General features: G+C 66.5%; 110 protein-coding genes and 5 pseudogenes (2 of these 115 cut by a window edge). 51 read left to right on the top strand and 64 right to left on the bottom strand.

What is annotated here, in order from left to right:
- Positions 1 to 636: pseudogene (locus L2Z93_RS09340) on the bottom strand (DMT family transporter); its annotated part reaches 174 nt to the left of the window's first position; the annotation flags it as partial.
- Positions 633 to 1,199: a TetR/AcrR family transcriptional regulator gene (locus L2Z93_RS09335; RefSeq protein WP_202971885.1), complete on the bottom strand. Its 567-nt coding sequence runs from the start codon at positions 1,197 to 1,199 to the stop codon at positions 633 to 635. The pseudogene L2Z93_RS09340 and the gene L2Z93_RS09335, both read right to left, overlap by 4 nt.
- 153 nt (positions 1,200 to 1,352) lie before the next feature.
- Here L2Z93_RS09335 and L2Z93_RS09330 point away from each other — a divergent pair, with 153 nt between their 5' ends.
- The 3 genes from L2Z93_RS09330 to L2Z93_RS09320 all read left to right on the top strand — a co-directional run bounded on the left by L2Z93_RS09330 (position 1,353) and on the right by L2Z93_RS09320 (position 2,407).
- On the top strand, positions 1,353 to 1,592 hold the full coding sequence (locus L2Z93_RS09330; RefSeq protein ID WP_090591807.1) for a hypothetical protein: 240 nt from the start codon (positions 1,353 to 1,355) through the stop codon (positions 1,590 to 1,592).
- 164 nt (positions 1,593 to 1,756) lie between these two features.
- On the top strand, positions 1,757 to 2,083 hold the full coding sequence (locus L2Z93_RS09325; RefSeq protein ID WP_090591804.1) for a hemophore-related protein: 327 nt from the start codon (positions 1,757 to 1,759) through the stop codon (positions 2,081 to 2,083).
- A gap of 168 nt (positions 2,084 to 2,251) precedes the next feature.
- Entirely contained in the window at positions 2,252 to 2,407 is a 156-nt protein-coding gene (locus tag L2Z93_RS09320) for a hypothetical protein (protein WP_162562008.1), read from the top strand.
- A 26-nt stretch (positions 2,408 to 2,433) separates the two neighbouring features.
- Here L2Z93_RS09320 and L2Z93_RS09315 read toward each other — a convergent pair whose 3' ends face one another.
- Together L2Z93_RS09315 and L2Z93_RS09310 are read right to left on the bottom strand one after the other, a co-directional pair.
- Positions 2,434 to 3,477 (bottom strand): MBL fold metallo-hydrolase, encoded by a 1,044-nt coding sequence (locus tag L2Z93_RS09315; RefSeq protein WP_090591800.1) that lies wholly within the window; start codon positions 3,475 to 3,477, stop codon positions 2,434 to 2,436.
- Positions 3,478 to 3,516: 39 nt separating this feature from the next.
- Positions 3,517 to 4,509, bottom strand: a complete 993-nt coding sequence (locus tag L2Z93_RS09310) for a LacI family DNA-binding transcriptional regulator (RefSeq protein ID WP_090591796.1) — start codon at positions 4,507 to 4,509, stop codon at positions 3,517 to 3,519.
- A gap of 141 nt (positions 4,510 to 4,650) precedes the next feature.
- On the opposite strand from L2Z93_RS09310, the gene L2Z93_RS09305 reads away from it, so the two are divergent.
- From L2Z93_RS09305 to L2Z93_RS09290, 4 genes are read left to right on the top strand one after another with little or no spacing between them, the layout of a single operon-like run.
- Complete coding sequence (locus L2Z93_RS09305) at positions 4,651 to 5,694, top strand: Gfo/Idh/MocA family protein (protein WP_090591792.1); 1,044 nt, start codon at positions 4,651 to 4,653, stop codon at positions 5,692 to 5,694.
- A 4-nt stretch (positions 5,695 to 5,698) separates the two neighbouring features.
- Positions 5,699 to 6,580, top strand: a complete 882-nt coding sequence (locus L2Z93_RS09300) for a sugar phosphate isomerase/epimerase family protein (RefSeq protein WP_090591784.1) — start codon at positions 5,699 to 5,701, stop codon at positions 6,578 to 6,580.
- The gene (locus L2Z93_RS09295; protein ID WP_090591780.1) at positions 6,577 to 7,761 is read left to right on the top strand and encodes a Gfo/Idh/MocA family protein; all 1,185 of its coding nucleotides are present in this window, start codon (positions 6,577 to 6,579) and stop codon (positions 7,759 to 7,761) included. Before L2Z93_RS09300 ends, L2Z93_RS09295 begins: the two co-directional genes overlap by 4 nt.
- 31 nt (positions 7,762 to 7,792) lie before the next feature.
- Positions 7,793 to 8,794, top strand: a complete 1,002-nt coding sequence (locus tag L2Z93_RS09290) for a sugar phosphate isomerase/epimerase family protein (protein WP_090591776.1) — start codon at positions 7,793 to 7,795, stop codon at positions 8,792 to 8,794.
- A gap of 59 nt (positions 8,795 to 8,853) precedes the next feature.
- On the opposite strand, the gene L2Z93_RS09285 is transcribed toward L2Z93_RS09290, so the two are convergent.
- The 3 genes from L2Z93_RS09285 to L2Z93_RS09275 all read right to left on the bottom strand — a co-directional run bounded on the left by L2Z93_RS09285 (position 8,854) and on the right by L2Z93_RS09275 (position 11,884).
- Complete coding sequence (locus L2Z93_RS09285; RefSeq protein WP_090591772.1) at positions 8,854 to 9,747, bottom strand: universal stress protein; 894 nt, start codon at positions 9,745 to 9,747, stop codon at positions 8,854 to 8,856.
- Between the two features lie 40 nt (positions 9,748 to 9,787).
- Positions 9,788 to 11,260 (bottom strand): sugar porter family MFS transporter, encoded by a 1,473-nt coding sequence (locus L2Z93_RS09280; protein WP_090591769.1) that lies wholly within the window; start codon positions 11,258 to 11,260, stop codon positions 9,788 to 9,790.
- A 156-nt stretch (positions 11,261 to 11,416) separates the two neighbouring features.
- Complete coding sequence (locus L2Z93_RS09275) at positions 11,417 to 11,884, bottom strand: DUF4334 domain-containing protein (protein ID WP_090591951.1); 468 nt, start codon at positions 11,882 to 11,884, stop codon at positions 11,417 to 11,419.
- Positions 11,885 to 11,952: 68 nt separating this feature from the next.
- Here L2Z93_RS09275 and L2Z93_RS09270 point away from each other — a divergent pair, with 68 nt between their 5' ends.
- A complete protein-coding gene (locus L2Z93_RS09270; protein WP_090591765.1) occupies positions 11,953 to 13,443 on the top strand; it encodes a DUF2252 domain-containing protein in 1,491 nt (496 codons plus the stop codon).
- Positions 13,444 to 13,479: 36 nt separating this feature from the next.
- Positions 13,480 to 14,226, top strand: coding sequence for an ABC transporter permease (locus L2Z93_RS09265; protein WP_090591947.1), 747 nt, complete (start codon positions 13,480 to 13,482; stop codon positions 14,224 to 14,226).
- Between the two features lie 7 nt (positions 14,227 to 14,233).
- Here L2Z93_RS09265 and L2Z93_RS09260 read toward each other — a convergent pair whose 3' ends face one another.
- The 3 genes from L2Z93_RS09260 to L2Z93_RS09250 are packed head-to-tail and all read right to left on the bottom strand — an operon-like array spanning position 14,234 to position 19,854.
- A complete protein-coding gene (locus L2Z93_RS09260; RefSeq protein WP_090591761.1) occupies positions 14,234 to 15,601 on the bottom strand; it encodes an MFS transporter in 1,368 nt (455 codons plus the stop codon).
- The gene (locus L2Z93_RS09255; protein ID WP_090591757.1) at positions 15,591 to 16,943 is read right to left on the bottom strand and encodes a flavin monoamine oxidase family protein; all 1,353 of its coding nucleotides are present in this window, start codon (positions 16,941 to 16,943) and stop codon (positions 15,591 to 15,593) included. Before L2Z93_RS09255 ends, L2Z93_RS09260 begins: the two co-directional genes overlap by 11 nt.
- 16 nt (positions 16,944 to 16,959) lie before the next feature.
- Positions 16,960 to 19,854: an aminotransferase gene (locus tag L2Z93_RS09250; protein WP_090591755.1), complete on the bottom strand. Its 2,895-nt coding sequence runs from the start codon at positions 19,852 to 19,854 to the stop codon at positions 16,960 to 16,962.
- A gap of 205 nt (positions 19,855 to 20,059) precedes the next feature.
- On the opposite strand from L2Z93_RS09250, the gene L2Z93_RS09245 reads away from it, so the two are divergent.
- Positions 20,060 to 21,046 (top strand): pirin family protein, encoded by a 987-nt coding sequence (locus tag L2Z93_RS09245; protein WP_234786222.1) that lies wholly within the window; start codon positions 20,060 to 20,062, stop codon positions 21,044 to 21,046.
- On the opposite strand, the gene L2Z93_RS09240 is transcribed toward L2Z93_RS09245, so the two are convergent.
- From L2Z93_RS09240 to L2Z93_RS09225, 4 genes are all read right to left on the bottom strand, one after another.
- Entirely contained in the window at positions 21,043 to 21,714 is a 672-nt protein-coding gene (locus L2Z93_RS09240; RefSeq protein ID WP_234786221.1) for a cutinase family protein, read from the bottom strand. The two genes, L2Z93_RS09245 and L2Z93_RS09240, sit on opposite strands and share 4 nt — an antisense overlap.
- Before the next feature lie 80 nt (positions 21,715 to 21,794).
- On the bottom strand, positions 21,795 to 22,079 hold the full coding sequence (locus L2Z93_RS09235) for a hypothetical protein (protein ID WP_128111747.1): 285 nt from the start codon (positions 22,077 to 22,079) through the stop codon (positions 21,795 to 21,797).
- A gap of 101 nt (positions 22,080 to 22,180) precedes the next feature.
- Positions 22,181 to 22,732, bottom strand: a complete 552-nt coding sequence (locus L2Z93_RS09230) for a DinB family protein (RefSeq protein ID WP_090591741.1) — start codon at positions 22,730 to 22,732, stop codon at positions 22,181 to 22,183.
- On the bottom strand, positions 22,713 to 23,291 hold the full coding sequence (locus L2Z93_RS09225) for a M20/M25/M40 family metallo-hydrolase (protein ID WP_202971884.1): 579 nt from the start codon (positions 23,289 to 23,291) through the stop codon (positions 22,713 to 22,715). The genes L2Z93_RS09230 and L2Z93_RS09225 overlap by 20 nt, the downstream gene beginning before the upstream one ends.
- Positions 23,292 to 23,746: 455 nt before the next feature.
- Between L2Z93_RS09225 and L2Z93_RS09220 the strand changes: the two genes are divergently transcribed.
- Both L2Z93_RS09220 and L2Z93_RS09215 read left to right on the top strand, forming a co-directional pair.
- Positions 23,747 to 24,034: an ArsR/SmtB family transcription factor gene (locus L2Z93_RS09220; protein ID WP_090591735.1), complete on the top strand. Its 288-nt coding sequence runs from the start codon at positions 23,747 to 23,749 to the stop codon at positions 24,032 to 24,034.
- Positions 24,031 to 24,414 (top strand): VOC family protein, encoded by a 384-nt coding sequence (locus tag L2Z93_RS09215; protein WP_090591731.1) that lies wholly within the window; start codon positions 24,031 to 24,033, stop codon positions 24,412 to 24,414. The genes L2Z93_RS09220 and L2Z93_RS09215 overlap by 4 nt, the downstream gene beginning before the upstream one ends.
- Positions 24,415 to 24,436: 22 nt before the next feature.
- On the opposite strand, the gene L2Z93_RS09210 is transcribed toward L2Z93_RS09215, so the two are convergent.
- Complete coding sequence (locus L2Z93_RS09210; RefSeq protein ID WP_090591727.1) at positions 24,437 to 26,044, bottom strand: peptide chain release factor 3; 1,608 nt, start codon at positions 26,042 to 26,044, stop codon at positions 24,437 to 24,439.
- A 106-nt stretch (positions 26,045 to 26,150) separates the two neighbouring features.
- On the opposite strand from L2Z93_RS09210, the gene L2Z93_RS09205 reads away from it, so the two are divergent.
- The 5 genes from L2Z93_RS09205 (at position 26,151) to L2Z93_RS09185 (ending at position 30,452) form a co-directional block, all read left to right on the top strand.
- Entirely contained in the window at positions 26,151 to 26,660 is a 510-nt protein-coding gene (locus L2Z93_RS09205; protein WP_162562007.1) for a hypothetical protein, read from the top strand.
- 68 nt (positions 26,661 to 26,728) lie between these two features.
- The gene (locus tag L2Z93_RS09200) at positions 26,729 to 27,277 is read left to right on the top strand and encodes an RES family NAD+ phosphorylase (RefSeq protein ID WP_162562005.1); all 549 of its coding nucleotides are present in this window, start codon (positions 26,729 to 26,731) and stop codon (positions 27,275 to 27,277) included.
- A gap of 94 nt (positions 27,278 to 27,371) precedes the next feature.
- Entirely contained in the window at positions 27,372 to 28,409 is a 1,038-nt protein-coding gene (locus L2Z93_RS09195) for an acyl-CoA dehydrogenase family protein (RefSeq protein ID WP_202971883.1), read from the top strand.
- Entirely contained in the window at positions 28,384 to 29,757 is a 1,374-nt protein-coding gene (locus L2Z93_RS09190; RefSeq protein ID WP_090591713.1) for a PIG-L family deacetylase, read from the top strand. The genes L2Z93_RS09195 and L2Z93_RS09190 overlap by 26 nt, the downstream gene beginning before the upstream one ends.
- Positions 29,754 to 30,452 (top strand): glycosyltransferase family 2 protein, encoded by a 699-nt coding sequence (locus tag L2Z93_RS09185; protein WP_090591710.1) that lies wholly within the window; start codon positions 29,754 to 29,756, stop codon positions 30,450 to 30,452. The genes L2Z93_RS09190 and L2Z93_RS09185 overlap by 4 nt, the downstream gene beginning before the upstream one ends.
- Before the next feature lie 7 nt (positions 30,453 to 30,459).
- Here the strand turns inward: L2Z93_RS09185 and L2Z93_RS09180 are convergent, their stop codons facing one another.
- The 4 genes from L2Z93_RS09180 to L2Z93_RS09165 all read right to left on the bottom strand — a co-directional run bounded on the left by L2Z93_RS09180 (position 30,460) and on the right by L2Z93_RS09165 (position 33,509).
- A complete protein-coding gene (locus L2Z93_RS09180; RefSeq protein WP_234786220.1) occupies positions 30,460 to 30,855 on the bottom strand; it encodes a nitroreductase/quinone reductase family protein in 396 nt (131 codons plus the stop codon).
- Between the two features lie 121 nt (positions 30,856 to 30,976).
- Complete coding sequence (locus L2Z93_RS09175) at positions 30,977 to 31,669, bottom strand: MBL fold metallo-hydrolase (RefSeq protein WP_090591700.1); 693 nt, start codon at positions 31,667 to 31,669, stop codon at positions 30,977 to 30,979.
- Positions 31,666 to 32,157 carry a hypothetical protein gene (locus tag L2Z93_RS09170; RefSeq protein ID WP_090591696.1) on the bottom strand — a complete coding sequence of 164 codons (492 nt, stop codon included), beginning with the start codon at positions 32,155 to 32,157 and terminating at the stop codon, positions 31,666 to 31,668. Before L2Z93_RS09170 ends, L2Z93_RS09175 begins: the two co-directional genes overlap by 4 nt.
- Positions 32,154 to 33,509, bottom strand: coding sequence for an alpha/beta hydrolase family protein (locus L2Z93_RS09165; RefSeq protein ID WP_234786219.1), 1,356 nt, complete (start codon positions 33,507 to 33,509; stop codon positions 32,154 to 32,156). The genes L2Z93_RS09170 and L2Z93_RS09165 overlap by 4 nt, the downstream gene beginning before the upstream one ends.
- Before the next feature lie 86 nt (positions 33,510 to 33,595).
- Here L2Z93_RS09165 and L2Z93_RS09160 point away from each other — a divergent pair, with 86 nt between their 5' ends.
- The 3 genes and pseudogenes from L2Z93_RS09160 (at position 33,596) to L2Z93_RS09150 (ending at position 35,042) form a co-directional block, all read left to right on the top strand.
- Complete coding sequence (locus tag L2Z93_RS09160) at positions 33,596 to 34,204, top strand: TetR/AcrR family transcriptional regulator (RefSeq protein ID WP_234786218.1); 609 nt, start codon at positions 33,596 to 33,598, stop codon at positions 34,202 to 34,204.
- Positions 34,205 to 34,455: 251 nt separating this feature from the next.
- Positions 34,456 to 34,615: pseudogene (locus tag L2Z93_RS19445) on the top strand (ribbon-helix-helix domain-containing protein); the annotation flags it as partial.
- Positions 34,616 to 34,697: 82 nt separating this feature from the next.
- The gene (locus tag L2Z93_RS09150; protein WP_090591684.1) at positions 34,698 to 35,042 is read left to right on the top strand and encodes a type II toxin-antitoxin system PemK/MazF family toxin; all 345 of its coding nucleotides are present in this window, start codon (positions 34,698 to 34,700) and stop codon (positions 35,040 to 35,042) included.
- Between the two features lie 56 nt (positions 35,043 to 35,098).
- Here the strand turns inward: L2Z93_RS09150 and L2Z93_RS09145 are convergent, their stop codons facing one another.
- Entirely contained in the window at positions 35,099 to 35,947 is an 849-nt protein-coding gene (locus L2Z93_RS09145) for a TIGR03557 family F420-dependent LLM class oxidoreductase (protein ID WP_090591681.1), read from the bottom strand.
- Between L2Z93_RS09145 and L2Z93_RS09140 the strand changes: the two genes are divergently transcribed.
- Entirely contained in the window at positions 35,946 to 36,620 is a 675-nt protein-coding gene (locus tag L2Z93_RS09140) for an HAD family hydrolase (RefSeq protein ID WP_090591678.1), read from the top strand. The two genes, L2Z93_RS09145 and L2Z93_RS09140, sit on opposite strands and share 2 nt — an antisense overlap.
- A gap of 436 nt (positions 36,621 to 37,056) precedes the next feature.
- On the opposite strand, the gene L2Z93_RS09135 is transcribed toward L2Z93_RS09140, so the two are convergent.
- The 5 genes from L2Z93_RS09135 to L2Z93_RS09115 all read right to left on the bottom strand — a co-directional run bounded on the left by L2Z93_RS09135 (position 37,057) and on the right by L2Z93_RS09115 (position 44,021).
- Entirely contained in the window at positions 37,057 to 39,096 is a 2,040-nt protein-coding gene (locus L2Z93_RS09135; protein WP_234786217.1) for an alkyl/aryl-sulfatase, read from the bottom strand.
- A gap of 143 nt (positions 39,097 to 39,239) precedes the next feature.
- The gene (locus tag L2Z93_RS09130; protein ID WP_234786216.1) at positions 39,240 to 39,998 is read right to left on the bottom strand and encodes a hypothetical protein; all 759 of its coding nucleotides are present in this window, start codon (positions 39,996 to 39,998) and stop codon (positions 39,240 to 39,242) included.
- 184 nt (positions 39,999 to 40,182) lie between these two features.
- On the bottom strand, positions 40,183 to 41,211 hold the full coding sequence (locus L2Z93_RS09125; RefSeq protein ID WP_090591674.1) for a TniB family NTP-binding protein: 1,029 nt from the start codon (positions 41,209 to 41,211) through the stop codon (positions 40,183 to 40,185).
- Positions 41,199 to 43,157 carry a Mu transposase C-terminal domain-containing protein gene (locus L2Z93_RS09120; protein WP_090591936.1) on the bottom strand — a complete coding sequence of 653 codons (1,959 nt, stop codon included), beginning with the start codon at positions 43,155 to 43,157 and terminating at the stop codon, positions 41,199 to 41,201. Before L2Z93_RS09120 ends, L2Z93_RS09125 begins: the two co-directional genes overlap by 13 nt.
- A gap of 126 nt (positions 43,158 to 43,283) precedes the next feature.
- Positions 43,284 to 44,021, bottom strand: coding sequence for a TnsA-like heteromeric transposase endonuclease subunit (locus L2Z93_RS09115; RefSeq protein ID WP_234786215.1), 738 nt, complete (start codon positions 44,019 to 44,021; stop codon positions 43,284 to 43,286).
- A 705-nt stretch (positions 44,022 to 44,726) separates the two neighbouring features.
- Between L2Z93_RS09115 and L2Z93_RS09110 the strand changes: the two genes are divergently transcribed.
- The 3 genes from L2Z93_RS09110 to L2Z93_RS09100 all read left to right on the top strand — a co-directional run bounded on the left by L2Z93_RS09110 (position 44,727) and on the right by L2Z93_RS09100 (position 47,849).
- Positions 44,727 to 45,830 (top strand): tyrosine-type recombinase/integrase, encoded by a 1,104-nt coding sequence (locus L2Z93_RS09110; RefSeq protein WP_231963334.1) that lies wholly within the window; start codon positions 44,727 to 44,729, stop codon positions 45,828 to 45,830.
- On the top strand, positions 45,827 to 46,174 hold the full coding sequence (locus L2Z93_RS09105) for a helix-turn-helix domain-containing protein (protein ID WP_067997206.1): 348 nt from the start codon (positions 45,827 to 45,829) through the stop codon (positions 46,172 to 46,174). The genes L2Z93_RS09110 and L2Z93_RS09105 overlap by 4 nt, the downstream gene beginning before the upstream one ends.
- Before the next feature lie 76 nt (positions 46,175 to 46,250).
- A complete protein-coding gene (locus tag L2Z93_RS09100) occupies positions 46,251 to 47,849 on the top strand; it encodes a hypothetical protein (protein ID WP_234786214.1) in 1,599 nt (532 codons plus the stop codon).
- Between the two features lie 600 nt (positions 47,850 to 48,449).
- Here the strand turns inward: L2Z93_RS09100 and L2Z93_RS09095 are convergent.
- From L2Z93_RS09095 to L2Z93_RS09045, 11 genes are all read right to left on the bottom strand, one after another.
- Positions 48,450 to 48,695: an ATP-binding protein gene (locus tag L2Z93_RS09095; protein WP_234786213.1), complete on the bottom strand. Its 246-nt coding sequence runs from the start codon at positions 48,693 to 48,695 to the stop codon at positions 48,450 to 48,452.
- A gap of 117 nt (positions 48,696 to 48,812) precedes the next feature.
- Complete coding sequence (gene istB / locus L2Z93_RS09090) at positions 48,813 to 49,538, bottom strand: IS21-like element helper ATPase IstB (protein ID WP_090591671.1); 726 nt, start codon at positions 49,536 to 49,538, stop codon at positions 48,813 to 48,815.
- A 53-nt stretch (positions 49,539 to 49,591) separates the two neighbouring features.
- Positions 49,592 to 51,103, bottom strand: coding sequence for an IS21 family transposase (gene istA, locus L2Z93_RS09085; RefSeq protein ID WP_090591663.1), 1,512 nt, complete (start codon positions 51,101 to 51,103; stop codon positions 49,592 to 49,594).
- Between the two features lie 203 nt (positions 51,104 to 51,306).
- Positions 51,307 to 51,891 carry an ATP-binding protein gene (locus L2Z93_RS09080; RefSeq protein WP_090591666.1) on the bottom strand — a complete coding sequence of 195 codons (585 nt, stop codon included), beginning with the start codon at positions 51,889 to 51,891 and terminating at the stop codon, positions 51,307 to 51,309.
- Entirely contained in the window at positions 51,888 to 52,814 is a 927-nt protein-coding gene (locus L2Z93_RS09075; RefSeq protein ID WP_234812025.1) for a Mu transposase domain-containing protein, read from the bottom strand. Before L2Z93_RS09075 ends, L2Z93_RS09080 begins: the two co-directional genes overlap by 4 nt.
- Positions 52,815 to 52,968: 154 nt before the next feature.
- Positions 52,969 to 53,595 (bottom strand): hypothetical protein, encoded by a 627-nt coding sequence (locus L2Z93_RS09070; protein WP_090589007.1) that lies wholly within the window; start codon positions 53,593 to 53,595, stop codon positions 52,969 to 52,971.
- A 177-nt stretch (positions 53,596 to 53,772) separates the two neighbouring features.
- The gene (locus L2Z93_RS09065) at positions 53,773 to 56,136 is read right to left on the bottom strand and encodes an arylsulfatase (RefSeq protein WP_082902430.1); all 2,364 of its coding nucleotides are present in this window, start codon (positions 56,134 to 56,136) and stop codon (positions 53,773 to 53,775) included.
- 220 nt (positions 56,137 to 56,356) lie between these two features.
- Complete coding sequence (locus L2Z93_RS09060) at positions 56,357 to 56,740, bottom strand: DUF1330 domain-containing protein (protein WP_067997197.1); 384 nt, start codon at positions 56,738 to 56,740, stop codon at positions 56,357 to 56,359.
- Positions 56,737 to 57,609 carry an alpha/beta fold hydrolase gene (locus tag L2Z93_RS09055; protein ID WP_067997194.1) on the bottom strand — a complete coding sequence of 291 codons (873 nt, stop codon included), beginning with the start codon at positions 57,607 to 57,609 and terminating at the stop codon, positions 56,737 to 56,739. The genes L2Z93_RS09060 and L2Z93_RS09055 overlap by 4 nt, the downstream gene beginning before the upstream one ends.
- On the bottom strand, positions 57,606 to 58,436 hold the full coding sequence (locus L2Z93_RS09050; protein ID WP_067997191.1) for an SDR family NAD(P)-dependent oxidoreductase: 831 nt from the start codon (positions 58,434 to 58,436) through the stop codon (positions 57,606 to 57,608). Before L2Z93_RS09050 ends, L2Z93_RS09055 begins: the two co-directional genes overlap by 4 nt.
- A 13-nt stretch (positions 58,437 to 58,449) precedes the next feature.
- A complete protein-coding gene (locus L2Z93_RS09045) occupies positions 58,450 to 59,010 on the bottom strand; it encodes a 2,4'-dihydroxyacetophenone dioxygenase family protein (protein WP_067997189.1) in 561 nt (186 codons plus the stop codon).
- A gap of 165 nt (positions 59,011 to 59,175) precedes the next feature.
- Here L2Z93_RS09045 and L2Z93_RS09040 point away from each other — a divergent pair, with 165 nt between their 5' ends.
- The 3 genes from L2Z93_RS09040 (at position 59,176) to L2Z93_RS09030 (ending at position 63,301) form a co-directional block, all read left to right on the top strand.
- A complete protein-coding gene (locus L2Z93_RS09040) occupies positions 59,176 to 60,222 on the top strand; it encodes an AraC family transcriptional regulator (RefSeq protein ID WP_067997186.1) in 1,047 nt (348 codons plus the stop codon).
- 401 nt (positions 60,223 to 60,623) lie between these two features.
- A protein-coding gene (locus tag L2Z93_RS09035) for an IS3 family transposase (RefSeq protein ID WP_090589008.1) occupies positions 60,624 to 61,768 on the top strand; the annotation gives its coding sequence in 2 pieces (ribosomal slippage) (positions 60,624 to 60,891 and positions 60,891 to 61,768; 1,146 coding nt in all).
- Between the two features lie 304 nt (positions 61,769 to 62,072).
- A protein-coding gene (locus L2Z93_RS09030; RefSeq protein ID WP_087139964.1) for an IS3 family transposase occupies positions 62,073 to 63,301 on the top strand; the annotation gives its coding sequence in 2 pieces (ribosomal slippage) (positions 62,073 to 62,385 and positions 62,385 to 63,301; 1,230 coding nt in all).
- 627 nt (positions 63,302 to 63,928) lie between these two features.
- On the opposite strand, the gene L2Z93_RS09025 is transcribed toward L2Z93_RS09030, so the two are convergent.
- The gene (locus L2Z93_RS09025) at positions 63,929 to 67,024 is read right to left on the bottom strand and encodes a DEAD/DEAH box helicase (protein WP_073917084.1); all 3,096 of its coding nucleotides are present in this window, start codon (positions 67,022 to 67,024) and stop codon (positions 63,929 to 63,931) included.
- A gap of 194 nt (positions 67,025 to 67,218) precedes the next feature.
- Here L2Z93_RS09025 and L2Z93_RS09020 point away from each other — a divergent pair, with 194 nt between their 5' ends.
- Positions 67,219 to 68,427 carry a Shedu immune nuclease family protein gene (locus tag L2Z93_RS09020; RefSeq protein WP_073683706.1) on the top strand — a complete coding sequence of 403 codons (1,209 nt, stop codon included), beginning with the start codon at positions 67,219 to 67,221 and terminating at the stop codon, positions 68,425 to 68,427.
- Between the two features lie 11 nt (positions 68,428 to 68,438).
- Here the strand turns inward: L2Z93_RS09020 and L2Z93_RS09015 are convergent, their stop codons facing one another.
- Both L2Z93_RS09015 and L2Z93_RS09010 read right to left on the bottom strand, forming a co-directional pair.
- Complete coding sequence (locus L2Z93_RS09015; protein ID WP_029372493.1) at positions 68,439 to 71,141, bottom strand: ATP-dependent DNA helicase; 2,703 nt, start codon at positions 71,139 to 71,141, stop codon at positions 68,439 to 68,441.
- Positions 71,142 to 72,818: 1,677 nt separating this feature from the next.
- Positions 72,819 to 73,523, bottom strand: a pseudogene (locus tag L2Z93_RS09010) (cation diffusion facilitator family transporter); the annotation flags it as partial.
- 100 nt (positions 73,524 to 73,623) lie between these two features.
- Here L2Z93_RS09010 and L2Z93_RS09005 point away from each other — a divergent pair.
- Positions 73,624 to 74,265 (top strand): TetR/AcrR family transcriptional regulator, encoded by a 642-nt coding sequence (locus L2Z93_RS09005; protein WP_234786132.1) that lies wholly within the window; start codon positions 73,624 to 73,626, stop codon positions 74,263 to 74,265.
- Between the two features lie 153 nt (positions 74,266 to 74,418).
- Here the strand turns inward: L2Z93_RS09005 and L2Z93_RS09000 are convergent, their stop codons facing one another.
- Positions 74,419 to 75,198, bottom strand: coding sequence for a site-2 protease family protein (locus L2Z93_RS09000; protein ID WP_029372488.1), 780 nt, complete (start codon positions 75,196 to 75,198; stop codon positions 74,419 to 74,421).
- 20 nt (positions 75,199 to 75,218) lie between these two features.
- Positions 75,219 to 75,824 carry a hypothetical protein gene (locus L2Z93_RS08995; protein ID WP_029372486.1) on the bottom strand — a complete coding sequence of 202 codons (606 nt, stop codon included), beginning with the start codon at positions 75,822 to 75,824 and terminating at the stop codon, positions 75,219 to 75,221.
- An 88-nt stretch (positions 75,825 to 75,912) separates the two neighbouring features.
- Between L2Z93_RS08995 and L2Z93_RS08990 the strand changes: the two genes are divergently transcribed.
- The 3 genes from L2Z93_RS08990 to L2Z93_RS08980 all read left to right on the top strand — a co-directional run bounded on the left by L2Z93_RS08990 (position 75,913) and on the right by L2Z93_RS08980 (position 78,566).
- Complete coding sequence (locus L2Z93_RS08990) at positions 75,913 to 77,205, top strand: adenylosuccinate synthase (RefSeq protein ID WP_029372485.1); 1,293 nt, start codon at positions 75,913 to 75,915, stop codon at positions 77,203 to 77,205.
- A complete protein-coding gene (locus L2Z93_RS08985; protein ID WP_024447866.1) occupies positions 77,202 to 77,819 on the top strand; it encodes a PaaI family thioesterase in 618 nt (205 codons plus the stop codon). Before L2Z93_RS08990 ends, L2Z93_RS08985 begins: the two co-directional genes overlap by 4 nt.
- 84 nt (positions 77,820 to 77,903) lie before the next feature.
- Positions 77,904 to 78,566 (top strand): hypothetical protein, encoded by a 663-nt coding sequence (locus tag L2Z93_RS08980; RefSeq protein WP_234786133.1) that lies wholly within the window; start codon positions 77,904 to 77,906, stop codon positions 78,564 to 78,566.
- 80 nt (positions 78,567 to 78,646) lie between these two features.
- On the opposite strand, the gene L2Z93_RS08975 is transcribed toward L2Z93_RS08980, so the two are convergent.
- The 11 genes and pseudogenes from L2Z93_RS08975 to L2Z93_RS08925 form a co-directional block, all read right to left on the bottom strand.
- Positions 78,647 to 78,838 (bottom strand): ferredoxin, encoded by a 192-nt coding sequence (locus L2Z93_RS08975; RefSeq protein ID WP_024447868.1) that lies wholly within the window; start codon positions 78,836 to 78,838, stop codon positions 78,647 to 78,649.
- Positions 78,835 to 80,040, bottom strand: a complete 1,206-nt coding sequence (locus L2Z93_RS08970; RefSeq protein ID WP_029372483.1) for a cytochrome P450 — start codon at positions 80,038 to 80,040, stop codon at positions 78,835 to 78,837. Before L2Z93_RS08970 ends, L2Z93_RS08975 begins: the two co-directional genes overlap by 4 nt.
- Positions 80,041 to 80,083: 43 nt before the next feature.
- Positions 80,084 to 81,721 (bottom strand): annotated as a pseudogene (locus L2Z93_RS08965) (dihydroxy-acid dehydratase); the annotation flags it as partial.
- Positions 81,718 to 83,433, bottom strand: a complete 1,716-nt coding sequence (locus tag L2Z93_RS08960) for a phytoene desaturase family protein (protein WP_024447871.1) — start codon at positions 83,431 to 83,433, stop codon at positions 81,718 to 81,720. The pseudogene L2Z93_RS08965 and the gene L2Z93_RS08960, both read right to left, overlap by 4 nt.
- A complete protein-coding gene (locus L2Z93_RS08955; protein WP_024447872.1) occupies positions 83,423 to 83,755 on the bottom strand; it encodes a RedY/HapK family protein in 333 nt (110 codons plus the stop codon). The genes L2Z93_RS08960 and L2Z93_RS08955 overlap by 11 nt, the downstream gene beginning before the upstream one ends.
- Complete coding sequence (locus L2Z93_RS08950) at positions 83,742 to 85,178, bottom strand: aminobutyraldehyde dehydrogenase (protein ID WP_024447873.1); 1,437 nt, start codon at positions 85,176 to 85,178, stop codon at positions 83,742 to 83,744. Before L2Z93_RS08950 ends, L2Z93_RS08955 begins: the two co-directional genes overlap by 14 nt.
- Before the next feature lie 12 nt (positions 85,179 to 85,190).
- The gene (locus L2Z93_RS08945; protein ID WP_162561911.1) at positions 85,191 to 85,700 is read right to left on the bottom strand and encodes a TetR/AcrR family transcriptional regulator; all 510 of its coding nucleotides are present in this window, start codon (positions 85,698 to 85,700) and stop codon (positions 85,191 to 85,193) included.
- Between the two features lie 150 nt (positions 85,701 to 85,850).
- Complete coding sequence (locus L2Z93_RS08940; RefSeq protein WP_024447875.1) at positions 85,851 to 87,389, bottom strand: APC family permease; 1,539 nt, start codon at positions 87,387 to 87,389, stop codon at positions 85,851 to 85,853.
- Positions 87,390 to 87,499: 110 nt separating this feature from the next.
- Positions 87,500 to 88,504: a 4-hydroxy-2-oxovalerate aldolase gene (dmpG, locus tag L2Z93_RS08935; protein WP_036425511.1), complete on the bottom strand. Its 1,005-nt coding sequence runs from the start codon at positions 88,502 to 88,504 to the stop codon at positions 87,500 to 87,502.
- The gene (locus L2Z93_RS08930) at positions 88,501 to 89,451 is read right to left on the bottom strand and encodes an acetaldehyde dehydrogenase (acetylating) (protein ID WP_024447876.1); all 951 of its coding nucleotides are present in this window, start codon (positions 89,449 to 89,451) and stop codon (positions 88,501 to 88,503) included. The genes dmpG and L2Z93_RS08930 overlap by 4 nt, the downstream gene beginning before the upstream one ends.
- Before the next feature lie 8 nt (positions 89,452 to 89,459).
- Positions 89,460 to 89,921, bottom strand: a complete 462-nt coding sequence (locus L2Z93_RS08925) for a hypothetical protein (protein ID WP_024447877.1) — start codon at positions 89,919 to 89,921, stop codon at positions 89,460 to 89,462.
- Here L2Z93_RS08925 and L2Z93_RS08920 point away from each other — a divergent pair.
- The 3 genes from L2Z93_RS08920 to L2Z93_RS08910 all read left to right on the top strand — a co-directional run bounded on the left by L2Z93_RS08920 (position 89,899) and on the right by L2Z93_RS08910 (position 91,840).
- Positions 89,899 to 90,666 carry a DNA cytosine methyltransferase gene (locus L2Z93_RS08920; protein WP_024447878.1) on the top strand — a complete coding sequence of 256 codons (768 nt, stop codon included), beginning with the start codon at positions 89,899 to 89,901 and terminating at the stop codon, positions 90,664 to 90,666. The genes L2Z93_RS08925 and L2Z93_RS08920 overlap by 23 nt on opposite strands.
- An 86-nt stretch (positions 90,667 to 90,752) precedes the next feature.
- Positions 90,753 to 91,538, top strand: a complete 786-nt coding sequence (locus L2Z93_RS08915) for a deazapurine DNA modification protein DpdA family protein (RefSeq protein ID WP_024447879.1) — start codon at positions 90,753 to 90,755, stop codon at positions 91,536 to 91,538.
- A gap of 29 nt (positions 91,539 to 91,567) precedes the next feature.
- Positions 91,568 to 91,840 (top strand): hypothetical protein, encoded by a 273-nt coding sequence (locus L2Z93_RS08910; RefSeq protein WP_024447880.1) that lies wholly within the window; start codon positions 91,568 to 91,570, stop codon positions 91,838 to 91,840.
- 149 nt (positions 91,841 to 91,989) lie between these two features.
- Here the strand turns inward: L2Z93_RS08910 and L2Z93_RS19440 are convergent, their stop codons facing one another.
- Positions 91,990 to 92,277, bottom strand: a complete 288-nt coding sequence (locus L2Z93_RS19440; protein ID WP_370745783.1) for a hypothetical protein — start codon at positions 92,275 to 92,277, stop codon at positions 91,990 to 91,992.
- 272 nt (positions 92,278 to 92,549) lie between these two features.
- Positions 92,550 to 93,119: a hypothetical protein gene (locus tag L2Z93_RS08900; RefSeq protein WP_051226815.1), complete on the bottom strand. Its 570-nt coding sequence runs from the start codon at positions 93,117 to 93,119 to the stop codon at positions 92,550 to 92,552.
- Between the two features lie 242 nt (positions 93,120 to 93,361).
- Between L2Z93_RS08900 and L2Z93_RS08895 the strand changes: the two genes are divergently transcribed.
- From L2Z93_RS08895 to L2Z93_RS08870, 6 genes and pseudogenes are all read left to right on the top strand, one after another.
- Positions 93,362 to 94,270: a relaxase domain-containing protein gene (locus tag L2Z93_RS08895; RefSeq protein ID WP_234786267.1), complete on the top strand. Its 909-nt coding sequence runs from the start codon at positions 93,362 to 93,364 to the stop codon at positions 94,268 to 94,270.
- A pseudogene (locus L2Z93_RS08890) lies at positions 94,153 to 94,416 on the top strand (ArsR/SmtB family transcription factor); the annotation flags it as partial. The gene L2Z93_RS08895 and the pseudogene L2Z93_RS08890, both read left to right, overlap by 118 nt.
- The gene (gene arsB, locus L2Z93_RS08885) at positions 94,413 to 95,531 is read left to right on the top strand and encodes an ACR3 family arsenite efflux transporter (RefSeq protein ID WP_090593148.1); all 1,119 of its coding nucleotides are present in this window, start codon (positions 94,413 to 94,415) and stop codon (positions 95,529 to 95,531) included. The pseudogene L2Z93_RS08890 and the gene arsB, both read left to right, overlap by 4 nt.
- Entirely contained in the window at positions 95,528 to 96,196 is a 669-nt protein-coding gene (locus L2Z93_RS08880; RefSeq protein WP_090593145.1) for an arsenate reductase ArsC, read from the top strand. Before arsB ends, L2Z93_RS08880 begins: the two co-directional genes overlap by 4 nt.
- A 30-nt stretch (positions 96,197 to 96,226) precedes the next feature.
- Complete coding sequence (locus tag L2Z93_RS08875; RefSeq protein WP_090593142.1) at positions 96,227 to 96,553, top strand: arsenate-mycothiol transferase ArsC; 327 nt, start codon at positions 96,227 to 96,229, stop codon at positions 96,551 to 96,553.
- A 9-nt stretch (positions 96,554 to 96,562) separates the two neighbouring features.
- A complete protein-coding gene (locus tag L2Z93_RS08870; RefSeq protein ID WP_090593139.1) occupies positions 96,563 to 96,859 on the top strand; it encodes a DUF1905 domain-containing protein in 297 nt (98 codons plus the stop codon).
- On the opposite strand, the gene L2Z93_RS08865 is transcribed toward L2Z93_RS08870, so the two are convergent.
- From L2Z93_RS08865 to L2Z93_RS08850, 4 genes are read right to left on the bottom strand one after another with little or no spacing between them, the layout of a single operon-like run.
- Complete coding sequence (locus L2Z93_RS08865) at positions 96,833 to 97,249, bottom strand: class I SAM-dependent methyltransferase (protein ID WP_234786266.1); 417 nt, start codon at positions 97,247 to 97,249, stop codon at positions 96,833 to 96,835. The genes L2Z93_RS08870 and L2Z93_RS08865 overlap by 27 nt on opposite strands.
- Positions 97,246 to 97,476 carry a class I SAM-dependent methyltransferase gene (locus L2Z93_RS08860; RefSeq protein ID WP_234786265.1) on the bottom strand — a complete coding sequence of 77 codons (231 nt, stop codon included), beginning with the start codon at positions 97,474 to 97,476 and terminating at the stop codon, positions 97,246 to 97,248. Before L2Z93_RS08860 ends, L2Z93_RS08865 begins: the two co-directional genes overlap by 4 nt.
- A 42-nt stretch (positions 97,477 to 97,518) precedes the next feature.
- Positions 97,519 to 97,899, bottom strand: coding sequence for a type II toxin-antitoxin system VapC family toxin (locus tag L2Z93_RS08855; protein WP_090593180.1), 381 nt, complete (start codon positions 97,897 to 97,899; stop codon positions 97,519 to 97,521).
- Positions 97,896 to 98,153 (bottom strand): ribbon-helix-helix domain-containing protein, encoded by a 258-nt coding sequence (locus tag L2Z93_RS08850; RefSeq protein ID WP_090593136.1) that lies wholly within the window; start codon positions 98,151 to 98,153, stop codon positions 97,896 to 97,898. Before L2Z93_RS08850 ends, L2Z93_RS08855 begins: the two co-directional genes overlap by 4 nt.
- 139 nt (positions 98,154 to 98,292) lie before the next feature.
- Between L2Z93_RS08850 and L2Z93_RS08845 the strand changes: the two genes are divergently transcribed.
- Both L2Z93_RS08845 and L2Z93_RS08840 read left to right on the top strand, forming a co-directional pair.
- Entirely contained in the window at positions 98,293 to 98,952 is a 660-nt protein-coding gene (locus L2Z93_RS08845) for a maleylpyruvate isomerase N-terminal domain-containing protein (protein WP_090593177.1), read from the top strand.
- On the top strand, positions 98,952 to 100,637 hold the full coding sequence (locus L2Z93_RS08840; RefSeq protein WP_090593133.1) for a GMC family oxidoreductase: 1,686 nt from the start codon (positions 98,952 to 98,954) through the stop codon (positions 100,635 to 100,637). Before L2Z93_RS08845 ends, L2Z93_RS08840 begins: the two co-directional genes overlap by 1 nt.
- Before the next feature lie 28 nt (positions 100,638 to 100,665).
- Here the strand turns inward: L2Z93_RS08840 and L2Z93_RS08835 are convergent, their stop codons facing one another.
- Entirely contained in the window at positions 100,666 to 101,820 is a 1,155-nt protein-coding gene (locus L2Z93_RS08835) for an NAD(P)/FAD-dependent oxidoreductase (RefSeq protein ID WP_162562031.1), read from the bottom strand.
- A gap of 129 nt (positions 101,821 to 101,949) precedes the next feature.
- On the opposite strand from L2Z93_RS08835, the gene L2Z93_RS08830 reads away from it, so the two are divergent.
- The gene (locus L2Z93_RS08830; RefSeq protein WP_090593126.1) at positions 101,950 to 102,528 is read left to right on the top strand and encodes a dihydrofolate reductase family protein; all 579 of its coding nucleotides are present in this window, start codon (positions 101,950 to 101,952) and stop codon (positions 102,526 to 102,528) included.
- Here the strand turns inward: L2Z93_RS08830 and L2Z93_RS08825 are convergent.
- Positions 102,503 to 102,931: a cellulose-binding domain-containing protein gene (locus L2Z93_RS08825; protein WP_090593123.1), complete on the bottom strand. Its 429-nt coding sequence runs from the start codon at positions 102,929 to 102,931 to the stop codon at positions 102,503 to 102,505. The two genes, L2Z93_RS08830 and L2Z93_RS08825, sit on opposite strands and share 26 nt — an antisense overlap.
- A 214-nt stretch (positions 102,932 to 103,145) precedes the next feature.
- Between L2Z93_RS08825 and L2Z93_RS08820 the strand changes: the two genes are divergently transcribed.
- The 4 genes from L2Z93_RS08820 (at position 103,146) to L2Z93_RS08805 (ending at position 104,890) form a co-directional block, all read left to right on the top strand.
- Positions 103,146 to 103,658: a YkgB family protein gene (locus L2Z93_RS08820; protein ID WP_090593120.1), complete on the top strand. Its 513-nt coding sequence runs from the start codon at positions 103,146 to 103,148 to the stop codon at positions 103,656 to 103,658.
- Positions 103,659 to 103,660: 2 nt separating this feature from the next.
- On the top strand, positions 103,661 to 104,302 hold the full coding sequence (locus tag L2Z93_RS08815; protein WP_090593174.1) for an RNA polymerase sigma factor: 642 nt from the start codon (positions 103,661 to 103,663) through the stop codon (positions 104,300 to 104,302).
- Entirely contained in the window at positions 104,299 to 104,532 is a 234-nt protein-coding gene (locus tag L2Z93_RS08810) for an anti-sigma factor family protein (RefSeq protein ID WP_306439033.1), read from the top strand. The genes L2Z93_RS08815 and L2Z93_RS08810 overlap by 4 nt, the downstream gene beginning before the upstream one ends.
- Before the next feature lie 76 nt (positions 104,533 to 104,608).
- The gene (locus tag L2Z93_RS08805) at positions 104,609 to 104,890 is read left to right on the top strand and encodes a hypothetical protein (RefSeq protein WP_090593117.1); all 282 of its coding nucleotides are present in this window, start codon (positions 104,609 to 104,611) and stop codon (positions 104,888 to 104,890) included.
- 19 nt (positions 104,891 to 104,909) lie between these two features.
- Here the strand turns inward: L2Z93_RS08805 and L2Z93_RS08800 are convergent, their stop codons facing one another.
- Entirely contained in the window at positions 104,910 to 105,557 is a 648-nt protein-coding gene (locus tag L2Z93_RS08800; RefSeq protein WP_090593114.1) for an LGFP repeat-containing protein, read from the bottom strand.
- A 176-nt stretch (positions 105,558 to 105,733) separates the two neighbouring features.
- Positions 105,734 to 107,389, bottom strand: coding sequence for an ABC-F family ATP-binding cassette domain-containing protein (locus L2Z93_RS08795; protein ID WP_090593111.1), 1,656 nt, complete (start codon positions 107,387 to 107,389; stop codon positions 105,734 to 105,736).
- A 134-nt stretch (positions 107,390 to 107,523) separates the two neighbouring features.
- Here L2Z93_RS08795 and L2Z93_RS08790 point away from each other — a divergent pair, with 134 nt between their 5' ends.
- Positions 107,524 to 107,961, top strand: a complete 438-nt coding sequence (locus L2Z93_RS08790) for a VOC family protein (protein WP_090593108.1) — start codon at positions 107,524 to 107,526, stop codon at positions 107,959 to 107,961.
- 454 nt (positions 107,962 to 108,415) lie between these two features.
- Here the strand turns inward: L2Z93_RS08790 and L2Z93_RS08785 are convergent, their stop codons facing one another.
- Together L2Z93_RS08785 and L2Z93_RS08780 are read right to left on the bottom strand one after the other, a co-directional pair.
- The gene (locus L2Z93_RS08785) at positions 108,416 to 110,032 is read right to left on the bottom strand and encodes a cation:proton antiporter domain-containing protein (RefSeq protein ID WP_090593106.1); all 1,617 of its coding nucleotides are present in this window, start codon (positions 110,030 to 110,032) and stop codon (positions 108,416 to 108,418) included.
- 96 nt (positions 110,033 to 110,128) lie between these two features.
- Entirely contained in the window at positions 110,129 to 110,905 is a 777-nt protein-coding gene (locus L2Z93_RS08780) for a DUF6498-containing protein (RefSeq protein WP_234786264.1), read from the bottom strand.
- 77 nt (positions 110,906 to 110,982) lie between these two features.
- Between L2Z93_RS08780 and L2Z93_RS08775 the strand changes: the two genes are divergently transcribed.
- Positions 110,983 to 111,711, top strand: a complete 729-nt coding sequence (locus L2Z93_RS08775; RefSeq protein WP_090593103.1) for an ASCH domain-containing protein — start codon at positions 110,983 to 110,985, stop codon at positions 111,709 to 111,711.
- Positions 111,708 to 112,266, top strand: the 5' end (the start) of a protein-coding gene (locus L2Z93_RS08770; protein ID WP_090593100.1) for a MalY/PatB family protein. The gene runs 650 nt beyond the window's last position; the window shows 559 of its 1,209 coding nt (coding positions 1-559); its start codon is at positions 111,708 to 111,710; the stop codon falls past the right edge of the window. Before L2Z93_RS08775 ends, L2Z93_RS08770 begins: the two co-directional genes overlap by 4 nt.

The raw sequence follows: 112,266 nt of genomic DNA, 5'->3' as shown, positions 1-112,266 counted from the left end.
CGCCACCGCGGCGCCGCCGGCGATCACCAGGATCGGCATCAGCGCCGCGCCACCGACGCCGAACACCGCGCCGGTGGCGGCCTTGCGGTCGACGCGGTGGGCCAGCAGGCTCCGCAGCGCGCGGGAGTAGCCCGCGTAGGTGAGCCCGGCGATCAGGCCCAACGCGACACCCAGGGTCGGCGATCCGGTCCCGGGCGTCTGGCCGCCGTGCGGCAGGCACATCAGCGCGGCGCCGCCGATGCCGAGCAGGCAGGCCAGCATCCAGCGCCGGGTCAGCGCCCGCCCGTCGAGCACCCGCTCGATCAGCGCCGACGCCAGCGGCGCCGAGGCCAGCGACACCACATTGCCCAGCGCGACGCCGGCCACCCGCATGGAGCTGTAGAACGCCAGCGGGTAGATGACCACGCACAATCCGCCGACCAGCACGGTGACCCAATGCGAGCGCAGCTCGGATCGGTTGCGCCGGATCTCGGGGGCGTAGACGGCGGCCTGCAGCAGACCGCCGACGCCCATGGCGCCCGCGCCGATGGCCAGCGAACTCACCGCCGGCGCGTAGGCCGCCGCGGTTCCGGTGGTGCCCCACAGCGTGGCGGCCGCGGCGATGGCGAGGACCCCGCGTCGCTCCTGCGCCGTCACGAAATCAGGCCGACGGCGATGGCCCGGGCGCGGGTCAACCGCTCCGCGGAGCCGTCCAGGCCCGCGCGGGCCATGGCGCCCTCGAGCAGGAAGGACAGGTGTTCGGCCAGCGCGGCAGCCTCGGCGTAGGGCCGGATGCGGGTCAGTTCGGTGCGCAGGATCTGCTCCACCTCGGCCTTGTGCTCGCGGACCGCCTCGCGACCGGGGCTGCCGGCCGGCAGCTCGGCGGCCGCGTTGAGCAGCCCGCAGCCGCGGAAGCCCTTCTCGTAGGCCATCTCGGCATGGTCGAGGTAGGCGTCGAACACCGCCAGGATCCGGGCCTGCGCGCTATCGGCGCCCACGCAGCGGCGGGCGTACAAGCCCAACCATTCGTCATGACGCTCGGTCAGATAGGCGGCCACCAGGTCGGCTTTGGAGGCGAAGTTGTTGTACAGGCTCATCTTGGCCACGCCGGCGGTGGCGGTGATGGTGTCGATGCCCGTCGCGGTGACGCCGTCGTTGTAGAAGCGCCGCGCCGCGGCGTCCAGGATCCGCCGTCGCGCCGGACCGTGAGTCTTGGGCACCGCCCACCTCCTTACTAGGTAGACCAGTCTACCTAGTAATCGCCACCCGCCGCACCCGGTCCGCCGATCAGGCCCCGGGGGAGCACCCGACGCGGCCGTCTGCGTTAAACTTTGGCCAGCTAAGTTCCTACCAATGAGCCCGGGTGATCACTGATGAAGATGTCCGATGCCGCCAAGGTCGCCGTCGCCGCCGCACTGCTCGGATCCAGCCTTGGACTCGGCGCGGGTGTCGCCGTCGCCGACCCGGCGGGCAACCCCGATCCGGTCGCGCCGGCCTGGGCGCCGCGCAAGCCCGCCGAGACCTGGCTGGACCAGCCGGTGGTGTGGGGTTGGCTGCCCTCCGGCGGGCACTGGGGCGTGTGGATCAACGGGCAGTTCCTCACCCTGACCTGAGTCGCGGCGCCTCGTTCCACCTGTGACATAGCCCGCGATATTCGGGGTAACTACCAGGTAACGAATCCTGGTAGCCTGGCTATATAACTTTCAACGGCGCTGATCAGCGGCCGGAGACCAGATTGCAATCGACAGTCCCGACGAGGGCGCTAGGGGAGTAATCAATGAAGAAGACCATTCTTGTCGCCGCGGGTGTGGCGAGCGCCGGGCTGTTCCTCGGCTCGGGCATCGCTTCGGCGAACCCGGATTTCGACACCATCGCCAACTCGACCTGCACCTACTCGCAGGTCCAGCAGGCGCTGAACACCGAGTACCCGTTTGAGGCCGGTTTCGTCAACGGCAACCCGGAGCTCAGCGGCTGGGTGCAGCAGCTGGTGAACTCCTCGCCGGACCAGCGTCAGAAGATGCTGAACGCCAATGCCGACCAGGTGGCGCCGTACTCGGCGATGTTCGCCTCGGTCGCGACCTCGTGCAATAACTACCCGGTGTAAATAGCGGCTTAGTCGCATCGGCCCATCGGCCGCCGAAAGGCGCCCGGTGGGCCGTTCGCGTTATCGGACCAGCGCTTCGGCGACCGCATTCGGTGGAATGGCAGACACTCGGCGCTCCACACCGGCAATGTTCGGCGCCTTGGCGCGGGATGTGGCCAAAGCTATCGGGTGACGGCCGCCGAGGATTGCGGCCCGGGCTGCTTCTCGTTCGACGGACTCCAGTTCCGCTGGGTGGGCGACAAGTGGCTGTCGCCCGAAGGCCTGTGGACCGTGGACGGGATCACGTTCACCAACCCGGCTGGCCGCACCTCCACCAGGTCCTGACGACCGCTGAGCATCGCCGGTTCGCGTTATCGGGCCAGCGCTTCGGCGACCGAGCGGATCGCGATCATCGTGTTCGCCATGGCGAACTGATTGGGCGACCCGGTCTTGCCGTCCAGCCGTCGGTACTCCGCGCCCACCCCCGCCACCAGCACCTCCGGACGCCGCCAGGTGGCCCAGTTGCTGGTCGCGAACTCCTCAGAGCGCAGCATGTCCAGCGTCGCGTCCTGCGCCGACTCACCCTTGGCGTGGAAGTGCTCGGCCCGCTCGGCCAGCCACTGGAAGTAGGTCCGCAGGCTCTCCACCTGACCGAGGGTGGCCAGCGGCCCGTGCCCGGGCACGATGCAGGTGGGGCCGAACGTGATGATCTGCTCCAGCGCGGCCACCCAGTTCTGCGCGGGCCCCTCCCACATGATCGGGGTCTGGTCGATGAACAAGATGTCCCCGCCGAACACCACGCCGGAACCGTGGTCGAAGACCATCAGATCCCCGGCGGTGTGCGCGGGTCCGACTTCGCGCAACTCCAGCACCCGGCCGCCGACGTTCAGCTCGGTGCGGCCGGTGAAGGTGGTGTCGGGGAAGCGCCGTCGCACCGAGGCGAAATCGAACGGCGCGAACTCGTGATTGCCCTGCCGGGTGGTGCGTCCCCATCGTCCCGGCAGCGGTAGCCGGCAGGCCAGCCCGAGGGAGGCCCGCATGGCCGTCAGCGCCAGCGGTGATTCGTCGCGCATGGCGCCCAGCGACGCCTTCGAGGTGACGATGACAGCCTCGTCGGGCATCAGCGAGTTGCCCCACCAGTGGTCGCCGTTGCTGTGGGTGTTGACCACGGTGGTGATCGGATTGTCGGCCAGCCATGGATCGAACTCCGCGAGCATCCGCCGGGCCTGGGTGGGATCCCAGCAGGTGTCGATCACGCAGGAGGCGCCGTCGCCGACGACGAGGCCGACGTTGGACTCGCCCAATCCGCCGTTTGGCTGCAGATAGGCCACCGACCCGTCGGTCAGCGGGTGCGCGCCCCACTGGTACATGGCCGCGTCACCGTGCAGTGACAGCTTCGGGTCGAAAGTCGGCATGCGGCCCAATGTAATCCGATGCCGAGGACAGCGCCGGGCTCAGCCCGGGGCCGCGGTGGTGGACCGGATCACCAGCTGCGGCTCCAGCACCACGTCGGCGGGCCGGCTGGTTCGTCCCTCCAGGTAGTCGACGGCGATGTCGACGGCCCGCTGCGCGAGTGTCTGCGCGTCCTGGTGGATGGTGGTCAGATCGATCCGGGGGTTGTCGGAGAGCCGACTGTCGTCGAATCCGATCAGCGACACCTGCCCGGGAATGTCCACCCCGGCGCGGGTCAGCACGTCGAGCAGGCCCAGCGCGCACCGGTCGTTGCCGGCCAGCACGGCGGTGGGCAGCGCAGGCCCGGCCAGCATCTGCCGCGCGGCCTCGGCCCCGGCCGCCTCGTTGTGCGCCCCCGGGATCACCGTGATCCGGTCGCCGAGGCCGTGGCCGCGCATCGCGTCGCGGTAACCGCGCCGCCGATCGGCCGATCCGGGATCGGATCCGCCGTCGACGTGCAGGATTTCCCGGTGGCCGAGGCCGACGAGGTAGTCGACCGCCAGTCGCATGCCCTTGGCGTCGTTGGTGCGGACGGTGGCCAGTGGGGTGTCGGACCTGCGCAGCACCGACAGCCGCCGGCACAGCACGACCGTCGGGACCCGGCCGGACAACTCGGCCAGGACCGATTCCGGCGAGGTCGGGCCCAGCAGGATGAGCCCGCCGCAGCGGTGGCTGAGCAGGGACTCGATGAAGTCGGATTCTGGTTCGCCGGCCAGGTTCGCCGACAGCAGCACCTCGTAGCCGAGCCGACGCGCCGCCGGGATGATGCCGCTGACCATCTCCGCGGCGAACATCTGCTGCACGTCCATCAGCACCCCGAGGGTGCGGCTGCGACCCTGCGCGAGCACCCGGGCGGCGGCGTCGCGCCGGTACCCGAGTTCCTCCGCGACGGCCAGCACCCGGCGCCGGGTTTCCGCACTGGCGCGCGGTTTTCCGTCCAGGATGAAGGAGACCAGAGTGCGGGAGACGCCGGCCTTCTCGGCGACGTCGGCCATGGTCGGGCGACGACCGGTATGGGCCGTCACGGCAGCGCCGGATTCACCGGAAGTGACGCTTGACACATTTCGGGCACCCGCCCATAGTAGACATCACGCGCGTTAGTAAAGCGCGTTACCAATCGGAAGGAACTCCCCGCCATGTCTGACCTGCGTGTGGCCGTACTCGGCGTCGGCCTGATGGGCGCCGACCACGTCAAACGCATCGAGGGCCGAATCTCCGGCGCGCGGGTCGCGGTGGTCAACGATTACCTCACCGACAAGGCCGACGCGCTGGCGGCGACCATTCCGGGCTGCCGGTCCGTCGCCGACCCGCTGGACGCGATTGCCGATCCCGAGGTGGACGCGGTGCTGTTGGCGACGCCGGGTCCCACCCACGAGAAGCAATTGCTCGCGTGTCTGGACCACCGCAAGCCGGTGCTGTGCGAGAAGCCGCTGACCACCGACCCGCAGAGCTCCCTGGAGGTGGTCCGCCGCGAAGCCGAGTTGGGCAAGCGGCTGATCCAGGTCGGGTTCATGCGCCGCTTCGACGACGAGTACGTCGCGCTCAAGGCCATGCTGGACGAGGGCGAGTTGGGCCGCGCGCTGGTGCTGCACTGCGTGCACCGCAACCCCGCCGTGCCGCACGGGTTCGACAGCTCCAACGTCGTGCGCGATTCGCTGGTGCACGAGGTGGACGTCACCCGATTCCTGTTCGACGAAGAGGTCAGCTCCGTTCAGATCGTCCGCCCGACGCCGAATTCCGCAGCACCCGAAGGGCTTTCGGATCCACAGATCGCGATCCTGCGCACCGCGTCGGGCCGGCACGTGGACGTGGAGCTGTTCGTCACCACCGGGGTGGCCTACGAGGTGCGCACCGAGGTGGTCGGCGAGCACGGCAGCGCCATGATCGGGCTCGACGTCGGGCTGGTGCGCAAGGGCGCGCCGGGAGTCTGGGGCGGGACGATCACCCCCGGATTCCGGGAACGCTTCGGCCGGGCCTACGACAACGAGATCCAGCGCTGGGTCGACGCCGTGCGGACCGGACTGGCCGCCGGCGAGGCGGCGACCGACTTCACCGACGGCCCGGGCGCCTGGGACGGCTACGCCGCGACGGTGGTCTGCGAGGCCGGCGTGGTGTCGCTGGGCACCGGCGAACCGGTCGAGGTCACCCTCGTCGACCGCGATTCGATCCCCGGAGCCTGACACCGTGAAGATCGCCCTGGACCCCACCCCGTTCCACCACGACTACGCGCTGCTCGAATTCCCGGCCCTGGTGGCCGAATTGGGCTACGAGCACATTCAGCTGACCCCGCACCGGGACTTCATCCCGTTCTACAACCACCCGCGGGCCGACGACGATCTGGTCGCCCGGTTCCGCAAGGCCTGCGCCGACGCCGGGGTGGGGATCGCCTCGGTGCTGCCGGTGCAGCGCTGGTCCGGGCCCGATGAGGACGCCCGGGAAGCCGCGGTCCGCAACTGGAAGCGGATCATCCAGATCACCGTCGACCTCGGCGTGAACGTCATCAACACCGAGTTCTCCGGCCGCCCGGAACGCGCCGAGGAGTCCGAGCGGGCGTTCTTCCGGTCCATGGAGGAACTGCTGCCGATCATCGAAGCCGAGGGCATCGACGTCCGGATCGACCCGCACCCGGACGATTTCGTGGAGGACGGGCTCGAGGCGCTGCGCATCATCCGCGGTCTGAACTCGCCAAACATCGGCATGGTGTACGTGGCCTGCCACACCTACCACATGGGCGGCAATATGGCCGAGATCATCGCGACGGCGGGGGACCGGCTGCGGTTGGTGCACGTCGCCGACACCATGGACCACCGCCGCAGTCACGGCCTGCGCTACATCACCAACCCACCCGGCAACCCGGCGCGGGTGCACCAGCACCTCAAGATCGGCGACGGCGACGTGGACTGGGACGAGTTCTTCTCGGGACTGGCGGGGATCGGCTTCTATGACCGCCCCGACACCGTCATGGTGTCCTCGGTGTTCGCCGAGGACGAGAACGCCCACCAGGTGTCCCGGTACCAGCTGGCCACCATGACCGAGTACGTCGGAAAGCACAGCGCCCCGCGATGACCGGGGAGTCGGCGCCGATCGGTGTCGCCGTCATCGGCGGCGGTATGGCCGGGCGCGCGCACGCGGCCGGATACCGCAGCGCCGGAACACTTTTCAGCACCAACCGACCCGAGGTCCGGCTCGTCGCCATCGCCGACACGAACGCCGCGGTGGCCGACGACACCGCGAAGCGCTACGGCTACCAGCGGGCCGAATACGATTGGCGGACCATCGCCGACGCCCCGGACATCGACGCGGTCAGCGTGGTGGTGGCCAACCATCTGCACCGGGAGATCGTCGAGGGACTGCTCGCCGCGGGCAAGCACGTGCTGTGCGAGAAGCCACTGGCCGGCTCACTGGCCGACGCCGAGGCGATGCTCGCCGCCGCCGAGCGCTCCGACCGGGTCACCGCGGTGGGCTACACCTATCGCCGATCCCCGGCTGTCGAGCAGATCCGGCGCGAACTGAGCTCCGGCGCGCTCGGCGAGCTGGTGTGTTTCAACGGCCGCTACTGGTGCGATTACGCGCTGGACCCGACGTCGCCGATCACCTGGCGCTACCGCGGGGGACCGGGCTCCGGCGCGCTGGCCGATGTCGGCAGTCACCTGATCGAACTCAGCGAATACCTGTGCGGCCCGATCACCGAGGTCGCCGGCGCGGCGTTCGCGACCGTGGTGACCGAGCGGCCGGTTCCGCTCGGAGTCACCTACGGGCACACCAAGACTGCGGTCAGCGACGAGGTCGCGCCCGTCGAGAACGAGGACGTGGCCACCTTCACCGCCCGTTTCGGCAATGAGGCCCTCGGCACGTTCTCGGCGTCCCGGGTCGCCCACGACCTGCCCGACGGACTGGGTTTCGAGCTGTTCGGCTCCGCCGGATCAGCCGCCTGGGACTTGCACCGGGCGGGCGAATTCCAGATCTCCACCGCCGAGAGCCGCGCCGCGCTGGCCGGTCCCCGGCGCGTGCTGATCGGGCCGGAGCACCCCTATATCCGCGGCGGCCTGCCGATGGACGCCGGTGGCGTCGGGCACGGGGTGGCCGACCTGTTCGTGTTCCAGGCCCGAGCGTTCCTGGATCAGATCGCCGGTGTGGACGAGCTCGGTGCGCTACCAGGCTTCGACGCCGGTCTGCACGGTCTGCGCGTCGTCGCGGCCGTCACCGAATCCGCTCAGCGCGGCGGCGCGGCCGTCCGCGTCAACTGACGACCCCCGTCAACTGAACCAAGGAGACTTCGTGAAACTCGGTGTGTACACCGCAATTCTGCATGACCGTTCGCTGCCGGAGGCGCTCAAGGTGATCGCCTCCCTGGGCCTGACCGGGGCGGAGATCAACGCCGGCGGATTCCTGCCGACCCCGCACCTGCCGGTGGCCGAGCTGCTCTCCGGTGAGGTGTCGGCCGCCGACTACCTGGCCACCTTCGACGGAACCGGGGTGTCGATCGCCGGGCTGAACTGCAACGGCAACCCGCTGCACGCCGACCCGGAGGTCGGACCCGAGGACGCCGAGGATCTGCGCAACGCGATCCGGGTCGCCGGACTGCTCGGCGTGGACCGGGTGGTCACCATGTCGGGGCTTCCCGCGGCGCACCCCGGCGGGCAGTGGCCGGCCTGGAACGTCAACACCTGGGACTCGGGCTACCTGGACGCGCTGGACTACCAGTGGGACGACGTCGCGGTCCCGTTCTGGACCGAAATCGACGCGCTGGCAGCCGAAAACGGCGTCAAGGTCGCCATCGAGATGCACCCGCAGAACCTGGTGTTCAACCCGCCGACCCTCAAGCGGCTGGTGGAGAAGACCGGCGCCACCCACGTCGGCGCGGAGATGGATCCCTCGCACCTGTTCTGGCAGGGCATCGACCCGGTGGCGGCCATCGACTGGCTGGGCCCGCTGGTGTTCCACGCCGCGGCCAAGGACACCCGGATCAACCTGAACTGCCGGATCTACGGCGTGCTCGACGAACGCTTCACCCGGATCCCGCGGGAGGAGAATCCCACCGGTCTGGGTGGGCGGCACGTGGTGAACAAGTGGCCGCAGGATTCGGCGTGGGACTTCGTCGCCGTCGGCCAGGGCCACGACGTCGGTTTCTGGGCCGACTTCCTTCGCGCGCTGAAGCGGGTGGACCCCGACATGTGGGTCAACATCGAGCACGAGGATGTCGCGTTCGGCCCGCTGGAGGGTCTGGCCGTCGCCGCCGAGACCCTGAAGGCCGCGAATGCGGAGGCCGAGAAGCCCTGAGCCCCACGCGACAATCCGGCCGCACCCGAACGGGTGCGGCCGGTTTGTCGTTGGCGCGGTTATTCGCTGGCGAGGCTGTCCACCGCGCCGCGGGGCAGCGCGATGACGGGCACCGGGCTGTGTCGGATGATCTTGGACGCCCGGGAGCCGACGAACACCCGGGCCAGCGGCCCGGACACGCTGGAGCCGACCACCAGCAGGTCGCCGAGACCCCAGTCGATGTCGTCGAGCGCCTCGGCCCAGTTGTGCCCGTGGCCGATCACTAGTTGCGGGTTGCGGTCGGAGGTGGCGCGGTCGGCCTGCACCGCCATCTCCACCTCGCGGCGGATGATGTTCTCCCACATCTGTTTTCCGGACGGTCCCTTGACGGCCACCCGGAACGCTTCGGCGTGGTTGAGGTTCACCGCGAAGGACGCCAACCGTAGCTCGGCGCCGTAGCGGGCGGCGAGTTCTTCGGCGGCGGCCACGTGCACCGCGGTGTCCTCACCGCTGGCGAACGCCAGGGTCACCCGTCGCACCTTGGCGTCCATGGCGCGGAAGCCACGGGTGGCCACCGCGACCGGGATCGGCGAGCTGTGCAGCATCCGGTCGGCCACGCTGGAAACGGTGACTTCTTCGATGCGGCCCATCGCCGAGCCGACCACGATGAGCCGGGCCCGGTACTTTTCGGCGGCTTGGATCAGGCTGGCCGACACCGAGCGGGCGTCGACCCGGACGAACTGCACGTCGACATCGCCGGGCATGTCCTCGCGGGCCTGAGCCAGCGCGGTGTCGGCGAGTTCGTCGACGTAGGTGGTGAACTTCGGATCGTCGCGGCGGGTGCCCGGGATCCGGGGATCCCGGATCGCGGTGCACACCACCACATTCGTGCCGCGGGAGCGGGCCAGCATGCCGGCCAGTTCGAGCACCGCGCGCGCCCGCCGTTTGGTCGGGTATCCGACGAGAATCGTCATAGCAGAAGACCTTTCGTGTTCGGGTGTCGGAGGCCGACGGCTAGTGCTTCTTCGGGCCCCGGGCGAACGGCACCCGGCGTGGCAGTGTGGCGTAGAGCTCGCCGCTGAGCAGGCTCTCCTCCAGGTGCTCCAGGGACTTGTTGCGGGTCTCGGGCACCTCGTGCCAGAGGAACCCGAGCATGATCACCCCGACGATGGCGAACAGGAAGAAGGTGCCCAGTCCGAGATTGTGCAGCAGTGTCGGGACGTAGAGCGCCAGGCAGGCGTTGACGAACCAGCCGAAGAACACCGAGATGCCGATGGCCAGACCGCGGATCTGCAGCGGGAAGATCTCCGCCAGCCACACCCACACGGCGATGTTCAAGAAGGTCTGCATCGACAGCACGAACGCGGTGATCAGCACCAGGATCACGTACGGGCGTGCGGCGTTGTCCTCGGGGATCACCAGGCCGGCGATGCCGACCAGGCAGTGGCAGATGGTGGTCAGCGTGAGACCGATCATGAACGTCTTGCGGCGATCCAGGCGGTCCATATTGCGCAGCGCGATGATGCCGCCGATCACCGCGGCCAGACCGAAGTTGGTGTTGGCGATGGTGGCCGCGGTCTGGCTGAAGCCGGACTGCTCCAAAACCCGTGAGCCGTAATACATGATCGAGTTGATGCCGGTGAGCTGCTGGGCCACCGCCACGCCGATGCCGACCAGCACGATGCGCCGCAGCCAACGGTTGGCCAGGATCTGCTTGAAGTCCAGGCCGTGCTCGTCCTTCTCCTCATCGGCGACGCGCTCCACCTGCGCGAGTTCGGCCAGCGCGCGGTCCTCGGAGCGCACCGTCTTGAGCACCGCCAGGGCTTCGTCGTAGCGGCCCTTCTCCACCAGCCAGCGCGGGGATTCCGGCATCCGCATCATGCCGATGAACAGGGCCACCGCCGGCAGCGCGCAGATGCCGAACATGATGCGCCACACGCCTTCCTGCTCGCCGAAGCTGGCGGCCAGGATGGCGTTGACGGTGAAGGCCGCGAACTGGCCGATGACGATCGCGAGTTCGTTGCGGCCGGTGATCGATCCGCGGATCTCGAATGGCGCCAGTTCGGCCAGGTACACCGGCACCACCGTCGACGCCCCGCCGACTGCCAGACCCAAGATGATGCGGCCGACGACCACCACGCCGAATCCCGGTGCGGTGACGACGAATATCACGCCGACAAAGAACATGATCGCCAGCACCAGAATCATCTTCCGGCGGCCGATCCGGTCGGAGATCTGCCCGCCCAGGAAGGCGCCGACGGCGGCGGCGAAGACCAGCGAGCTGATCACGATGCCGGTCTGCAGCTCGTTGAGCCCCAGCTCATGCGACATCGGCCCCTCGGCGCCGTTGGCGACACCGGTGTCGTAGCCGAACAGCAGGCCGCCCAGACAGGCGACCAGAGAAATAAGGCCGATCCGTTTGCGGTACGGACCGGCGGTAAGTGGTGGCAGTTCGGCTTCAGACGCCGAAGCAGCGTGTGCGCTCATCCATGGACTCCTGATCGGTCGCGATATGCCCCGGCTTAGCGTCGCAGTGATTCATGTCACATTCAACACTCGTTAACCATCATTTTCCCCTCATTTGACCTGACATTCGGACATGAATGACACGGCCCAGGGGGCGCCCGATCCGGAGTCCGGGTCTCAGTCGGCCTTTTCCAGGACGAAGTAGTAGTAATTGCCGCGCTCGCGGGCCCGCTTTCCGTTCATCACACCCACCAGGGTGTTGGCGTCCACCCGCTTGAAGTGGTCGAAGATCGGCTGGCCGTCGTACACCATGGTGGCGGTCACCTCGCCGCGGAACTCGATGTCCCACAACGTCGCTGCGCCCTTGCTCAGCTCGGTGTTGGAGAATAGGTTCCCGTCGTCGTCGTAGCAGACGATCGGGTCGACGTCGTTGACGGTCTTGAGATGCTTGCCGTACCAACGCGACTCGGTCAGCGCGTCGTTCATCCGGTGGCCGGTGTTGAATCCGGAGCCCTTCCAGTCACCGAGAATGTCCTCGGCGCGCACCGCTTCCAGGATCTCCCACAGCGCGTCGAGTTGTTCTTCGGTGACGCGCGGGGACGCGCGCAGCTCGTCGAATCGGGCACGCCGCTGTTCGGGGGTCATGACCACACCTTTCGTCCCGCGCGCAGCCCGCAGGATCATTCCCCAGACCGGTGGGCCCGCCGTGGGGGATGCTAGCGGGCGAGCACTCGATCCGGAAGGACGAGACGCGACCCGAGACGGAGGTGGCCGACCCGGTGACCCGATCCAGACAGCCCGTGGCGGGCCGGCACACCGTGCTGGAAAGCGCCGACGGCGCGGCCTATCACTCGCTGCGACAACGCCCCGCCACCCGGGCCGAGCGCTTCAAACTCGGCAAGGGCCTGCGCGCCAAGGTGCCGCGCAAGTCCCTGGCGCACTGTTCGCCGCCGGCCGACCGGCCCGATCCGATCGCGCTCATCCAGCGCAGCCACCAGGGCCGACTGGACAGGCTGATCCCGATCCGGGTGGCCCGAATGACCGCGTCGCCGTACGGGTTTCTGCGCGGCACCGCGATCGTGATGGCCGAGGACGTCGCGCACCTGCCGGCGACCGGCATCACCCCGGTGGTGTGCGGCGACTCGCACCTGGGCAACTTCGGGTTCTACGCCTCACCCGAACGTGACCTGGTCATCGACCTCAACGACTTCGACGAGGCCCATCCGGGCGCCTGGGAGTGGGACCTGCGCCGGCTGGTGGCCAGCATCTGGGTCGCCGGGCGGCAGAACGGCGCCTCCGAGGACGAACTGTCGGGGGCGGTGCGGGCCTGCGTCGGCGCGTACCGGGCGGAGCTGCGCAGATTGTCCGAGGAGCCGTTGTTCTCCCGGTCCTTCACCCGGCTCGACGTGGACCGGCTCACCTCGCAGACCTCGGGGCCGCTGCTGAACGCGATTCAGCGGTCCGCCGACCGTGCCCGCAACCGGACCAGTGACCGCGCGCTGCCGCGGTTCACCGAGGAGATCGACGGCGGGCGGCGCATCGTCGAGGAGCCCCCGCTGATCACCCGGCTGCCGCTGCGGGAGGCCGACGCGCTGGCCGCCGCGCTCGACGACTACCTGGACACCCTCTCGTCGCACTGGCGGCGTGTGCTCGGCGGCTACACCCTGGTCGACCTCGCGCACAAGGTCGTCGGGGTGGGCAGCGTGGGCCTGCGCGCCTATGTCGCGCTGCTGGAGGGCTCCTCGCCGGAGGACGTCATCTTCCTGCAGCTCAAGCAGGCCCGACGCTCGGTGCTGGCGCCGTATGTGCACGGTGACTCCGCCTGGCACGCGCATCAGGGGCAGCGGGTGGTCGAGTACCAGCAGGCGCTGCAGACGGTCAGCGATCCGCTGCTGGGCTGGACCAGCATGGACGGTCGGCAGTACTACGTGCGGCAGTTCCGGAACATGAAGGGCACCATCCCGCTGGACGCGATCGACGCGCCGACGCTCATCGACTACACCGGGGTGGTCGGGCAGCTGCTGGCCAAGGGGCACGCGCGGACCAGCGGAGCGTCGATGATCGCCGGCTACCTCGGCCGTTCCGAGGCGGTGGATGACGCGTTGACGGTGTTCGCCCGCTCCTACGCCGACCAGACCGAGGCCGATCACGCGGCGCTGTGCGCGGCCGTCCGGCGCGGGGAGTTGCCCACCGACGGAGGCTGATCGCGCCCGACGGCGGACACTGGTCACGTGGAAGCGATGCAGGTCGGGCCGACGCTGGTCGTGGTGTGCGTCGCCATGACGCTGGCTGCGGCGGCGGTCTACCGATTCGCCGGCCTGGGCCCGGTGTGGGCGGCGCCGGGCGCCGCGGGCCGCGCGGCCGCCCAATTGATCGCGGTGTCGGCGGTGCTGGCCGCGGCGATGACGCGACTGTGGTCTTCCGCGCTGGTGCTGGCCGTGATGTTCGCCGTCGCCGCGTTCACCGCGGCGCGCCGCAGCCGCGCCGGTGACGGGCAGCTGTGGCTCGCCGTGCCGATCGCGGTCGGCCTGGCCGCCACGGTCATCCCGATGATGGCCACCGGCCTGGTTCCACTCACCGGGTGGGCGCTGGTGCCGGTGGCCGGGATCGTGTTGGGCGGCACCATGACTGCGGTCGCGATGGCCGCCCGCCGAGCGTTGAAGGCGCTGACGTTGCGCGCCGGGGAGGTGGAGGCCGCGCTGAGCCTCGGGCTCCGGGAGCGCGACGCCCGGATGGAGATCATCCGCGGCTCGATCTCCGACGCCTTGCTGCCCAACCTCGACCAGGCCCGGACCGCCGGGCTGGTCACCCTTCCCGGGGCGTTCGTCGGGGTGCTGCTGAGCACCGGTTCCGCCGCGCAGGCCTGCGCCGTGCAGGTCATGGTTCTGATCAGCTTGCTGCTGTCGCAGAGTTGCGCGGCCGCGCTGACCGGCGAACTGGTGGCCCGCGGCGCGATCTCGCGACCCGGGACCGTCGACGTCGAATGATCCGTGGCTACGGCGGCGTCGCGGCCCACGGGGTGCGTTCGGGGTCGGGGCCGACGAAGGACGCCGCCAGCCCGACCAGCGCCATGCCGGCGGCCACCCAGAACACCGTCGGCAGGGTGGCGACATCCAGGGCCACCGCGACCCAGGCCGCCCCGGCCGCCGATCCGGTGAACCGCACCAGGTTGAACAGGCCCAGCCCGGTGCCCTGCTGACCGGCGGGTGATTTCGTCGCGCCGTTGGCGGCCGGGGTCTGCACCAGCCCGGCCCCGGCGCCGACGAGCGCCAGCGCCGCCAGCAGCGCAATGGTCGGCAGCCCTGCCCGGCCGACCAGCAGCGCCAGCGCCACCTCGGCGAGGATCAGCAGGATCAGCCCGGTGCGCAGCACCCGGCGCGGACGCAACTGGTCCATGTAGCGGCCCACCGGGGGACCGAGCAGCGCCATCACCGCCGGCACCGCGAACAAGGTCAGCCCGGCCGCGGATTCGGAGGCGCCGCCGGACACCAGGTACAGCGGGATCGCCACGAGGGTCGCGTTGAGGGTGAACATCTGCGCGAACGCCGCCAATGTGCTGCGCAGGAAGCGTGATTCCGACGCCAGCCGCAGGTCCACGAAGGGCGCCGGGGTCCGCAGGCTGTGCGCGGTGAACCAGACCAGGCTCGCCGCGCCGACGATCAGCGCGCCGATGGCCACCGGGTCCGGCCGGGCGATCTGCGCCAGCCCGAACACCAGCGTCGCGGCGCCGACGGTCAGCGTCACCGCGCCCACCACGTCCAGCGAGGCGCGCCGGCCGGGGGTGGCGGGGATGTGGCGCAGCGTGCCGATCAGCCCGATGAGTGCGACCGGGATCAGCGGGACGAACACCCACCGCCAGCCCCACGCGTCGGCGACCAGGCCGCCCATGGTCGGGCCGATGGCCTGGCCCAGGCCGTTGACCGAGGCCCAGGCGCCGATCGCGCGGCTGCGCTGCTCACCCCAGAACAGCCACTGGATCAGCCCCATCACCACCGGGGCGAACGGCGCCGCGGCGATCCCGCCGAGGGTGCGCCAGGTGATCAGCACCTCCAGCGACGGCGCGGTGGCCGCGCCGAGCGAGCAGACGATGGTGGCGATGAGCGCGAGGCAGTAGACCTTGCGCCGGCCGAACCGGTCGCCGACCCAGCCGGCCAGCGGCATCGACGCGGCGAAGGCCAGCAGGAATCCGACGACGACGAAGACGCCGCTGGTCAGGGGCGCGTCGAAATCGGCGAGGATCGAGCTCAGCGGGACGTTGACGACGCTGTTGCCGACGGTCCCGACCAGGGTTCCAGCCAGCAGCGCCGCCAGCGCGAGCGGGGCGCCCGTCGGGGTGACGGCGCTGTCTGTCTCAGCCGCCATGCGGCGCCAGATCGAAGCCGATGTCGCGCCCGAGGATGTGCTGCGCGGCGCGGTGACCCGAGAGCAGCGCGGCCGACACCGTGCACGGGTCGTCGCTCCAGGTGGCCTCACCGGCCAGGCACACCGTGCCGGCGCCGAGCGGCGTGGCGAGCCGGTCGTGGTCCTCCGGCGCGGTTCCGACCACCGGGTAGGAGTAGGCGCCGCCGCCGGCCAGCGGGTCGTCGGCCCAGTGCGTGACGGTGGCGTGGCTGGGGTCCGGGACCGCGTCACCGTAGATATCGCGCAGTGACGCCATCACCGATGCCACCACCTCGTCCTCGGACCAGTCGTGGATCTCCCGGGCGACGCCGCCGGCCGCGAAGGTCAAGAGCGCGGGCTGGCCGTGCAGCCCGCTGAGGTCGTACCAGGAATGCCACCGCTTCCCGGCCGGGCCCTGCCGGCGGATCGCGTAGACGTCGGCGTCCCAAAACCGTTGCGGGAAACGGAGAATGATCTTCTCGAAGGAGTTCATCCGGAACCGGTCGAGCGCGCCGGCCACCGGCTCCGGCAACGGCGGGTCGAACACCAGCCCGCCGGAGCGCAGCACGCCCACCGGCACGGTGACGACGACGTGGCGGGCCCCGACCCATTCGCTGGTCCCGTCGGGGGCCATGACCTGCGCCTGCGCGCCGGAGTCCGTCCACCGCACCGTGTGAACGGGGTGCTCCAGCCGGACATCGATGCCGTCCGCGAGACCGGTGGCCAGCCGGTCATACCCTTCGGGGAAGACCACCTCGTCACCGGCGACCGTCTCATCGGTCAGCGACAGCGCCTCCAGGTCGGCGGCGTCGGCGCCGAGTTGTTCCTCGCTGCGGTGCCGCAGGTGCTCGCGGACCCGGTCGGCGCGCTCACCCTGCCAGCCGAGCCGGTCCAGCGCGTCCTCGACGGCCTGCTCGTAGGAGGTACCGGGTTTGGCTGCGCTCAGGGTCTGCGTGAGGTCCGCGTCGATCGCGGCGACGTCGGCGATGAAGGACGCGGTCTCGGCGTCGCTGAGTCGCCCGCCGTCGGGCCCGTAGTAGGCGATGGGCCGGCCGCCGGCCTGGAAGCTGCCGACGGTGAACTCCACGGTCGGCATGCCGAAGGCCCGCACCGCGTTGTGCAGTTCTTCGCTGTCCCCGACGCCGTGGATCCACGACCCGCCGACGTCGGTGATGCGGCCGTCCTCGCGCAGGGTGTGCAGCCGGCCCCCGACGCGGTCTCTGGCCTCGAAGACCACCACCTTCTGGCCGTGCCGGCTCAGCAGCCGGGCCGCGGTGAGCCCCGAGATCCCCGCTCCCACAACGATGGTGTCGAATTCGGTCATTTCTCTCGCCTCGTTTTCAGAATCCGTTGGTCAGGACGTGGTCGAGCGCGTCGACGAAGAAGTCGGCGTCGGCGCGTTCCAGCACCAGCGGCGGCTTGACCTTCAGCACGCACTGCCGGTCGCTGGTGGGTTGCATGATGACCCCGAGGTCCAGCAGTCGGTCGCAGATGCGCGCGGTTTCCTCCGGCGCGGGTTCCCGAGTGTCGCGGTCCCGGACCAATTCGACGCCGAGGTACAGGCCGCTGCCGTGCACCGCGCCGATGATCGGGTGCTTCCGCGCCAGCTCCTGCAGCCGTGCTTTGAGGCGCCCGCCGACCTCGACCGCGTTGGCCTGGAGTCCGCGCGCCTGGATGGCGCGCAACACGGTGCTGCCGACCACGCAGGACACCGGGCTGCCGCCAGCGGAGGAGAAGAAGTAGCCCTGGGTGCGGTATCGGTCGGCGACAGCCTTGGAGGTGATCACCGCCCCGAGTGGGTAACCATTGCCCATGGCCTTGGCGATGGTCACGATGTCGGGGATGACGCCTTGCTGTTGGAATCCCCAGAACCAGTGGCCGAGCCGGCCGTAGCCGACCTGCACCTCGTCGGCGATGGCCAGGCCGCCGTGGCTGCGGATCTCCTCGTACACCGCGGACAGGTAGCCGTCCGGCAGCGGGATGCCGCCGGCGTTTCCGTAGTACGGCTCGGCGATGAATCCCGCTGGCGGGCAGCCGGATTCGGCCAACGCGCGGATGGCGGCGACCGCGTCGGCGGCGTAGCGGCCGGCCTCCTCGTCGCGGTAACGGCCGCGGTAGGCATTCGGCGCGTCGACGGTGTGCACCCAGTCCGGGCGGGTGCTCAACGCGTTCGGATTGTCGGCCACCGATGTCGACACGGCGTCGGAGGCGAAGGTCCAGCCGTGATAGGCCTCCGCGACCCCGACGATGTCGCGTCGCCCGGTCGCGGCCATGGCCAGCCGCAGCGCCAGATCGATGGCTTCCGAGCCCGAGTTGACCAGGAACACCGTGTCCAGCGGATCCGGCAGGGTCGCGGTCAGCTGCTCGGAGAAGTCGACCACCGATTCGTAGACGAATCGGGAGTTGGTGTTGAGCCGCAGCAGCTGGCGGTACGTCGCGTCGGCGACCTCCGGGTCGCCGTGGCCGAGGACGGCGACGTTGTTGAGCATGTCGAGGTAGCTGCGCCCGGTGGTGGACAGCAGGTGCTGTCGCCAGCCCCGTTCGATCTGCGGCGGCGCGGCGTAGTAGTGCTCCTGCACGGTGGCGAAGCTGGCGTCGCGGCGCCGCAACAGCGTGTCGACGTCGCCGGCCGCGGGGGCGGGGTGTGGCTGCGCGTTCAGCAGCGGTGTGGGGTCGCAGATGAGCGAGCGCCAGGCCTCGAACGCGGCCGGGACGACGAAGTCCGGAATCTCGACGTCCGCGTTCGCGCGGGTCACCACGGTGATCCGGAACCTCGCGGACTCCAGGATCAGGTCGCCGGCCTCGACGTCCCGGTCGGTGGCGTCGATCGCGCCGGGTGACCGCATGACCAGGATGTGCTCGTCCCCGATGAGGGTGACGCTGTTCCCGTTGTGGCGCAGGCGACCGGGCCAGGGCGCTCGCAGTTCGGTGTCGGCGGCAAACCAGACGTCGACCCCGGTGGCCACGGTAGCGGACGCGTCGAACGACAGCGGCCGCGCCTGGGTGGCCCGGCATTCGCCGAAGGCGGTGGCCACCGCGGACGCGCCGCCGCGCAGCGCCTCCCGGGCGAGGTCGTCTTCGACGTCCGCGTCCAACCAGCGACCTCGATCGAGTGCCGCCGACGTGGCGGACAGGTCGAGAATTTCCGTTGGTGCCGTGGTTATTTGGCGATGACGGGGAAGTTCGGCCCGGACACTGTCTCGCCCGAGGGCAGACCGGATCGCGGCGGTCATCACCGGAATCGGAATGGACGCGGCGACGTCGAGGATCTGCCATTCGCGTTCCAGCGCGGAGGAGGCGTAGCTGTTGTCGGCGTCGATGGCGACCTGCTGATTGCCGCTGGCCACCAGCACGGCGCCGCGCACCACGACCAGCGGCCAAAGCGCCTCGATCTCGGCGTCGCTGAGCCGGCGCTGCCGGTCATAGGCCGCGATGGTGGTGAGCGCGTCCAGCGGACCGACGCCGTCGTGATGCAGCAGCGAGGAAACCGTCACCGCGAGCTCGCCGACCGCCCAACTGCGCATCAGGTCGCCGAAATCGATGACGCCGTCGGGGATCCGGGCGCCGTTCTCGGCGCGACACACCACATTGTCGTCGGTGATGTCGCCGTGCACGCTCTGCTGGGGCAGCTCGGCGTCACGAGCTTCCACCGGCGGCCAGACCTCGGCGCGCACCCACTCGACCACCGCGCGGCGATGCGGGTCGGTGACCGCGTCGGCCAGCAGGTCCAGCACCCGGCCGGAATGCCGTAGGTCCCACTGCAGCACCCGGCGGGTTCCGGGGTGGTCGAAGTCGGCCAAGGCGCGGCTGACCCGGCCGACGATGGTCCCGAATTCGGCGAGCACCCGCGGGGACAGGTACCCCGATCCGTTCAGGGTCCCGCCGCCCAGGAAGGTCAGCACCCGGGCGTTGGGGACCTCCGGGCGGGCCTGCGGCGCGTCCAGCCGGGTGGGGAAGCGCAGGTCGGGCAGGTGCTCGGCCAGCTGCGCCGCGGCGGTGTCCTGCGCGCTGATCTCCTGCTCGGTGAACACCGCGTTCGCCACCTTCAGCACGCCGACCGGATCGCCGTCGGCCGCCAGCAGGAAGTTGGCGTCCTGTTGGCTGCCCAGGGAGCGCGCGGTCACCGGTTGTCCGAGCAGGGTGGACGCGATGGCGGCGGCCCCGGATTCGGTCACCTCGGGCGTCGGAAGCTCGCCGGATGAGAAGAAGTCGAAATTGTTCGTGGTGCTGCTCATTCGCGACTCCGGGGCGGTGTTGGCCGGGTCCGGCGTGGACGTCGGCGCTAGAACTGTAATGGCCTCGCGCGCGCCGGTGCGGGTATTCGGCGTCGCGCTATCGGCATCGCAGCCGAGGCGTTGCCGCTTCGGCGTCAGTGGGTGGTCGAGCGCGGATCCCTCTGAACGTTGCCGCAGGTCGTCCACACCGGGAAGATGGACACCGGTGAGCAACCTGGAATCGGCCCCACAGGAACTGCGCTGCCCCGCCTCAGCCGGCGCGGGCGGGCGTCCTCGGCCCGTTGAGGTCTTCGCGCCGATCAACGTGCCGCTCGGCGGACCCCGGGCGATGAGTGTGCGGCGGACGCTGCCGCGGCGGCAGCGCTGGCGCGTCGGGGCGTGGTGCTTCCTGGACCACTACGGTCCCAATGACGTCGCGGGCACGGGCGGCATGGACGTGGCGCCGCACCCGCACACCGGGCTGCAAACGGTGAGTTGGTTGTTCTCCGGCGAGGTCGAGCATCGCGACAGTCTCGGCACCCACGCGCTGGTCCGTCCGGGCGAACTCAATCTGATGACCGCGGGCGCGGGCATCTGCCACTCGGAGGTCTCCACCCCGGACACGACGGTGCTGCACGGCGTGCAGTTGTGGATCGCGCTGCCGGACGCGCACCGCCACGCGCCGCGCGCGTTCGAGCACTACACGCCCATGCCGGCACAGCTGCCCGGGGCGGTGCTGCGGGTCTTCATCGGCTCACTGGCCGGGCAGACCTCGCCGGCGCCGACGTTCAGCCCGCTGCTCGGCGCCGAGGTTCGGCTGCAGCCCGGTGCGCAGCTGATTCTCGACGTCGACCCCTCGTTCGAGCATGCTTTCCTGTCCGACACCGAATCGGTGGCCGTCGACGGCGTCGAAACACCCTGGGCCGCACTGGCTTTCCTAGAGGCGGGGCGCAGCACCGTCACGCTGGCAAATCACACCGACGAACCGGCGCGCGGCCTCCTGCTCGGCGGCGAGCCGCTGGACGAGGAGATCGTCATGTGGTGGAACTTCCTCGGCCGCAGCCACGAGGAGATCGCCGCCTACCGCCGCGAGTGGGAGAGGAAGTCCGATCAGTTCGGCCGCGTTCAGGGTTACCGTGGCTCGCCGGCGCGGCTGCCGGCTCCGCCGCTGCCCAACGTGCGGCTGCGGCCGCGCGGGAGTTCGCCCGACTAGTGAATGACGGCGCTGTCCATCGGCAGGTGGCTGACGACGAACGAGCTGGCCTGGCCGACCATCCCGTTGCGGGTGTAGGCGGTGTGCGCGGCCGGATCCCACGGGGCCGCCGAGTCGGCCGCGCACACCGGGTCACCGGGCGCGCACAGCTCCAGCGTCTCACCGGCGAACTGCGGGCTCGGCCCGACCGCCGGCGTCCCGTACTTGGCCAGGGACGGGCCGTTGGGCTTGCCGAACAGCACGACGGCGGCGACGTCGTCGGCGACATCGGGCGGCAGCGGCGCCGGGTCGGGCACCCCGTTGGGGCGGGCGTCGGAGGTGGCGAACGCGGTGACCATCGCGCCTTGGGAGTAGCCGCCGAGCACCATTTCGGTCTCCGGACACGCCGACACCACACCGCGGACGTGGTCGAGCAGGTCACGCGTGCCGTTGACCACGTTCGGGATGAACCCTGGTCCGGCGAAGTCGTTGCTCGCGGGATAGTTCACCCCGTGCACGCCAACGGTCCGCGGGGCCACCTGCTGTCGGAGCGTGTCGACGAACGCCTGCCCGACATTGCCGACGCCCGGAGACTCCGCGGTCCCGCGCGCAAAAGCGACGCCGATATCCGGGCACGGATCAGCGGCAGCGGCGCGCGGGGCTGCGAAGCCGGGTGCGGCGAGCAGCAAAACGATCGCCGCCAGCAGCGGCCGCGTGGTTCGTATTCTTCTGATGTGATCCCCCTGAACGCAGAACTACCAATTCCGTTCTAGCAGGGAATCGGCGTGCCCGTGAACAGGTCGGTGCCACAGATCGATCCCGGCGGCCGCGCGGGCGCGGGATAGACCCGTCCGGTGTCGTCGATGGCGGTGTTGCCCTCGTATCGGTACTTGTGGCAGACGGTCCAATCCCAGTCGACGACCCGGTCGCTGGAGAATGCCGGATTCACCTGGCCGGGACACCACTGGAACCAGTAGTAGTCGTCGGCCTCGGCGGTTCCGCCGCCCAGCGCCCAGACCAATGCGAGACCGCTCGTCACTGCCGTTTTCGCCATCCGGTGTGAGACTCGGTTCATGATGGACTCCATCCGTTTTGCCGCCGTCGCGACGGCGCCATATCTCCAGTACACACCCGGTGACGCCCGAGGATCCAGAGTTATTTTCCGTCCGCGGCGCGCAGCAGACGAAGCTGGCCGATCTCGGCGACGTTCTTCATCAACTCGGAATTCACCCAGGCGACCATGTGCGCGACGCTGTGCCGGGACTCCTCCTGCCACGGGAACGTCGCTGTCCGCTCCAGATCCTCGGCGCCGAGCGTGTCCAGCACGTTCGTCCATTCGGCGTGCATTCCCCGCAGCCACTCGATTGTCGCCGCGCCCGGCCCGGGCCAAGAGATGTCGGCGCGATCCCGCGGGATCCTGCCGCGGGCATGATCGATGGCGACGCTCCACCACCAGCCCAGATGCCAACTCAGCCAGCCGATCGTCGGGACCGGGACGATCGCGGGTTCGACATCGGCCCAGTCGGGCGTCCAGCCGCCGCCTTGGCCGGGGCGCATCGTCCAGCAGTTCGCGGTGGATTCCCACAGGAAGTCGTCGGGCTCCAGGCGCTCCAGGTGGTACTCGAACAGCGACCAGGTCAGGTCGAACTGCCAGCGCAGCAGCGCGAGCGGATCGGTTGATCCGGCGTCAGGTGGGGGAGTCGTCACCGGCTGACCCGCGCGGGAGTTCGCCCTCGGCCAGTCGCCGCACCACGTCCGTCAGCACGTCGAGTCCCGCGATCATCGCCTCGTCCAGGGTGTACTCGCGTTCGTTGTGCGAGATGCCATCGACGGAGGGCACGAACAGCATCACGGTCGGCACCACCTCCTTCATGTTGACCGAGTCGTGCCCGGCCACGGTGAGGATCTCCTCGTAGGAGTGGCCGAGGGATTCGGCGGACCTTCTCGCGAGGTCGACTCCCGTCGGCTGATACGGATTGATGCCCCACTCGTGCGACAGGGATTGTGTCACCGTCACATTGGCCTTCCGCTCGATCTCTGCGAACTGGCGCCGCAGAAGCTCATTGGCCTCGACGAGCACCTTTTCGTCCGAGCATCGCAGATCGAGCATCAGCGTCGCCTGCGAGGCGACCACCACCGGCGAGTTGGGATACACATCGATCTGGCCGACCGCGGTGTGCAGGACGTCGGGGAACCGGTCGGCGAGTTCCCGTGCGAACACGATGAGCAGCGCGGCGCCGTAGAGGGCGTCTCTACGGTCGGCCATGATCGTCGCTCCGGAGTGGGCTTGATCGCCCTCGATCGTGACGACGTACTGCATCGTGGCGTTCGACGCCGAGACGCACGCGCAGGTTCTTGCGCAGTTGGCTGCGCGTTAGGCGCTGTTGTGAAAGCCGCTGGTAGGGGCGCACGCGTGCGACAACGGTCGCCTCTGGCCGCGAGCGGCCAACCGCGGCGCGTTTCCCGTCTCGAGCGGCCAACCCCGGCACGTTTTCCTTCGCCAGCGGCCAAATAGTGCACGAATGGCCAACGAGGAACACAACGGCCCAGGACAGCTCCGCGTGAGGCGAACGCCATGGAGCCCTCGTACGCCACCGGGCCGCTCGAGGCGTTCTACGTGCGCCAACGGGCCGCTCGCGAACCTGCACACAGCAATCATCCGTCGCGTCAGGCACCCGATAACCATTGACAGGCAAGCAAATACTTGCCTATTCTTTCCATGTGGGTGATGTCTTCAAAGCGCTGGCGGACCCCACGCGCCGGACGATTCTCGACGAATTGACGATTCGGGACGGCCAAACGCTCTTTGAGATCTGCGGGCGACTGACGACCAATCACGGTCTGACGTCCTCCCGGCAAGCGATCTCGCAGCATTTGGCCCTGCTCGAGGAAGCCGGGCTCATCGAGACGCGCCGCGAGGGCCGGTGCAAGTTCCACCACCTAAACACGTTGCCGCTGAGGCAGATTGCGTCGCGCTGGTGCACGAGCGGCAGAAGGGACCAATCATGAGGATCAACCTGACGAGTGTCCTCGTCGACGATCAAGAGAAGGCCTTGCGCTTCTATACCGACATTCTGGGATTCCAGCCCAAGCATGACGTGCCTGTCGGCGCGTATCGATGGATAACCGTGGTTTCGCCGGAGGCGCCGGACGGTGTGGAGCTCGTTCTCGAACCCGACGAGCATCCGGCCGCCAAGCCCTTCAAGAAGGCCCTGATGTCCGACGGGATACCGGTGACTGCGTTCTCCGTCGACGATGTGCGCGCCGAGTACGAGCGATTGCGGTCCTTGAACGTCCAGTTCATTCAGGAGCCCACAGAAATGGGCCCCGTCACCACGGCGGTGTTCGATGACACCTGTGGAAACCTGATCCAGATCCAATCCGCCTGAAAGCGTTCCTGCGACGCGGCCGCTAACTCCGCGCGGCGATCAAGTCGCGCAGGATGACGTCGGGGTTGTCCCGCTGGAATGACTCCATGCGCCACTGGGTGGAGAACAGCGCGAGCATGACGCCATCGGAGCGAGTCAGCACTTCGGCGGAGAACTGCCGGTCCACGAAGTCGGCGTCGGCCGGGTCGACGATCCGCGCGACCTGGTACGGCAACGACTCCAGCGTGATCGGCGCCCCCATCTCCGAAGACATCCGGTGGGCGGCGACCTCGAACTGCATCGGGCCGACGGCGGCGAACACCGGCGCCTGATCGCCACGCTTGTCCGAACGCAGCACCTGGACCACGCCCTCCTGGTCGAGTTGCTCGACACCGCGGCGAAACTGCTTGTGCTTGCTCGGATCAGTTCCGCGCGCGACCGCGAAATGCTCGGGGGAGAAGCTCGGGATCGGCGGAAACCGCACCGGCTTGTCGGCGAACAGGGTGTCACCGGGGCGTAGCGCGGCGGCGTTGGACAGGCCGATCACGTCGCCGGGCCAGGCGCTGTCCAGAGTGCTGCGCTGTTGCCCGAAGACCGACTGCGCGTACTTGGTGACGAACGGTTTGCCGGTGGCGGCGTGGGTGAGCACGTCACCGCGCTCGAAGGTGCCCGAGCACACCCGGGCGTAGGCGATCCGGTCCCGGTGGGAGGAGTCCATGCCGGCTTGGACCTTGAACACGAACGCGCTGAACGGCGCGTCGACCGGTCGGGGTTCGCCGTCGACGTCGACGATCGACCCCGGCGAGGGGGCAAGCTCCACCAGCACGTCGAGCAGCTGGTTGACGCCGAAGTTCAGCGCCGCGGAGGTGAACAGCACCGGGGACGTTTCGCCGGTCACAAAGGTGTCCCGGTCGAAGTCGGATCCGTCGGCGGACAGCAGTTCGGATTCTTCGACCGCGTTCTCCCAGTCGACGCCGGCCGCATCCAAGGCCTGGTCCGGGGAAATGTGTTCCTCGGGTGCGATCGTCGCGCCGCCCGCGGTCCGGGTGAACCGGATGAAGTGGCCCTTGCGCCGGTCCATCACACCCTTGAAATCTCCGGCGATGCCGACCGGCCAGGTCAGCGGGGTGGTTCGCAGCCCGATCCGCTCGTGGATCTCGTCCATCAGCTCCAGCGCGTGCCGGCCCGGTCGGTCCCATTTGTTGACCACGGTGATGATCGGGATACCGCGTTGCTTGCACACCTGGAACAGCTTCAGGGTCTGGGGTTCGAGGCCTTTCGCGGCGTCGATCAGCATGACCGCGGCGTCGACGGCGGTCAGCACCCGGTAGGTGTCTTCGGAGAAGTCGGCGTGCCCCGGGGTGTCGAGCAGGTTGATGACGCAGTCCCGGTACGGGAACTGCAGCGCGGTCGAGGTGATCGAGATGCCGCGGGCCTTCTCCATCTCCATCCAGTCCGAAACGGTGGAGCGACGGCCCGCCTTGCCGTGAATCGCGCCGGCTTCGGTGATCGCCCGGGCATGCAGCGCCAGGGCCTCGGTCAGCGTCGACTTGCCCGCGTCGGGGTGGCTGATGACGGCAAAGGTGCGGCGGCGTTCGGCCTCGGCGGCGACCCGCGTATCGGCCGGGGTGTGGGATTCGACTTCGGTCATATCGACTCAGATCGTAGGCGACGTCTCCCGGGTGACTTCTCCGGACATGCGAAACATGCGTTATTCTGGACATGCACTATTCGCACTTACGTCGAGTGGGTAAACCATGACCGCCGCATATGACAACTTTGTCGACGTCGCGCAGCGCATCAGGGAGAGCGCGGCTGCTCTCGGTGACGCGCTGGACGCTGTGAAGGTCTACACCGAGCCGGCTATCGCGCGCGCCGTGCAGGCCGAGCGGAACCTCTACGACCGCATCGAGGCCGAGTTCGGACTGCTCACCAGCACTGAAACAGGCAAACGGTTGGGCTCCCGATCCACCGCTCCGCGCAACTTGGCTGTGGCAGCCCGCCGCAACGGAGCGCTGCTGGCCATCACGCGCGGGCGTCAGTCGCTCTATCCGGGATTCCAGTTCGGCGCCGATGGGCGGCCCCTGCCGGTGATCCGCGTTCTGCGGGACCTCGCTGGGGAAGCGCAATGGTCGGACAGTGGCGTCGTGCAGTGGCTGTGCGCTCCAACCACGTATCTCGACGGAATGCGTCCGGTCGATCTGCTGGCCAGCGATCCCGAGCGGGTCGTGCGTGCGGCCCGGTCGGCCTGGACAGTCCAGTGGTGACCCCTGCGCCACCGATTCCTTTCAATCCGCAGTCGGCAACGCTGGACGCCGGGACCCATTTGTATCGGGTGTTCACCGCGGCCGAGGGGCGCACCGCCACGACGTTCAACCCCGGGTTCGGATCCGCTACCCGCTTCGCCTTCTTCGGGGATCCGGTGGTGCCGGTCCTGTACGCGGCGGCCACCCAAGAGGCCGCAATCGCCGAAACGCTCTTGCACGACATTCCGGTCAGCGGCGGTGTCCTCCCGTATGACGCGTATGGCCGGACCGTCATGGCACGGTTGCGGCTGACCCGCCCGGTACGGGTCGGCGTTCTGCATGGGCTTGGGCTACGCCGGCTCAAGGTCAGCGACACCGAACTCACCGCTGGCGGCGCCGACACCTATCCCGACACCGTTGCCTGGGCCCGCGCCGCGCATGATGCCGGGTTCGACGGCTTGGTGTGGATGTCGAGGCTCTGCGACGACGCGCGGGCTTACGTGTTCTTCGGCGACCGGTGCGACGGCGCGGTCGTCCAGGACGCCACGTTCGCAAGGCTTTTCGCCACCGGATCCGACCAGCTGTGGTTGATCGACCTGTGCGCACCGCTGCACGTCGACGTACTGCTCGGGCTGTGAGCGGAAAGAGACACCCGCGCGCCGGGGCTCCCGACCACGCTTGAAACCGCGCCCGCCGGGGTATATCAGTGCGGTGACAGCCGGCGAGAGCACCGTGGCTGGGCGCCTCGTCGATCCGGGTCTTCGGTCCCGCTTCGCGGCCGAGGTCCTGGCCGACGGAGAACCTGACGTGGCGGGCGCGTTGACGCTCGCCACAGCACTGGCCAATGAGGGCTGCCAGCCCGGGACCGGCCACACCCTGGGCTACCTGCGGACCCTCGCCAGTCTCGGCGCCGTCGACGCGACCGCCGCCCGCGCGGTGGAGCCGCACCTGGACGCCCGAGCCATTCTGGACCAGGCAGGCCTGGGACCCGTCATCGAGGACATCGGCGCCGACGAGAAGTCCACCTGGGGCGTTTACGCCGCCCACGCCCCCGGGCATCGCCTTCAGGCGACCTCGGACGGTCCCGGCTGGACGCTGAGCGGCGTCAAACCCTGGTGCTCACTGTCTCGACAGCTCTCGCACGCGATCGTCACCGCCCATGTCTCCGACGGGGAACGTCGCGCGTTCGCCGTCCGGCTGGATCCCGCCGTCATCGCCACATTGGACGCCGACTGGGTGGCGCGCGGGCTGGTCGCGGTGCCCAGCGGGCCGATCGCCATGGACGCCGCTCCGGCGGCGCCGGTCGGCGAATCCGGCTGGTATCTGGAGCGGCCCGGTTTCGCTTGGGGCGGCATAGGGGTTGCCGCAGTCTGGTACGGCATCGCGTTTGGCCTGCTGGAGGCCTTGAGGGACTATGCCCGCACCCACGCGGGGGACCGGATCGTGCTGGCGCAGTTGGGAAGTGCCGACGAGCTGATGTTCGCCACCGCGACGTGCCTAGAGGCGTCGGCGCGCGAGATCGACGCCGGGAGCGCCGGCGCCACCGCGAATCTGTTGGCCCAGCGGGTGCGGGCGGTCACCGCCCGGGCGGCCGAAGCGGTCCAGCAGATCGCCGGGCACGCGTTGGGCCCGGGACCCTTGGTCGGCGACGAGGGCTACGCCCGGCGAGTCGCAGATCTGACCGTGTACCTGCGTCAGCATCACGGCGAGCGCGATCTGGCGCAGCTGGGCCAGCTGATCCTTGATGACGCGGGCCACCTCGATGCGTGAGCCGCGCCCGTTCAGCCACCGCGACGCAGGCTGCAAGGAGTCCGAGTGGCTCTTGCACCCGGGCTGGGACGACGTTCCTCGACTTGACCTGGACGCAATCCTGAAGCGCCACCCGCGCGTCGTCGTCCTGGCCCCGCACCCGGACGACGAGACGCTGGCGATCGGCGCAACACTGTCGGATCTGGCTGCGGCCGGCGTGTATGTCACGGTCATTTTCTTGACCTACGGCGGCGGGGATCCGGTGTCGATCCGGCGCGCGGAGGGCGAGCAGGCGGTCTCCGCGCTCGGGCCGGGGATCTCGATGGTGTGGTGGGATTTCCCGGACGCCGTTCTCGCAGAACACGAATCGGAGATCTGCCGGCGGATCGCGTCGGTCATCGACGCGCGGACGACGGTGCTGGCGCCGGTTGAATGCGACGGGCACGGCGACCACGACGCCGTCGCTCGTGCGGCCCTGACGGCGGCCGGCGAGCGCGGGGCGGCGCTGCTGCACTATCCGATCTGGTTGTGGCACTGGGCGACGCCGGAGGAGATGGACTGGGCGCGGCTTCGGATCCTCACTCCGACGCTGCACGGTCGGCACTCGAAGGCTCGTGCGCTGAGTTGCTATGTCAGCCAATTGCATTCACCCGATGGTGATCCCATTGTGGGGTCGTCGGTGTTGCGGCGGGCCGCTCGGGTCGTTGAGACCGTCGTGGTCCCCGACACGACGGAGCTTGCCGACCGGGTTCGCGAGGACGTGCTACCCGGCCGGGCCCGCGATCTGGTGGCGCAGCCCTTCGAGGCCATGTTCGCCGACGGCGAGGATGACCCGTGGCGCTTCGACGACAGCCTCTACGAACGGCGCCGGTTCGATCTCGTGCAGGCCTGCCTGGGGCGTGCCCACTACAAGCGGATGCTGGAGATCGGCTGCGCCACCGGGCAACTCGCCGAGCGGCTCGCCGGTCGTGCCGACGAGTTGGTGGCCATGGACGCCAGTGAGACGGCGCTGCGAGTCGCGCGCATCAGGCCGGTTGCGGTGCGCTGGGCGCACGGGGCGGCGCCCGACGACCTGCCGTCCGGGTTGTTCGACGCGATCATCGTCTCGGAGGTCGGGTACTTCCTCGACGGGTGCGAACTCCTCGCCACCCTGCGGGCGGTGAGGCGGCGACTCCGCGACGGTGGCGAGATCCTGCTGGCGCATTGGCAAGGCCCGGTCACCGATATTCCGCTGGACGGCGCCACCGTCCACGCGCAAGCCGCCGCGGTGTTCGACCTGCCGCTGCGCGCCCACTACGCCGACGCCGACCTCCTCATCGATGTGTGGGGAGCGCCGGTGTCGGTTCACCGCGAACAGGGGGATTCGTGAGTTCAGTCAGGCGTGTCGAGATCGTGGTTCCGGCGCACAATGAGCAGCGCCACCTGCAGGCCTGCGTGCGCGGCCTGCTGGCGGCCGTCGAGCATATTGGCGCGGCTCGGCCGGAGGTGTCCTGCGGTGTCACCATCGTGCTGGACCGTTGCACCGACGACAGCGTCGCCGTCCTACGTGAGCTTCCCATCCAGGTGCTGCCGGTCGACGCCGGTTGCGTCGGCGCGGCACGCAAAGCCGGGGTCGCCGCGGTCCTCGCATCCTGCGAGGACGCGGGATACCGGCACGACGAGGTCTGGATCGCCAACACCGACGCGGACACCGTGGTGCCGACGACGTGGCTGGAGACGCAACTGCGGCTGGCCGAGGCGCACGACGCGGTGATCGGAACGGTGACGCCATTCGGCCTCACCGACGATCAGCACCGGCTGTGGCTCCGGGAATACCACCTCAACGAGAACCACCCGCATGTGCACGGCGCGAACCTCGGCGTCCGGGCAGACACGTATCTGCTGGCGGGCGGATTCCGCGAACTCGACAGCGACGAAGACGTCGACCTGGTGGCCCGGATCAAGCGGGTGACGACGCGGTGGATCGCCACCCACCAGACGAATGTGCGCACCTCCGGCCGTGAGACGTCCCGGGTCGAGGGCGGCTTCGCCAGTTACGTGGGGGACCTGGAGTCGGGCGCGTGACTGTCTCTCAGGCGGTTTCAACGCGAAAGACCGCGATTCGATCTGCGGCGGCTGCGATGGCGTCGGGGGAGGGATCATCGACCAGGCCAGTGGTGACGAGCAGCTTTCCCACGCGCGGAGGGCTTCCCTGCAGGTGTCTGGCCAATAGCGGGCGACGTTCTTCGACGGGCATTTCAACGAGCCTGATGTTGGTCGAGCGTCGGCCGTGCGCCAGGGTGGCGGTCGGTGTTTTACGGGCGTTGGCCACCCATGCCGCGTTTGGGTAGGCCTGGATCAGGTAGCGCTGGCCGTCGATGAGGACCACCCCCACGGGAATGCTGCGTGGTTGTCCGGTGCGCTGCCCGATGGTTGTGAGGATCTGCACCCGGCCCAGACCGACGCCGGCACGCTGCAGGGCGAGCACCAGTCGGTTGAACCTGTTGACCCTGCGCCGATACCGCTCACTGCTTGGGGGCATGCCGCCCACCTTAAGCCGGTGATCTGCCGCGTAGTCTGGGTGAGCGACGTCCGTTCGGGCTCGGCGGTCACTGATGGATCGCCGGCCCGTGGCCGGGAACGATCGTTCGAGCGGTTTGGTTGGCGAGCAGCCGCGCGCTGGCCAGCGTTTGGGCTTCGTCGTGATTGAACACCGCGGGCAGCACTTGCGGACCGGAACGTCGGCTCAGCGGGTGTCCGGTGACCAGAGCGTCACCGGAGAACAGCACGCCCTCGGCCGATAAGAGGTACGCCGTGTGGCCGGTGGTGTGCCCTGGTGTCGGAATTGGCGTGAGCCCACCAGGCAAGACCACGTCGTCGACGCTGGCGGCCGACGGGATGGTGGTCGCCATACCCCCGCGAACAGCCCTCAACGTTTGAGCTACCCATCGCCTGCCTCGGGCGGTGGAGAGTTGTCGGATCATGTCCTTCGGTGTGATCTGCTCCAGGTAGTCGCGGCGGGCGTGCGGCACTTCGGCGCCGCCGGTGTAAACCGGCATGCCGACGCTTTCGACGAGGGCGGGGATCGCGCCGATGTGGTCGAGGTGCGCGTGGGTGATGAGGACCGCGGAGAGGTCCTCGAGCCTGTGCCCGACCTCACGCACCGACTTCAGAACATCGGCCGTGTCGCCCGGATAGCCGGCGTCGATGAGCGTCACACCGGACCCGCTGCTGATCAGCGCCCAGTTGACGTTTGTGCCGGCCACCACATAGACCGAATCAGACACCTGGTCGATCTTCATTCGGCGCCTCCGATGAGATGCTCGATGACGCCGACACCGAGCTCGAGTTCGAAGTCGAGTGCCGTGGTGTACGCCGGCGGGGACACCGGCACCCCGGACGGGATGAGCGTGAGGGCATTGGACATGTAGTAGATCGGCTGGCGGTACCACAACGTGTGCGGGCGAAACGGCGGGAACGTCCGGCCGGTCACTCGTTCGAAGGCGCGTGCCACCGGATAGATCGCAGGCATGAATCGTCGAGTGAGTCCGCGGGCGGCGTCGATCGCGTGCTTCTCGAAGACCATGAAGTCGCGAAAAGATGTGGGACACACCGGAAGCACCGTTGCGTGCTCGGGTTGACCTTCGTAGCGCGCGAGTTCGAATTCCGAGTGGAATGGCGCCTGCCAGGGGAGCGCCTCGGTATCCTGCCAGCCCGCACCGGTGTCGATCTGCGCGTCGATCCGGCGCCCGGCGCGGTTGAGCAGCCGCCGAATCACCGCCCGGGTCACGAGCGGGCCGCAGGGTTATCGCCGACGGGCAGTAGGTGCCTGCGGAGGAAATCCTGCGACAGTCTCATCCATTCATCGGAATGGCCCATCGCGCAGTGATCGTCGTCGGCGTAGAGCACCAGCTGCCCCTGCGGAGCGCCGATGGCGATGTCGATCGAGTCCTGGGTGCTCACGAGGGTGTCCTCGGCGCCGTTGATCACCAACAGCGGGATGGGAATTCGCGAGTAGTAGTCGGCGAGCGACATCGCCGCGAGCCGCTTCACCGTGCCCGCCATGGTCTTTGCGCCGGTGGCGTTTCGGAGAGTCGACACCATGATCTCGGGCAGCCCGATGGATCCAAGCGGCTGGAAGCTTCGGCTTGTCGGCGCTCCGTTGGCGATGGCGACCTTCAAGCGTCCGTCGACCGCCGCCATACGCGTGGCCCAGTAGGCGCCGAAGCTGAGCCCGACCATACCGATACGTTCGCCGTCCAGGCGAGACTCATCGGCCAGGAAATCGATGACCGTCGTGTACACGCGCTCAGCAGCAGGCGACAGCGGTTCGCGGTAGGAGTACGTGCCCGGCATCTCCATGACGAACATCGCCAGACCTTCGGCCCGGTATTTCAGAAGCGGCAGGAACGCTTCGGCCAGGCTGCCCTCGACGCCGTTGGTGATGAGCACGACCGGAGGATTGGTCACGCCGTCAGGGATCATCAAGTAGCCGCGCACCCGGTCATCGCCGCCGAAGGGGATGTCCACCCGCTCGATCATCACACCCATCACGGGGGCCAACGCGGTCAGCAGGATCTCGCCGAGGGTGTGGGATCGCTCGTAGGCGCGCAACCGCAGCGGGCTCCAGCCCGGCCATGCCGCGGCGAACTCGTAGACCATCGCCTTGATCAGACCGTCGAGCGCGACCGCGGCGTCTTTGTGCGCGGGGTTCGCCTCGCAGAAGCGCTGCACAGCATCCGGATCTGCGATCGGCCCGCGTTCGGACAGGATCGTCGCCGCCGGAGCAAGCAGTTCACCCAGTCTGCCCACATCCACCGCGCTGCCGTCGATCAACTCACTGGCACGCGGTCCGCCCAGCCGGCTGAGCGCGGCGTCGGCAACCGCGAGCTGCTGGTTCGCGAAGGTCTCCCAGTAGTCGGCCCAGTACGCGTCTTCGAATGATCGGCAGCCCTCCAACTGGGCGCGAAATGTCTCGTGCGAGATGCCGCCGAGGTGGGTGAACCGGTCGACGAACAGTCGCGGCAGAAACGGTGTCGGTCCAAGCCTGTGGGTGGCCGCCTCCGTCGTTTTGGTGAGGGCGCAGACGGTCACCAGGAATCGTTGGGCGAGATCGGAGACAGACATCGGGGGAACCTCCATGCGTTCTTATTGCAGAGAAATCTGCGTTACCGGAACGGTACGGGCCGACATTCACAAACGCAAGTTTTCTGCATTAAGATGTCCATGTGAGTGATGCCGAGACGGTCCGGCGCCCTGGGGGGCGGTCAGCGCGCGTGCGCGACGCCGTCCATCAGGCCGTGCTCGAGATGGTGATCGAGGGCGGCGTCGACAAGATCGGCATCCCGGAGATCAGTCGTCGCGCGGGCGTCCGAGACAGCACGATTTATCGGCGCTGGCAGACCCGCGAGAACCTGGTCGTCGACGCCCTCCTGGCTGCCAGCCAGCGGACGCTGCGGGTGCCGGACACCGGAACCCTCCATGGCGACCTCAGCACCTTCGCGAGCGAGCTCATCGACTATCTGAACACCCCGCTGGGGGATGGGCTCACGCGGACGCTCGCCTACATTCCAGAATCAGAAGCGACCCGACAGGCGCGAGAGACGTTCTGGGCCAGCCGATTCCAGGAGATCCTGCCGATGCTGGCGCGGGCGACCGAGCGCGGCGAGCTGCCAGCGGACGCCGACGGGCGTGCCCTCATGGAACTTCTCGTGGCGCCGATCCATTTCCGGCATCTACTCACTCGACAGCCTGCCGACCACGCGTTCGCCGAGCGTCTCGCGACCGCGGCAATCCAGGCGGTCCAAACCGCCCCCGGCGTCAGATCGTCACCGTGACAAAAGAGTTCAGAGTACGTCTGTGCGCGTATTCCCTGAAGCGTTCGCCAAGTACATCGGGGGTAATCATGCTGTTCCGGCGAGGGCAAGCGTTGGCCGCTTGTGGGGCGGCGATGATTGTGCAGGTATTCGGCTCACCGCCGGTTGCCCGGGCTTTTCCGTTCAGTAGTTGCTCGGAAGCCGAGGCTGCGGGCGCGGTGCCAATCTTCGCCGGGCAGCCCGGATCGGTAATACCGGGTTATACTCGATTCATGAAGACAGCCATTTCCGTTCCGGACGACACGTTCGCCCGCGTTTCTCGCACGTCGAATGAGCTCGGGATGAGCCGGTCGGAGTTCTTCTCCCGCGCGGCGCAACGCTACTTGGACGAGTTGGACGCTCAGTCCCTGACCGGTCAGATTGATGACGCAGTGGCACGCCTCTCATCCGCCGAGGATTCCGCCGCTTCAGCGGTTGCCGCTGGACACTCGCTGCTCGATGACATGGACGACGAGTGGTGATCAGCAGGGGCGAACTCCATTGGGCCGACTTGGGCCAACCAATAGGGAGCAGGCCGGCGAAGCGCCGGCCCGTGCTCGTGATCCAGTCCGATCCCTACAATGCCAGCCGGCTGGCCACCGTGCTGACCGCAGTGATCACCTCGAACACCGACCTGGCGACGATGCCCGGCAACGTATTCCTGCCAGCCGCGGCGACAGGGCTTCCGCGCGATTCCGTGGTGAACGTGACCGCGCTCGCCACGCTGAACAAGGCGGACCTGAGCGATCGGATCGGCCAAGTTCTACCGAGCTTGATGGACGATGTCGACCGAGGGCTGCGCCGGGTCCTGGGTCTTTGATCGGCGCCACAACCTCTTTCCGATGCCAAATCGTCACTGGGACAAACGAGTTCGGGTCAGAATGCGGCACGAAGCTTCTCGAGCAGCGGCCCGGCGACGGTGTCGAGGAACTCGGTCTGGGTGTCTCCGCCGATCTGCACCAGGGCGATGTCGGTGAATCCGGCCTGCCAGTAGGGACGTACCGACTCGACGATCTCATCGAGGTCGGGGCCGCACGGGATCGACGACGCCACGTCTTCGGGGGTGATGTATTGGGTCGCCCCGGCGAAACTCGCGGTGGTGCGCAGGTCGGTGTTGACCTCCCAGCCGCCGGCGAACCAACGGAACTGGTCGTGGGCACGGGCGATCGCCGCCTCTCGGTCGAGGTCCCAGCAGATCGGGATCTGCCCGATTGCGCGCGCGCCCTGGCCGACAGAGGTGGTCTCCGCGTTGGCGTTCCAATACTCGAGCAGTTCACGATCGGGGTCGGTGGCGATGAGATGGTCTGCGAGCGGACCGAATTCGTCGATCCCTCTCGTGCCGCCGACCGCGACGCCGATCGGCACTCCGCGCTCCGGCAGGTCCCAGATCCGGGCGGAGTCCACCTGGAAGAACTCGCCGCGATAGTCGACAAGTTCGCCGGTGTGCAGTGCCCGGATAATCTCGATCGCCTCGCCGAGCATCCCCTGGCGGTCGAGGACACCCGGCCATCCCTGCCCGACGACGTGTTCGTTGAGGTTCTCCCCGGAGCCCAGTCCGAGAATGAACCGGCCTTCGGCGAGCAGTTGCATGGTGGCTGCCTTCTGCGCCACGACCGCCGGGTGGTACCGGATGGTCGGGCAGGTCACGTAGGTCATCAGCTCGACGCGGCTGGTGGCGTGGGCCACCGCGCCGAGCACTGACCAGGCGAGGAAACGAGGAACCATGACCGCCGTGACCCATGCGGAGCCGGGGGCCGTCGACTGCGTTCTGCTCGACGTCGACGGCACCCTGATCGACTCGACCTACCTGCACGCGCTGGCCTGGCAGCGAGCCTTTGCCCGCCACCAGCTCGACGTGCCGTGGTGGGAAACCCATTTCGCGATCGGGATGGGTGGCGACCTGTTGGTGCCACACCTCGGCGGACCGGCGGTCGAAGAGCGGATCGGCGAGCAGTTGCGCGCGCAGTGGGCCGAGGAGTACCGCGCGGTGCTGCCCGAGGTTCGGGCCATCCCCGGCGCCGCGGATTTGGTCGGCCATCTGGTCGCCGCCGGCCACCGAGTCGCACTGGCGTCGTCGGGTGCCGACGAGTTCACTGACGCCGCGTTATCGCTGTTGGGTTTGGACCGCGATGATTTCGCGGCCGTCACCAGCTCCGACGACGCCGAGCGCTCCAAACCCGCACCGGATCTACTGCGGGCGGCGATGGACAGCGCCGGGGGCAGCACCGCCGTCCTCGTCGGGGACAGCGTCTGGGACGCCCAAGCCGCCAACCAGATGTCCATACCGTTCGTCGGCGTGCGCACCGGCGGCATCGCCGAATCCGACCTGCTGGGCGCCGGAGCCAGCCGTGTGGTCGACTCGGTCGTCACGCTGGTCGATGAATCGTGGCGCCCCTGAGTTTCGCTCTCGTCGCCAACGGCGGTGGAGAGGCACCCGGGCCTCAAATCGTCACTGTGACTAAATTAATCACGCGCGGCGGCGGTGGGGTGAGAGCGGGGAGTGGCCGCGATTGCTTCGTCGCCCAACCCTTCGCCACCACCCACATCGGGGCGGAGGTCAAGCCCCGACGGACCCGCCGAGCCGTCTCCACCTGTCCGTTCTCATTAAATCTGGGGCATGTTATCGCTGCTGACCTGCGGTGCCCCAGTTTGGATGAGAATTCGGTGTCGCGTATTTCTCATCGAATCTGGGGCAAGTCGGCTTATTGGTGCCCTGGCGACCAGTCATGGGCGTGCCCGCAGTACGGAGCCTCTGATGTTGACCGGGCCCGTGATGGTGCCCGATTTGGTGACTAACGCGAGTTTTCAGCTCAGAGCCTGTGCGGGCCACACAGCTACGGCGTGACGATGTTGAACCAGAACGGGAAGGTGTCGAGCAGGCCCACGAAGTCCTCCACCGATTGGCGGTTGCCGTCGAGGGTGACTTTCTTCTGATCGATGCCGTCGGTCAGTTTGAGGTTGCCCATCTGGATCTGGTTCATGGTGTCCTTGGTCAGCGTGAGACTCGCGTCAGCATCCGGGATCTTGCCCGGTTCGTAGTTCAGTACGCCATTGGCGACGTGCAACGTGTAATCCTTCTTCAAGTCATCGAAGGTCACGTTGAGCTTGATGTTCTTGCCCGCGGCTTTCGGACCGTTGAGACGCACACCCAGGTAGTCGAACATCATCTCCGGCGGCATCGCGGAGATGGTGTCCGGGCTGGCGACATCCGTGCCACCCGCGCTGGGCACACCGTTGCGCAGTTCGAAGGCACCCTGTAGGTACACCGACCGCCACGGACCCGACTCGGCCTGGTATCCCATCTGCTCGAAGCTGTCGGCGAGCAGGTTCTTGGCGTCGGTGTTGTTCGGGTCCGCGAAGACCACATGCTTGAGCACCATCGCGGTCCAGCGGTATTCGCCATTGTCGAAGTCCTTCTTGGCCTTCTCGAGAATGGCGTCGGCGCCGCCCATGTAGTCCACGTACTTCTTGCCCGCCGGCTCCGGCGGCAGATCGTCGAGGTCGGCTGGGTTGCCGTCATACCAGCCCATATAGCGCTGATAGACCGCGCGCGAATTGTGTTTCAGAGTCCCGTAATAGCCGCGGTCGGGCCAGTAGTTGTTCAGCTCCGGAGGCATCGCGATCTCCTCGGCGATCTCCGAACCGATCAGACCGTTGTTCATCAACCGCACCGACTGATCGTGGATGTACTTGTACATGTCGCGCTGGCGCTGCCAGTAATCGATGATCTTGTCGTGGCCCCACATCGGCCAGTGGTGGCTTTGGAACTTCACGTCGACGTTGGGCCCGTAGACGTTGATGGTGTCGTTCAGGAACTTGGCCCACACCAGGGCGTCGCGCACCTGCGCACCTCGCAGCGTCAGCAGGTTGTGCATGGTGTTGGTGGTGTTCTCGGCCATCCACATCGCCCGGAACTGCGGGAAGTAGGTGTTCATTTCGGTGGGCGCCTCGGTGCCGGGGGTGAACTGGAACTCCATGTCCACCCCGTCGATGGTCATCTTCTGCCCGGAGGCGGTGACGGTGTCGGTAGGCAGCACCAGCGTCGGCAGTCCGGTGGACACTGTCATGCCCAGCCCGCCGTTGACACCACCTTCGGCGTTGCGGGGCAACAGCGCACCGTACATGTACACCGCGCGCCGACCCATCGCGTTGCCCGCGATGACGTTCTCGCTCACGGCGTCCTCGACGAAGTTCGCCGGGGCGATCACCTTCACCTTGCCGGAGTCCACGTCGGCCTGGTTGATGATCCCTCGCACACCGCCGTAGTGATCGACATGCGAATGGCTGTGCAGGACAGCGACGATCGGGCGAGGGCCCAGCTTGGCGTTCACCAGATCCAGCGCCGCCTTGGCTGTTTCAGGCGAAATCAGGGTGTCGTAGACGAGCCAACCGGTGTTGCCCCGGATGAAGGTGATATTCGACAGATCATACCCGCGGACCTGATAGATCTTGTCCGGGACCACCTCGAAAAGCCCATATTCCATGCATAATTGGGCGTTGCGCCACAGGCTGGGGTTGACCGTGTCCGGGGCCGGCTTGTCATCGGCGATGTAGGTCTTGTACTCCTCGAGGTCCCAGATCACATCGCCGTTGGCGTTCTTGATGGTCAACGTCTCAGGTCGCTCGATCAGGCCGCGTTTGGCGTCCTCGAAGTCGGACTTGTCGTTGAACGGCAGGCTGTCGGCGATCTTCTTGTTGGCGGCCTTGGTCGCCTCGGTGGCGCCCTTGACGCTGTTGTCCAACTGGTGGTCGCCGCCGGCCGCCCCCGAGGACGACCCGCCGCCGCTGTTGTCGCAGGCGCTGAGCAGACTTGACGCGGCGATCGTGCCGACACCGAAGAGACCGAGGCGGCCCAGTGCCGACCGGCGGGACAACGGCCCACCGAATTCAGCGTTGCCGGCATTATTCACAGAATGCGGAGAATTCGTTAATTCCATACCTCTAGACGTTATGCCCAACACCGCCTCCCAAACAGCCGAAACACCGAGTCAGGTAAGTTCCGATCTGCTTCTTGTTGTCATGAGCAACCATGCCGCCGCTGGTCACGCCGGCTTTCCTCTCGTTCTGCCACAGACGAGATTCGGATGCGTCTGCTCCGCGATATCGCCGACCGCGTGCGGGCATTGGTCGACGAGACGGGGCTTTCGTCGGACTGTCGACGGTGATCCGACAGGCTTTCCAATCGGTGATGTTGCACCCATTGCTCAACCGGAGTGTCGTCATTGTGGTGGGTGGTGGTCCGTTCGCCGATACGGACGATCAGCAGTGCCGAGGCGGATAACGTTGAGCCGTCGGCGTGTTCGATCTGCGGTCGAGCGGTGAGCAAGGTCGCGGCGATCGAGATCACTTCGGGATAGGCCGACACGTGTGCGTGTAGTCCAGCCTGCAGAATTGCGGCCGCTTCGCGCTGCTCGGCGTGAGCCCAATAGATCAGCATGTGGCGCGCGTCGCCGAGCGCCGCGCGCAGGTCGAGTTCGGCGTACCGATTCGCCAGGCGCCAGTGTATTCGGGCAGCCCGAAGTACCTGGGGACAATCCCGCAGATCGAGTTGGTTGTCGAGAGTGTGTGCCAATGGTCCGATCCAACGTCGGTGCCGGTGACAGACCGTGCGGTGTGCTGGCAGGTAGCAGTAGACGGGTTCGCGGATTCCTTTACCGGCCATACATCTTCGGCAGAGCGGGCGTCGCATATTCTGCTTGAGGGCGCCCGGCTCGCCAGCAAGGCCGCGCAGACGGGCGCGGATAACCTGCTCGGACTGACCGCTGACAGCGGCCAACCAGTCGGGCCGCGGGCGAGCGTTGCAAGATTCAGCGACGTAGCCCCGCAGTGTGTGCACTCCGATGCGGTTGGCGTGGGCCAACCTTGCGGCATACGACGTTGCGGCCTCATATGCGAACGGTGCGACTGTTCGCGGCAACCGCTGGCGCGGGCCACGTGGCCAGGCCCAGACAGTAGCCATGTCAGCTGGCGGTGCGGGCCGCAGCGGTATGCGCGGCATAGTCGATCAACACGCCGTCCATCCCGTCGCGGGTGATGTGCTCGGTGCCGTCGAGCATGGCCTGGATCGCTGAGGCCCGGATCAGGTGAGCCAGGCTGCCGATCATGCCACCGGTGCGCCGATGCAGGTAACGAGCTTGGGCAATCAGAGTTCCCGGCTCATGGCGGTGCAGTCGCAGGGTGCCTTCCATCGCGGCGATGAGTTGCCGCCACTCCTTAGCGTCGGGGAACGCGCTGGTGTGAATGACTCCGCAGCGCCCAGCGAGCTGCCGTCCGCGCGTCCCGGTGAACAACCCGGAGCGTTCCACATCGATCCCGGCGTAAACGAACGTCGCCGGGAGGTGTTCGGTGAAGTACTTCAGATGATCGGACAGTTCCTCGCCAGCGCGGGTATCCAGATTCAGGTTGTGGATTTCGTCGACCACCACGATGTCGGTGCGGGCATCGATGAGCACTTGGCAGACCGCATCGGAAATGTCAGTCACGTTCATCCGCGGGTTGAGCAAGGGCAGTCCAAGAAACCGGGCGAATTCCATCGCCAGTTTGCGCGGCGACCCTTTCGGCGGCGCCGTCACATACACAACCGGAATACGGCTCTCATCGCCGGGAAAGCGTGCATGAGTCCGCAGTTCATGAAACCGGCCCAGTTGCTTGATGGCCGTGGTCTTTCCGGTCGCCGCGCCACCGGAAATGATTAGTCCGCGCCTCGCCCCGATCTCGCGCTGGTTGAGCAAGGTCAGCAGCCGGCCCTGGTGGGTGATCGCTTCTATCGCCGAGGTGGTAACCACCACCAGCTCAGAATGATGAGCCACCCGTGCCTCGTTATAGGCCGTACGCTCGTCATCGCCGAGGCTGGCCCACGCGTCGTCGTCGAGCAGCTTGAATTCTGGTGGGTCTGCGTCAACAAAACGCCGCCAGCCTTCCAACGTGGTGGTGGGCTGGCGGCGATCTTCGAGCTGACCGACCGGGGCAACCTCGGTCACAGCCGCCACGTTTGAGCCTCCTTACGCGCATCGAACACCGGCAGGGGTACGACCTCAGCCATCTCATCGTCATCGTCGGCAGGCGAGGGTTGAGCGGCCTGCTGCACCGGTGACGGTGCAGCGCAGTCCGGTGACAGCGGTGGAGTCGGCCAGTTGCGGTCGGCGTTGGCGGCGCTGGTCCGCCCGGTCACCCGCCGGTCGGCTTTCGATCGATCTGTAGGCCCGGCTGCGGCCCGGTCCATCAAGTCCTCGGCTATTGCTGCGATCTCGGCTTCCTGGGCCTTCTGACCTCTGCGGTCGGCTACCGTGCGGGCGTGGCGCCACAATGTTTCGCCGAAGGGCACCGGGGCGCTGCGCAGGTGCGTCCACGTCGCCGCCAGCCAGCCGTCGTCATGGTGATTGCGCACCCAAATCCGTGACACATCGTAGGGGTCGTAGTGCACTTCCCACTTCCCGTTGTGAGCATCGACCCCGGAATGCTGACGCCGGTAGGGGTTGAGCGCCTTAGCGTCATAAGTGCGGTGGTTGATCCGGATCCCGTAGCTGTTGATCGTGCGCCACTGCACCGGAAGCAACTCGATGTAGTCCTCGGCATCCAAGGGCACTGGCACGTAGCCAGCCACCTCGACCAGCGCGGCGTATTTCTCATTGGGAGTCAACGTCTTACCCGGGGTCACCGGATCCCGCAGCCCGTCATGGGGACGGTTCTGCCACACCGCGATGATCCATTCGTCCAACAGCGCCTGCAGCTCGACCATCGACCACACCGCGTCCTGCTCGGCGTTCTTGCCTCGCCGTTCCACCGAGGAGCCCACATACCCCGCGACGTACTGCGCAAACAGGGTGCCCACCGACTGCAGGGTACGTTCGATCTTCGGCTTGTCCGTCGGGCAGTCCGGATGGGCCGGCTGCAGATTGATGCCCAACGTGCAGCAGGCTTGCCGAAACGTCTGGGACAGATACGCTTTGCCGTGATCGCAGACGATCGTCTCCGGGGCGATCACCGGCCGCGCCGCAGCATCGGCCAAACGTTGATCAACATCGGTCATGCTGTGGTGCGGAAGCACCGACCGTGACATCCGCAGCGCGTCAGCCCAACCCGGACGCATCGGCTCGGGCGTCAGCGCCCGCGCCAGGAGCAACGACGCATCGACAGCCTTGGTCGTTGGCCGCAACACCGCCGCCGGGATCGAGCGGGTCGCATTGTCGACCATCCCGGTCAACTCGACCCGATCGACCAAGCCGTCATCGAGGACCACCCGAACATCCAACGTGGTGGAATCGATCTCCACCATCTCACCGGGCCGCACCACGGTGATCGACCCGAACGGGCCGTCGGGCTGCTTGGACAGCGATCGGCGCGTGCGTGCCGACCCGAAAGTGTGCTTGCCCTCGGCGAGCCGTTTGACCAGTCGATAGAAGGTCGGCTGCGACGGCATCGCGGGCGCATCATCGGCACCATAGGTGACCACCAACGCCTTGGCGACCCCTCGTTGCAAACGCTGCACCGTTCCGGTCGACAGTTCGGTCTCGCCGTCGATCGCGTCGCGCACCGCGGCGACAACGCGTTCGTCGACCCGGCCAAACACCGGCTGGCGTCGATTGTGCCGCCCGTCGACGACCCCCAGAAGACCGTCACGCTCATAGGAAAACCTGCGGCGCTGCAACGCATTCCGGCTCACCTTGTGGCCGGCGGCACGCAACTCCTCAAGCTTGGCCAACTCCCGTTGGCGCAGTGAACGCTTCGCTGTGTCGAACTGCGGACGAGATCGCGTGCCAGGGGCCGCCCCGGGCTGGCGACCGGTCAGAACTTCCACGATGTGGCGCTCCCACCAGCGAGCCTGCTCGACGGCTACCTCCGGGATGCCGGCCAGCATTTCCTCCGAACACAACGGCGGCCGCGACCCCGACACCAACTCCAGGGTCGGATCAGTCAACAGCTGCGATAGCGGCATCACCATCTGCTGACCAACTGCGTCGACCAGCCGAGCCGACCCCGATAACAAGGTCACAACGGTGAAAACACCTGCAGATAACCGGATTTCGTCACCAACTCGGACGACACCCGTTCTCACGTCAGGTCACCAGCCCGTCCCGAGGGCTATCCGCGTGTCATCAGCCAGCGTCGCACCGCACAAGTCGGCAACCAAACGTCCACGCCAGAGCAGATGGTAAAGGACGGGCAGCACCACCAGGGGAGTCCCTACTGCCAGCACGCCCGCCATCAACGGACCAGACCGGGCGAAAACCTCGGCCAGACGGTCAGCCAGACGCATACGCAATACCCGTGGATGCCGATAACCCGACAGCCAACGCAAGTTCGCCCGCAGCACCGGGTCAAGAGCGCCGACACGACAATAATCCCAGCCCACGGTTCCACACGTCGCCGCTGATCGATCAAACACGTCACGGTCGGCGTCGGAGATCCGATCATCCTCCCGAACGTCGACCACGACAACAGATCCGTCGCGGCGACGCACGAAGTAGTCGGGAGCATGCCGGGTGCCGTCAGGCCAGTGAATCCAAAACGGTTGCGACAGCACACCAATGACGTCTGGATCAGCGTCGAGCGCCATCAACTGGTCACGTTCAACCCACGATTCATGACCAACATGAGTCCCCGTAGTGGCGAACCACCACAGGCCGGGATAATTGCGCTGACCACGAAACGACGGGAAGTTCCGCACTGGTGAACACTCCAACTCGAACTGTGCCGCGGCACATCGGTTCAGTCGCTGGCGCACGAAGCCGTCGCGGGTGTTGAACTCCAAGTCCACAGCACTCGCCACGACCTGCCCAGCCGACACCGCCGCCGTCACACATAAACGCTAAGCCCGGTGCCCCAGATTCAATGAGAAAGACACGCACTTACCCCAGATTCGATGAGAATGCCCCAACTACGGTGAGAACGGACACCACCGGCGAGCAGCGTAACCGGCGTCAGATCGGCCATTTCGTCACAGTGACGCATTGACACTGTTCAGCCCCTGGGCCGACAGGGCGGAAAGGACGCCGCCCAGAGATGAATCCGAGGCGAGCGCGCCACACGCCGAGAGCGTCAGTCGGCGCCGCAGCATGCGACACAGCCGATGGTCCGCCGTCGCGTGCGGGGGTCAGCATGCAGCAGGCCGTGCGAGACATCGAGCATCAGGCAACAGAGCAGTCGCAGCGCGCACCATACTTGACCTGGCCAAACCCCTTCCGACGCTATCCGGCCAGGTCAGTAATGTACCGATAAGCCACATTATGTCATGTAAAGTACGCCGTTTTCATCAGATGAATCATCCCCGCACCGGTCGACTCTATCGGCCGCGCTGTCGCCCGTCGGCCCCGATCGGGTGAAAAGTCCTGGCTGGCCGCAGGTTTGGGCGCATTGCAGCGGGCGGCCACGACGCCGGCCTCGGCCCGGTGCCTCGACACGTTGCTGCGGGCCTCCTTGAAGCGATGGATCTACCGGCGGCGATGTGGTAATGATTCATTAGATGATTCAATGATGCATCAGACGAGACAGCTTGGAGGCCGGTTTGCCTGTCGATAAGAGCGGTCGCGTGTTCCTCGTGGGCTCGGTTCCTCTGCTGCATCCTGAGGTCCAGACGGTCGACGAGATGCTCGATGGTTGGCGCAACCAGCAACTGTGCCGCAACCTGGCACATGACACGATCGATGCCCGGATCGCCACGGTCCGCCGCTTCATCGCGCACAGTAACGAGTTCCCGTGGTCGTGGACACCGGGTATCGTCGAGGAGTTTTTCGCCGATTTGCGCGGCATTAAGGGCCGTCGGCAGTCCACGGTCCGCGGCTACCAGAATGCGCTGCGGTTGTTCTGCTCCTACATCGCTGACCCGGACTACGGGTGGGACCGCGTGTGCGAACAGCGGTTTGGTACGCATCCGGCGCAGGTGTTTTTCGCGTGGAACACCGCCACACATGTCCAGGACAACGAGCAGTCCCCCGAGAAGCGTCCGTTCACGAAGCAGGAGCTGCAGGACTTTCTCGACCACGCCGATGATCAGGTCACGCTGATCGCCAACTCAAACAAGAAGGGCTGGCTGCCGGCCTACCGCGATTCGGTGATGTTCAAGGTCGCCTACTCCTACGGGTTGCGGTTCAATGAGCTGAGGCATCTGCAGACTGTCGACTTCTCCCGCAACCCGCACGCCGCGGAGTTCGGCCGCTACGGGGCGGTCAAGGTCCGCTACGGCAAGGCGAAGAAAGGCTCACCGCCGAAACGCCGGACCGTGCTGACGGTCTTCGATTGGACACCGGAGATCCTTGCTGACTGGCTGGCCCACGGCCAGCCCTATATCGACGACAGCATCGATCTGTTCCCCAGCGAGCGGGGCTCGCTGGTCGCCGAGAACACGCTGCTGCGCCGGTTCCGGCGCTACTGCAACGATCTCGGGCTGACCGACGGCCTGGATCTGCATTCGTTTCGCCGCTCCTACATCACCCACCTCATCGAGGACGGCTGGGACGCCAAGTTCGTCCAGGACCAGGCCGGCCACGAATTCGCCAGCACCACATCGCTCTACACCGGTGTCGCCAGCGACTTTCGGACTCGGACCGTGCGCCGCGTGCTCGACCAGACCATCAAGGACGCGCTCTCGCTGGGAGAGGAAACCTCATGAAACGCGAAGTCGACTACAGCTGGCGGCTGGCCGAGCTCATGGCCGCCCACGGGATGCACAACAGCACTGACCTGATCCCCCGTCTCGCCGAGCGCGGAATACAGCTTTCCCGCCCGCAGGTCTACCGGGTCGTTCATCAACGGCCCGAACGTGTCTCGCTGCAGCTGATGGCGGCGTTGTGTGACATTCTGGGCTGCGGTGTGGAGGATCTGGTGACGGTGACCGCCACCGACGCGCGTCGCAGAAAGACCGCCTCAGGAACCACCATCGCGCCGCCCAATGTCGTCGAACTCAACAAGTCCGTGCGGCCCCGGCGTGCCCGGGTCATCAGCGATGACGATTGAGCCAAATCCCCGCTCGACACGACGTGGACGGCCCCCGGTTACCGATGGTGACCAAGAATGCAGCAGGTGCCGGCGCATGGCCAACAAGCTGCGGGTGTACTGGCCGGGTGATCGGCTGTGCCACAGCTGCTTCTACAGTGCGATGCGCACCCATGGCATCTGCCCGATCTGCGGTCACGATGGCGTCCTGCCGGGGCGCGCGAATCACACCGACCCGCGTCCGGTCTGCCTGACCTGCGCCGGTATCCCCGGCAAGTTCACCTGCCGGACATGCGGACATGAAGGCGAGATCTACCGCGCCGGGGACTGCGCTCGATGTGCCTTGCGTGACGACCTCTGCCGGATCCTGCTGCACCACCCCGCCGACCCGGCCGCCATGGAGACCCTCATCGAGGTGCTGTGTGGCGTGGACCGGCCCGAGAGCATCCTGGCCTGGAAACGCAGCCTGCAGGTCCTGCAGCTACTCGGCGGAATCACCTCCGGCGCAATACCTCTCACCCATGACGGGCTCACCGCAGCAGGCCGCGGCAAGCACATCAGCCACCTGCGGTCGATCCTGGAGCACCATGGACTGCTCCCCCCGCGCGACGAACACCTCGCACGTTTCGAAGGATGGTTGAGCGCCAAACTGGACGCCATCGGCTCACCGGCGATCCGCGGGCCGGTCGAACAGTTCGCCACCTGGCACCACCTACGCCGACTCCGCAGCCAGTCCAAGCCCGGTCAAGGCACCGACGGCCCGAAACGATCGGCGAAACAGGAGATCACCGAGACGATCAAATTCTTGACCTGGCTCGAGGACACCCACGGCCGCACCGCCGCCGAATGCACACAGCACGATGTCGACGCCTACCTCACCTCCGGGCCGACCACTCGCCACCTGATCCGGACCTTCTTCATCTGGGCCAAGAGCAGCAGGGTCAACACCGGTGTCCAGATCGGGTTCCGGCAGGCCAGAACAACACCCACGATCACCCAAGAACAGCGCCTGGGCTGGCTCAAGGAACTGCTCACCGGCGACGCCGAAAGCCTTCCCTATCGCGTCGCCGGCGTCCTGCTGCTGCTCTACGCGCAACCGCTCTCCAAGATCGCAGCCCTGCAGGCTACCGCGATCGCCCGAGTCGACGGCGAGACCCGCATCGCCCTGGGCAAAGAACCCATCCCGGTGCCCGAACCATTTGCCTCACAACTGAACTACCACCTTCACCACCGGCCCAACCTGCGCACCGCAGGCGGAGCCATCGGCACTGCCTGGCTGTTCCCCAGCAGCCGACCCGGCCAGCACCTCGACCCGCAATCGATCATGCACCGGCTCCGATGGCTGGGCATCAATCTGCTGGGCTCACGCAACACCGCACTACAGGAACTCGCCTCTGAGATACCCGCCCCTCTGGTCGCCGACGTGCTCGGCTACAGCGACCAAGTCACCCAGAAACACGCTGCGGAAGCCGGCAATACATGGGCTGCCTACGCTTCCCCAGCTCTTCATCGGAGCAGTCGCCCGGGGCAACAGAGCGCCGTAGACGCCCCAGGCACCGACGCCGGAGACCAATTGGCCTTGGATCTCATCGTGGAGGAGAACAGCGACGAACTTGACTCTCCAGCCGGCCCAATTCAAGCTCACTTCGATCAAGCCCCGGAGCAAGCTGACGACAACTCCGAAGATTCGTCATGACCTGGCCTGCACGACGTCGATTGCGGCCGTGTAGGGGCGCCCCGCCGACTGGGTGAACTGGTACAACACCGACCGGCTCATGCACCGCCTGGGCCGCATCCCACCGGCCGAATACGAGACGCTCTACTACGCTAGGAACACAGCCCAATCCGAGGCTGCGCACCAATAAACCGGTGTGCATCAAACCCGGGGCGATTCAGCATCCGCTGCACCAAGGGGTGAAAGCCCGACCGTGGACATCATGGTGCCCCGGGCCTGACAAGATCACAGAGACGGCAGCCACAAGAACTACGGACCAATTGAAGCGAGCGGCGGGAGCACCGGGAACTCAGCGGACGCGCACCGCACTCGGCAAAGAACCCATTCCGGTCCCCGAGCCCTTAGCTTCGCAACTGAACTTTGACGCGAGCGGGTATTCGTGCCGGTGACCGACGTGTCCGTTCTCATCTGAGCTGACGCAGCCGACGTGCGGTGTGTCAGCTCAGATGAGATGACCGTTCCGAGGTGAGTGTTGTTTAGCCGGAGCTTTCGGTAGCGGGTGTGTGGCGAAGTGGTAGCGCGGGCGCGGGGATGGGGTAGCGGTCCCCACGCCCGCGTTGTCTACTCGGTCTCGGTCTCGGTCTCGGTCTCGGTCTCGGTCTCGGTCTCGGTCTCGGTCTCGTGGCCGTGTCGGCGCATGTTGGGTCCGTCGAGTTGGACCAGTTCTGCGGTGGAGACGATGCGGTTGAGGATCGATTCGGCGATGACGGCGTCGTGTAGGGATCGGTACCAGTCTTCGGGGTCGAATTGGCTGGTGACGACGGTGGATCCGCGGCCTTCTCGGGCAGCGAGGATGTTGAGTGTCAACGGTCATCTGAAACTGCCCGTGGGCGGACAGGTGTACTGCCCGTGGGTGGTCATTAGGAACTGCCCGGTGGCGGCCATGAATCTGCCCATGGGGGTGTGGCCGCCACCGGCGGGGTTCTAGTTCAGGGGTTTGACTCCTTTCCCTTGCAGGGCTTGGGCCAGGCGCACGGAGTCGCCGCTGGTTTGGCACAGGTGCGCGTGGTGCAGGAGCCGGTCGACGGTGGCGGTGGCCAGGGTTTTGGGCATGAGTTCGTCGAAGCCGCTGGGGTGCAGGTTGGAGGAGACCGCCACTGATTTGCGTTCGTAGGCGGCTTCGATGATGCGGTAGAGCCCTTCGGCGGCGTCGGCGCCGACCGGCAGCAGTCCGACGTCGTCGATCACGATGAGCTCCGCGCGCACGATCTTGGCGATGGCTTTGCCCAGGGAGTCGTCGGCGCGGTGCGCGCGCACCAGGACCCCGATCTGTTCGAGGGTGAACCACGCCACCGGCATTCCGGCTTCAATGACCTTCTGGCCCAACGCTTCGAGGAAGAACGTCTTGCCGGTCCCGGCGGGCCCGCAGACGACCACGTTCTCCCGCCGGCTGACCCATTCCAGGGTTTGCAGCGCGTGTTGGGTGGGCAGTGGGATCGAGGACGCCGCGGGGTCCCACGCGTCGAAGGTTTTGCCGGTGGGAAAGCCAGCGGCTTTGCGGCGGGTGGCGAGCATGGAGCGGGCCCGTCCGGCGCTCTCCTCGGTCAGCAGGGCTTTGACGACCTCGGCGGGGTCCCAGCGTTGGGCGCGGGCGGTGGCCAGCACGTCGGCGGCGATGGCGCGGGCGTGTGGCAGCCGCAGGGTCCGCATCAACGTCTCCACCTCGCCGGGCAGTCCCACAGCGGCGCCGCCGCCGGCGGCGGTCACTGCTCGGCCCCGTCAGCGATGATGGTTTTGCCGAAGAGGTCCCAGCCGCCGGTGCCTTGGGCCAGCGAGGTGTGCTCGCTGCTGCGTCGCCGGGTGGGGTCGGTGTCTTTGGCGGCCGGGATGGCGTCGAGGTCACCGGTGGCGAAGCGGCCGTGCACCGCGGCGTGCCCGAGGGCCCAGTCCACGTCAGCGCGGCCGGTCAACGCCGCCAGCTCGACGGCGTGGGCCATCTTCTGCCGGATCCGCTCGGTTCCCACAGCGGCGGCTTCGGTGAGCCACACCCGGGCCCCGGGGCCCAACGCGAGGAACGCCGTCTCGGCGGCGTTGCGGGGGCGCACCCGGTAGTCCCCGGGAGTCTTGTCGGCGTGGTGCGGGAAGTGCGCCGGATCGACGGCCGGGTTGCCCGGGCCGGTGCGACGGTGCCGGGCCACCTCCACCGGGCCGCCGTCGTCGAGGGCGCACACGATCACCTCATCGGTTCCCGGGTGATGCCGCACCCAAACCGTTTGTCCCACAAGACTGTCCGGCACCGAGTACTGGCCGCGTTCGAAGCTGACCATCGCGGTGTTGTCCGGCACCCGGCGCGTCACCCCGAGTGCGGCGGTGTGCGGCAACTCCGGGATCGCATGCAGCACCCGGGCCTCCTCGGCCAGCATGTCGGCCGGCCGCCGCCCCGTGCCGCGATGGGTGCGGGCGTTGACCGTCTCGGTGAACTGCGCGCACGCCGCCTGCACCGCCGCGAACGACTCGTAAGCCCCCAACAGATTCGTCTCCTTCGGCACGATGTCGTCCTTGGCGAGCTTGACGGCGTTTTCCACCCCGCCCTTGGTCGCCGGGTCCGCCGGCTGGCACGTCTGCACCGACACGCCGTAGTAGCGGCCGAACGTGACCGCGCCGCGGTTGCGGACCGGGACCCCGGCGACATGCCCGGTCGTCACCGTCTTCTCGTTATCAGTCAGGACATAGGTCGGGGCGCCGCCGATCATGCGGAAGACCCGATCCAGGCCGGCGAACACACTCGCGGCGGTGCGGTCCCGCAACGCGATCACCACCCGGAAACGGCTCCACGCCAGCCACGCCACCAGCAGCACGACTTTGCGGCCGTCAACGACCGGGCCGTCGCCGAAGTCATACTGCAACCACAGTCCCGGCTCAGTGATCCACGGCCGGTGAACACGCGAATTCCCCAACCGCCATTGGGCTTTCACTTCCGCAAGCGCACGCCGGGTTGTGCGCTGGGAACCCTCGTACCCCAAGGCGACGAGCTTCTCATGCGCCTTGTCCCCGCGGATCTTGCCGCGAGAATCCTGCACCCAGCCCTCCAGCAACTGGCGCTGATCATCGATCAGCCGGGCCCGCCTACCCGCCGCAGGCAACCCCGCGGCGCGGTCTTCGACCGCCTTCTTCACCGTGTGATGCGAACACCCGCACAGATCCGCGGCCGCCCGATACGACCCCGTCAGGTCATAGGCATTCAGAATTTCCATGATTTCTCCGTCAGACTTCACGTAGGTCTCTCCTGGGGTTCTCGACATCGACTAGGCACCGACATCGAAACCACAGGAGAGGCCGCCCCAACGCTGACGCGCCGGAACAGCACCAAACACATCCGGGCAGATTCATGGCCACCAACGGGCACTTCCGTGACCGCCGACGGGCAGAACTTAATGACCGCTACCGGGCACTCTCATGGCCGCCAGTGGGCAGTTTTTCATGGCCGCCGACAGTTGAGCAGCTCGGCGGCGGTTTCACTGGTGACGGGGGTGGTCAGGAAGTCGTCGAGGACGAGCAGTTCGCAGGTGTGCACGCCGGTGAGGAACGTCAGTCGCGCGGTGTCGTGGCGTTGGTAGACCGCGAGCTGGTTGGCCAGGTCATCGAGACGGAAGTATCTGGCGGTGTAGTCGCGGCGGCAGGCGGCGTTGACCAGTGCTTGGGCCAGATAGGATTTGCCGACGCTGGATTTGCCGAGGATGACCAGGTTGTGGGTGCGGTCGATCCACCGGCATGCGGCGAGGCGTTCGATCAAGTCGCGGTTGAGGTTTCGGCCATCGAGGTAGTGGATGTCTTCGACACAGGCGGCCGGGTTCGGTGTGCGGGAGGCTTTGAGCAGTTTGAGCACACGCCGCTCGGTGCGGGCGGTGGTCTCCTGCTCCAAGGCATGCCGGATCTTTTGGGAGAAGCTCCACTGGTCGCAGGCCGGGTCGTTGGCGATCTCGATGACGGCTTCGCCGAACGCGGTCATCCGCAGTTTGGTGAACAACGCCATGTCGTCGATGCTGAGGTGCTGGTCGGTCATCGCCGTGCTCCTGCCGAGGCGTCGTGGCCGCCGTCCTCGGCGGCGCGGTGATCACCGCCGGTGAGCGCGTCGAGGCTGAAGGCCTCAGCGCCTGCCAGGTGCGCGCGGCTGGTGTCACGGGCAGTCGTTGCGGCGCGGCTCGTGCCGGATGCGGGCATAGCCGGGCGCCCGCCACCGCCACCGCCACCGCCACCGCCGCCGCTGGTGGGGCGCGCGCCGCCGGCGGCGCGCAGCGCGCTGATGCGGTGTTTGACCGCGGTGTAGGTGATCGGCCGGTTCGGGTCCTCGGCGAGAAGTTCCCGGCACGCCGCCTCCAGCAGGAGGCGGTTCCCGCTGGCGCGTTTGCCCAGGTCCAGGATGTTCATGCACCCGCGGTAGCCCTGAGCCTCAATCGCCTTGCCGTCGAGCAACCGCGTCAGCGCAGCCACCGTGGCCGGGCCGACCTTGCCGGCCTGACGCAGGAAATAGCCGCGGGTCCACAACCCGGCCACCGACTCATAGTGCGGCGGCGCGTGCTCGGGGTCGCTGACATAGCCGTTGCGGTGCCGACCCTGCTGATGGGCGGCGATGATCTGGCCGTCGGCGAGCACCTCGATCGCCGCGCCGATGATCCGCACGTCCACACCGCGGCCGGCGAACCGGTAAGGCACCGAATACTTGATGGTGTCGAGCTGGATATGCCAGTCCCGGTGCACCTTCGCCTTGCGCCAGCACACCGGCTCCCACCGCTGCGCCGGCAACGCCATCAGCTCACCGCGCTCATGGTCGTCGAACCAGTCGCGCCGAGACCGCGGCTGGCCGCGAAACGGTGTCCGGTCGTTGATCTGATCGACTGCGGCGGCGACCGCGTCGTTGAGGTCATCAAGGCAGGCGAACACCCGATCGGCCAGATAGTGGATCACCCAGTTAGTGATGACCTTCACCCCGGCTTCGACGTTGCCTTTGTCGCGGGGCCGATTTGAGCGTGCCGGGACCGCCGCGGCCCGGTAATGGGCCAGGAAGTCCGCATACGAGGCGTTGACGTCTCGGGCCCGGTCGGCGCGGCTGATCTGGTTCGACGCCGTCGACGCGTTATCCTCAGACGATCACCGCAGTGACCCCGCCGAAGTGCTCAAACGCCCGCCGATGCCCGTCGCACCAGGCGGGCTGTTTCTCATCGAGGTAGCCGTGGGCGAACACCATGCCCGAGAACGGCAACGTCGCCACGAACACCGACACCGGCGCCTGCGCCCGGGTGATCGGATCGGTCACCGTCATATGCGTGCCCGCCCAATCGACCTGCATCGTATGGCCCGGCACGTGGGCGATCGGCAACGTCAAATCGTTGACCCGCACATGCTCGGTGACGATCTGGCAGAACCGCTCATACCCGTAAAACCGGGCGCCCGGGAGCGCCTCGGACTTCACGTACTGGCTCCACAGCACCTTCAGCGGCGGCTTCTTACGCCCCAACCGCGCCGTGAGGACCCTGTCGATATCGACCGGCACGAACTCACCGGCCACGTTCCTGCGGCCATCGGCAAACAGACGATCCAGATCCTCAGCCGACAACGCCGCGACCTGCTCGGTGGTGCTGAGCTGCTCGTCGTCGAGGACCCGCCGCGCCCGGGCGATCGCCCGATGCGAACACCCCGCCATCGACTCAATCTGCCTATAGGCCAAACCCTGAACCAGCAAGCCCATCACATACCGGTAATCCGTCATCCGCGGGATCCCTCTCAATCGCCGCGACCCCTGCGGCCACGGATGAAAGCGATCCTCACCACCGCTACCAGATACCCGCGCCACTGCTACCAGATAGTTACACAGGTGCTACCAGAAGCCCCGACTTAACAAGTGTCACTTCACTTGACGTAAGTGCCGCGTGCAGCCTGTGTGTGCTTACTGGCGCGCCATGGCGATCCGAATCGCTTCCTCCGGCGACACCTTGTGGTCTTCGGATTGGGCGGCGTCGGCGATCGCGATCTGGATCCCCTTGACGCGGCCGGTGAAGGCGTTGCCGCGCGGGCCATAGTCCTGCGAAACCGGTGCGCCGGTGTCCTCGCCGACATCGCAGCCGTCGTCGGCGGAGAAGATCATCGCCAGGGTGGCACCGACTTCGCCTTCGCCGACCTTGGTGCCGTCGGTGTAGAGGGTCACCGTGCCGCCTTTACCGAGTCCGCCGCCGGCGTAGGCGAACTCCATGCGCACCTGGTGAGCGCCCGCGGGCAACGGGTCGGTGGCCTCGACGTAGAAGTGCTGTACGCCGCCGAGGTTGTAGCAGTATTTGAGCTTGCCGTCCTTGGCGTACAGGCTCCAGCCGCCGATGTTGGCGCCTTGGGCGATGATCACGCCTTCGGCGCCGGTCTCGGGTACCTCGATCTCGGCGGTCACGGCATGGGACTTGTTCTTGATGTTCACGACACAGTTCTCCGACAGTCGCCCCATGCCGCCGAAGAGAAGCTGGGTGTTGCCCCTGACGAGCACCGGCCGCCCTGCGGCATCGGGGTTCATTCGCTTGGCGAGGTCGTCGTCCATCGGCAGCACGTTGTAGCGCGTCGCCTCGATCAGCCACAGCCGCTGCAGTTCGTGCAGCTTGTCTGGCATCTGTTTGGACAGGTCTTTGGCCTGGGTCCAGTCTTGGGTGGTGTCGTAGAGCTCCCACACGTCGTCGTCGAAGGCGGGGGTTTGTTCGCCGATGAGCAGCCACGGCGTCTTGTGGCGGGTCACCGCGGTCCAGCCTTTGTGGTAGATGCCGCGGTTGCCGAACATCTCGAAGTACTGCGTCTCATGCCGGTCCCGGGCCTGCGCCTCGTTGAACGAGTAGAGCATGCTGACGCCCTCGATGGGGTGCTGTTGCACACCGTTGACGAACAGCGGTTCGGGTAGCCCGGCGGCTTCCAGAATCGTGGGCGCGACATCGATGACGTGATGGAACTGCCACCGCATCTCGCCTCGGCTGCGGATGTTCGCGGGCCAGTGCACGATGGTGCCGTTGCGGGTGCCGCCCCAGTGCGAGGCGACCTGTTTGGTCCACTGATAGGGGGTGTCCATGGCGTGCGCCCAGCCGACGGCGTAGTGGTTGTAGGACTGCGGGCCGCCGAGCTGGTCGAGCCGGGCCATTAGGAACTCCGGTGTTTCGATGGCCGCCATCCCGTTAAAGTTCAGCATCTCGTTGAACGTGCCGTTGAGGGTGCCTTCGGCCGAGGCGCCGTTGTCGCCGATGATGTAGTAGACCAGGGTGTCGTCGAGGACACCGAGCCGGTCGATGGCTTCGATGAGCCGGCCGACGTGGTGGTCGGTGTATTCGAGGAAGCCGGCGTAGACCTCCATCTGGCGGCGCAGCACGGGTTTGAGTTCCTCGGGCATGTCGTCCCACGCCGGGATCTCGGTGTGCCGCGCGGTGAGCTGGGCGTCCGGCGGGATCACTCCCAGCTGGATCTGCCGGGCAAATGTCTCCTCCCGTAACCGATCCCAGCCGTCGTCGAACTTGCCTGCGTACTTGTCGGCCCATTCGGTGGGCACATGGTGCGGCGCGTGGGTGGCGCCGGGAGCGAAGTAGGTGAAGAACGGCTTGTCGGCGGCGAGCGCCTTCTGCTGCCCGATCCAGGCGATGGCCTTGTCGGTCATATCGGCCATGAAGTGGTAGCCCTGGTCGGGTGTCCGATCCACCTCGACCGGGGTGGTGCCCTCATATAGGGTCGGGTACCACTGGTTGGCCTCGCCGCCGATGAAGCCGTAGAAGTATTCGAAACCGCCCCCGCCGGTGGGCCAGGCGTCGAATGGGCCGACTGCGCTGGTTTCCCACACCGGCACTTCATGGCATTTGCCGAACTGTGCGGTGCTGTAGCCGTTGAGCTTGAGCGTGCGCGCCAGCGGCGACATGGTGTTGGGCAGGATCGAGCTGTATCCCGGGGCGCCGGTGGCGATTTCGGTGATGCCGCCCATGCCGGCGGAGTGGTGGTTACGTCCGGTCAACAGGGCCTGGCGGGTCGGCGAGCACAGGGCGGTGGTGTGAAACCGGTTGTATTTCAGCCCGCCGGCCGCCAGCCGTTCCGCGACCGGGGTCTGGCACGGCCCACCGAACGCGCTCGAGGCACCAAAGCCCACATCATCGAGCAGAATCAGGAGCACATTCGGGGCCCCCTTGGGCGGACGCAGCGGCGTGATCGGCGGGGACGAGGTATCCGGATCCTTCGCATCGTAGGTGATCAGACCCGTCCTCGAGGGGCTCGGAATCGGCAGATGAGTTCTGGCATAAGGCATTTCGTCGGCCATGGCAGATACCTCTCATTCGTGACGCAGCTGTACGCGATGTACATTTCCCTACACGCTACTGAGCTGCCTCCGGGGCGTATTCGGAAGGCCTCAGCAGCGCAAGATCAGAATGCACTCCGCGGCGGTAGAGTTTATTGACCGTCGAGTGAAATCTTCGGTATTCGTGACGGCGGCCCGGCGGCATTAGCATCTCCGCCGGATGGCAGGTTCAGTCAGCGAGCGTCCAGGCCGATGTCGCGATGAGGTCGCCCCGGTTGAGGGCGGCGGCGCGGTGCTCGTGCACCTGGGCGTACTCGGCGGTGGTGACCATGTCAATGAAGGCGCCCGGTGTGGGGTATTCGACGATCAGGATGGCGTCCCACCAGGGCCGCTGCCCGTCGCCGATGATGACCGCCGGTGCGGTGCCGGCGTAGCGGATGGTGGCGCCGACGCGCTCCAGGTGCGGGGCGACCTCTTGCCCGTACTGCTCGTAGCGCTCGCGGCCGCCTTCGGATTTGAATTGCAGCAGGTTGACCATCAGTACCGGTGCGTCGGCCGGTCGGGCGCCCAGGGCGGCGAACTGCTCGGGGGTGGTGTCCAGTGTGGTGCTCATGTGAATCTCCTTGTCGTGGTTGGGTGTTGAATGTCGGTGCCGACCCGTTCACGCAGGAACGGAACAACCAGTTTGGCGACCTGGTCGGGTTGCTCGAGCCAGGACCAGTGCCCGATGCCGGGCAGCATTTCGATGTGCACGCGCGGGAACGGACCGCGTTGCCGCGCGGCCTGAACGGCAGGGATGTACACATCAGCGTCGCCGAAGACCACGAGCGCGTCCAGGTCGGCTGCACGCAGAGGTTCCACCAGCACATCCATGTGGCGTTGGCGGGTCGATCGGTATAGCCGCAGCACCGCCCGTTTGGTACCGCTCGGTAGGGCGTGGCGAGCGATCTGATCGACCCAGTGCTCGGGTAGGCCGGGGTTGTCGTGGCGCAGCACGAACCGTATCGCCGCATCATTGGTGAGACGCATGAACAGTTCGCCCAGGACCGGTGTGCGCCAGATTCTCGCGAGCCGGTGCCAGCGGTAGCCCAGGAGCACGCCGGTGTTGATTAGGGTTACGCTGGCGACCCGGTCGGTGTGGCCGGCGGCCCAGGTCATCGCGATCGGGCCGCCGAAGTCATGAGCCACCAGGTGGACCCGTCTGATGCCGAGCTGGTCGATCAGACCACCCAAGTGCGCGGCGTATCCCGCCAGTGTGTAGTCCTGGTCGGCGCGCAGGTCGGCGCCGCCGAAACCGGGCAGGTCGGGGGCGGCGACGGTGGCGAACTCGGCGACGTGGGTCATCAGCGGTTCCCAGTCGCTGCCGGTGTCGGGATTACCGTGAACGAACACCACCGCCTCGCCTGGGTTGCCGGTGCCTCCGATCAGCACCGGCGAGGTGACCCCGTTGACCGAGAGTCGCCGTGTCTCGAAAGTGGTCATTGCACAATGTCTTTCACTTCTTCCACCCGTTGGGTGTAGGCAGCGCGAGCGCCCATATCGGCGTGGATCATCACCGAATCGGCCTGGAGGGCTTTTTTCAGCCGATCGGCGATGCCAGGGGGTGTGCCGGCGATCAGCCGGGCGATCGGCCCGAGTTCGCGGGGCACGAATACCTCCTCGCGGCCGGTGTGCAGCGCCGCGACGATGGCGTCGGCCACGGCCTGCGGTCCGACAATCCTGGTGCCACGCGGCTTGTCGAATCCGGCGATCATGTCGGTGCGGATCAGGCCGGGCATCACGATCGTGGTACGGATGCCGGTGCCGCGGGTCTCGGCGCGGATCGCCCGGGTGAACCCGACGACGGCGTGCTTGGTCGCCGCGTAGGTAGCGCCACCGGCGGTGGCGATCTGTCCGGCCGAGGATGCCAGGTTCACGATGTGCCCGTGGCCGCGGGGGCCGAACCGCTCTAAGGCTAGCCGGGTGCCGGTGAGCACGCCGCCGATGTTGATATCGATCAGCCGCTGCGTATCCCGCGGGTTCTCGTCGACATACCTGCCGATCGGCGCGACGCCGGCGTTGTTGACCAGAACATCCAGTGGGCCAGCCTGCTGTTCGGCTTCGGTGAGGAATGCCTCGAAGCCGGCCGGGTCGCGCACGTCCAGTGCGAGCCCGACCGTTCCCCCACCGAGTTCGGTGGCGACGGCCGAACATGCCGCTCCGTCGACATCGCCGATCACGACCGACATTCCGGCCCGGAGACACGCCTCTGCGGTCGCGCGGCCGATGCCGCGGGCGCCGCCGGTGATTGCTACTCGATATGCAGACATGAGATGGTGCCCCTTACGGTTTCGATGCGGTGAAGCCGGCGGCACCGCCGGTGAGGTAGTTGATCGCCCCCAGGCCGCGGGCTTGGGCGAGCTGGGTGACCAGGTGGCGGATCATCGTGGTGTCGAGGATCGAGTGGAACTGCCCGTCCTCGGTGAAGTTGATGTTGGCGCCCTCCACGCGGATGAACAGCGTGGTGTCCTCGGTGTTGGTTTCCGGGCAGACGAAGGTGTGCACCGAGCCGGCCGGTTCGTACATGTAGGAGCCGGCGGTCTGCGGCTGGTCCGGGTATTCCAGGTAGTGCCAGCTGCCCGACATGGTGTACACCTCGGCCACACCGGTGTGGTAGTGCAGCGGAACCGTGGCCCCGGGACTGAAGGTGGCCAGAACCACCCAGCAGCCGGCCTCCAGGTCCAGCCGCAGCGGCTTGACGTGGACACCCTCGCTGAGCGAGTCAGTGATCAGCGGGATCGTTTTCTCGTTGATGGTCAGCAGCTCGGTCTGGGGCAAGGCGACCAATGGCAGCACTGCCCCCGAACCAGTTGTGGCGGTTGTGGGTTCGACGGTAAGCGTCATCGCAGGGTCCTTCGGGAGTGGGCCCCCGGCGTGCCCGGGGCGGTAATGTCGGTGTAACTGTCGACGTCAACTATCGGGTGCCAGCCACGCCCCGGTCTTGCCTTTAGAGGACGATTTTTTATCATCTCGGGACATTCGGATGATGACTGTGCGACAGTCCCGGTCATGTCTGTGGTCCGTGGCACCGCCCTGGTGAACTATCGACGCTTGGTGACACAGCTGGGTGGTGATCCGGCCCGTCTGCTGCGCGCGGCGGGCATCCGAGCCGCCGATGTGGGCGACTACGATGCGTTCCTCCCGTTTCGCGGTGTCCTGCACGCGATCGAGTCCGCAGCTACCGCCACTGCCACAACGGATTTCGGTCGACGACTGGCTGCTCTGCAGGGTATCGAGGTCCTCGGCCCCGTGGGGGTGGCCGCCCGAACCGCCGCCACCGTCGCCGACGCGTTAGAAATCTTCGGCACCTACATGGCCGCGTACAGCCCGGCGATCGGTATTCACGTCGAACCCCTCGACGATCCTCAACGATCCTTCGTTGTGTTTGAGTTCCTTCTCGAGCACACGCCGCCAGCACCGCAGAGCACAGAACTATCGCTCGGGGTGTCGTTGCGCGTGCTGCGGTTCCTGATGGGATCGGACTGGTCGGCGGTGTCGGTGCACTTTCCACACGACCCCCTCGGGCCGGCGGCGGACTACCGCGCCTACTTCGGCTGCACGGCCCATTTCGCCGAGCGGAAAGCAGGTTTCACGATCCGGACCTCGGATCTCGGTCGCCCGCTGCATCGTGACGACATCGCACACCGAGCGATAGTCGAGTACCTCAACACCCTTACCGCACACGAAAGCAGCCTTGCGCAGTCCGTTCGCACAGTCATCCGACAACTTCTTCCGACCGGTGCGACCACGATGGAGGTGATCGCCGCCCAGTTCAACCTGCATCCGAAAACGTTGCAGCGCAGGCTTGCTGACGAAGGGGCGACCTTCACGATGCTCGTCGACCAAGTTCGCAAAGATGCCGCTGAACGCTACCTGCACACCACCGGGATCAGTCTGAGCCATCTGACCCGCGAACTCGGTTATGCCGAACAGAGTGCGCTGACCCGATCCTGTCACCGGTGGTTCGGCTGCAGCCCAGCTACCTACCGCAAACAGTCGCGCTCACGCCCGAGCTACCGCGACGCCGACCACAAACTCGACACCTCCGGAGGCTAGGTGGATAAGCCTAGCCAAAACGGCCCACCAACAACGGTTCCGCTCGCCCACCAACCGGAGCATTGCCATAACACGCCGCTCGCGCTCTTCAGCAAACAAACCTGCATCAGAACCGTGCGCCGACGCGACAGTTGATCACACGCCATAGTCGTCCGGGCAGTCGACGCCGCCGCGGCGGTATCTCGACCGATGAAGGGCTGCACATCAGGAGGAATACGGCGGGATTGAATACGGAGGGTTACCAGTAGCGCCGGGATTACCTGCCCTACAAGGGATTACATCGGTCAATAATGCTGTCTGGTCTCACCGCATGTGGCAGTTCTGGCGTGTTCCCGCTGAATGAGTCCAGCAAGTTCTAGAGTCCTGTGGCCCGATGTCGGGCGAGAAGGGACGATGGACGTATGGCTGGTCGGAAGCGGCATTCCGCGGAGGACATCGTGCGCAAATTGCGCCGTGCGGATGAGCTGACCGCGGAGGGCAAGACCGGCGAGGAGATCGCGGCCGAGCTGGAGGTGTCGCCGGCGACGTTGTACAACTGGCGCCGCAGTTACGGCGGGATGGACACCGACGCGGCCAGGGAGCTCAAGGAGTTGCGCGAGCAGAACGCCCGCCTCAAGCGGCTGCTGGCCGAGGCTGAACTGGTCAAAGACGCGTTGCGGGAGGTCGCCAAGGGAAAATTCTGAGCCCAGCTGCCAAGCGCCGCGCCGTCGACATGCTCACCACTACGATGGGCATGTCGGAACGGTTGGCGTGCAAAGCCGTTGGGCTGGCCCGCTCCACCTGCCGCCGTCTGTCTCAAGCCGAGACCCCCGCCGATCCGGACCTCGAGATCCGGGCCTGGTTGCGCTCCTACGCCACCAAACACCCCTGCCACGGGTTCCGGCGTGCCTGGGCGACGCTGCGCTACGACGAGCGCCGTGAGGTCAACAAGAAGAAGATCCACCGCCTGTGGCGCGAAGAGGGCCTGCAGGTCAAGATCCGCAGTCCGCGCAAGCGGGCCGGGGTGTCCTCGATCCCGCCAGTCGAGGCTGACGCTCCGAACGTGGTGTGGGCGATCGATTTCCAATTCGACTCCACCATCGACGGCAAGGCCATCAAGATCGCGTCGATGGTCGACGAACATACGCGGGTGTCGCTGCTGAACATCGTGGAGCGGTCGATCACCGCCGACCGTCTGGTCGACGAACTCAAGAAGGTCTTCGCCGCGGCCGGCGGCCCGCCGACGGTGCTGCGCATGGACAATGGGCCCGAATTCATTTCCCAAGCGCTGCAACAGTTCTGCGATCGCAGAGTGGGGATGTCCTACATCCCGCCAGGAACGCCATGGAACAACGGACACATCGAATCCTTCAACAACCGACTACGCAAGGAGTGCCTCAACCGCAACCACTGGAACACCGTTCTCGAGGCCCGCGTGGTCATCGGCGACTTCAAGGAGGAACACAACCACCGACACCGCCACTCGGCCCTGGGCTACCAGACTCCAGCCGAGTACGCTGCCGTCTGCAGATGTAGCCACACCCCGGTGGCCTGCAGCATCAACTGAATCTGGATCACACCAACCCGACTCAAGAACCGGGTGGACTCAGAAACGGGGACTCGCCAGTTCCGCAATGAAGATGACGGTTCGACATTCCGCGGCCCATGCTGCGATCGCACGGCCCCGGGTGCGCTGCGTCGCCTCAGCAGCCGGCGCACGGTTCCACGGTGGGCGCGCAGTACGAGGTCGCCTTCGTATTTATTAGCGATTGACGTTAAAACCGTGCCGCGTTACTACTGGGCCCTGACCCCGTGTGTTGGACACGCTGAATCCCGCAAGATTGGCGGGGAAAGCGAGATGATCGACACCGATGGCAAGGAAGAATTACCCGGACGAGTTCAAGCGGGATGCGGTGGCGCTGTACCGAGATACCGAGGGCGCCACGATTACCCAGATCGCCGAGGAGCTCGGCATCAGTGGGGTGACGCTCTCAGCCTGGTGCAAGGCCGCGGGAGTGCCGATCAGGCATCGCAACCCCAGTGCGGCCGATGGGCCGGTGGCGGGCGCAGAGACCCCGGAGCAGGAGTTGGCCCGGCTGCGGGCTGAGAACAAGGCGTTACGCGCCACCGAGGCTCGGCTGTCGACCGAGCGCGACATTCTGCGGTCGGCGGCCAAATATTTCGCCGGGGAGACGAACTGGTGAGCCGCTTTCAGTTCGTCGCCGACCACTCCGACACCTACCCGGTGAAGTGGCTGTGCGCGGTCGTGGAGATCGCGCGTTCCTCGTTCTACGCCTGGCTGGCCGGCGCTGACGGGCGCGCCGCCCGTGCTGCTGCTGACCAGGCGCTGGCCGCGCGGATCCGCACCGTCCACGACGAGGACAACACCTACGGGGCGCCGCGGATCACCGCTGAACTCAACGACGGTGCCCCCGAGCAGGAGCGGGTCAACCACAAACGGGTGGCCCGGGTGATGCGCGATGCCGGCATCGCCGGTTACCGCCGTCGACGACGGGTCAAGACCACGGTGGCTGATCCGGCCACGCGGAAGGTCCCGGATCTGCTGGGCCGGGATTTCACCGCCGCGGCGGCCAACGAGAAGTATGTCGGCGACATCACCTACCTGCCGTTGGCGACCGGTGCGAATCTGTATCTGGCGACGGTGATCGACTGCTTCTCCGGGCGGGTGGCGGGGTGGGCGATCGCCGATCATATGCGCACCGAACTGGTCGAAGATGCCCTCAAAGCCGCCGAGGCGCTGCGTGGATCACTGGCGGGTGCTGTGTTTCATTCAGATCACGGAAGTCAGTACACCTCACAGGATTTCGCGGCACTCTGCGCAGATCTGCGCGTCGTCCAGTCTATGGGTGGGGTGGGGTCAAGTGCTGATAACGCGCTCGCCGAATCGTTCAACGCCTCCCTCAAACGCGAAATCCTGCAGGACCGCAGCCAGTGGCTCGACGCCGCCAGCTGCCGCCGTGAAGTGTTCCGCTGGCTGGTCCGCTACAACCTGAGGCGACGGCACTCCCGCTGCGCTTATTCCAGTCCCGCCACCTACGAACGCGTCCGCGAAACCGCTACGCTGCCAGAAGCGGCGTAACCACAAATCCCGTGTCCACTACACGGGGGCAAGGCCCACTGAGGCCACGATCCGGTGCCGAGCAAGATTCTGCAATCCGTTACTCAACACTACATCGCGCGGCGATGATAAAAACCCCTCCTCACAGAAGAGCTCGGGAGCAGATTGATGGATTACAACCTTGGCCCCGCGCAAGGCCGCCCACCGGTCCGATTCGAGGACCTCGACGAGGATGCACGAAGCAAGGTTACGAGGATTCTGATTGATGCCGTGAAGGAACATCAATCCGTCATCGACGCACTCAGGCTCCCCCGGAACACTTGTCAGCGTTCGCCTCGGCCTTGCGGATATCGGAAGCGTCGCACTGAAGTGCGCAAGCGTTTGATCAAAATCTTCAGTGCGTCGCCCAGACGCGCCGAGGGACACACACAAGTTTCTTGCTGGAGCCTTTTTGCGCTGGAAGCTGCGACACGTCATCAATTCGAACCAGCCCAACCGTTCAAACTAGGCGTCGAGCAACGCATCAATGCTATCTGGAATAACATCGCCTAGATCGTCGAGTAGAGCAGAGTGCTCGTACACTTGTCCTCCCTGTCAACTCGACAATCGACATCCCTTTGACGACGTCCCCATTTGGATTGCCTCCACCTACTCCATAGGTGGCGCTAGGTCGATCCCAGTTGTGGCCCGTTGTTCGATCGCTGCACGGCATGAAGCCTGCAGAGTCTCCGCGGCCTTCGCGCCGCCGACAACCTTGCTCAAGGTTTCGAGGTCTGCGTCTACGACCTCTTGCAGATCAGTTAGTCCCGCATTCTTCAGCGCGAGTAACTGTTGTCGATTGTGGCCGAGATCCAGTTGCGCTATGTCAATCAAGTCTGGTGGGATGCCAAACTCAAGACGGGTGATCGTCCTACCTACTAGAGCCCGAACCTCGCTGGCATCGTCCGGATAGAGCTCGGCCAAGACGGCGCCAACTGCAGGCAGTAGGTCACGCGTCCGATCTGCAACCGTGCGAACGACCCCAGCCATCGCGGGTCGGTTCCACACATGCTGGTTTAAATTCCTTTCCAAAACAGACATCTCGATGCCGTTGATAAAGAAAATCGCCGCTGCCGCTTTCTTAGTGCGGCGCGAGATCGCCGCTGTGTCGGGTGCGGTTTGGTGGAGGGCTCGCAGCGGCAGTCTGTCGACCTGCTGTTGCACAAGTACGTTCGTCCAGATCTGTGGCTCTGGACTATTTCTACGGCCGTTGACTGGCATGTACATCCCATCAACTTCGACGGTGAGCTGAGCCGCTGCGATGATCGTTGTGCTCTTCAGTCCGGCGATATCTATCCCGTTTAGCGCGGCGGAGAGCCGGATGATCGAGTCAACATGAACTCCCGACTCACCAGCGAAGCGACCGAGCGACGTTAGCCGGTACCCGTCAGCATCCGCTTCAAGCAATCGCGCGTTGACGAGCTGATCAAAGCCGTACCCCAGCTGGTCGCGGGTCCATTGCTGATCTCCACCTTCTCGCGCTTGCTGCGCAGCAAGGCTCGAATCCAGGAAGTCAATGACGTCATCCTCGGTGACCGATTGACCACTCTCACCATGGAATTGGGCAACAACTCGGAGCATTAAGGTGCGGGGATCACCATCTGGCACCAACTGAGAGCGCAACGGCTCCAAGTCGCCATGGACGTAGTTCCGCCATGCGTTCGCTGTGCCTAGTGTGTCATTCGGAATCAGGTAGGACTCTCCGTTCGTGGAGAATCCAAGCCGCCCAGCTCGGCCCACCATGTTCTTGTACTCGGCAACGGTGTACGGGGTCGGTGTGGGGCCGGGATGTGTGAGACCAACAATCACGACAGCTTCAGCAGGTGTGTTGACACCCATCGCGAGCGTGGTGGTGCCCACAATGACGTTCAGGCCAGAATCTGGGTCTCGAAAAGCAGTCTCGATAGCCTGTCTCTCCGTCCGATCGAGATCCGCAGTGTGCAGCGCAACCCCCTGGGACAACGTGCGTCGCAATGTCTCGGTGCTGGCGGATACTTCGCCGCTGCTCATCGCCTCTAACACCGACGTTGCAGTAGGCAGTCCAAGTGCGGTGGACAAGTACACCGCGCACCTTGCAACTTCGCCCTTGGTTTCGCGGAAGACGATGACCTTCTTCCCTTCGTCGACGAGGCGCTTTACCAAGGGAATAACGATGCTTCGGCTGCCCTCGTGATGGAGCGGCTGAATGAAGGTTGCGATGCTGCCCTCCGAACCGTCCGCGGCCACAAACTGCAGGGCACCGGACCGCCCAATCACGCCCTCCCGCAACTCAACCGGCCGCGCCGTGGAATGCAGGTGGTCACCGCCAATCCACCGGTCGAGGCCGCCTAGATCTCCTACCACGGCAGACAAGGTGATGATCTGAGGTGAGCCAACCAGACCACGCCGATTGTTGAGCAATGTCATGAGGAATTCCAAGTTGGAGCCCCGACTTCGATCTGTCAGCGTCTGCGCCTCGTCGATAACAACAACAGAGACCGAATCAAGGATATGCGGGTTAGCGAGCGCGAGGTGCGTCAGCTTCTCGTAGGTCAGAAGTGCGAAATCGTACTGGCCACGCTGGAATTCAGAGACCTGATCGCTGTAGTCACCCGTTGCCCTGAGGGTCTTGATCCCCAGAGGTCCATAGACGCGGGTGAATTGCTCGTACTTGTCGTTAACCAACGCCTTCATCGGCAGCAGAAACACCGTGCGGCCACGCGTCGCAGCCGCTTTGATCGCGGCTAGCTCACCGATCATTGTCTTGCCTGAAGATGTAGGAGCAGTCACCACCAGGTTCTTACCGTCGAGCACACCGTGGTCGTTGATTGCGCGCAATTGCAGATCGTTGAGTTGGCTGATACTGCTGGACCAAACGTCAAGCACCTCGTTTGGAAGTCCGTAATCAACAAGGGATGCAGGGTCACCCGTCGCGGGCTGACGAACCCGATCCGGGAAGATAGCACCGTACTGCGACCCCGCAGTAAACGTCGGCCAAAGCAGTGTTCCATCGACCTGCCCTCGAAGCGTCGGCGTCTGGACTCGCCACATCTGGGCCGCATCAGCAAGCACGCGCTTGGTGACGTAGCCGACTACCTTCAATACATCGATCTGATCGCCGTCGCATACGTCGTCGACTCCCTGAAGCGCCTCCAACAACCGGTAGGTGAAGAGTCCGTGACCATGCAGCGCGGATTCCAATGCTTCCTCATCGTCGGCGGAGGCCGTCAACACAAGCCGGCCGGTTCCGATGAAGCGGGACAGAATGTCGGTTGCTGTCGTACGCGTTACTCCGCGCGACGTGAGACCTGTTGCAAACACACGACTCCCAAGACCGCCTGAGAAGCAGCAGTCCAGCCCGCATAGAACCGTCTTACCGTTGATCCGGGAAAGGATGTCGGCAAGTTCGTCTAGCGGCAGCGACGTCGCTGCTAGATCTGCGACGTCAGTGTCGTAGCAGACGATCTCGTGGGTGTCCGAACCGTGGCCAGCGTAGAAGATGAACACAACGTCATCCGGCCCGGCGTCTGTTGCCAGGGCCTCCAATGCCGACCTGATTCCGTGGGCGGTCGCATCGGCATCGGTGAGCAGCACATGCGACGAGCCGGGAATTGTGTCGGCGAACAGCGCGTGTAATGCGCTGGCATCGCGCACAGCACCGCTCAGCCAATTGATTCTGGGATCGCCGTATCGGTCAATGCCGATAAACAGACTGTGGAATTTCATGTGTTCCCCCGGCATCGTTTCCTCTGGCTATTACGCGCCTCAGATATATCCTGCAAGCTTGTCACAATTCTAACACGCGCCATCACCGTAGACTGTTCGAACTCCGCTCGAACAATGACCTTACCGCTGCGGACCGAGGACGATCCCCATCGAATCTTCACGAATTAAAGGTATAATTAAGGCAGGAGGTTTCAATGGCAGCATTTGCACAGGGCAGCGAATTCAATATGGAGAGAGATGACTTCACCGCGCTGGAGATTCGCGACAGTGGGCAGGCCGGTGGTTTTCACTATTTTTTCGACACGAACCGGAACACGCTTATCACCGACTTCGTGCTGGAGGACCGTCCCCGAGTCAGCACGCTCTGCCAGATCACACTGATCAAAAAGGACAACGGCTTCTCGCCACGAATCCGCCTCTGGAAGAAGGACAAGACCAAGTTCGGCAAGCAGACGGCTGACCACACAGTCGATGCAGACGCGACTACAACTGTCATCAAGGCGACCGTCGATACCGACTCCTGCCATGACAACTTCTGGAAGCTGATCGACTTCATACAGTCGTTCATAGGGATTTCGCTGCCTGACTCGGTGTTTCGCGTCGTCACAGGTGACAGCGCGTTGCTCGCCCAGCTGCTCCAGAACCAGGACCGACAGGTCGTCCTCGATGCGGTGCAAGCGGCAGTCGGCGAGTCGCTCACGGAGCGAGATATCGGCATCATCTCGAATCGCAAGAAGCAGCTGGCAACCTTCAAATCGCTGTTGACGGACCCGAATTTCTTCGAGCAGCGACGACGCGAATTGCAGAAACCGGGCAAGCAGCCGCCCGGCGACGAAGGTGTCTGGCAGAATTTCTTTGAAAACAACCAATGGATATTCGGTTACGGGCTATCTCTGATTGCATGTGAAACACTCGACGGCGAGAAACTAGAGAAGATAACTACCGGAGCCAACATCTTCACCGGCGCCGGCAAGCGGAGCGACGCTGTGATGAGATCGAAAGGTTTTATCAGCAGTCTCGTGTTTGGTGAAATTAAGACGCCGGCCGCCCCACTACTCGAAAAGGAAGCGTATAGAAAGCCAGATGTGTATCAGACATCTCGCGAATTGAACGGGGCGGTCGCACAGGTTCAAAAAACAGCAGCAAAGGCGATTCGCCAAATTAATACGGACATCCACCGACTTTACGAAGATGACGGGACACCAACGGATATTCAGGTGTCCTCAATCCGACCGAAGCAAGTAGTGGTCCTCGGCAACCTCGAACAGCTCGCAGTCGACGGTAACCCGAATCCGGAGAAGACCTCGGCCTTCGAGCTCTACCGCAACTCAATACACGAAGTCGAGATCATCACCTTCGACGAGCTGTACGAGCGAGCACGTTTCATCGTCGAAGACGTCTAGGTCGCCCGGCATCACCGGGTAGCACGCACTGGGGTGAGGCCGCGACGGCGCGAGAGAAGCACAACATCTTTCGTGTTGACATCTCGATTCAACCCACGAAGGACCGCCTGCTGCGTCTCTGGTGTCCAGAAGATGCGCAAGCTTTCGCGTGCCCGTGTGACGGCCGTGTAGAAGATGTTGTGGGTGATGGCATCCTCGTTGGCGTCGGTTATCACGACCTTGACGGAGTCGTATTCGAGACCCTGTGCTTTGTGGATTGACACAGCATAAGCGACCTGGAATGGCACCGTCGTGTTCGTCGTGTCATCGTCGTCATCGCTTACGTCGTAGTCATAGACCGAGAAGCGCACCGTACTATCAGCAACCCACTGCAGCTCCACACCATCAACGTCGAATTCCGAGACGGCGCGGTCGAGTACGACATCGAACTGCACACTGTCCTCGAACTGCTCAATTGCGGCGATTCGACCCTTGAGGTTGTTGTAGATCACCGGCCTGAAGCGGTCGGTTTCATTGAACAGCACCGGATCACCGACCTTGTAGGTGGCAATCCCCCACCGGACGGCCCTGCCAGGGTTGCTGCTTTGCAGAAAGCGGTTGATGTTGTTGATGCCGTAGAGGCCGTCGTAGTTCAAGCACAGGATGATCTCGTCATCACCCTGAGCCTCGAACAGGGTCTTGTCGAGTACGGACGAGTAACCGTTGCGTGCGATGACCTCTGCAATGTCGTTGTCGATGTCACGAACCTTCTGCCAGAATCCGAGGAGCGCAGGGTTCTTGGTCCGAAACGGCGTCGTAAGTTCGAAGACCGACGCGCTCGGAATGAAGGAGCGGATGATGCTGAACCAGTTCCCAAACTCAATCGCCTCGATCTGGTAGACGTCACCAACAAGGACAACCAGCTTCGCGGTCACATTCTCCAATACGCTAATCAGATCGGCGTTACTGACCGTGCTGCACTCATCGATGACCAGCAGATCATATTCTGAGCCACCTTGGTACGTCTGACTGCGGATCGTCCGGAACGTCGAGTCTTGAGCGGTGACCCTCCGCTTGAGGTTGTCAACCGCCGGATTGGTATGCGCCAGAAACAGTTTCGTCTTGTCGTTAAAGTAGTTCGCGATGTGGTCGACCATCGTCGACTTACCGGTACCCGCAGCGCCGTAGACAAGGGCAACCCTCGCCTGAATGAAGAGCCGCCTCAAAGCATCCTTCTTGGCCTCGTCATCGATTAACCGCGGCGTGTGGTCAAGCCAACGCTGGACAGCATCGCTATAGCCCTCGATACCCGACGAAGCGAACTCCTGAAGCTTCTTCACGATGGCAACAGTGTCGTCTTCGTACTTCCGAATGAAGACGTGTCCCTTATCCAGCTCCAGTCCACGGACATCCCGGTGCTTGTAGTAGAGCCGTTGGTTATAGGTACGCATCAGATCACCAACGTCGCCGAGATCTTCTAACTCAGCAACGGGCGTGTACAGGACAGCTCGGTGTTCGACGTTGTTCTTAACCCGTCGTGCGAGCAGTTCATGATTTCGCCCCGTCGCATCAAGACACTCTGCAAGGTCCCAGTAGCGAGGATTGTGCGCAATCGGTGATGTACAGAACGGCATGTCGTCGAATGGGATGCAGCCCCACTGCAGGTTCAGCCCCGACAGTCGCTGGCAGCCCTCCCAGTTGTACTGCGGTTTCAGAATCTGATTGTGCATCCTCAGCATGAGGTAGCGAATTAGGTTGTGCCCTGGCGACTTGCTCCGAATGATCCGCCGTGCCTCGTCAAGCGCCGGGAAGATTTGCGGCTTGCTGACGCTCACGGTGGCCGCTTCCTTGGCCGCGGCGAACTTTGCATCCGACATGTCCATCAAGTCGAGCAATGAGCCTCGTCCGCTGGTAAGCCCCTTCATGAGGTAGCGGTATTCGGGTCCGTTCGTTCGAACCTTGGTATCGATGTCAAACAGGCGCGCGAAGTTGTCAAACTCGCACGGGCGGATTGAAACCTGCCAGTCACGGATGATGGTGATCGGCATCTCCTGATGCAGCACGGTGATTGACGCGCTCTCCAACGTCAACCAAGCCGAGTACTTGTCGGTCAAATCGATATCGGCGAAGGCGATTACACGGTCAAACTTGCTGACCTTGTTAACCGCCTTGAAGAAGGTCACCTCGTAGAAGATGCGCCCGTCCACGAAGAACGGCTTCGTACGATGGATGTAGTAGCGCACGCCGGGTCGCGTGTCTAGCGGCTTCGACCGAACGTCCTCGATCGCTGCGGCGATCTTCTCGTGATACTCCCGCAGGGAGGGGTCCAGATCGATCGGGAAGGACTCCAAGTTGGCGAGTATGTCAGTACTACAGTTCTCGCTGACCAGGCTGCGGATGCGATGAAGATACTCGTAGTACTTCAGCATTAGCCGCTCGGAAGCATCGCCATCCACGGTGTAGTGCGAAGTACTAATTTGGGTGAGTTTGTGAAACTTTCCGAGGAAGTTGAAATTCCCCTTCGACCTGACAAATGCGAGCGCAGAATCCACCGCTGCGTAGAGGAACTCGTCATCGGGGCTACCGGATTGAAGCAGCATCGCGACACCTTCGATGAGGTTGCGCAGCTGGGCAAGAACGTTCTGGGACAGAAGATCTCGCTGCTCGGAGAGCGAATCGATGTTCCCGCAGATTGCCGCGTCTACGGCGTGGATATGTTCGCTGATCGTGGTCATTAGTCCGCGCCTCCACGTTCGTGGTCACGACGTTTGCCAGCTTTGTTATATGACAAAATTTTGTCAACCCAACGCGCCGGAGATCATCGCCCTGACGATCAGATGCGAGTTCTGAGGGTCGCCGAGCCATGGATTGTGTAGCGATGTTGCCTGCGCCTACCACAGAATGGCCTTATGGCGGAGCCGCCTATACAACCGATCGAATACTCGCCTCCGTACTCGATGGACTTCAGGAAAGCCTTCGCGACGGGAGCAGGGCTCTCGTCGACGAGGGGTTGACCACCCGGACTGCCCACAGCGTTGAGACTACGGCCACGGTTGACTGGCTGTCTCGCCGTCCGGGGAGGCGACAGCGGTAATGCCGTCCACAAGGTCGCCGAGCACAGCATGGTCGCCGCGTCGAGCCAGCACGGTCGTGATTTCCTCGGGTGCGCAGTCCAGACTTGCCGCCAGCTCTGCGTCGCGGTCGGCGACCGTTCGGCCGAGGATCTGCTCCAGCCGTCGTGTTGTGCCCGGACCGGCATCGACGCGGCGCACCTCGACGGTGCCGGCGTCGGTACCGAAGGCGAGCACGAGGGTGTCGCCGGGGCGCGCGCCGATCGCGTGCGCGTAGGCGCGCAGCGAGCTGAGGTCGGCGCCGCTGGAGGACGCCATCCTCCAGCGGACACGGACGTCGCCGTGAGGTCCGTGCAAGGTTCGGTGCTCGCCGGGGGTCACGCCCAACGCCTGCGCCACAGCGGTATGGATCGCTTGGCCCGAGCCGCGCAGCAAGTCGTCGGTACAGGTGCGAACGCATCGGATCTCGTTGTCTCCGTTGCGGAAGACGCCCCGAACCGCATTGAGCGGCCCGACCGGGGGAATGTTGTCGCCGGTGGTGCGGCGGCGGGCGACGCCGAGATCAACGATGAACTCGAGGCTGTCCAGGTAGCGCATGATCGATTTGGGGCTCACGTCGGGATACCGGGCGGCGAAGTCGTTCAGGATGGTCTCGACGTCGGCGTGGCCTCCTTGGGCGTCGAGGTAGGAGCCGAGGGCAGCAGCGATCCCGTGGTACTCGGGGATGTTCCACGCGCGCAGGGCCCAGAGGGTGCGGCTGGACCGGGTGAAGCGGTAATCGTCGGAGAGCGCCTCACGGACATAGCTCGCGGAGGTATCCGTCGAGTCCAGGTGAGCGTAGATGGTGGCGGCGGTGGACGGCTTGCCCAGTGCGTGCAGCACGGCCTCGCACATGTTCGCGACGCTCTGGTCGTTCCACCGCACCACGACATCACCGAAACGCCGCAGCTGCAGGTGTGTCTCGACGTAGCGCAGCGCGGCCCCCTCGGACAGGCCGGCTTCGGTCAATGCGGTGTGCAGTTGCGCCGGTGTTGGGCCGGGGTGGCGGCGGAACAGTGCGGTCGTGGCCGCGGCCGCGGTGTCGTGGCCCTTGGTGGCGGCGTTGTCGAGCCAGTCACCCCGCTGGCGGTACGGCCCGGCCAGGTAGAGCAGCAGCGCCGCAGCATTCGACTGTGGCGGTAGTCCGAGACGCTCGAGTTCACGGTCGGCGGCATCCCCCGGGACATAGGATCCGAGCCGGGCGGCCAGGGTGTCAGCGTGCGCCCGGACGTCCTGGTGAGCGGGGTCGGCGAGAAGATCTGCGCAGCGTTGTTCGGCGCGAGGCCGGTTGCGGTATAGCGACACCGGGCTGACCCCGGGGACGTCGCGCAGGGCTCGCCGCAACTCGTCGACGTCGATATGGGTGGGGGAGCTCTCCGAGAGGATGCGCAGGGCGGCGCGGGCCAGTGCCACCGCCCGGGGGAGCACCCACAGTGCGACGAACACGGCCACGACCACATCGGCGTAGGGCCAGCCGGTGGTGACGGTGACGATGCCTGCGATCAGCACCCCTATGCTGCCGACGGTGTCGGCCACCACCTCCATGTAGGCGCCCTTGACGGCCAGGCTCTTCTCGGAGTCGCCGCGCAGCAGGAGCACCACCACGACATTGGCGATCAGCCCGGCCAGTGCCACCACGATCAGCGGGACGCCCGGCACCTCGGGCGCACCGCCCAGCCGTTCGAACGCTTCGTAGAGGATGAAGGCCGCGACGCCCATCAGAAGCACGGCGTTGGCCACGGCGGTGAACACCTCGGCGCGGTGCCAGCCGTACGTGCGTGCCGGCGACGCTGAACCCCGGCGCGCCAGCAGCACCGCGGTGAGCCCCATGAACATCGCCACCAGATCGGTCAGCATGTGGCCGGCGTCGGCCAGCAGGGCGATCGAGTTGATCATCAGCGCCGTGATCAGCTCGATGACGAAGAAGGTGGTGAGAATGCCGGCGGCGATGAGCATGCGGCTCACCCGCGTGTCGCCGCCGTGGCTGTGATCGTGACCGGCACCCATGACCAGAAATATATGCGCATGTCCGCATATGTCGCAAGGCGCTGATTACCGGCCTGTTTCGTGGCCCGCTTACATACATTCCGAAATGTATCCTGAAGCGGTGATCCGACAGACGAAGCGGCGCAGCCAGGAGGAGCGCAGCGCGGAGACGCGGACCCGTCTGCTCGACGCCACCATCGAATGCCTGCTGCGCTACGGCTACGCCGGCACCACCACGCCGCGGGTCGCCGAACTGGCCGGTGTCACCCGCGGGGCGCAGGTGCACCACTTCGGGTCGAAGGACGACCTGATGCTGGCCGCGCTGCAGCACCTGACGGCCAAACGGATCTCGGCCGAGGTGGCCCGCTTCTCGCTCGACTTCGCCGCGGGCGGCGACCTGATCGACGCGATCCTGGAGCTGCTCTGGGACATTCACAGCGCGCCCATCTTCATCCCGATCGTGGAACTGTGGGTGGCCGGCCGCACCGATTCCGCCCTGGGGCAGGAGGTGGCGAAGTTCGAGTCGGTGGCCAACACCACGCTGATCTCGGTCATCGCCGAGTTCGCGCCCGAAGGCATTCACCGGTCGATGGCCGACTTCGTCTACACCGCGATGGACGCGCTGCGCGGAATCCTGATCTCGAGCTTCGTCGACGCCGACCCCACCCGCGCCCGGCGGCGCTGGGACCGTGCCAGCGCGAACCTGCGGCGCATCGTGGACCCCGAAGTGGCCGAGTGGGCGCTGGCCCAGAGCGTCAACTGAGCCGTCGAGTAGACGCACTTACATACAGGGCTGTATGTTATTTGCAGCTTCGGGCGGTGCGCCGGGGTGGCATCGGGTAGGGCGGCACGGTAGAGGGGGTCGTGCGAGCCCGACGAGGGGTCTGATGCGGCCCTGGCGCACCACCGGAGCCGGCTACAGCCAGGCCGACCAGAACCGGGTCAGCTGACCACCGACGGACGACAGGTACGCCGGCACCCCGGACAACTCGTAGAGCCAGTAGACGCCCCCGAAAAACCACTGATTGAGCTGCGGAGCGATCAGCAGGAGCAGCAGGATCATGAAGCCCCACGGTTTGAACCGGTCCAGCGCGCGCTGGGTGTCGTAGCTCAGGTGTGGCTCGAGTGCTCCGTAGCCATCCAGCCCCGGGATCGGCAACAGGTTCAGCAACAACGCCGTCACCTGCAGGAAGCCGAGGAACGCCACGCCGGCCCAGAACACCCCGTGTGCGGCGTCGTAGAACAGCCGGGCGCAGGTCAGCAGCAGCACCGCCAGCACCAGGTTGGCCAACGGCCCGGCCAGGCTTACCACGGTGCGCTGACGTGGGGTCATCCGCGCGGTCTGGACGTACACCGCGCCGCCCGGCAGGCCGATCCCGCCGAGCGCGATGAACAGCAGCGGCAGGCCCAGCGACAGCAGGGGGCTCGAGTACTTCAGCGGATTGAGGGTCAGGTAGCCGCGCACCGCGACGTCGTGGTCGCCGAACCGCCAGGCCGTGTAGGCGTGCCCGAATTCGTGCAGGCTCAGCGACAACACCCAGCCTGCGATGACGAACACGAAGACCCCGGCGTAGGCCAGCACGGTGACCGATTCGGCGGCAAGCCAGGCCAGCACCCCACCGAGAACCGTCGACGCGACGATCACGAGGAACACCGGGCTGGGCCGGACCGACTGCCCGAGGGGACGAAGACTCACGTTTCGACGTTACCGGCGGCTCACACCGTGACCCTCAACCAGCCTTCGATGTGCCGGTAGAACGTCGAGCGGCGCACCGGTCGGGGGGCCGCCACGCCGTCACGCACCACCACCGCCGCCGGCGTACCCAGCTGGGCCGCACGGCCGCTGACCCACGGCCCCGAGCGCCATCCGGAGCCCAGCACCCGCGCCCGCAACCCGGGCATGGTGTGAGTGGGCTCCACCGCTACCCCTGCCACCGCACCGTCGAAGAGCACGGTGTCATCGACGATGCCCTCTCCTTCCAGGAGGCGGCCCTCGGGCGCCGGACGCCACAGGGCGCGTCGCACCAGCACCGTTCCGGTTTCGTCACGGATCAGCGGAACACGTTGTGCCCCAGCGCGTAACGCGCGCCGCGCACCGCGGGATCCCGGCAGGTGCGCCACCTCCACCGCCAGGCGGTCGGCCCGCAACAACCGCGTCAGCACCGTCGCCAGATCGGCCTCGGTGCCCAGCACCACCGCCCGCGACACTCCGACGGTCGCCGCATCCACGTCGGCCGGTTCGGTGATGTCCGCACGTGGAATCGCGGCCAGCGCACGGGGTACCGGGCGCCCTCCGAAACACAGCACCGTGGTCAAAGACACTCCCGTCGAAATGCGCAGGCAAATGTTCGGATAAGGTAGCTCACCGGCTGGAACACAATACGCAGCGAGCCAAGCGGGAGATTTTTGCATGCCGGCAATCGTCCTGATCGGCGCCCAGTGGGGCGACGAGGGCAAAGGAAAGGCCACCGATCTACTCGGTGGCCGGGTGCAGTGGGTCGTGCGCTATCAAGGCGGGAACAACGCCGGGCACACGGTGGTGCTGCCGACGGGGGAGAACTTCGCCCTGCACCTCATCCCCTCGGGGATCTTGACACCGGGGGTCACCAACGTCATCGGCAACGGTGTCGTCGTCGACCCCGGTGTGCTGCTCACGGAGCTCTCGGGCCTTGATGAGCGCAAGGTCGACACCTCGCGGCTGTTGATCTCGGCCGACGCGCATCTGCTGATGCCCTACCACGTGGCCATCGACAAGGTGACCGAGCGGTACATGGGCAGCAAGAAGATCGGCACCACCGGCCGTGGCATCGGTCCCTGCTACCAGGACAAGATCGCCCGCATCGGCATCCGGGTCGCCGACGTCCTCGACGAGGCGCTGCTGGCGCAGAAGATCGAGGCCGCCCTGGAGCTGAAGAACCAGATCCTGGTCAAGATCTACAACCGCAAGGCCCTCAACCCTGACGAGGTGGTGCACCAGTTGCTCACCCAGGCGGAAGGGTTCAAGCACCGCATCGCCGACAGCAGGTTGCTGCTCAACCAGGCCCTGGAAAACGGCGAGACGGTGCTGCTGGAGGGTTCCCAGGGCACCCTGCTCGACGTCGACCACGGCACCTATCCGTTTGTCACGTCATCCAACCCGACCTCGGGTGGTGCGGCCGTCGGCTCCGGCATCGGCCCCACCCGGATCACCACGGTGCTGGGCATTCTGAAGGCGTACACCACCCGGGTGGGCTCGGGCCCGTTCCCGACGGAACTGTTCGACCAGTACGGCCAGTACCTGGCCAAGACCGGCGGCGAAGTGGGTGTCACCACCGGCCGGCCCCGGCGCTGCGGCTGGTTCGACGCAGTGATCGCCCGTTACGCCACCCGCGTCAACGGGATCACCGATTACTTCCTGACCAAGCTGGACGTGTTGTCGTCCCTGGAGACGGTGCCCATCTGTGTGGGCTACTCGATAGACGGCAAGCGCACCGACGAGATGCCGATGACCCAGAGCGACATCGCGCGCGCCGAGCCGATCTACGAAGAGATGCCCGGCTGGTGGGAGGACATCTCCGGAGCCCGCGAGTTCGACGATCTGCCGGCCAAGGCCCGTGACTACGTGCTGCGCCTGGAAGAGCTTGCCGGAGCTCATGTTTCATGCATCGGCGTGGGACCGGGGCGCGACCAGACGATCGTGCGCCGCGACATCCTGGCTTCGTGACCGACCCCGACTACGACCGCCACGGCGGGTTCCCGATCTTCGAACCCGCCCAGCCCGGTCCCGGGTTCGGCCGCTTCGTGGCGTCGATGCGACGGCTGCAGGACCTCGCGGTGTCCGCCGACCCCGACAGTGCGACGTGGGACGACGCCGCTGATCGCGTCGAGGCGCTGGTGGCACTGCTGGCCCCCTTCGAGGCCGCCGAGGGCGTGGGCCCGGCCAACCGGGTCGTCGAACTGCCCGGCGGCGGCAGCCTGTTGATGCCGCCGTTTCGGCTCAGCATCTTCGAGCCCGAGGGTGTCGAGTTGACCGTGCAGTTCAGCCGTTTCCACGTGGGCGGTAACCACGCCGTCCACGGTGGGGTGCTGCCGCTGCTGTTCGATTCGGTGTTCGGCATGGTGATCCACGCCGCAGGCCGTCCGATCAGCCGCACCGCCTTCCTGCACGTCGACTACCGCAAGGTCACGCCCATCGACACCACGCTGACCGCGCGCGGCTGGATCCGGGAGACCGACGGCCGCAAGGCGTTCGTCAACGCCGAGCTGCGCGACCCCGACGGCAACGTCCTGGCCGAGGCCAACGGGTTGATGGTGCGTCTGCTCGCCGGCCAGCCCTGACGGGTCGACGCCGAGACTGCACGCAGTGCGGCGTTTTGCTCTGAAATCCCGCACCCCGTGCAGTTTCGGCGGCACCATGATCACGTGACCACCGAACGTCCCGAGCGCGATGTGCGCCGGCTGTCCACCCCGCGCGCGGCTGGCCTGGCCGGCGTGTTGTTCGCCGTGCTGTTCGGCGTCGCGATCGCTCTGATCCACACCGCACTCCCCGAGGGCGCCCAGCCGGGCGCGCAGTGGGTGGAGGGTTCGGAGGGCAAGGTGCGCGCGGCGGCGGTGCTGATGCCGTTCGCCGGCATCTGCTTCCTGTGGTTCATCGGGGTGGTGCGCGACGGATTGGGCAGGTACGAGGACAAGTTCTTTGCCTCGGTCTTCCTGGGCAGTGGGCTGCTGTTCCTCGCGATGATCTTCGTGTCGTCTGCCGTGGGGGTGGCGCTGGTAGCCAGCCGCGGCGCCGACTACGGAGCCGATGTGCACGTGTTCGGTCAGGCACTGCTGATCGCGCTGTCGAAGACCTACGCCCTGCGAATGGCAGCGGTGTTCATGATGTCGCTGGCCACCATCTGGCTCAAGACCGGCCTGGTGTCGCGGGGGCTGGTGATCTTCACCTATGTGGTGGCGCTGACGCTGTTGGTGGCCAGTGACGTGTCGGTCTGGCTGACGCTCGCGTTCCCGGTCTGGGTGCTGATCGTCAGCGTGCTCGCGCTGAGCAAGGCCGGGCTGATCGACCTGCACCGCGACGGCGATTGACCCGGCGGACCTCGTTCACACTGCGACCAGCGCGATCTCTACTCACACTTCTTCGCGGTGGGTGCAGTGTCAACGCTCGTTCACTCGACGACGCTCAGCGCTCCGGAGGGGCAGAGCTGCACGGCTTTCCGTGCGTTGTCCTGCTCGGCCGAGGGCACGTCATCGACCAGCAGCACCACGATGCCGTCGTCGTCCTGGTCGAAGACCGCCTCGCTGTTCATCACACAGACCCCGGCGCCGATGCAGACGTCGCGGTCGGCCTGTACCCTCACCAGGCCACCTGCAGCGACTGCAGCCCATAGATGAAGTGGAAAGAGCGGAACGCCACGTCGTCGAAAGGTTCGTCGAGGCGCAGGGTCGGAAAGCGTTGCAACAGAGCCGGAAACGCGATCTTCATCTCCATCCGGGCCAGCGGTGCGCCCAGGCAGTGATGGACGCCGTGGCCGAACGCCAGATGCCCCATGGCGCCGCGGCGGACGTCGAACACCTCCGGATTGTCGATGAAACTCGGATCGCGGTTGCCCGACGGTAGCGAGACGACCACCAGCTGGTGCGCGGGAATCTGCACCCCGGCGATCTCCACCTCGCTGGTGGTGATGCGGGGGATGCCGGAGTGCACGATCGACAGCCAGCGCAGCAGCTCCTCCACCGCCGGACTCACCGCATCGGGGTCATCACGCACCAGGGCCAGCTGATCCGGGTGCTGCAGCAACGCCAAGGTGCCGAGGCTGAGCATGTTGGAGGTTGTCTCATGGCCGGCCACCAGTAGCAGGTTGCAGATGCCCACCAGCTCGTCATCGGTGAGCTCGGACCCGTGCTCGCGCACCAGCATTCCGAGCATGTCGTCGCCGGGGGAACGCCGTGCGCCGCCCACCAGTGCGTGCATGTAAGCACGCCCGGCGCGCTGGAGTTCGAAGCGTTCCTCGATCGGGATCGACAGGTCGAGCTGGCGGCTGGTGCGGTGCTGGAAATCGTCGCGGTCGTCATACGGCACGCCCAGCAACTCGCAGATCACCAGTGACGGGATGGGTAAAGCGAAATCGGTCACGAGATCACTCGGTGGACCGGCTTTTTCCATGGCGTCCAGATGCTGGGTCACGATGTCGGTGATCCGCGGCTCCAGGCGCTTCATCCGGCGGCCGGTGAATTCGCCGGTGAGCATGCGGCGTAACCGGGTGTGCCTGGGTGGGTCCAGGCCCAGCAGGTTGCCGGACTGGGCTGCGCGTTGCTCTTCCTCGGACATCTCGGGTGCCCCGGGGACGAAGAACCCTGGCGGGCGCTCGTTGGAGAACCGTTCCGGATCGGAGAGCACCGTCTTGATGTCGTCGTGGCGGGTCACCAGGTACACCGGCATGCCGAAGGCGTTGATGACGGTGCGCACCCCCTCGTTCTCGCGGATCTCGCCGAGGGTGGGGATGGGGTCGAAGTCGACACGCTGCATGTGCAGCGGAGGTGAGGCAGGTGCCTGGGTCATGGTGTCGACGGTACACCAGAAAGTCGAAATCGCACCCTTGGTCGGCCTGCAGGACACGGTCGACGTACATGGCCGCGTAGCCACGACGCTGTCGATGGCGCGGGGGTTCCGCCTGGCGGGTGGCCAGTTCGTCGTCTGGGACCAGTAGGTCCAGCGTGCCGGCGTGGGCGTTCAGCGCGATGATGTCGCCGTCGCGGACCAGGCCCAGCGGACCGCCCGCAGCCGACTCGGGGCTGACGTGCAGAACACACGTGCCGTAGGCGGTTCCGCTCATCCGGGCATCGGAAATCCGCACCATGTCGGTGACGCCCTGGCGCAGCAGCTTGCTGGGGATGGGCAGCTGGCCCCATTCGGGCATGCCGGGGGCACCGCGCGGGCCGGCATTGCGCAGCACCAGCACGGAATCCGCGGTGACATCCAGGTCGGGGTCGTCGAAGCGGGCCATCATGTCGCGCATGTCGTCGAACACCACGGCGGGCCCCTGGTGCACCAGCAGGGCAGGGGTGGCCGCGCTGCACTTGATCACTGCGCCGCTGGGCGCCAGGTTGCCGCGCACCACGGCCAGGCCCTGCGGCGGCTGGAACGGGGCATCGATGGTGGCGATGACCTCTGCGGCGGTGGAGATGCCGGAGGGCAGGTTGTCGGCGACGGTCTTGCCGCTGACGGTCAGCGCGTCGGTGTGCAGCAGGGTCTCGATGGACTTCATCACCGCGGGGATGCCGCCGGCGTGGAACACCTGCTCCACCAGGTGCTCCCCGGCGGGCCGCACGTTCACCATCAGCGGTGTGCGCGCGGACAATTCGTGGAACCGGTCCAGGGTAAGCGGCACCCCGGCGCGGCCGGCGATGGCCAGAAGGTGCACGATCGCGTTGGTGGACCCGCCGACCGCCAGCATCAGAGTGATGGCATTGTCGAAGGCCTCGGCAGTGAGCACGTGCGAGGGACGCACTCCCTCGGAGGCCAGGCCCACCGCACGCGCACCCACCTCCTCGGCCACCTGCAACCGCCGCGAGTCCATGGCCGGCACCGCGGCGGCGCCGGGCAGTGTCATGCCCAGCCCCTCCACGATCGTGGCCATGGTGGAGGCCGTGCCCATCTCCGGGCAGTGCCCGCGGGACGGGCCGGCCGCGGCCTCGAGACGCTCGTAGTCGGCCATCGACATCCGGCCCGCCCGCACATCGTCGATGTACTGCCACAGGTCGGTGCCGACGCCCATCTGCTTGCCGTCGAACACCGCCGGTGCGGCGGGCCCTCCGGTGAGCACAATGGCCGGGACATCCGCACTGGCCGCGCCCATCAGCTGTGCGGGCACCGTCTTGTCGCAGCCACCCAGCAGCACCACGGCATCGAATGGGTAGGCCCGGATGGACTCCTCGACGTCCATGGCCATCAGGTTGCGGAACAACATGGTGGTCGGCTTCATCAACTGCTCACCGAGGGAGATGGTGGGGAACTCCAGAGGGAACCCGCCGGCGGCCAGCACCCCGCGCCGCACCGAGTCTGCCAGCCCGCGGAAGTGCATGTTGCAGTTGACCACCTCCGACCACGAGTTGCAGATCCCGACGATGGGCCTGCCCTCGAACGCCATCCGGGAGAACCCGGACGCCCGCATGGCCGAGCGGTGCACGAAGCCGGGAACATCCTGCCCGGCAAACCATTTGACGCTGCGCAGCTGGTTCATCGGACGCGAGCGGCGTACGCGGTGATCTTGCGCAGTGCGGGTTGGCGCGCGGCCTGGTATCCGAACCAGCGGCCCGGCCTGGTACCCATCAGGGTGCCGACCATCCGCTGCTGCCAGGGCGCCCTTGTCCCGGCCGAGCGCAGTGGTGCGGCCGAGACCACGCCGTCGGTGTCGGCCAGTGCCGCCTTGGCGGCGTTGTGGCCGTTGGCCCCCATCACCCCGCCACCGGGATGGGTACCCGAGCCGCACAGGTAGTAATTACGCACGGGAGTGCGGTAATTCGCGAGCTCCGGGATGGGCCGGGCGCCGAACAACTGATCGAGCATCATCGAACCGTGGAAGATGTTGCCGTCGGTGATCAGATACTCGTTGTGCAGGTCGTCGGGAGTGATGATCACCCGATCGAGGATGTGTTCACGCAGATTCGGAGCGTAGGTGAACAGGTCCTCGAGCACCAGGTCGGCCCACTTCTCCTTCTCCGCGGCCCAGGTGGTGCCGGTGAGCTCGGACGGCAGCTGCTGAATGCCCAGGGTCATCGTGTGCAGACCCTTGGGGGCCAGGGTGTCGTCGGTGACCGACTGAGTGACGGCCTCGATGACGAACGTGCTGGGGAACGTGCCGCGTCGTTGCGCCTCGTAGGCCTCCTCGAACGCCTCCCGGCTGGGGCCGAGCAGCTGGTGGCCGTGGTGCTGGGGTCCCTCGGTGGCGTCGGTGAACGGAAGGTACTGCGGCAGTTCATCGATCAACAGATGGATCCGGGCCATCGAACCACGGGTGTCGATGTTCTCGACGTCGCGGACCAGCTTCGGCGCCAGCACCCCCGGTTCCAGCAACTGCAGCAGGGATCGTTTGGGGTCGGCGTTGGAGAACACCTGCTTCGCGGTGATCACCGAGCCGTCCCGCAATCGCACCCCGGTGGCGACCCCACGCTCGACGAGCACCCGGTCCACCGGGGCCGAGGTGCGGATGGTGGCCCCGTGTGCCCGGGCCGAGGCCGCCAGCGCCTCGCTGATGGCACCCATGCCGCCGCGGGCCATCCCGAACTGGCCGAAGTTGCCGTTGAACTCGCCCCAGGAATGGTGGCCGTAGGTGTAGGCGGTACCGGGAGTGGAGGGGCCGCCGAAGATCGACACCATGCCGAAGAACGTCAGCATGCTCTTGAGCCGCTCGTCCTCGAAATACCGGTCCAGCAGATCCCGCACCGAGAGCAGGGTGAACTCGTCGAACAGCGTCTGCTCGCCGGCGGCTTCGAACGCGGCGAACACCTCAGAGCGTTCCGGCGGCGGCTTCAGCAGGTACGGCGTGACCAGCCCGGCGAAGCGTTGCAGCCGGATGCCGAAGTCGAGGAACGCCTGTGCATCCTTCTTGCTGAGCTTCTCGAGCTCCCGCAGCGTCCGGTCGGTCTCCTTCCACATGGTGAAGGAGGTGCCGTCGCGGAACAGGCTGAACGACAGTGCATCACCCTGGTAGAGCTCCAGGCCGTACTTGGCCAGCTCAAGTTCGGTGATGATCTCGGGACGCAGCAGGCCGGCGATGAAGGCGCACGACGACCACTTGGAGCCGGGGATCAGCTCCTCGGTGACGCAGGCGCCGCCCACGAGGTCGCGCGCCTCGAGCACCAGCACCGACTTGCCTGCGCGGGCCAGGTAGTTGGCGGTGACGAGGCCGTTGTGGCCGGCGCCGATGATGACGGCGTCGTAGTCAGTGGGCATCGGAACTCCTGAGTGGGGAATGACGGGTGAAGATGGTGCTGACGCTGCCCGGTTCCACGAGCTCGTCGAAGCGGGCGACGACGGGTTTGAGCTCGGGTGCGTTGTCGCGCACCTGTTCCCAGTCGGGCCAGGAGGTCACCGTCATCACCTCGACGACCACGCCGTCGTCGGAGAGATAGACGTCGAACCCCAGCACTTCGTCGAACGCGAGGCACACCGGGCGATCGAGTTCAGCGGAGAACTGCTCGAAGTCGGCGACCGGGACACCCGGCCGCAGACGGAACGTGTTGATGGCGCTGACCGTCATGTCAGGCGGTCGCATGGTTGATCATCACGTGCTTGATCTCGGTGTAGGCCTCGAGTGCGTACACCGACATGTCCTTGCCGTGGCCGGACTGCTTGAAGCCGCCGTGTGGCATCTCCGGCGTCACCGGAGCGTGGTCGTTGACCCACACCGTGCCGAATTGGAGTGCACCGGAGGTGACCATGGCACGGCCCACATCGCGGGTGAACACCGAAGCGGCCAAGCCGTATTCGGTGTCGTTGGCCCAGGCGAGCACGTCGTCGTTGTCGCTGAACCGGGTCACCGACGTCACCGGCCCGAACACCTCGGCGCTGATGATCTCGTCGTCCTGCTTGGTGCCGACCACCACGGTGGGGGCGGTGTAGAAACCGGTGCCGGGGTTGTCGCCCTGGAGCAGCTCGGTGTGGCCGGTGGCCTTGGCGCGGGAGACGAAGCCTTCCACGCGGTCGCGGTGCGCGGCGGTGATCACCGGACCCATGACGGTGTTCTCGTCGGCGAGGTCACCGAGATTCAACTCCTTGACTGCCTTCTCGAGTCCGGACACCAGGTCGTCATGCAGGGAGTCATGGACGTAGATGCGCGACGCTGCCATGCAGTCCTGGCCCGCGTTGCCGAACGCACCCTGCATGATCTTCTCGACCGCGAGTGCCACATCGGCGTCCGGGTACACCAGCACCGGTGCCTTGCCACCGAGTTCGAGGTGCAGCCGCTTGAGGTTGGAATCTGCGGAAGCCCGCAGCATCGACCGGCCGGTCTCGACAGAACCGGTGAGCGAGGACATCCGCACCAGCGGGTGCGACACCAGGCTCGCGCCGACATCCTCGCCGTCACCGGTGACGATGTTCAAGACCCCGGCGGGGAACAGGTCGGCGGCCAGCTCCGCCAGGCGCAGCACCGAGAACGGTGTGTGCTCAGAAGGTTTGAGCACCAACGTGTTCCCGGTGAGCAGAGCGGGGGCGATCTTCCAGATGGCCATCAACAGCGGGAAGTTCCACGGGGCGACCGAGCCGACCACCCCGAGAGGATCGCGCCGGATGATGCTGGTGGTACCGGGGACGAACTCGCCGGCGGCACGGCCTTCGATGGTGCGGGCAGCCCCGGCGAAGAACCGAAGATGGTCGGGAATCATCTCCATCTCTTCGAGCGCGCCGCTGATGGGCTTGCCGGCGTTGCGAGACTCGATCTCGGCGAGGGTGCGAGCGTCGGCTTCGATGCGGTCGGCGAGCTCGAGAAAGGCGCGAGCACGTTCGCCGACGGGAGTGCGGGCCCAGTCCGGGAATGCGGCATGGGCGGCGGCGACGGCGCGGTCGACGTCGGCGGCCGTGCCGTGGGCGGCCTCCGCAAACGCTTCACCGGTGGCGGGTGCCAGGATCTGGTCTTTTGCTCCTCCGGAGGCTTCGGTCCAGCTTCCGGCTACGAACATCTTGTCGTGAAAGGTCATGATGGCTCCAGTTCAGTTCGGGCCGGGATTGGCGGCCGTGATCAGCAGGGCGCGTACCGCGTCCTTCGAAATCGGTTGTTGGGCAATGGACATGTGCACCATCAGGCCCTCGACCACGACGTCGATCAGGCGAGCGGTGGCACGATCGAAGTGGTGGGCCAGGGCGTCCTCGGCCCGCTCCATCCACTCCTGCGTGATGCGCTTGGTGTCGGCTCGGCGCACCGCGTCGCCGTACAGTTCGAAGGTGACGGCGAGCTCGTTGGGGTTGGCGGCCAGATCGTCGGTGATGGCCAGGGCTACGCACTCGATCAGGTCTGACTTCGAATCGCAGGCTGCCAGCCGGTTTTCGAAGCGGGTGGCCAACTTGTCGACGTGCGTCCGGAAGGCGAGCTGCACGATGTCGTCGAGTGTCTTGAAGTGGTAGGTGATGGAACCGAGTGGGACGTCGGCAGCTTCGCCGATGGCGCGGTGGGTGATGCCCGCTACTCCGTCGCGGGCCAGGACCGCCAGCGCCGATTCCACGATGCGCTCCTTTCTGTCGGGGTCGTGACGGCGAGCGCGCCGGGGAGCCGTGGCCATGGTCGGACCCTCCTTTAGGAACGTCTGTACGTATCGATAAGGACAAACGTACCTATCGACGCCCCGGCGCGCTCGATTTCGGCGGAACCTGCCTCAGACGGCTTCTGGAGCGGGGTCTTCCAGGTCGCGCTCGTTGAGCGCCTTGCCCACCAGCTCGTAACGATCCGGCGCGAAGAAGCGCAGGTAGAGGCCGTAGGCGACCCCGCCGAGCAAGGCCAGGAACACCAGCGACACCATCAGCACCGCGGTGGCGCCCTGCACACCGAGCAGCACGTCGAGGCTGTTGAGGGTCAGGATGAAGAAGCCGGTGAGCCCGACGATCGCCAGCAGCGGGGCGATCACGGTGTTCCACGGCCGCTTGTCCACGTTCGACTTGCGGAAGAACACGAAGATCGCGATCCCGGCCACCAGTTGCGAGGCGATCACGCCGATGGTGCCGATGCCGGTGGCCCAGGTGAAAAGGGTGGCGAACGGGTCCTGGCCTGCGATGGCGAACGCCACGATGACCACCCCGACCATCAGGCTCTGGACGATGGAGGCCACCCAGGGCGTCTGCCGGCGCGGCAGGGTCCACCCCAGCGGCTTCCACACCAGGTGTTGGCGCCCCAGCGAGAACAGGTACCGCGAGACGTTGTTGTGGAAGGTGACGATCGCCGCGAAAGTGGCTGTGACGATCAGGATCTGGAACAGCAGCGAGATGTTGTGGCCGATGATGGTGTCGCTGGCCACGAAGATGAAGTTGCCGCCGGTCTCGGTGGCGATGGCCACCACGTCGTTCAGGCCGAGGGCGTTCATGATCAGCCAGCCCGACACGGCGTAGAGCACGCCCATGAACGCGATGGACAGGTAGGTGGCCCGGGGGATGGTCCGCGCCGGGTCGCGGGCTTCCTCACCGTAGATGGCCGAACCCTCGAAACCGATGAAGGACGCGTGGGCGAACATCAGCGCCACTCCGAGGGCGCCGGCCAGCACCACACTCGGGTTGAAGGGCTCGAAACTGAACTCCGAGACCGGAACCGCATCGCCGAACAGGCTGAAGACGCTCAGGACGGTGATCATGAGGACTTCGAGGGTCATGAACACCCCGAGTACGCGGGCGCCGGAATGCACGCCCTGCACGCCCAGGCCCAGACACAGCAGCAGCCCGACAAAGGCGTACACCCACCACGGCAGGCTGATGCCCAGGGCCGGATTGAGCAGTTCGGCTGCGTAGTACCCGAATCCGCCGTAGAGGCCCGCCTGGATCGCGTTGTAGGCGAAGATGGCCAGCGACGCCGATCCGAGGCCGGCAACGCGGCCGAGCCCCAGCGTGACGTACGCGTAGAAGGCCCCGGCATTGGTGACATGGCGGCTCATCGCCACGTAACCGACGGCGAAGATCATTAGCACTACCGCGGCGATGACGAAGGCACCGGGCATGCCGACGCCGTTGCCGGCGCCGATGATGATGGGGAACAGCGCCACCACCACGGTCAGCGGGGATGCGGCGGCGATGATGTAGAAGAAGATGCTCGGAACACCCAGGGTGTTCTCTTTCAGGCCGTGGTTACGGCGCCCGCCGGGTTCGGCGGGAGTGACGGGCGCCGTCGTGGTCGGCCGTCGGGAAGGCACAGGTGCGGTGACGTTCTCCATGGTGTTTCATCTCTCGTGGCTTGGGACGATCGTAGGGGGGCGGATCCGCGTTGGATCCGTTTCCAGGTGCCCGGCGACCGATCGCTGAGCACGGTGGAGAAAGCGACTCTTCACCTCCTCATGTCCAGCGCGAGATCGGTGAGCAGGTCTTCCTGGCCGCCCACCATCGCGCGGCGGCCGGCCTCGACCAGCAGGTCCCGGGTGTCGACACCGATGTCGACGGCAACCCGTTCGGCGTGCAGCAGGAAGCTCGAATACACCCCGGCATAGCCCAGCGTGAGGGTCTCGCGATCCACCCGCACCGGGCGCTGGTGCAGCGGGCGCACCAGGTCGTCGGCCGCGTCCATCAGGGCGAACAGATCGCACCCGTGCAGCCAGCCGTTGAGTTCGGCCACCGCGATGAACGCCTCCAACGGGCAGTTGCCCGCCCCGGCGCCCAGCCCGGTCAGGGACGCATCGACCCGATGGGCACCCTGCTCGACGGCGGTGATCGAATTGGCCACGCCCAGAGCCAGGTTGTGGTGCGCGTGCACCCCGATGGTGGTGCTCGGGTCGAGTGCGGCGCGGTAGGCCTGAACCCGGTCGCGCACACCGGCCATGGTGAGCCGGCCGCCGGAGTCGGTGACATACACACAGCGCGCCCCGGCGTCTTCCATGATCTTCGCCTGGGCCGCCAGCGTTTCCGGATCCGTCAGATGCGCCATCATCAGAAAGCCGGCCACGTCGAGGCCCAGGTCGACTGCGGTGCCGATGTGCTGGCGGGCGATGTCGGCCTCGGTGCAGTGGGTGGCGATCCGCACCGACGTGACGCCGAGATCCACCGCGGCGCGCAGGTCGTCGACGGTGCCGATGCCGGGGAGCAGCAGGGTGGTCAGCCGGGCGTTGTCGATGACCTCCGCCGCGGCGCTGATCCACTCGGCGTCGCTGTGGGCGCCGGCTCCGTAGGTCAGGCTGCCGCCGGCCAGACCGTCACCGTGGGCCACTTCGATGGCGGTGACGCCGGCCTGGTCGAGCGCCCGGGCGATCCGGCGCACATCGTCGAGGGTGAACGAGTGCCCGATCGCGTGCATCCCGTCGCGCAGGGTCACGTCCTGGATGTAGAGGCCGTCCTTCACAACGTCACCCCCGCACCGGAGACTGCGTGCTCGGCCACCCGGACCGCAGCCGCCGTCATGATGTCGAGGTTGCCGGCGTAAGGCGGCAGGTAGTCGCCGGCCCCCTCCACCTCCAGGAACACCGTCACGTGGGTGAGGTCAGCTGTCCGATCCGACTCGGGGACAAGTCTTCTGCGCGGATCGGTTGCCGTGACGGTGGAGAACTGGACGTCCTGACGCAGCCGGTAACCGGGGACGTAGTGGGCGACATCGCGCACCATGGCGGTGACCGCCGCGCTGATCGCCGCGTGGTCCACACTCGACACCAGTGCGGCCACGGTGTCGCGCATGATCATCGGCGGCTCGGCCGGGTTCAGTACGATGATCGCCTTGCCGCGCGCGGCGCCGCCCACCGTTTGCAGTGCGCGCGCGGTGGTCTGGGTGAACTCGTCGATGTTGGCCCGGGTGCCGGGGCCTGCCGACCGCGACGAGATGGACGCGACGATCTCGGCGTAGTGCACCCGGGTGACCCGCGACAGCGCGGCGACGATCGGCACCGTCGCCTGGCCGCCGCAGGTCACCATGTTCAGATTGCGCTGACCGGCCAACCCGGACAGGTTGACCGCGGGCACCACGTACGGGCCGATGGCCGCGGGGGTCAGGTCCACGACGAGCCGGCCGGTGGGTTCCAGCCGGGCGTCGTTGTGGCGGTGGGCGTAGGCGCTGGTGGCGTCGAACACGACGTCGACGTCATCGAAGACGCTCATCGCCAGCAGCCCTTCCACCCCGTCAGCGGTGGTCGCCACGTCCAGGCCCGCTGCGCGGGCCAAACCGTCACTGCGCGGGTCGATTCCGACCATGGCCGCGATGTCGAGCACCTCCGACCGTCGCAGCTTGTACATCAGGTCGGTGCCGATGTTCCCGGAGCCGATGACCGCGGCAGCGGGGCGCCTTCGCGTGGTGTGCATCCGTGACGTCAGTTCGTCAGCGCCGCAGCGGCCAGCCGGGGCCGAGGCGAGACGGCCACGTCGGGGGTGCTGGTGGCCACCAACTCGTTGAGGATGGCTGCGTGCCGCACCTTGTGGCGGATGAGTTCCTCGTGGAACTCCGGCCGGACCCAGCCGTTGTACATCACGGCCTCGGACTCACCTGGCTCGATCTTGAAGTAGACCGGGCCGGCGACGCGGGCGATGTCGCCGGCCTCCCAGAGCCGGTTCATCCCACCGAACGACTCGAAGGTCTCGGCCCAGACGTCAAGAGGCACATCGACATTGCGGCGGATGGCGCCCAGCATGGGCCGGCTCAGGTCGCCCACCGGGTTCACGCTGTCGGCGCCGAGTTCCTGCAGGATCTTGATCGAGGCGGGATTGGCGTGGCCGGCGTAGACGGAGATCTTGAATTTCGCGTCAGCGGGAATGTGGCCGGCCGCCGAGATCATCGACTGGTCGCTGACGGGCACCCGCATCGGAGACCGCACGCGCCCGCTGGCCGACAAGACGATGGCCCGCATCGCCGCCGGAATCGAACGGTTCTGGACCCCGATGCTGGTCCCCGTCGAGGGACGCGATGGCAAGACCGCCGTCCCGGTCGATCAACCGGCCCGCACCATGACCACCCGCAACGAGACCGGCCTGCTGGTCCCGACCGGCGGCACCTGGCGCACCGAAGCCGTCCCGACCAGCGAGCCGATCCCGACCCGCACCACCCGCGAGAACGACGGAATCGCCTTCCCCGCCTTCGTCGCCGAGCTGCGCGGCGGATCCAGCGATGCCCGCTCCGTGGCCGAGCCGCTGGCCACCGTCACCGCCTCGGGCAACCACCACGGCCTCGTCTACGCCGACGCCCCCCGACCACTCATTACGAGCTTCTACGGCTCCGGCGGCAACAGCACCGTCGACCAGCCGCTGCCGACGGTCACCACCCTCGAACGCCACGGACTGCTCAACCGCGGCCCCGTCCCCACGCCGCCACCGACCATCGACATCAACGATGTCTACTTCCGGATGCTGGAGCCCCGCGAGATCACCGCCGCGATGGACTTCCCGACCGGCTACCGGATGGTCGGCACCAGGCGCGAGCAGGTGCGGCTGGCAGGGAACGCCGTCACGCCGCCAGCCGCCCGTGACCTGGTGGGTCTGGTCGTCGAAACCGTCACCGGCGAAACGCTCCAACCCACCGCCTGAGAAGCCACCCGGTGGGGTGCTCCCCCCACCCCCCACCGGGCGCCGACCCCACAGCCCAGCCACCGCAGAAACGAAGGACCGCCGCCATGAAGTACTTCTATCTCGGAACCAGCGAGGTGCGCTGGCTCGGCCAAGCCAACGTCCCGCTGTTCATCTCCCACCGCCGCCTGGCACCCCGCAAGAGCTTCCCGCGTGCGCTCACCGGATGGGCGCTGGACTCCGGCGGATTCACCGAACTATCGATGTACGGGCAATGGCGCACCACCGCCCGCGACTACAACGCCGCGGTCTGGCGCTACGACCAGGAGATCGGCAACCTCCAATGGGCCTCGCCCGGCGACTGGATGTGCGAGCCCGAACAGATCGCCCGCACCGGACTGAGCGTGCGTGAACACCAGCGCCGCACCATCGACAACTTCCAAGAATTGCAGGACCTCTGGCCCGGCCCCGACTGGGATGTGCCCTACGTCCCGGTTCTGCAGGGCTGGACGCCTGACGATTATCGCCGCTGCGTCGACATGTACTACGCCGCCGGCGTCGACCTGTCCGACTGCTTCCTCGTCGGCGTCGGCACGATGTGCCGCCGCCAGGCCAGCGCCGAGATCGACGTGATCCTGTCCACCATCCAGCGCCACGACCCCGACATCCCACTCCACGCGTACGGCTTGAAGCTTTCGGGCCTCAAGCGCTACGGCCACAGAGTCCTCAGCGCCGACTCAATGGCGTGGAGTTGGGCAGCGCGAATGAGCGAGCCGCTTCCCGGGCACACGCACGCCGCGTGCAACAACTGCCTGCCCTACGCCCTGGCCTGGCGCGAACGCGTCCTGGACATCACGCCCTCCGGACAGATGAGCCTGTTCGACGCCGCCTGAACCACCACCGAATCGGAAGGAACCCTCCCATGACCATCCCGCCTGCGACCGCCGCCAACGCGGCCGATGAACCCGCACGGCACACCCGAGAGAACGACACGAGCAGTGTCAAGCTGGCAGCATTCGTCGCCAAAGGCGACGTACTCGCCGACGGGCGGGTCGTCCGGCGCCGCTGGAGTATGCCAGTCCCGGATGCCACGTACTCGACAGATTTGAGCTTCACCGACGGCACTCACCAGTGGTATGACCACGGCGCGACTGTCACGGTGGTGGACCACATCAACGAGTGGCGCATCCGATAATTGCCGATCCACCACCGTCGCCTCCGCGCCGCGAACCGCTGTCACTCGCACAACTCCGATGACCCCCTGCCGGTGACTCTCACCATGCAAACGCCGACGGGTGCAGAGTCTGACCCTGCACCCGTCGAATGCTTGAAACCCGTTCCCGGTCACCACAACCGTGGCTGACCTCCGAGCATGGCCGCCTCCACTGCGGCCGAGTCCCACCCTGACCGCACCGCCTCCCGCAGCGCCAGCGCACGCTCGCGTCGGGCCCGCAGACCCGCGCCCCGCGCGATCACGCGCGGCCGGCCACCGCCGCGGCCCCGCGCCGCCATCTGTTCCATGTTCTCCTGCTGGGTGCCCGCGGTCACGTGCGCACGCACCCCGGCCGCGATCTCCTCGGCGCCCACCACTCGCACACACAGGGTGACGTCGCATTCGTGCAGTGCCCGCACATCCCCCTGTAGCGGTTGCCCCGCCCGTGCGACCGCCAGCGCATAGCGCGGCGGCCGCACCATCATCACGTGCCGCCAGCCGCCACGCCGCAATGCGAAGCGCCCGTACCCATCTGATCCGATGGCGCCCGTCCATAGCCAGCAGTCCTGTCGCCCCGGACCACGCACCACGTGTGCGAAGAACCGTGCGATCTCACTGCCATGACGTATCGGGTCGACCACCAAGTCGCGGCCCTGTCGCCGCCGACTGGGGGTACTCACGCGACTGCCCGTCAGGCGCTCAGCGCCTCGGTCGCCGGATCATCCACCGCCGCGACCCCCTCACTCATCTGCGCCGCTTCGCTGAGCGACGCCGGGGTATCGGCGCCCCCATTGGGGACCGTCGCCGAATTCTCGGCGTGCGCGTCCTGCGGTGTCTGTTCGCCGGCGTCGTGCTGCTCAGTGTCGGCCAGGCGCAACAGTTCTCGCACCTGCGTCTGCGTCTGACCACTCTGTGCGGCGATGCTGGCGATTGTTTCGCCGTTGGTGCGCATCACCTGTGCTGCCGCGCCGGCCGTCCGCCGAATCGTCGTCGCCTTCTCCTGCGCGCTCTGCCGGATCCGCTCCAGCCGTTCGTTCAACTCACTTTCGATCCGGGCGATCTGTTCCTCGGCCCTGGTCCGCGCCGCCGCCTCATCTTTAGCTGCGGACTGCTCGGCGTGCTCCAGCTTGTCCAGCTCGTCGAGGAACTCCTTGAGCGATTGCACGATCGCGCGCTCCCGCGCCTCCCTCTCAGCATTCGCGCGACGCCGCGCCTCCAAAGCCCGTTGCAGATTCCCTGATTTCGTCGTTGCTTTGCCCATGGTTGCGGACTCTAACCAGCCCTGCTGACGTAATCACGCCTCCAACTCCCCCTTACCCCATCACGTCTCACTACAGCCCACCTTCCGCCCCACACCCCTTCCCACCAGCACCTCCATCTGCCAGCCCACGTTTGTCCCACACACCTCTTGCACTCAGGTCACGGAACGGTAACGAGGTCTGTGCGGCCAGGGGTGTCCGCGGCTTGGGATCGTCATCATCGCTGCTTAACGTCCGAGCTGTGATGGGCATTCACAAGCTCACTGCCGGCACCGGATACCTGTATCTGGTGCGGCAGGTCGCCGCCCATGACCGCACCCACACAGGACCTGATTCCCTCGGGGATTACTACTCCTCGAAGGGGGAGACACCCGGACGGTGGGCAGGACGCGGCCTTGCCGGATTGGCCGCCGGGATGGAGCACCGCGCCTACACAGACCAAGGCGCGCAACTGTGGAACGTCGAGGCCGGGTCCGAGGTCACCGAGGATCAGATGAAGAACCTTTTCGGTCTCGGAGTCCATCCCAACGCGACTCCGCTGGCTCGGCACTTGATGACCCAGGGCGCGACCCGCAACGGTGCGCTGGCCGCGGTCAAACTCGGCCGTCCCTTTCACGTCAACGCCGGGGAAACCGCGCTGCAGCAACGGCTTGCCGTTGCGTTCCGCGACCACAACCTCAGCCAAGGCAAGCACTGGAACGCCCCCATTGATGAGGAACAGCGGGCCGCGATGCGCACCCGCATCGCGGGCGAGATGTTCGAAGAAGAACACGGCCGACCCCCGGCCGACGAACGCGAACTGACCGGATACATTGCCCGCGGCACCCGCCAGCTCACCACCTCAGTGGCGGGCTACGACATGACCTACACGCCAGTGAAAAGCGTCTCCGCGCTCTACGCGCTGGCCCCGCTGCACATCGCCGAGATCATCGAGAAGTGCCACACCCGCGCGGTCGAGGACGCCCAGGACTACCTGCAGGACCACGCGGCCTACACCCGCATCGGCGCCCAAGGTGTCGCCCAGGTTGACACAGACGGATGCTGGCCGATCCGGTTCGCCTGCAGCTGTTCTCGGCGATCGCCAGCCACGCAGGCGGCGAAGCGTGTGTCTGTGACATCTCGGCCGGCGTGGAGGTTTCCCAACCGACCGTGAGTCACCACCTCAAGGTGCTGCGCGACGCCGGGCTGCTCACCTCGGAGCGCCGGGCGTCGTGGGTGTACTACGCGGTGGTGCCCGACGCTCTTGCCAGCCTCGCGATCCTGCTCGGCACCGAGACCGCGGCCGAGGTGTCGGCATGACCGACACCACCACCACGGCACCCCCGGTCGTCGGCAAGCTGTCCACCCTGGACCGGTTCCTGCCGGTTTGGATCGGCGCGGCGATGGTCGCCGGCCTGCTGCTCGGCCGGTGGATCCCCGGTCTGAACACCGCGCTGGAAAGCGTTCAGATCGACGGGATTTCGCTACCCATCGCACTCGGGTTGTTGATCATGATGTACCCGGTTCTGGCGAAAGTCCGCTACGACCGCCTCGACACCGTCACCGGCGACCGCAAACTGCTGCTCTCCTCGCTGGTCCTGAACTGGGTGCTCGGCCCGGCATTGATGTTCACCCTCGCCTGGCTGCTGCTGCCCGATCTGCCCGAATACCGCACCGGACTGATCATCGTCGGGCTGGCCCGCTGCATCGCCATGGTCATCATCTGGAACGACCTGGCCTGCGGGGACCGCGAAGCCGCCGCCGTGCTGGTCGCGCTCAACTCAATCTTCCAGGTCATCATGTTCGCCGTGTTGGGCTGGTTCTACCTGTCGGTGCTGCCCGGCTGGCTCGGCCTGGAACAGACCACCATTTCGACCTCGCCCTGGCAGATCGCCAAATCCGTGCTCATCTTCCTGGGTATCCCGCTTGCCGCAGGCTACCTCTCCCGCCGCATCGGCGAGAAAACCAAGGGACGTGACTGGTATGAGACGCGGTTCCTGCCCAAGATCGGGCCGTGGGCGCTCTACGGGTTGCTGTTCACCATCGTGATTCTCTTTGCCCTCCAAGGTGATCAGATCACCAACCACCCGTGGGACGTCGCCCGCATCGCCCTGCCCCTGCTTGCGTACTTCGCCATCATGTGGGGCGGCGGCTACCTCCTCGGCGCCCTGCTCGACCTGGGCTACGAACGGACCACCACACTGGCGTTCACCGCCGCAGGCAACAACTTCGAACTCGCCATCGCCGTGGCGATCGCCACCTACGGCGCCACCTCCGGCCAAGCGCTGGCCGGCGTCGTCGGGCCGCTGATCGAAGTCCCGGTCCTGGTCGCCCTGGTCTACGTCTCCCTGGGATTGCGCAAACGGTTCCACCACCACACCTCCCAACATCTCCCCGCCACCGGCTCGACGACGAAAACGGACACCAGCTCATGACCGATAGCCCCGTCACCCATCAACTGCGCGCCGACCGCTCGATCGACCAGAAACTCGCCTTGAAGACCGCCGCCACCCGGCTGGAAGCCGAGTTCGCCGACACCTTTGGCACCGAAACCATCGAACGGTTTCTGCACACCTCTTACGACCAATTCACCGGCCGCGCCAGCATTCCCAACTTCCTGCCCCTGCTCGCCGAACGGTTCGCCCGCCAACGCCTGCACGCCCTCGCCAGGGTCGAAGGCCACTTCAGCGACGGCAAACCCACCGTGCTGTTCCTGTGCACCCACAACGCCGGCCGCTCCCAAATGGCGCTGGGATACTTCACCCACTACGCCGGCGACAACGCCATCGCCTGGTCGGGCGGATCCGAGCCCGGCAACGAGGTCAACCCGGCGGCCATCGAAGCGATGCACGAGGTCGGGATCGACATCACCGGGGAATACCCGAAACCCTGGACCGACGAAATCGTGCAAGCCGCCGACGTCGTCATCACCATGGGCTGCGGCGACGCCTGCCCGATCTTCCCCGGAAAGCGCTACGAGAACTGGGAACTGCCCGACCCGGCCGGCCAAGGCCTCGACGCCGTCCGCCCGATCCGCGACCAGATAGACCAACGCATCCACCACCTGCTAGCCGAACTCAACGTGCCCGTCAGTCAGTAGCCGACGAAACACGAAGGGAACACACCGATCATGGCTGACACCACTGTGTTGTTCGTCTGCGTCAGCAACGCCGGAAAATCGGTCATGGCCGCCGGACTAATGCGCCACGCCGCCAGCCCGAACATCCGTATCACTTCGGCCGGCACCCACGCCAAAACTGCCGTCAACCAGCTCTCAGCACAGGCGCTGGCCGAAATCGGCGTCGACATCAGCGGACATCAGCCGGTCCAACTCATATTGAACAAGGCGATGAGCCTGGTTGTGATCACGGCAGCCGGCCCACCTCCCGCCCCGCTTCCAAGGACCAGTCGGGCGAACGGTCACGCGGGCCGCACGCTGCTGGGCCGGCCGTCGTAGTGTGGGCCTGTGGAGTGGGAGTTTGTCGCCGAGGTGTTCCAATGGCGTGGCCCCGCACCGTATTTCTTCGCCGCCACGCCCGCGCACATTGACGACTTCCTACACGCTCATCTGGGCGAGCTGGCCTACGGGTGGGGTTGCATTCCGGCGCGTGTGCGTATCGGCAACACCGAAGTGACGACGTCACTCATGCCGAAAGACGGAGCCTATCTAGTGCCGCTGAAGATCGCGCTGCGCCGTTCCGAAGGCGTCGACGACGGCGATCGAGTGCGAGTGCGGCTACGCGTCGGCCGAGCCGTCCCCTGACCGCGTCGCGGCAATGACCACGGCCGGCCCGCTGACTTCGTCTGCCGGCAAACGAAGTTCGGCGACCGGCCGCAGCCCGGCCGCCACCAAAAGACTGGCCAGTTGCTCCGGCCGCCACTGATGCGTGGTCCATGAAACCGGCACGCCGCCATAGGCTTCGGTGCGCGCGACATCGTCGTCGCCCACGTGCGTCGCGACGATCAACTGACCGCCGGGACGCAGCGCTCGGGCAAACGACGCCAGCACCTCGGGAAGGACGTCCCGCGGGAGATTGAACAGCGACCACCACCCCAGCACTCCCCCCAGCGAGGCTTCGGCCAGGTCCAACTCGGTCACTGAGGCGACAGCAAACGCGCACTGCGGATACAGGCGCCGCGCGTGCTCGATCATCCGCGGTGACAAGTCGACTCCGACACGTCAACTCCACGTTCGGTCAGATACGACGTCACCGCGCCCGGTCCGCAACCCACGTCCAGGACCGGACCGACGCCGGCCACCGTGTCAACGAACGCGTCGATGGCGGCCTTCAGCCACGGATGCGCGCGGATGTCCCCCACCCCGGTCGTCGTGACCATGTGGACGTAGTTGTCAGCGACCCGGTCGTAGGAATCGCGCACCGACTCAAGATCGCCGGGCTGCGGTATCGGGCGATTGTCCATTCAGAACTCAAACGGCGGACGCAGATTCTTGAACATCGGGAAGTGTCTGACGTTGAACGTCGCCGGCTCATAGCCGTTGATATCGGCCGTGGCGGCGATCAGGTAGTCGCCCAAACCGATACCGGTATGACTGCGCCGGTACTCCCGCATGAAGTCGCCCGCTCGACGCGCGATGATCTCAGTGACCGGCTCAGCGCGAAATGTGGCGAGCAGCCGCCACACTTCCCGGCGCTCCGCACTAACCATCCCGCCGATCAACTCGGTTATGGACACCACACTGATCGCCAACGGGCCCTCCGCTCGGGCAGCCAGCAGCCAGTCACGCGCCGGCGCCACGCCACGCAGGTGAGCGATGAGGACGTCCGAGTCGACCAGCCTCACGACGTGCGGCGCCACATCTGCTCGAGGTGCGCCTCACGGCTACCCGATCCACGATCGGGCGCATCAACCTCGCGCAGAGCGCCGAACGACGTGTCGATTGCGTCAAGATCCGCGGCCAGGCTGTCGTCCGCGTTGCTCAGAGCCCGATCCAGCAGTTGGCGAATCAGCTCAGCGCGGGAGATTCCCTGCTGGTCGGCCAGCCTGTCCAGGTTGGCCGTCTGCGCCTCACCAAGATAGATGTTGGTGCGCTTCATACACCACAATATACACCAGACCTGGAGCCACTCACATGGGCGGAGATGGTTCGCACGTGCCCGTACCCGCCACCACGGGTGCCCACCTCACCCGGCGCCCATGGCGACCGACACGCCGCAGGGCGCCATGATGGCATCGATGAACCCCTTCTCGCTCACGTGGCAGGCACTGCGCTCGACCGTCGCCGACCTCGCCGACCGAGATTTCGCGTCGCCGTCCGGATGCCGCGGCTGGCTGGTGCGGGACCTGGTGTGCCACTTGATAATCGACGCGCAGGATGTGTTGATCACGCTGTCAACCCCCACCGCAGACGAGGCAACCCACGACGCCATCACCTACTGGACAGTCAGCACAACGCCACCGACCGGCGAAGACCCGCTGGACGCGCTGACGATCCGGCTGGCCGCCGCCTACCAACAACCGGAGCTGCTGAAATTTCACCTCGAGGACATCGGGGCCGCCGCCGGCCGTGCCGCAGGTCTCGTCGACCCGATGATGCGGGTCAGCACCCAAGGGCAAGTGCTGACCGCCGGCGACTACCTGTCCGGCTATGTCTTGGAGTGGACGCTGCACCACCTCGATCTGATCACCCACCTCCCCCGAGCGGCGCATCCCCCGGTCGAGGGTCTACGGCAGTCGCGGCGAATGCTGGAAACCATCGTCGGGACCGCGCTCCCCGACGCGTTCGGCGACGAGGACGCGCTGTTGATCGGCACCGGGCGACGCGCGCCAACCGCGATCGAACGGGACGCGATGGGAGAACTCGCCGCGGCGAAGTTTCCGGTCGTGCTCAGCTGATGAGCCCCGCCACCGAGTTCGACTTCATCATCGTCGGCGCGGGCAGCGCGGGCTGTCTGCTCGCCAACCGACTCAGCGCCAACCCCGAGCACCGGGTGCTCTTGATCGAGGCCGGCGGTCGCGACAACCTGTTCTGGATCAAGGTGCCGGTGGGCTACCTGTACACGATCGCCAATCCCCGCACCGACTGGTGCTTCACCACCGAGGCCGACCCGGGCCTGGCGGGCCGCAGCATTCACTACGCGCGGGGACGGGTGATCGGCGGCTGCTCGTCGATCAACGCCATGATCCATATGCGCGGCCAGGCTTCCGACTACGCCCTGTGGGCGCAGGCCACCGGTGACGATCGTTGGCTGTGGGGCGGCCCGGACAGCGCCGGCGAGACGCTGGCGATCTACAAGGAGTTGGAGACCTACTTCGGCGGAGCCGACGAGTGGCACGGCGCCGACGGTGAGATCCGCGTGGAGCGGCCACGGGTGCGCTGGAGAGTTCTGGACGCCTGGCAGGCCGCCGCTGCCCAGGCCGGCATCGCCCCGATCGAGGAGTTCAACCGCGGTGACAACTCCGGCAGCGCGTACTTCCACGTCAATCAGCGCCGGGGTCGTCGCTGGTCAATGGCCGACTCCTTCCTGCATCCCGTCGCCCACCGACCGAATCTCACCGTCTACACCCATACTCAGGCCCTGCGGCTGCTGATCGACGATCGGGTCGCCGACGACCGGCGTCGCGGCGCCTGGACCTCGGCCACGCACCGCGCCATCGGCGTGCGGCTGCTCAAGGATGGCCAGATCGTCGACGCCCGCGCCGGCCGGGAGGTGATCTTGAGCGCCGGCGCCATCGGCTCACCGCAGCTGATGCAGGTATCCGGTCTGGGCCCCGCCGAGTTGCTCACCCGCCATCAGGTCCCAGTGACCGTCGATCTGCCGGGCGTGGGTGAGAACCTCCAGGACCACCTGCAGCTGCGAACGGTCTACCGGGTGCGCGGCGCCCGCACCGTCAACACGCTGTACCGCAACTGGTTCACCCGCGCGGGAATGGGACTGCAGTACATGTCACTGCGCTCCGGACCCATGACGATGCCGCCATCGACGTTGGGCGCCTTCGCCAAAAGCGATGCCGCACTGGCCAGTCCCGACCTGGAGTGGCATGTGCAGCCGCTGTCGCTGCCCAAGTTCGGCGAGCCGCTGCACCCCTTCGCGGCGATCACTCCCTCGGTCTGCAATCTGCGGCCGAGTTCACGAGGCCACGTGCGCATTGCCAGCGCCGATCCGCTGGTCTACCCCAAGATTGTCTGCAACTACCTGTCGACCGACACCGATCGCGACATCGCCGTCCGCGGCCTCCGAATGACACGGGAGATCATGGCGGCGCCGGCGCTGGCCGGCTACGACCCGCAGGAGTTGCTGCCCGGGCCGCAACTGGTCAGCGACGACGATCTTCGCAGCGCCGCCGCCGAACTGGGCACCACGATCTTTCACCCGGTCGGCACCTGCGCGATGGGAGCTTTTGACGCCCACGGCCGACCGCGGTCACCGGCCACGGTGCTCGACACCGACTGCCGCGTGCACGGCGTCGCCGGACTTCGCGTGGTCGACGCGTCGGCGATGCCCACCATCACCTCCGGCAACACCAACGCCCCGGTCATGCTCATCGCGGAGCGCGCGGCGCGCGCGATCCTGGGGTGATCCGCCGAAACCCTCCGTGACCGCCCAATCAGGGAAGCGACGCGCACCAAGTCGGTGGCGTCACGCCGTCGAGAACGTGGCGGACGGCTGCGCGCGCCGCGATCGGCCCGATGAGATTGCCGCAACCGCTGTACCCACCCACCGCCACAACCCCCTCGTCGATGAGGGCGCACAGCGGTCGGCCACCGTCGGTGAAACCGGCCGAAGCGGCCCACCGATCGGTCGCCTCGACACAGCCACCCGAGATGCGTTGGGCCAGTTCGTGAATGTAGGTCTGCACCTCCTCGGTGGGTTCGGTCTGCGTTGTCCACTCTGACTCGGCGAAGCGGTCACGTCCCCCGCCGATGAACAATCGACCGTCGGGCAGTTGCTGGGCGAAGTCATAGCCCCAGCGTCCGACCACGGGACACGGCAACCGTCCGGGTTCGATGGGCCGCGTGGCGAGCATCTGCAGCCGCGCCGACCGCACCCGGGACGCCAGCTCCGGCACCACCAGCTCCAGCCGACCGTCCACCGCCACAACGATGACCTCGGCGCTGATCGTTCCGTGATCGGTTTCAACACAATGTGATTGGACTCGTCGCACGCGGGTGTGCTCGTGCAGGACGGCACGCTGCGAGACGGCCAACGCGATTCGGACGGCGCGAAGAGCCGGGTTCGTCGCGGCGTCGTCGGGCAGGTACAGGCCGCGACCGAGCGTTCCGTCATAGTCCTCGACCGCGATGCCGTGCTCACGCAGCGCGGCGGCTTGCTGCGCGCAGTCGGCGAGTTCTGTTTCACGGTCGCGGATTTCGTCATCCGACGTCGCGCTGCCGGGCAGCCCGGCGAGTCGAATCGATCCGACCCGTCGGATGATCGCCGAACCGAGTTGCGCTTCGAGCCGGTCGATCTCGGCGAGCGTTTCGCGATACAGGTCCACGGCGACATTCCCCCACCGCCGGATAGCCAGGTGCAGCCCGGGCGCCGGACCGGCGGCCAGGAACCCGCCGTTGCGGCCCGCGGCTCCGGCGGCGACCCGGCCGGCGTCGACCCCGATCACCGACAGACCGCGATCTGCCAACGCTTCGATGGCCGCCAGCCCCGATGCGCCCAGCCCGACGACGCAAGCGTCGGCTGCGTCGTCTCCCGGCAGTGCCGCGAATCCACGCCAGTCCGCCACGGCGTCGTCCCAGCCAACGGTCACGATCGACTCCTTCGTTGAGGTCAGCACTCAACGACATCAGACGCCGCGGTTCTGCGCGACCATTCGATCTCATTGGGGTGGGCAGTAACCTGAAGTCGGCCGGATGCGCGAACCCAAGGGAGCATCGTGATGAGAACCCTCCGATACTCGATCAACGTCACTCTCGACGGTTGCTGTCATCACGAGGCGGGGGTCGCGCCGACCGAGGAGTCGATGCGGTACTGGACCGACGAGATGGCGCAGGCCGACGCCTTGCTGTTCGGTCGGGTGACCTATCAGATGATGAGGTCGGCGTGGCGAAAGCCGGCCACGGGCGGGTGGCCCGACTGGATGCAGCAGTGGGAGATCCCGTTCGCCGAGGCCATCGACCGGGCGAAGAAACACGTCGTGTCCAGCACCATGGCTGACCTCGATTGGAACGCCGAGTTCGTGAAAGGCGAACTGGCGCAGGCAGTTCAGCGACTTAAGCAGGAGCCGGGCGAGCGCCTGTGGGTGGGCGGGGTGACCCTCCCCCTGGCGTTGGCCGACTTGGGCCTCATCGATGAGTACGAGTTCGTGGTGCAACCGGTCATCGCCGGGCACGGGCCGACGTTGCTCGCCGGACTGCGCGATCGAGTCGAACTCGAACTGGTGGATCGCCGTGAGTTCGGATCCGGAGCAATCGCGTTGCGATACCGGGTGATCAGCTGCAGGGAATCTGCCCATTGAGCAGGCAGTTCGACGGCGGGACGTAGCAGCCCGACAGCACTCCCCTCATGCCTCCGGTGGCCGTGCCGCCGGGCGGAATGATCCGGTTCCAATTCGCCGGGGTGAGAATCCATCGCGTCCCGTACTGCGTGACGCTGCTGCTCCAGCTGTGCCGGATGGACTCCCCGGCCGGGAGGTCGAACTCGAGCCGCCAATCGGTCATCGGTGTCGTGCCATAGTTCGTGATGGTGAAATGTGCAATGAAACCGGTCTGCCAGGTTGATGAGACCGACAACTGCGCGGTCGCCGTCGCCGCGTGCGCGGACGGCGCGGTCGGCAGTCCCAGCATCGCCACCAGCAGCGCCGCCGCGGTCACGTGCGGCGCTGCGCGCCAACGCATCACACGCCTACCCACAGCTCCCATGACAGTCAACGGTATAGCCCGCGCGGGCCGAATCACGCCGACGGGCCCCCATCGTGCGGCACCTTTGCGGAACCGAAACCGTCGCGAAACCTCGGCGCCCCGACCATCGCATCACCGCGGCGGCGGCCCGCGACTGTAACGCTTAGCCGGCGTCTCGGCACTGAACCTCTGCACCGGCCGACGCACCGTCGGCCCCAGCCCGGAGGAGACCGCAATGACCGCAGGCCCGAACACTGTCGAAAGCCCGTCGCGGGAAGCCAATGTCAGGCGCGTCGGAGCCGAGATCTCCCGCTACGGGCTGGCTCTGGTGATCGGCTGGATCGGCGTGCTGAAGTTCACCCAATACGAGGCCCAGGGCATCCAGCCGCTCGTCGCGAACAGCCCCGTGATGAGCTGGCTGTACGAGATCTTCTCGGTCACCACCTTCTCGTCGCTGCTCGGCGTCGTCGAGGTGACGACGGCGGCGTTGCTCGCGGTGAGGCCGTGGCTGCCGAAGGTATCCGCCGTCGGCAGTGTGCTGGCGATCGGACTGTTCACGGCCACCGTCAGCTTCCTGTTCACCACGCCCGGAGTCGTGGACGCCGCCGAAGGCGGATTCCCATGGCTGAGCATGACCGGACAGTTCCTGATCAAAGATGTCGCCTTGCTCGGCATTGCGGTGTGGACTCTCGGCGACGCGCTGGCTGCGACCAATTCCGGGGGCCGGAAGAGTAACGTCGCCTCGTGACCATGGCCGAGACACCGGTTTCGGACGACGAAGGCATCCTGGTCGCGGCGCTGCTGGCCGGCGACCAGGACGCCTTCGCCTGCCTCGTCGACCGTCACACGCCTGCAATGCTGCGCGTCGCTCGCGGCTACGTGCCGAGCAAGGAACACGCCGAAGACGTAGTGCAGGAGACCTGGATCGCGCTGCTGCGCGGCCTCGACAGATTCGAGGGACGGTCGTCGCTGCGTACCTGGCTGTTCACGGTGCTGGTCAATATCGCCAAAGCCCGCGGCCTCAAGGAGCGGAGGCGCCTCGACTCCCAGATCAAAGCGTTCACCGGCGGAACCGTGGATCCCGAGCGATTCCGCGCCGCCGGCGACGAGTATCCCGGGCACTGGAAAGAGGCGGAGACGCCAGCGCCGTTTCCGGATTCCCCCGAAGGCTCGGCCCTGAGCGGCGAACTCGCCGAGGTCGCTCAGCGCGGCCTCGATTCGCTGCCCGAGCGGCAGCGCATCGTGGTGACCCTGCGTGACATGCTGGGATTCGACTCCACCGAGGTGTGCGCACTGCTCGGTATCAGCGCCGCCAATCAGCGGGTGCTGCTTCATCGCGGTCGCGCGGTGATCCGACAAACCCTCGAAACCTACCTAAGGGATGCGTCGTGAACCCATTGGATTGCAATGAGCTCGTCGAACTGGTCACCGCCTACCTGGACGGGTCACTCGATCTGGAATCGCGTGCGCGGTTCGACGAGCACCTGATCGAGTGCGACGGCTGCGACAACTACCTCCAGCAGATGCGCGCCACGATTGGCGTCGTCAGCCGGATCGACGCGGTCGAGCTTGCGCCGGAGTTCCGGACGCGGCTGCTCGACGCGTTCAAGCACTGGCGCTGACCGTGTAACGCTCCGCCTCTTCGAGGACACCACTGGATAGCGACGACGACGTCGCATCCAGAGAGGAACGGGACCGATGAAGAACATGAAGACGGTGCTGACCACGTGCGCATTCGCCGCGGCATTGGCCATTTCACTACCGGCCACCGCAGCCGCCGACGACAGTCGATTCGATCAGGCGCCCCCGCAACCGAACACCGGCGTCATGATGCCGCAGTGGCACGCGCCGGTGACGGCCCCGGCTCAGCAGTTGTCCCCGCGCAGTCAGCGGGAGCGTTACAACTACCGCAACGACTACTTCATGCCGATGAGTCCGTACCCGGACACATCGCCGTCATCGGGCCGGACGAACGCCTGAGCCAGCCGACCTCGACGAATCACAGCCCCGATGGCACCACGTTGCCGTTGACGGTCACCTCGACCACGTCGGTCGTGGGGTTGTAGGTGATCTTGCCGTGCTGGAAGGTGGTCACCTTCAGATCACCCTCGGTCAGTTCGTCGCTGGTCGGGGCGCCGAGCGGGCCCACCGACCCATTGTCGCCGGAGATGTCCGGGGTGCCGTCCGCGGCGCGCTCGATGTTCCAGGCGTCGCGGATCTTGCCCCAGGTGATGTAGGCGGGGCTGCCCGGGTCTTCGCTCACGGCAGTGATCACGCCACCCTGGAACTGCTGGAACGCCATCCCGCTCTCACGGGCTCCCGCGTTGCGGTCGCCCGTCAGCGGCAGGCCGAGGGCGGTCTTCTCCTCCTCAGTCGCCGACGAGTACCGAGCGGCGATCGGGCCGGTGAGGGTCACCTCGACGTCGCGCTCGCCGGTGATCGTGACCTCGGTGGGCTCGGCCACCTCGCTGGCGGACTCGGCGAGGCTTGACGGGATCTCCGGCGTCGGCGCGGCACTCACCTCGGCGGAGGTGGCTGCGGGGTCCGAGGTCGTGCTGTCGTCGCTCTTGGCACAGCCGGCGAAGATCAGGGCCGTGGCGGCCACGCCGGCCACAACAGCGGTTCTTGTGCTTGCGATCGTCCTCATGGGTTTCCTTTCGGGTCTTCCTTTGGATCCTCGACGCGCGGTTGAACCACCCGCCCAGCCGGACTATAACCGAATGTCGCATTCGGTTGGCCGGGTCTGAGCCGTTGATCCGAATCGATCGCGCAGCTTCCCGCACGCCGGGGCCGCTCAGGTCCTCGGGCGCCCGACGCAATGCCTCACAACTCGGTGACGCGGCCGTCCTCGACGCGCCAATAGCGGTCAACCCGGACATTGTCCAGCATTCGCCGGTCGTGGGTGACCAGCAGCAGCGCGCCCTCGTAGGAGTCCAACGCCGACTCCAGCTGTTCGATCGCCGGCAAGTCGAGGTGGTTGGTCGGCTCATCGAGCACCAGCACATTGGCCCCTCGGGCCTGCAGCAGCGCCAGCCCCGCCCGGGTGCGCTCCCCCGGCGACAACTCGGCCACCGGGCGCTCCACATGGTCGGCCCGCAGCCCGAACTTGGCCAGGAGGGTCCGGACCTGCTCGACGGTGAAGTTGGGCGTCAGCGCCTCGAACCTCTGCGCCAGCGGCTCCGGACCGCTGAACAGCCGGCGGGACTGGTCCACCTCGCCGATCGCGACGTTCGCGCCGAGGTGCGCGGTGCCGGCATTCGGTATCCGCTGCCCGAGCAGCAGGCGCAGCAGCGTCGACTTCCCGGCGCCGTTAGGACCGGTGATCCCGATCCGCTCACCGGCGTTCACCTGAATTGACACCGGTCCGAGGGTGAAGTCCCCGTGGCGCACCACCGCCTCGTTCAGCGTCGAGACAACCGTGCTCGACCGGGGCGCGGCGCCGATGGTGAACTGCAGCACCCACTCCTTGCGAGGCTCGGCGACCTCCTCCATCCGGGCGATCCGGCTTTCCATCTGCCGAACCTTCTGGGCCTGCTTCTCGCTGGATTCGGTGGCGGCCCGACGTCGGATCTTGTCGTTGTCCGGTGACTTGCGGATGGCGTTGCGAACCCCTTGGCTGGACCATTCGCGTTGGGTGCGCGCGCGGGCGACCAGGTCCGCCTTCTTCTCGGCGAACTCCTCGTACTCCTCACGCTTGTGCCGACGCGCGACCTCGCGTTCCTCCAGATAGCTGTCGTACCCGCCACCGTAAACGGTGTTGGTGTGCTGTGCCAGGTCGAGCTCCAGCACCCGAGTCACGCTGCGAGACAAGAACTCTCGGTCGTGGCTAACCAGCACCACACCGCCGCGGACACCGTTGACCACCTCCTCGAGCCGGTCCAGTCCGTCGAGGTCCAGATCATTGGTGGGCTCGTCGAGCAACACGATGTCGAACCGCGAGCACAGCAGGGCTGCCAACCCGACCCGAGCCGCCTGCCCGCCCGACAGACTCGTCATCAACGCGTCCCCGGGCGCCACCGCGGACTGGTCCAGGCCGAGGTCGGCCAGCACCGCGCCGAGTCGATCGTCGAGGTCCGCCGCGCCGGTGGCCAACCAATGATCGAGGGCGAGCGCGTAATCGTCGGCCGCCGATGTCGGCGCGTCCGGATCGGCCAGCGCCTCGGCAGCGGCGTCCATCGCCGACGCGGCGGCAGCACATCCGGTGCGTCGCGCGACGTACTGCCCAACAGTCTCACCGAGCACCCGCTCATGCTCCTGCGGCAGCCAGCCGACAAAGGCGTCGGTCGGGGTCCGGGAGATGCTCCCCTCCAGTGGGGCGAGGTCACCGGCGAGCACCCGCAGCAAAGTGGTCTTCCCGGCGCCGTTGGCGCCGACCACGCCGACCACATCGCCCGGCGCGACGGTGAGGTCCAGGTGCTCGAACAGCACCCGGTGCGCGTACCCGCCCGCAACGTCCTTGGCGACCAGAGTCGCGCTCACCGACTGATCACCGCAGGTCCAGCGATGTTTTCCCGATCTGTGCGCACGCCGGTGAGCCTACAAGCCCGCGGCGGCCGACCGGAGCCGCTCGACGGGCGCGCGGTGCGCGTCGGGGCATCGGTACCGTCGCAACCGTGGCCATCAAACTTGAGAACGTCGGCATCGCTGTTCGCGACCTGGACGCCGCGATCGCGTTCTTCACCGACCTGGGCCTGGCGGTCATCGGCCGCGACACCGTCCGCGGTGAATGGACCGACACCGCGGTCGGCCTGGACGGCAATCACGCGAAGATCGCGATGCTGGCGACGCCGGACGGCCACGGCCACCTCGAGCTGTTCGAGTACGTCCACCCGGAGGCGATCGAAACCACGCCAACACTGCCCAATGAGATCGGCATGCATCGGGTCGCGTTCTCCGTTGACGACATCGACGCGGCGCTGGAGATCGCCGCGCGTCACGGCTGCCACCCGCTGCGCGGCGTGGCGAACTATCAGGACATCTACAAACTCACCTACCTGCGCGGCCCCAGCGGCATCCTGGTCATGCTCGCCCAGCAGCTCACCACTGACTGAGCCGTTCGGTATTCATCGACCGCGACGCCGACCCGGGCTATGCCTGACCATCGATCAGCAGGTGCGTCGTCGCATCTCGTAGCAGCGGCGCGAGGGTGCAGCCACGGTCAGATTCGGCCGCGAGCGTGCATCCACGGTCGGTTTCGGAGGCGCGAGCGTGCAATCACTGTCGGTACCGGCGGCGAGCGTGCAATCACTGTCGGATTTGGCCGCGAGCGTGCAGCCAGGCCCACTTCCGCGTGACGAGGGTGCAGTGGCGTTCGCCCCCACCTGGGGAAACGCGGACGGGAGTGCCCGCTCGCGACGTTCAGCGAACCTCAGTGCACGCTCGCCCGCGGAAACGACCGTCACTGCACGCTCGCCCCCGGAAACGACCGCCAATGCTCACTCGCCGCAGGGCGAACACGAAGTCAGTGCACGTTGAGCTCAACACCAGCCACGCCCCGAACCCGCATTAGGAGGACTCGGACTGCCCGATCTCCTTGGCGCGCCGTGCCAGGTCCGACTCCCCGACCTGATCGGCGAGCTCCAGCCCGGCGCCGGCGTAGATGTTGAACGCGATGCCGACGCCGTGTTCCTTGGCCCAGGCGACCTCGTCGTCGTAGCGCGCGACGGCGGCGACGTTGCCGCTGAAGCCCGATTCCCGCAGGCACTCCAGCGCGGTGACGTTGGCGCCGTGCCGGTGCATGGCCAGCACCGCGGTGCGCACCGAGTCCGAATGCCGGAGCCGGTTCCAGAAGTCCAAGTCGGTGGCGTCGCCCTCGATGACCCGGTAGCCCTCACTCTTGAGCAGCTGCACGCGTGGCCCGTCGTAGTCGACGCCGACCACCCGCAACCCGTAGTGCTCGGTGAGACGTCGGTAGGTGGCCAACCCGACCCGGCCGGTGCCGATCACGACGACCTCCGCGTCGCCGGCGTCGGCGGGGCGCTCCTCGGGGGTGAGTTTGGCCTCGTCCTGGGCCGGCAACCGGGCGGCGAGCTTCTCCACCAACAGGTGGCCGCGGCCGTTGAACACCGCCGACACCACGAAGCTCAGCGCGACGGCGATGGACATCTCCACCAGCCAGGCCGGCGCCAACAGTCCAATCGACACGCCGACGGACACCACGATCAGGCCGAACTCCGAGTAGTTCATCAGGCTGAGTCCGGCGAGCATGGCGGTGCGGTAGCGCACCTTCATCATCGTCAGCGAGATCCCGTACCAAATGCCCTTGAACGGCAGCAGCAGCACCATCAGCAGCGCCACCCCGATGGTGGGCAGGTCCGGCAGCCCGGTCAGGCCGATGGACACGAAGAAGCCGACCAGCAGCAACTCCTTGATGTGGAACAGCGATCGCGCCAACTCCGAGGCCGACGGGTGGGTGGCCAGCAGCACGCCCATGATCAGGGCGCCCAGGTCGCCTTTGAGCCCGACCGCGGTGAACAGCGCGTAGCCGGGCACGAACGCCATCACCATGCCGAACAACGCCTGCATCTCGCCGTGGCCCAGCCGGCTCCAGATCTTGCGGGCCACCCAGGTCAGCGGCCACAACCCGGCCAGCACAGCGATCGCCCACGGGCTGGGCAGGTGTCCGCTGGTGGCGGTCAGGAACACCACCGCGATGATGTCCTGCATGACGAGGATGCCGATCGCGATCCGGCCGTACAGCGAGTAGGACTCGCCGCGTTCTTCGAGCACCTTCACCACGAACACGGTGCTGGAGAACGACAGCGCGAAGGCCAGCAACGCGATGGTCTGCAGGCTCTGGCCCGCCAGCATGGCCACCCCGAGCACCGACGCGATCCACAGCGCCCCGCCGCCCAGGACGACGCTGATCAGCATGTGCACCGAGGTGGTCAGCCAGACTTCCTTGCGCAGCAGGATCCGCACGTTCAGCTTGAGGCCGATGGCGAACAGCAGCAGCGTGACACCCAGGTCGGCGACGATCTCGATCTCGGGCACCTTGTCCAGGTGCAGCGCGTTGATGACGAAACCGGCGGTCAGGAATCCGACCAGCGGTGGCAGCCGCACCGCCATCGCGAGACCGCCCAGACCGAAGGTGATCAGCAGATACAGCGCGACTGTTGTCACGGGCGCTCCCCCATTCGTAGATCTGGCGGTCTATAACGTATCGCCAACCGTGGTCTGCGCGCGGCGCGAACTGTGCTCGTAACCAAGCCGTTTCACTCAGGTCCAGGGCTCGTCGTTGCGCTCGCGCCGATTGAGTTCGGCGGTGTTCTCCTTGGCCCAGAAGTCCTCGAACCGTTCGCCGGGACGCACGTTGGGCACCCGGTTGAGCACCCGGCTCATCCACTTCGGCGGCGTCTTCGGCTCCCACTGCGGCAGCGCCCAGCTCAGCGAGGTGAGGGCTTTGAGCACGACGAACACCCCGAAAAGCGTGTCGGGCGCGTCGGTGACGGCGACGCCGGCCAATCCGAGGATCAGCGTCAGGTGAATGACGACGACGCGGCTCAGACCCCTGTTAGCGGTCAGCTCGACGTCGCGGAAGGACCACTCGCGCAGCGTCGGCAGATCCACCAGGAAATCCAGCAGCAGGAAGGCCACGACGGACAGACAGCCCAGACCCACACTGCGCCAGTCGATCTCGGCGATTTCTCGGTAGCCGTTGCGATGCAGCAGGAAGATGATCGCGGCCATGAAGACCCCGTGGGCGAAGCTGAACGCGCCGGCGGTCAGCAAAAACCCGGACGCGAACGAGCTCGGCTTCCCGCTTTTCGGGCCGGGCGCCTGGTAGCGATAATGCCCGCGCCGGGGCGCCAGCCGCTGGTGCGCCACCACCCGCGCCCAGGCGAACACGCAGATCGCCAGCGTCTCGGCCCAGTACACCACCAGCGTCGTCGCCCCCGACCACCCGCCGAAGAACCACCCGACCAGTGGCACGGCAATCGCCGCCAGCACAGTGGTGACGTGCGCGAGGCGAGGCAGCAGTGCGGTCCGATGCACCGGGAAATCCTAACTGGACCAGCGACGATGCCCGACGATCGCGGACAGCGCCGCCTCCCGGCTTGTAGCCTGCAGAGATGCTCACCGCTGACCTGCGCGCGTTGGTCCGCGAAACCGTCACGCACGCCCGGCTCCGGCACAACGACACCGACCACACCGTCGCCGGCGGGGTGTTGACCCGCTCCGGACGGATCATTCTGGGGCTCAACACCCATCACTTCACCGGCGGCCCCTGCGGCGAGATCTCTGCGCTGTCCAACCACGCCTCGACACACCCCGACGATCCGATCGTCGCGACCGCGGCCGCCTACGGGCCCACCGGGTCGGTGATCGCCCCGTGCGGCAAATGCCGGCAGATCTTCTTCGATCTCGACCCCGCCATCCGCAGCGTGGTCCGCACCCCGATGGGACTCGAGGCGCGGCCGGTGGCCGAGTTGCTGCCGGACGCCTTCGACTGGCGCACGCTCAAGGAACCGCAGCGCCTTTATATGTGGGAGGGATTCGAGAACGTGATCCGCAGCGGCGTCAAGCAACTGACCATCCGCGCCGACGACCCGTTCGACGTCGGGCCCGCGGCGCTGGTTTTCGAGAAGGACAGCGGGGAGGTCGTCACCATCGACGCGCGGATCACCGAGGTGCTCAACACCCGATTCGGGGCGCTCACCGTGGCGCACGCGCGCGCCGACGGGTTCGACGACGTCGCCGAACTGCAGGCCGGGTTGCGGGAGTTCTACCCGGGCCTGTCCGACGACGATCCCGTCGACGTCATCTCCTTCGCCGTCGCCGACGGAACGGAGCGGTCATGAGCGGCACGCCCCTGACCACGCTCTCGCTGGAGCAACTGCGCAAGCGGACCAGCATCAAATGGCGGGCGTATCCGCCGGACACCCTGCCGCTGTGGGTCGCCGAGATGGACACCCCGCTGGCCCCGCCGATCGCCGCCGCGCTGACCGAAGCGATCGCTCTCGGCGACACCGGGTACCCATCGGGCCACGCCTACGCGGAGGCCGCCGCCGGGTTCGCCGCCGCCCGCTGGGGTTGGGACGGCCTCGACGTCGCCCGGACCCGGCAGGCCGCCGACGTGATGAACGGGCTCAAAGCGGTGCTGCGGGTGCTCTCGGAGCCGGGCGACACCGTCGTCGTCGGCGCCCCGCTGTACCCGCCGTTCGCGCTGTATGTCGCCGACGCGAGCCGCCGCCTGCTCCAGGTGGCGATGACCGAGGCCGGCCGCCTCGACTTCGACGCCCTCGAGGACGCGTTCCGGCGCGCTCGCGCCGACAGCGTGAATCCGGTGTTCCTGCTGTGCAATCCGCACAACCCGACCGGCGTCGTGCACACCCGCGCCGAGTTGGAGGCCGTCG

It is taken from the genome of Mycolicibacterium brumae, assembly GCF_025215495.1.
Lineage (GTDB): Bacteria > Actinomycetota > Actinomycetes > Mycobacteriales > Mycobacteriaceae > Mycobacterium > Mycobacterium brumae.
This window is presented reverse-complemented; position numbering and strand designations above follow the sequence as displayed.

What these genes read in the sequence shown, in the direction of transcription:
- L2Z93_RS09280 (WP_090591769.1), bottom strand. Translation starts at nt 11,260, where the DNA reads ATGAGCGCACACGCTGCTTCGGCGTCTGAAGCCGAACTGCCACCACTT.
- L2Z93_RS08930 (WP_024447876.1), bottom strand. Translation starts at nt 89,451, where the DNA reads ATGCACACCACGCGAAGGCGCCCCGCTGCCGCGGTCATCGGCTCCGGG.
- L2Z93_RS08865 (WP_234786266.1), bottom strand. Translation starts at nt 97,249, where the DNA reads ATGATCGAGCACGCGCGGCGCCTGTATCCGCAGTGCGCGTTTGCTGTC.
- L2Z93_RS08990 (WP_029372485.1), top strand. Translation starts at nt 75,913, where the DNA reads ATGCCGGCAATCGTCCTGATCGGCGCCCAGTGGGGCGACGAGGGCAAA.
- L2Z93_RS09305 (WP_090591792.1), top strand. Translation starts at nt 4,651, where the DNA reads ATGTCTGACCTGCGTGTGGCCGTACTCGGCGTCGGCCTGATGGGCGCC.
- L2Z93_RS08840 (WP_090593133.1), top strand. Translation starts at nt 98,952, where the DNA reads ATGAGCCCCGCCACCGAGTTCGACTTCATCATCGTCGGCGCGGGCAGC.
- L2Z93_RS09070 (WP_090589007.1), bottom strand. Translation starts at nt 53,595, where the DNA reads ATGACGGATTACCGGTATGTGATGGGCTTGCTGGTTCAGGGTTTGGCC.
- L2Z93_RS08970 (WP_029372483.1), bottom strand. Translation starts at nt 80,040, where the DNA reads ATGACCCAGGCACCTGCCTCACCTCCGCTGCACATGCAGCGTGTCGAC.
- L2Z93_RS09045 (WP_067997189.1), bottom strand. Translation starts at nt 59,010, where the DNA reads ATGACGCTTACCGTCGAACCCACAACCGCCACAACTGGTTCGGGGGCA.
- L2Z93_RS08845 (WP_090593177.1), top strand. Translation starts at nt 98,293, where the DNA reads ATGAACCCCTTCTCGCTCACGTGGCAGGCACTGCGCTCGACCGTCGCC.
- L2Z93_RS08900 (WP_051226815.1), bottom strand. Translation starts at nt 93,119, where the DNA reads ATGGGCAAAGCAACGACGAAATCAGGGAATCTGCAACGGGCTTTGGAG.
- L2Z93_RS09260 (WP_090591761.1), bottom strand. Translation starts at nt 15,601, where the DNA reads ATGGCGGCTGAGACAGACAGCGCCGTCACCCCGACGGGCGCCCCGCTC.
- L2Z93_RS09210 (WP_090591727.1), bottom strand. Translation starts at nt 26,044, where the DNA reads ATGACCGAAGTCGAATCCCACACCCCGGCCGATACGCGGGTCGCCGCC.
- L2Z93_RS08775 (WP_090593103.1), top strand. Translation starts at nt 110,983, where the DNA reads ATGCTCACCGCTGACCTGCGCGCGTTGGTCCGCGAAACCGTCACGCAC.
- L2Z93_RS08820 (WP_090593120.1), top strand. Translation starts at nt 103,146, where the DNA reads ATGACCGCAGGCCCGAACACTGTCGAAAGCCCGTCGCGGGAAGCCAAT.
- L2Z93_RS08915 (WP_024447879.1), top strand. Translation starts at nt 90,753, where the DNA reads ATGAAGTACTTCTATCTCGGAACCAGCGAGGTGCGCTGGCTCGGCCAA.
- L2Z93_RS08960 (WP_024447871.1), bottom strand. Translation starts at nt 83,433, where the DNA reads ATGCCCACTGACTACGACGCCGTCATCATCGGCGCCGGCCACAACGGC.
- L2Z93_RS09215 (WP_090591731.1), top strand. Translation starts at nt 24,031, where the DNA reads ATGAGGATCAACCTGACGAGTGTCCTCGTCGACGATCAAGAGAAGGCC.
- L2Z93_RS08895 (WP_234786267.1), top strand. Translation starts at nt 93,362, where the DNA reads ATGGGCATTCACAAGCTCACTGCCGGCACCGGATACCTGTATCTGGTG.
- arsB (WP_090593148.1), top strand. Translation starts at nt 94,413, where the DNA reads ATGACCGACACCACCACCACGGCACCCCCGGTCGTCGGCAAGCTGTCC.
- L2Z93_RS09315 (WP_090591800.1), bottom strand. Translation starts at nt 3,477, where the DNA reads ATGCCGACTTTCGACCCGAAGCTGTCACTGCACGGTGACGCGGCCATG.
- L2Z93_RS09145 (WP_090591681.1), bottom strand. Translation starts at nt 35,947, where the DNA reads ATGGTTCCTCGTTTCCTCGCCTGGTCAGTGCTCGGCGCGGTGGCCCAC.
- L2Z93_RS09055 (WP_067997194.1), bottom strand. Translation starts at nt 57,609, where the DNA reads ATGACCACTTTCGAGACACGGCGACTCTCGGTCAACGGGGTCACCTCG.
- L2Z93_RS09100 (WP_234786214.1), top strand. Translation starts at nt 46,251, where the DNA reads ATGGCCAACAAGCTGCGGGTGTACTGGCCGGGTGATCGGCTGTGCCAC.
- L2Z93_RS09295 (WP_090591780.1), top strand. Translation starts at nt 6,577, where the DNA reads ATGACCGGGGAGTCGGCGCCGATCGGTGTCGCCGTCATCGGCGGCGGT.
- L2Z93_RS09275 (WP_090591951.1), bottom strand. Translation starts at nt 11,884, where the DNA reads ATGACCCCCGAACAGCGGCGTGCCCGATTCGACGAGCTGCGCGCGTCC.
- L2Z93_RS08800 (WP_090593114.1), bottom strand. Translation starts at nt 105,557, where the DNA reads ATGAGGACGATCGCAAGCACAAGAACCGCTGTTGTGGCCGGCGTGGCC.
- L2Z93_RS09250 (WP_090591755.1), bottom strand. Translation starts at nt 19,854, where the DNA reads ATGAGCAGCACCACGAACAATTTCGACTTCTTCTCATCCGGCGAGCTT.
- L2Z93_RS09255 (WP_090591757.1), bottom strand. Translation starts at nt 16,943, where the DNA reads ATGACCGAATTCGACACCATCGTTGTGGGAGCGGGGATCTCGGGGCTC.
- L2Z93_RS09020 (WP_073683706.1), top strand. Translation starts at nt 67,219, where the DNA reads ATGGCAGCATTTGCACAGGGCAGCGAATTCAATATGGAGAGAGATGAC.
- L2Z93_RS08940 (WP_024447875.1), bottom strand. Translation starts at nt 87,389, where the DNA reads ATGGAGAACGTCACCGCACCTGTGCCTTCCCGACGGCCGACCACGACG.
- L2Z93_RS09105 (WP_067997206.1), top strand. Translation starts at nt 45,827, where the DNA reads ATGAAACGCGAAGTCGACTACAGCTGGCGGCTGGCCGAGCTCATGGCC.
- L2Z93_RS09025 (WP_073917084.1), bottom strand. Translation starts at nt 67,024, where the DNA reads ATGAAATTCCACAGTCTGTTTATCGGCATTGACCGATACGGCGATCCC.
- L2Z93_RS08805 (WP_090593117.1), top strand. Translation starts at nt 104,609, where the DNA reads ATGAAGAACATGAAGACGGTGCTGACCACGTGCGCATTCGCCGCGGCA.
- L2Z93_RS09225 (WP_202971884.1), bottom strand. Translation starts at nt 23,291, where the DNA reads ATGGCCGACCGTAGAGACGCCCTCTACGGCGCCGCGCTGCTCATCGTG.
- L2Z93_RS09140 (WP_090591678.1), top strand. Translation starts at nt 35,946, where the DNA reads ATGACCGCCGTGACCCATGCGGAGCCGGGGGCCGTCGACTGCGTTCTG.
- L2Z93_RS08875 (WP_090593142.1), top strand. Translation starts at nt 96,227, where the DNA reads ATGGCTGACACCACTGTGTTGTTCGTCTGCGTCAGCAACGCCGGAAAA.
- L2Z93_RS08920 (WP_024447878.1), top strand. Translation starts at nt 89,899, where the DNA reads ATGTGGCCGGCCGCCGAGATCATCGACTGGTCGCTGACGGGCACCCGC.
- L2Z93_RS08850 (WP_090593136.1), bottom strand. Translation starts at nt 98,153, where the DNA reads ATGAAGCGCACCAACATCTATCTTGGTGAGGCGCAGACGGCCAACCTG.
- L2Z93_RS08910 (WP_024447880.1), top strand. Translation starts at nt 91,568, where the DNA reads ATGACCATCCCGCCTGCGACCGCCGCCAACGCGGCCGATGAACCCGCA.
- L2Z93_RS09165 (WP_234786219.1), bottom strand. Translation starts at nt 33,509, where the DNA reads ATGGAGGTTCCCCCGATGTCTGTCTCCGATCTCGCCCAACGATTCCTG.
- L2Z93_RS09175 (WP_090591700.1), bottom strand. Translation starts at nt 31,669, where the DNA reads ATGAAGATCGACCAGGTGTCTGATTCGGTCTATGTGGTGGCCGGCACA.
- L2Z93_RS09330 (WP_090591807.1), top strand. Translation starts at nt 1,353, where the DNA reads ATGAAGATGTCCGATGCCGCCAAGGTCGCCGTCGCCGCCGCACTGCTC.
- istB (WP_090591671.1), bottom strand. Translation starts at nt 49,538, where the DNA reads ATGCGGACCCTGCGGCTGCCACACGCCCGCGCCATCGCCGCCGACGTG.
- L2Z93_RS09040 (WP_067997186.1), top strand. Translation starts at nt 59,176, where the DNA reads ATGTCTGTGGTCCGTGGCACCGCCCTGGTGAACTATCGACGCTTGGTG.
- L2Z93_RS09205 (WP_162562007.1), top strand. Translation starts at nt 26,151, where the DNA reads ATGACCGCCGCATATGACAACTTTGTCGACGTCGCGCAGCGCATCAGG.
- L2Z93_RS09235 (WP_128111747.1), bottom strand. Translation starts at nt 22,079, where the DNA reads ATGGCGAAAACGGCAGTGACGAGCGGTCTCGCATTGGTCTGGGCGCTG.
- L2Z93_RS08880 (WP_090593145.1), top strand. Translation starts at nt 95,528, where the DNA reads ATGACCGATAGCCCCGTCACCCATCAACTGCGCGCCGACCGCTCGATC.
- L2Z93_RS09120 (WP_090591936.1), bottom strand. Translation starts at nt 43,157, where the DNA reads ATGCCGCTATCGCAGCTGTTGACTGATCCGACCCTGGAGTTGGTGTCG.
- L2Z93_RS09310 (WP_090591796.1), bottom strand. Translation starts at nt 4,509, where the DNA reads ATGGCCGACGTCGCCGAGAAGGCCGGCGTCTCCCGCACTCTGGTCTCC.
- L2Z93_RS08955 (WP_024447872.1), bottom strand. Translation starts at nt 83,755, where the DNA reads ATGCGACCGCCTGACATGACGGTCAGCGCCATCAACACGTTCCGTCTG.
- L2Z93_RS08950 (WP_024447873.1), bottom strand. Translation starts at nt 85,178, where the DNA reads ATGACCTTTCACGACAAGATGTTCGTAGCCGGAAGCTGGACCGAAGCC.
- L2Z93_RS08825 (WP_090593123.1), bottom strand. Translation starts at nt 102,931, where the DNA reads ATGGGAGCTGTGGGTAGGCGTGTGATGCGTTGGCGCGCAGCGCCGCAC.
- L2Z93_RS09065 (WP_082902430.1), bottom strand. Translation starts at nt 56,136, where the DNA reads ATGCCTTATGCCAGAACTCATCTGCCGATTCCGAGCCCCTCGAGGACG.
- L2Z93_RS09265 (WP_090591947.1), top strand. Translation starts at nt 13,480, where the DNA reads ATGCAGGTCGGGCCGACGCTGGTCGTGGTGTGCGTCGCCATGACGCTG.
- L2Z93_RS09190 (WP_090591713.1), top strand. Translation starts at nt 28,384, where the DNA reads ATGACGCGGGCCACCTCGATGCGTGAGCCGCGCCCGTTCAGCCACCGC.
- L2Z93_RS09285 (WP_090591772.1), bottom strand. Translation starts at nt 9,747, where the DNA reads ATGACGATTCTCGTCGGATACCCGACCAAACGGCGGGCGCGCGCGGTG.
- L2Z93_RS09080 (WP_090591666.1), bottom strand. Translation starts at nt 51,891, where the DNA reads ATGACCGACCAGCACCTCAGCATCGACGACATGGCGTTGTTCACCAAA.
- L2Z93_RS09325 (WP_090591804.1), top strand. Translation starts at nt 1,757, where the DNA reads ATGAAGAAGACCATTCTTGTCGCCGCGGGTGTGGCGAGCGCCGGGCTG.
- L2Z93_RS08815 (WP_090593174.1), top strand. Translation starts at nt 103,661, where the DNA reads ATGGCCGAGACACCGGTTTCGGACGACGAAGGCATCCTGGTCGCGGCG.
- L2Z93_RS09050 (WP_067997191.1), bottom strand. Translation starts at nt 58,436, where the DNA reads ATGTCTGCATATCGAGTAGCAATCACCGGCGGCGCCCGCGGCATCGGC.
- L2Z93_RS09270 (WP_090591765.1), top strand. Translation starts at nt 11,953, where the DNA reads ATGCTAGCGGGCGAGCACTCGATCCGGAAGGACGAGACGCGACCCGAG.
- L2Z93_RS09060 (WP_067997197.1), bottom strand. Translation starts at nt 56,740, where the DNA reads ATGAGCACCACACTGGACACCACCCCCGAGCAGTTCGCCGCCCTGGGC.
- L2Z93_RS08925 (WP_024447877.1), bottom strand. Translation starts at nt 89,921, where the DNA reads ATGATCTCGGCGGCCGGCCACATTCCCGCTGACGCGAAATTCAAGATC.
- L2Z93_RS08830 (WP_090593126.1), top strand. Translation starts at nt 101,950, where the DNA reads ATGAGAACCCTCCGATACTCGATCAACGTCACTCTCGACGGTTGCTGT.
- L2Z93_RS09015 (WP_029372493.1), bottom strand. Translation starts at nt 71,141, where the DNA reads ATGACCACGATCAGCGAACATATCCACGCCGTAGACGCGGCAATCTGC.